General features: G+C 58.3%; 92 protein-coding genes (1 of these 92 cut by a window edge). 46 read left to right on the top strand and 46 right to left on the bottom strand.

The window, feature by feature from the left end:
• The 5 genes from C0039_RS05870 to C0039_RS05850 all read left to right on the top strand — a co-directional run.
• A partial coding sequence (locus C0039_RS05870; protein ID WP_133125944.1) for a cation:dicarboxylate symporter family transporter occupies positions 1 to 1,786 on the top strand: 1,786 nt, incomplete at its 5' end.
• 80 nt (positions 1,787 to 1,866) lie between these two features.
• Positions 1,867 to 3,753 (top strand): metallophosphoesterase, encoded by a 1,887-nt coding sequence (locus tag C0039_RS05865; protein WP_101517529.1) that lies wholly within the window; start codon positions 1,867 to 1,869, stop codon positions 3,751 to 3,753.
• A 31-nt stretch (positions 3,754 to 3,784) separates the two neighbouring features.
• Complete coding sequence (locus tag C0039_RS05860; protein WP_133125943.1) at positions 3,785 to 5,134, top strand: NTP/NDP exchange transporter; 1,350 nt, start codon at positions 3,785 to 3,787, stop codon at positions 5,132 to 5,134.
• 2 nt (positions 5,135 to 5,136) lie between these two features.
• A complete protein-coding gene (locus tag C0039_RS05855; protein WP_075998642.1) occupies positions 5,137 to 6,108 on the top strand; it encodes a quinone oxidoreductase family protein in 972 nt (323 codons plus the stop codon).
• Positions 6,108 to 6,692: a GNAT family N-acetyltransferase gene (locus C0039_RS05850; RefSeq protein WP_101517550.1), complete on the top strand. Its 585-nt coding sequence runs from the start codon at positions 6,108 to 6,110 to the stop codon at positions 6,690 to 6,692. Before C0039_RS05855 ends, C0039_RS05850 begins: the two co-directional genes overlap by 1 nt.
• A gap of 6 nt (positions 6,693 to 6,698) precedes the next feature.
• Here C0039_RS05850 and cysK read toward each other — a convergent pair whose 3' ends face one another.
• The 3 genes from cysK to C0039_RS05835 all read right to left on the bottom strand — a co-directional run bounded on the left by cysK (position 6,699) and on the right by C0039_RS05835 (position 9,701).
• Positions 6,699 to 7,679, bottom strand: coding sequence for a cysteine synthase A (gene cysK, locus C0039_RS05845; protein WP_075998641.1), 981 nt, complete (start codon positions 7,677 to 7,679; stop codon positions 6,699 to 6,701).
• A gap of 313 nt (positions 7,680 to 7,992) precedes the next feature.
• Positions 7,993 to 8,475, bottom strand: coding sequence for a TlpA family protein disulfide reductase (locus tag C0039_RS05840; protein ID WP_075998640.1), 483 nt, complete (start codon positions 8,473 to 8,475; stop codon positions 7,993 to 7,995).
• Positions 8,472 to 9,701: a YihY family inner membrane protein gene (locus tag C0039_RS05835; protein ID WP_101517526.1), complete on the bottom strand. Its 1,230-nt coding sequence runs from the start codon at positions 9,699 to 9,701 to the stop codon at positions 8,472 to 8,474. The genes C0039_RS05840 and C0039_RS05835 overlap by 4 nt, the downstream gene beginning before the upstream one ends.
• Positions 9,702 to 9,790: 89 nt before the next feature.
• Here C0039_RS05835 and arsC point away from each other — a divergent pair, with 89 nt between their 5' ends.
• From arsC to sppA, 4 genes are read left to right on the top strand one after another with little or no spacing between them, the layout of a single operon-like run.
• The gene (gene arsC / locus C0039_RS05830; protein WP_075998638.1) at positions 9,791 to 10,141 is read left to right on the top strand and encodes an arsenate reductase (glutaredoxin); all 351 of its coding nucleotides are present in this window, start codon (positions 9,791 to 9,793) and stop codon (positions 10,139 to 10,141) included.
• Positions 10,141 to 10,737 (top strand): NAD(P)H:quinone oxidoreductase, encoded by a 597-nt coding sequence (gene wrbA / locus C0039_RS05825; RefSeq protein ID WP_075998637.1) that lies wholly within the window; start codon positions 10,141 to 10,143, stop codon positions 10,735 to 10,737. The genes arsC and wrbA overlap by 1 nt, the downstream gene beginning before the upstream one ends.
• The gene (locus C0039_RS05820; RefSeq protein ID WP_075998636.1) at positions 10,734 to 11,105 is read left to right on the top strand and encodes a DUF2069 domain-containing protein; all 372 of its coding nucleotides are present in this window, start codon (positions 10,734 to 10,736) and stop codon (positions 11,103 to 11,105) included. Before wrbA ends, C0039_RS05820 begins: the two co-directional genes overlap by 4 nt.
• Complete coding sequence (gene sppA / locus C0039_RS05815; RefSeq protein ID WP_075998635.1) at positions 11,102 to 12,949, top strand: signal peptide peptidase SppA; 1,848 nt, start codon at positions 11,102 to 11,104, stop codon at positions 12,947 to 12,949. Before C0039_RS05820 ends, sppA begins: the two co-directional genes overlap by 4 nt.
• A gap of 78 nt (positions 12,950 to 13,027) precedes the next feature.
• Here the strand turns inward: sppA and C0039_RS05810 are convergent, their stop codons facing one another.
• The 3 genes from C0039_RS05810 to C0039_RS05800 form a co-directional block, all read right to left on the bottom strand.
• Positions 13,028 to 16,189, bottom strand: a complete 3,162-nt coding sequence (locus C0039_RS05810) for an efflux RND transporter permease subunit (protein WP_101517525.1) — start codon at positions 16,187 to 16,189, stop codon at positions 13,028 to 13,030.
• Positions 16,186 to 17,457, bottom strand: a complete 1,272-nt coding sequence (locus C0039_RS05805; protein WP_101517524.1) for an efflux RND transporter periplasmic adaptor subunit — start codon at positions 17,455 to 17,457, stop codon at positions 16,186 to 16,188. The genes C0039_RS05810 and C0039_RS05805 overlap by 4 nt, the downstream gene beginning before the upstream one ends.
• 150 nt (positions 17,458 to 17,607) lie before the next feature.
• Positions 17,608 to 18,414, bottom strand: coding sequence for a mechanosensitive ion channel family protein (locus C0039_RS05800; protein ID WP_075998632.1), 807 nt, complete (start codon positions 18,412 to 18,414; stop codon positions 17,608 to 17,610).
• Between the two features lie 169 nt (positions 18,415 to 18,583).
• On the opposite strand from C0039_RS05800, the gene C0039_RS05795 reads away from it, so the two are divergent.
• The 3 genes from C0039_RS05795 to C0039_RS05785 are packed head-to-tail and all read left to right on the top strand — an operon-like array spanning position 18,584 to position 21,018.
• Complete coding sequence (locus C0039_RS05795; RefSeq protein ID WP_075998631.1) at positions 18,584 to 19,039, top strand: MaoC family dehydratase; 456 nt, start codon at positions 18,584 to 18,586, stop codon at positions 19,037 to 19,039.
• 18 nt (positions 19,040 to 19,057) lie between these two features.
• A complete protein-coding gene (locus tag C0039_RS05790; RefSeq protein WP_084179082.1) occupies positions 19,058 to 20,608 on the top strand; it encodes an FAD-dependent oxidoreductase in 1,551 nt (516 codons plus the stop codon).
• Positions 20,605 to 21,018 carry a c-type cytochrome gene (locus C0039_RS05785; RefSeq protein ID WP_207796379.1) on the top strand — a complete coding sequence of 138 codons (414 nt, stop codon included), beginning with the start codon at positions 20,605 to 20,607 and terminating at the stop codon, positions 21,016 to 21,018. Before C0039_RS05790 ends, C0039_RS05785 begins: the two co-directional genes overlap by 4 nt.
• A gap of 98 nt (positions 21,019 to 21,116) precedes the next feature.
• Here the strand turns inward: C0039_RS05785 and C0039_RS05780 are convergent, their stop codons facing one another.
• Both C0039_RS05780 and C0039_RS05775 read right to left on the bottom strand, forming a co-directional pair.
• The gene (locus C0039_RS05780) at positions 21,117 to 22,304 is read right to left on the bottom strand and encodes a lipid-transfer protein (RefSeq protein WP_101517523.1); all 1,188 of its coding nucleotides are present in this window, start codon (positions 22,302 to 22,304) and stop codon (positions 21,117 to 21,119) included.
• 28 nt (positions 22,305 to 22,332) lie between these two features.
• The gene (locus C0039_RS05775) at positions 22,333 to 22,767 is read right to left on the bottom strand and encodes a Zn-ribbon domain-containing OB-fold protein (protein WP_075998629.1); all 435 of its coding nucleotides are present in this window, start codon (positions 22,765 to 22,767) and stop codon (positions 22,333 to 22,335) included.
• Positions 22,768 to 22,905: 138 nt separating this feature from the next.
• Here C0039_RS05775 and C0039_RS05770 point away from each other — a divergent pair, with 138 nt between their 5' ends.
• Positions 22,906 to 23,589 carry an SOS response-associated peptidase gene (locus C0039_RS05770; RefSeq protein WP_101517522.1) on the top strand — a complete coding sequence of 228 codons (684 nt, stop codon included), beginning with the start codon at positions 22,906 to 22,908 and terminating at the stop codon, positions 23,587 to 23,589.
• A 14-nt stretch (positions 23,590 to 23,603) separates the two neighbouring features.
• On the opposite strand, the gene C0039_RS05765 is transcribed toward C0039_RS05770, so the two are convergent.
• From C0039_RS05765 to C0039_RS05740, 6 genes are all read right to left on the bottom strand, one after another.
• The gene (locus tag C0039_RS05765) at positions 23,604 to 26,120 is read right to left on the bottom strand and encodes a TonB-dependent receptor (protein WP_101517521.1); all 2,517 of its coding nucleotides are present in this window, start codon (positions 26,118 to 26,120) and stop codon (positions 23,604 to 23,606) included.
• A gap of 302 nt (positions 26,121 to 26,422) precedes the next feature.
• A complete protein-coding gene (locus C0039_RS05760; RefSeq protein WP_075998626.1) occupies positions 26,423 to 27,043 on the bottom strand; it encodes a PqiC family protein in 621 nt (206 codons plus the stop codon).
• Entirely contained in the window at positions 27,040 to 28,008 is a 969-nt protein-coding gene (locus C0039_RS05755) for an MlaD family protein (protein WP_101517520.1), read from the bottom strand. Before C0039_RS05755 ends, C0039_RS05760 begins: the two co-directional genes overlap by 4 nt.
• Positions 28,005 to 28,781 (bottom strand): ABC transporter ATP-binding protein, encoded by a 777-nt coding sequence (locus C0039_RS05750; protein WP_101517519.1) that lies wholly within the window; start codon positions 28,779 to 28,781, stop codon positions 28,005 to 28,007. Before C0039_RS05750 ends, C0039_RS05755 begins: the two co-directional genes overlap by 4 nt.
• Positions 28,781 to 29,911 (bottom strand): ABC transporter permease, encoded by a 1,131-nt coding sequence (locus C0039_RS05745; RefSeq protein WP_075998624.1) that lies wholly within the window; start codon positions 29,909 to 29,911, stop codon positions 28,781 to 28,783. Before C0039_RS05745 ends, C0039_RS05750 begins: the two co-directional genes overlap by 1 nt.
• A gap of 60 nt (positions 29,912 to 29,971) precedes the next feature.
• On the bottom strand, positions 29,972 to 30,478 hold the full coding sequence (locus C0039_RS05740) for a DUF3806 domain-containing protein (RefSeq protein WP_084179079.1): 507 nt from the start codon (positions 30,476 to 30,478) through the stop codon (positions 29,972 to 29,974).
• Between the two features lie 155 nt (positions 30,479 to 30,633).
• Between C0039_RS05740 and dapA the strand changes: the two genes are divergently transcribed.
• Genes dapA through C0039_RS05725 form a run of 3 tightly spaced genes read left to right on the top strand, consistent with a single transcriptional unit; the run spans position 30,634 to position 33,324 of the window.
• Positions 30,634 to 31,506 (top strand): 4-hydroxy-tetrahydrodipicolinate synthase, encoded by an 873-nt coding sequence (gene dapA, locus C0039_RS05735; RefSeq protein WP_101517547.1) that lies wholly within the window; start codon positions 30,634 to 30,636, stop codon positions 31,504 to 31,506.
• Positions 31,503 to 32,558: an outer membrane protein assembly factor BamC gene (bamC, locus tag C0039_RS05730; RefSeq protein WP_101517518.1), complete on the top strand. Its 1,056-nt coding sequence runs from the start codon at positions 31,503 to 31,505 to the stop codon at positions 32,556 to 32,558. Before dapA ends, bamC begins: the two co-directional genes overlap by 4 nt.
• A gap of 7 nt (positions 32,559 to 32,565) precedes the next feature.
• Positions 32,566 to 33,324: an MBL fold metallo-hydrolase gene (locus tag C0039_RS05725; protein ID WP_101517517.1), complete on the top strand. Its 759-nt coding sequence runs from the start codon at positions 32,566 to 32,568 to the stop codon at positions 33,322 to 33,324.
• Positions 33,325 to 33,343: 19 nt separating this feature from the next.
• Here the strand turns inward: C0039_RS05725 and C0039_RS05720 are convergent, their stop codons facing one another.
• Positions 33,344 to 34,222, bottom strand: coding sequence for a lysophospholipid acyltransferase family protein (locus C0039_RS05720; RefSeq protein ID WP_075998621.1), 879 nt, complete (start codon positions 34,220 to 34,222; stop codon positions 33,344 to 33,346).
• Positions 34,219 to 34,764: a leucine-rich repeat domain-containing protein gene (locus C0039_RS05715; RefSeq protein WP_101517516.1), complete on the bottom strand. Its 546-nt coding sequence runs from the start codon at positions 34,762 to 34,764 to the stop codon at positions 34,219 to 34,221. The genes C0039_RS05720 and C0039_RS05715 overlap by 4 nt, the downstream gene beginning before the upstream one ends.
• Positions 34,765 to 34,824: 60 nt before the next feature.
• Here C0039_RS05715 and C0039_RS05710 point away from each other — a divergent pair, with 60 nt between their 5' ends.
• The 3 genes from C0039_RS05710 (at position 34,825) to C0039_RS05700 (ending at position 37,773) form a co-directional block, all read left to right on the top strand.
• Positions 34,825 to 36,141: a hypothetical protein gene (locus C0039_RS05710; protein WP_075998619.1), complete on the top strand. Its 1,317-nt coding sequence runs from the start codon at positions 34,825 to 34,827 to the stop codon at positions 36,139 to 36,141.
• 156 nt (positions 36,142 to 36,297) lie between these two features.
• Entirely contained in the window at positions 36,298 to 36,948 is a 651-nt protein-coding gene (locus tag C0039_RS05705; protein ID WP_084179073.1) for a class I SAM-dependent methyltransferase, read from the top strand.
• A gap of 66 nt (positions 36,949 to 37,014) precedes the next feature.
• Complete coding sequence (locus C0039_RS05700) at positions 37,015 to 37,773, top strand: SDR family NAD(P)-dependent oxidoreductase (protein WP_075998617.1); 759 nt, start codon at positions 37,015 to 37,017, stop codon at positions 37,771 to 37,773.
• Here the strand turns inward: C0039_RS05700 and dapE are convergent.
• From dapE to C0039_RS05685, 3 genes are read right to left on the bottom strand one after another with little or no spacing between them, the layout of a single operon-like run.
• On the bottom strand, positions 37,762 to 38,892 hold the full coding sequence (gene dapE, locus C0039_RS05695; RefSeq protein ID WP_101517515.1) for a succinyl-diaminopimelate desuccinylase: 1,131 nt from the start codon (positions 38,890 to 38,892) through the stop codon (positions 37,762 to 37,764). The genes C0039_RS05700 and dapE overlap by 12 nt on opposite strands.
• Before the next feature lie 16 nt (positions 38,893 to 38,908).
• A complete protein-coding gene (dapD, locus tag C0039_RS05690) occupies positions 38,909 to 39,928 on the bottom strand; it encodes a 2,3,4,5-tetrahydropyridine-2,6-dicarboxylate N-succinyltransferase (RefSeq protein WP_075998615.1) in 1,020 nt (339 codons plus the stop codon).
• Between the two features lie 24 nt (positions 39,929 to 39,952).
• On the bottom strand, positions 39,953 to 40,348 hold the full coding sequence (locus C0039_RS05685) for an ArsC family reductase (protein ID WP_232334848.1): 396 nt from the start codon (positions 40,346 to 40,348) through the stop codon (positions 39,953 to 39,955).
• 87 nt (positions 40,349 to 40,435) lie between these two features.
• Between C0039_RS05685 and C0039_RS05680 the strand changes: the two genes are divergently transcribed.
• Positions 40,436 to 40,864: an MAPEG family protein gene (locus C0039_RS05680; RefSeq protein WP_075998614.1), complete on the top strand. Its 429-nt coding sequence runs from the start codon at positions 40,436 to 40,438 to the stop codon at positions 40,862 to 40,864.
• Positions 40,865 to 40,870: 6 nt separating this feature from the next.
• Here the strand turns inward: C0039_RS05680 and C0039_RS05675 are convergent, their stop codons facing one another.
• The 4 genes from C0039_RS05675 to gatC are packed head-to-tail and all read right to left on the bottom strand — an operon-like array spanning position 40,871 to position 44,431.
• Complete coding sequence (locus C0039_RS05675; RefSeq protein WP_075998613.1) at positions 40,871 to 41,161, bottom strand: PA4642 family protein; 291 nt, start codon at positions 41,159 to 41,161, stop codon at positions 40,871 to 40,873.
• 51 nt (positions 41,162 to 41,212) lie between these two features.
• A complete protein-coding gene (gene gatB / locus C0039_RS05670; RefSeq protein WP_101517514.1) occupies positions 41,213 to 42,655 on the bottom strand; it encodes an Asp-tRNA(Asn)/Glu-tRNA(Gln) amidotransferase subunit GatB in 1,443 nt (480 codons plus the stop codon).
• Positions 42,655 to 44,115 carry an Asp-tRNA(Asn)/Glu-tRNA(Gln) amidotransferase subunit GatA gene (gene gatA / locus C0039_RS05665; RefSeq protein ID WP_101517513.1) on the bottom strand — a complete coding sequence of 487 codons (1,461 nt, stop codon included), beginning with the start codon at positions 44,113 to 44,115 and terminating at the stop codon, positions 42,655 to 42,657. Before gatA ends, gatB begins: the two co-directional genes overlap by 1 nt.
• A 28-nt stretch (positions 44,116 to 44,143) precedes the next feature.
• Positions 44,144 to 44,431, bottom strand: coding sequence for an Asp-tRNA(Asn)/Glu-tRNA(Gln) amidotransferase subunit GatC (gatC, locus tag C0039_RS05660; protein WP_101517512.1), 288 nt, complete (start codon positions 44,429 to 44,431; stop codon positions 44,144 to 44,146).
• Between the two features lie 235 nt (positions 44,432 to 44,666).
• On the opposite strand from gatC, the gene C0039_RS05655 reads away from it, so the two are divergent.
• Genes C0039_RS05655 through C0039_RS05630 form a run of 6 tightly spaced genes read left to right on the top strand, consistent with a single transcriptional unit; the run spans position 44,667 to position 53,158 of the window.
• Entirely contained in the window at positions 44,667 to 45,704 is a 1,038-nt protein-coding gene (locus tag C0039_RS05655; protein ID WP_101517511.1) for a rod shape-determining protein, read from the top strand.
• 45 nt (positions 45,705 to 45,749) lie between these two features.
• Complete coding sequence (gene mreC / locus C0039_RS05650) at positions 45,750 to 46,586, top strand: rod shape-determining protein MreC (RefSeq protein ID WP_101517510.1); 837 nt, start codon at positions 45,750 to 45,752, stop codon at positions 46,584 to 46,586.
• Between the two features lie 3 nt (positions 46,587 to 46,589).
• Positions 46,590 to 47,078 carry a rod shape-determining protein MreD gene (gene mreD / locus C0039_RS05645; protein ID WP_075998608.1) on the top strand — a complete coding sequence of 163 codons (489 nt, stop codon included), beginning with the start codon at positions 46,590 to 46,592 and terminating at the stop codon, positions 47,076 to 47,078.
• 1 nt (position 47,079) lies between these two features.
• Entirely contained in the window at positions 47,080 to 47,673 is a 594-nt protein-coding gene (locus C0039_RS05640) for a Maf family protein (protein WP_101517509.1), read from the top strand.
• Positions 47,666 to 49,135, top strand: a complete 1,470-nt coding sequence (gene rng, locus C0039_RS05635; protein WP_075998606.1) for a ribonuclease G — start codon at positions 47,666 to 47,668, stop codon at positions 49,133 to 49,135. The genes C0039_RS05640 and rng overlap by 8 nt, the downstream gene beginning before the upstream one ends.
• 33 nt (positions 49,136 to 49,168) lie before the next feature.
• Entirely contained in the window at positions 49,169 to 53,158 is a 3,990-nt protein-coding gene (locus tag C0039_RS05630; protein ID WP_101517508.1) for a YhdP family protein, read from the top strand.
• A 2-nt stretch (positions 53,159 to 53,160) separates the two neighbouring features.
• Here C0039_RS05630 and yjgA read toward each other — a convergent pair whose 3' ends face one another.
• From yjgA to C0039_RS05565, 13 genes are all read right to left on the bottom strand, one after another.
• Positions 53,161 to 53,685, bottom strand: a complete 525-nt coding sequence (gene yjgA / locus C0039_RS05625; protein WP_075998602.1) for a ribosome biogenesis factor YjgA — start codon at positions 53,683 to 53,685, stop codon at positions 53,161 to 53,163.
• Positions 53,678 to 55,030, bottom strand: coding sequence for a magnesium transporter (gene mgtE, locus C0039_RS05620; protein WP_075998601.1), 1,353 nt, complete (start codon positions 55,028 to 55,030; stop codon positions 53,678 to 53,680). Before mgtE ends, yjgA begins: the two co-directional genes overlap by 8 nt.
• A 99-nt stretch (positions 55,031 to 55,129) precedes the next feature.
• Positions 55,130 to 55,399: an HPr family phosphocarrier protein gene (locus C0039_RS05615; RefSeq protein WP_075998600.1), complete on the bottom strand. Its 270-nt coding sequence runs from the start codon at positions 55,397 to 55,399 to the stop codon at positions 55,130 to 55,132.
• Positions 55,400 to 56,254 (bottom strand): RNase adapter RapZ, encoded by an 855-nt coding sequence (gene rapZ / locus C0039_RS05610; RefSeq protein WP_075998599.1) that lies wholly within the window; start codon positions 56,252 to 56,254, stop codon positions 55,400 to 55,402.
• A gap of 12 nt (positions 56,255 to 56,266) precedes the next feature.
• Entirely contained in the window at positions 56,267 to 56,734 is a 468-nt protein-coding gene (ptsN, locus tag C0039_RS05605; RefSeq protein ID WP_101517507.1) for a PTS IIA-like nitrogen regulatory protein PtsN, read from the bottom strand.
• 16 nt (positions 56,735 to 56,750) lie between these two features.
• On the bottom strand, positions 56,751 to 57,038 hold the full coding sequence (gene hpf / locus C0039_RS05600) for a ribosome hibernation-promoting factor, HPF/YfiA family (RefSeq protein ID WP_075998597.1): 288 nt from the start codon (positions 57,036 to 57,038) through the stop codon (positions 56,751 to 56,753).
• A gap of 129 nt (positions 57,039 to 57,167) precedes the next feature.
• The gene (locus tag C0039_RS05595) at positions 57,168 to 58,667 is read right to left on the bottom strand and encodes an RNA polymerase factor sigma-54 (protein ID WP_101517506.1); all 1,500 of its coding nucleotides are present in this window, start codon (positions 58,665 to 58,667) and stop codon (positions 57,168 to 57,170) included.
• 151 nt (positions 58,668 to 58,818) lie between these two features.
• Complete coding sequence (lptB, locus tag C0039_RS05590) at positions 58,819 to 59,544, bottom strand: LPS export ABC transporter ATP-binding protein (protein ID WP_075998595.1); 726 nt, start codon at positions 59,542 to 59,544, stop codon at positions 58,819 to 58,821.
• Positions 59,522 to 60,076, bottom strand: a complete 555-nt coding sequence (gene lptA, locus C0039_RS05585) for a lipopolysaccharide transport periplasmic protein LptA (RefSeq protein WP_075998594.1) — start codon at positions 60,074 to 60,076, stop codon at positions 59,522 to 59,524. The genes lptB and lptA overlap by 23 nt, the downstream gene beginning before the upstream one ends.
• The gene (lptC, locus tag C0039_RS05580; RefSeq protein ID WP_075998593.1) at positions 60,060 to 60,617 is read right to left on the bottom strand and encodes an LPS export ABC transporter periplasmic protein LptC; all 558 of its coding nucleotides are present in this window, start codon (positions 60,615 to 60,617) and stop codon (positions 60,060 to 60,062) included. Before lptC ends, lptA begins: the two co-directional genes overlap by 17 nt.
• Positions 60,617 to 61,147, bottom strand: a complete 531-nt coding sequence (locus C0039_RS05575; protein ID WP_075998592.1) for a KdsC family phosphatase — start codon at positions 61,145 to 61,147, stop codon at positions 60,617 to 60,619. Before C0039_RS05575 ends, lptC begins: the two co-directional genes overlap by 1 nt.
• Positions 61,144 to 62,124: a KpsF/GutQ family sugar-phosphate isomerase gene (locus C0039_RS05570; RefSeq protein WP_101517505.1), complete on the bottom strand. Its 981-nt coding sequence runs from the start codon at positions 62,122 to 62,124 to the stop codon at positions 61,144 to 61,146. The genes C0039_RS05575 and C0039_RS05570 overlap by 4 nt, the downstream gene beginning before the upstream one ends.
• 16 nt (positions 62,125 to 62,140) lie before the next feature.
• Positions 62,141 to 63,115: a calcium/sodium antiporter gene (locus C0039_RS05565; protein WP_101517504.1), complete on the bottom strand. Its 975-nt coding sequence runs from the start codon at positions 63,113 to 63,115 to the stop codon at positions 62,141 to 62,143.
• A gap of 186 nt (positions 63,116 to 63,301) precedes the next feature.
• On the opposite strand from C0039_RS05565, the gene C0039_RS05560 reads away from it, so the two are divergent.
• The 4 genes from C0039_RS05560 to hisD all read left to right on the top strand — a co-directional run bounded on the left by C0039_RS05560 (position 63,302) and on the right by hisD (position 66,624).
• Positions 63,302 to 63,979, top strand: coding sequence for an MlaC/ttg2D family ABC transporter substrate-binding protein (locus tag C0039_RS05560; protein ID WP_075998589.1), 678 nt, complete (start codon positions 63,302 to 63,304; stop codon positions 63,977 to 63,979).
• Positions 63,980 to 64,095: 116 nt separating this feature from the next.
• Positions 64,096 to 64,335 (top strand): BolA family protein, encoded by a 240-nt coding sequence (locus C0039_RS05555; RefSeq protein WP_076002053.1) that lies wholly within the window; start codon positions 64,096 to 64,098, stop codon positions 64,333 to 64,335.
• 361 nt (positions 64,336 to 64,696) lie between these two features.
• A complete protein-coding gene (gene hisG, locus C0039_RS05550) occupies positions 64,697 to 65,335 on the top strand; it encodes an ATP phosphoribosyltransferase (protein ID WP_075998588.1) in 639 nt (212 codons plus the stop codon).
• Entirely contained in the window at positions 65,332 to 66,624 is a 1,293-nt protein-coding gene (gene hisD / locus C0039_RS05545) for a histidinol dehydrogenase (RefSeq protein WP_075998587.1), read from the top strand. The genes hisG and hisD overlap by 4 nt, the downstream gene beginning before the upstream one ends.
• A 13-nt stretch (positions 66,625 to 66,637) precedes the next feature.
• On the opposite strand, the gene C0039_RS05540 is transcribed toward hisD, so the two are convergent.
• Positions 66,638 to 67,738, bottom strand: coding sequence for a S1C family serine protease (locus C0039_RS05540; protein ID WP_075998586.1), 1,101 nt, complete (start codon positions 67,736 to 67,738; stop codon positions 66,638 to 66,640).
• Positions 67,739 to 67,853: 115 nt separating this feature from the next.
• On the opposite strand from C0039_RS05540, the gene C0039_RS05535 reads away from it, so the two are divergent.
• Positions 67,854 to 68,609: a Nif3-like dinuclear metal center hexameric protein gene (locus tag C0039_RS05535; RefSeq protein WP_101517503.1), complete on the top strand. Its 756-nt coding sequence runs from the start codon at positions 67,854 to 67,856 to the stop codon at positions 68,607 to 68,609.
• Here C0039_RS05535 and C0039_RS05530 read toward each other — a convergent pair whose 3' ends face one another.
• Positions 68,610 to 69,080, bottom strand: a complete 471-nt coding sequence (locus C0039_RS05530; RefSeq protein ID WP_075998584.1) for a Z-ring associated ZapG family protein — start codon at positions 69,078 to 69,080, stop codon at positions 68,610 to 68,612.
• A 150-nt stretch (positions 69,081 to 69,230) separates the two neighbouring features.
• On the opposite strand from C0039_RS05530, the gene zapE reads away from it, so the two are divergent.
• The 11 genes from zapE (at position 69,231) to C0039_RS05475 (ending at position 81,465) form a co-directional block, all read left to right on the top strand.
• Positions 69,231 to 70,331: a cell division protein ZapE gene (gene zapE, locus C0039_RS05525; RefSeq protein ID WP_101517502.1), complete on the top strand. Its 1,101-nt coding sequence runs from the start codon at positions 69,231 to 69,233 to the stop codon at positions 70,329 to 70,331.
• A 215-nt stretch (positions 70,332 to 70,546) separates the two neighbouring features.
• On the top strand, positions 70,547 to 70,975 hold the full coding sequence (rplM, locus tag C0039_RS05520; protein ID WP_075998582.1) for a 50S ribosomal protein L13: 429 nt from the start codon (positions 70,547 to 70,549) through the stop codon (positions 70,973 to 70,975).
• A 12-nt stretch (positions 70,976 to 70,987) separates the two neighbouring features.
• Positions 70,988 to 71,380 carry a 30S ribosomal protein S9 gene (gene rpsI / locus C0039_RS05515; RefSeq protein WP_075998581.1) on the top strand — a complete coding sequence of 131 codons (393 nt, stop codon included), beginning with the start codon at positions 70,988 to 70,990 and terminating at the stop codon, positions 71,378 to 71,380.
• Positions 71,381 to 71,679: 299 nt separating this feature from the next.
• A complete protein-coding gene (gene petA, locus C0039_RS05510; RefSeq protein WP_101517501.1) occupies positions 71,680 to 72,276 on the top strand; it encodes a ubiquinol-cytochrome c reductase iron-sulfur subunit in 597 nt (198 codons plus the stop codon).
• Positions 72,276 to 74,315: a ubiquinol-cytochrome c reductase gene (locus tag C0039_RS05505; RefSeq protein ID WP_101517500.1), complete on the top strand. Its 2,040-nt coding sequence runs from the start codon at positions 72,276 to 72,278 to the stop codon at positions 74,313 to 74,315. Before petA ends, C0039_RS05505 begins: the two co-directional genes overlap by 1 nt.
• Before the next feature lie 80 nt (positions 74,316 to 74,395).
• Positions 74,396 to 75,028 carry a glutathione S-transferase N-terminal domain-containing protein gene (locus tag C0039_RS05500; protein ID WP_075998579.1) on the top strand — a complete coding sequence of 211 codons (633 nt, stop codon included), beginning with the start codon at positions 74,396 to 74,398 and terminating at the stop codon, positions 75,026 to 75,028.
• Positions 75,029 to 75,062: 34 nt separating this feature from the next.
• Complete coding sequence (locus tag C0039_RS05495; RefSeq protein ID WP_075998578.1) at positions 75,063 to 75,455, top strand: ClpXP protease specificity-enhancing factor; 393 nt, start codon at positions 75,063 to 75,065, stop codon at positions 75,453 to 75,455.
• Positions 75,456 to 75,542: 87 nt separating this feature from the next.
• Positions 75,543 to 79,025, top strand: a complete 3,483-nt coding sequence (dnaE, locus tag C0039_RS05490; protein ID WP_101517499.1) for a DNA polymerase III subunit alpha — start codon at positions 75,543 to 75,545, stop codon at positions 79,023 to 79,025.
• Positions 79,026 to 79,027: 2 nt separating this feature from the next.
• Positions 79,028 to 79,510, top strand: coding sequence for an NUDIX hydrolase (locus C0039_RS05485; protein ID WP_101517498.1), 483 nt, complete (start codon positions 79,028 to 79,030; stop codon positions 79,508 to 79,510).
• Between the two features lie 57 nt (positions 79,511 to 79,567).
• A complete protein-coding gene (locus tag C0039_RS05480; protein ID WP_075998575.1) occupies positions 79,568 to 79,864 on the top strand; it encodes a DUF1244 domain-containing protein in 297 nt (98 codons plus the stop codon).
• A 74-nt stretch (positions 79,865 to 79,938) separates the two neighbouring features.
• Positions 79,939 to 81,465: an arylsulfatase gene (locus C0039_RS05475; RefSeq protein ID WP_101517497.1), complete on the top strand. Its 1,527-nt coding sequence runs from the start codon at positions 79,939 to 79,941 to the stop codon at positions 81,463 to 81,465.
• A gap of 59 nt (positions 81,466 to 81,524) precedes the next feature.
• Here C0039_RS05475 and C0039_RS05470 read toward each other — a convergent pair whose 3' ends face one another.
• The 7 genes from C0039_RS05470 to C0039_RS05440 all read right to left on the bottom strand — a co-directional run bounded on the left by C0039_RS05470 (position 81,525) and on the right by C0039_RS05440 (position 92,033).
• A complete protein-coding gene (locus C0039_RS05470) occupies positions 81,525 to 84,659 on the bottom strand; it encodes an efflux RND transporter permease subunit (RefSeq protein ID WP_101517496.1) in 3,135 nt (1,044 codons plus the stop codon).
• Between the two features lie 4 nt (positions 84,660 to 84,663).
• Positions 84,664 to 85,827 (bottom strand): efflux RND transporter periplasmic adaptor subunit, encoded by a 1,164-nt coding sequence (locus tag C0039_RS05465; RefSeq protein ID WP_075998573.1) that lies wholly within the window; start codon positions 85,825 to 85,827, stop codon positions 84,664 to 84,666.
• A gap of 179 nt (positions 85,828 to 86,006) precedes the next feature.
• On the bottom strand, positions 86,007 to 87,740 hold the full coding sequence (locus tag C0039_RS05460; protein WP_101517495.1) for a DUF885 domain-containing protein: 1,734 nt from the start codon (positions 87,738 to 87,740) through the stop codon (positions 86,007 to 86,009).
• A gap of 70 nt (positions 87,741 to 87,810) precedes the next feature.
• Positions 87,811 to 88,428, bottom strand: a complete 618-nt coding sequence (locus C0039_RS05455) for a DUF2894 domain-containing protein (protein WP_101517494.1) — start codon at positions 88,426 to 88,428, stop codon at positions 87,811 to 87,813.
• A complete protein-coding gene (locus tag C0039_RS05450; protein WP_101517493.1) occupies positions 88,425 to 89,063 on the bottom strand; it encodes an OmpA family protein in 639 nt (212 codons plus the stop codon). Before C0039_RS05450 ends, C0039_RS05455 begins: the two co-directional genes overlap by 4 nt.
• Complete coding sequence (locus C0039_RS05445) at positions 89,063 to 91,297, bottom strand: coiled-coil domain-containing protein (protein ID WP_101517492.1); 2,235 nt, start codon at positions 91,295 to 91,297, stop codon at positions 89,063 to 89,065. Before C0039_RS05445 ends, C0039_RS05450 begins: the two co-directional genes overlap by 1 nt.
• Positions 91,287 to 92,033: a DUF3348 family protein gene (locus tag C0039_RS05440; protein WP_133125942.1), complete on the bottom strand. Its 747-nt coding sequence runs from the start codon at positions 92,031 to 92,033 to the stop codon at positions 91,287 to 91,289. Before C0039_RS05440 ends, C0039_RS05445 begins: the two co-directional genes overlap by 11 nt.
• 301 nt (positions 92,034 to 92,334) lie before the next feature.
• Here C0039_RS05440 and C0039_RS05435 point away from each other — a divergent pair, with 301 nt between their 5' ends.
• The 4 genes from C0039_RS05435 (at position 92,335) to C0039_RS05420 (ending at position 97,267) form a co-directional block, all read left to right on the top strand.
• Positions 92,335 to 92,973 (top strand): peroxiredoxin family protein, encoded by a 639-nt coding sequence (locus tag C0039_RS05435; protein WP_101517490.1) that lies wholly within the window; start codon positions 92,335 to 92,337, stop codon positions 92,971 to 92,973.
• Positions 92,974 to 93,122: 149 nt separating this feature from the next.
• The gene (locus tag C0039_RS05430; RefSeq protein ID WP_165787046.1) at positions 93,123 to 93,923 is read left to right on the top strand and encodes a universal stress protein; all 801 of its coding nucleotides are present in this window, start codon (positions 93,123 to 93,125) and stop codon (positions 93,921 to 93,923) included.
• Positions 93,924 to 93,995: 72 nt separating this feature from the next.
• Complete coding sequence (locus tag C0039_RS05425) at positions 93,996 to 94,619, top strand: tetratricopeptide repeat protein (RefSeq protein ID WP_101517488.1); 624 nt, start codon at positions 93,996 to 93,998, stop codon at positions 94,617 to 94,619.
• Positions 94,620 to 94,987: 368 nt separating this feature from the next.
• A complete protein-coding gene (locus C0039_RS05420) occupies positions 94,988 to 97,267 on the top strand; it encodes a PQQ-binding-like beta-propeller repeat protein (RefSeq protein ID WP_101517487.1) in 2,280 nt (759 codons plus the stop codon).
• Between the two features lie 95 nt (positions 97,268 to 97,362).
• Here the strand turns inward: C0039_RS05420 and gcvP are convergent, their stop codons facing one another.
• Positions 97,363 to 99,668: the 3' portion of an aminomethyl-transferring glycine dehydrogenase gene (gene gcvP, locus C0039_RS05415; protein WP_075998563.1), read on the bottom strand. It continues 586 nt past the right edge of the window; 2,306 of the gene's 2,892 nt are visible here — the last part of the coding sequence; the start codon falls outside the window, past its right edge; it ends in the stop codon at positions 97,363 to 97,365.

The raw sequence follows: 99,668 nt of genomic DNA, 5'->3' as shown, positions 1-99,668 counted from the left end.
GCCGGCCAATATTTTCTATTCGTTGACGAATAACTTCGTTCCCGCCGTGGTGCTGTTCAGCATCCTGGTGGGGATTGCACTTATATCCGTTGACGAAAAGGACGGGGTACTGAAGCTCTTTGATGGCATTGCCCAGGCGATGTCTCGTATCAATAACTTCGTGGTTCAGCTTACCCCCTATGGCATTTTTGCCATTGCAGCCGCCGCATCCGGCACCATGACCATCGATGAGCTGGGTCGGGTACAGGTGTATCTGGTGACCTATATCAGCCTGGCCATGTTGACCACGTTCTGGATTTTCCCTGGTTTGATTTCGGCGGTGAGCGGAATTCCGTTTCGCGAGGTATTCAGGACTTTCCGCGATCCGCTGGTCACGGCTTTTGCCACCGGCAACCAGTTTGTTGTGCTGCCCCAGATTGCCGCCAGCTGCAAAGAACTGCTCAAGCGTCACGGTGCGAGAGGCGAGCAAACGGACTCTGCGGTTGATATTCTGGTGCCCGTTTCGTTTAATTTTCCGTCGCTTGGTAAATTGCTGGTATTGCTGTTTGTGCTGTTTGCAGGCTGGTTTACCGATTCAGAGTTAGGTCTCAGTGACTACCTCTTCCTTGCATCAGGGGGCGTGCTCAGCCTGTTTGGCAGCATCAACGTTGCGGTTCCCTACATGCTGGACTCTCTGCGAATCCCTTCGGATATGTTCGAGTTGTTTCTGATTACCGGTATTGTCGTGGGCCGATTTGGCGCGATGCTGGCCGCCCTACACATCATCGTTCTGTCGGTTGTGGGTACGCTGGCGATGGCCGGCCTGCTGCGCTTTTCCATCAGGTTTCTGCTGCGTTACCTGCTGCTTTCGGGGCTGGCCATGATGGTTATGGTCTCTGTGCTGCGTGTTTACTTCGAGCTGTTTGTACCGCCACCGCCACCCAGGGAGGAGGTGCTTGCCAATGTAGAGCTATCGAGCCGCTGGATACCGTTTGAAGTTGCCACCGAGTTGCCCGAAATCAGCCAGACGCAACTGGCGGGTGCGCGTATTGATCACATTTTCCGCAGTGAGGTGCTACAGGTGGGCTATCGGCCCAATAACCTGCCCTGCAGCTACATCACGCCCCGGGGAGAGCTGGTGGGATTTGACGTGGAAATGGCGCAGTCCCTGGCAGTTGACCTTGAGGTGGAGCTGGAGTTCGTGCCTTTCGAGTTTGATGATCTGGGGCGAATGCTTGCCTCCGGCGAGATTGACGTGGCTATGTCCTGTATTGCCAGCCTCCCCGATCGTTTCGCCTACGCGACCTTCTCCGACCCGTATCTGGAGTTGCGCCTGGGTTTCGTGGTGAAGGACCATGAACGTGGATTGTTCCTGGATCTGGACCGCTTGCGTTCCACCCCCGACCTGAGTTTCGCCCTGGTCAGTAGTCATTACCATGAAGAAAGGCTACAGCATCTGCTGCCCGAGGCAACAATCGTGCAGCTTGACTCAGCTGAGGACTTTTTTACCGGGGGTGACCAGGGCGCCGACGCATTGCTGCTGACGGTGGAGGAGGGTTCTGCCTACGCCTACCGCTACCCGCGCTACACCGTCGTGCAGCCGTCCTCTAACGTCAGTGTGCCGGCGAGCTATGCGGTTCCAAAAGGTGACCTGGAAATGATGCAGTTCATCAATAACTGGATACAACTCAAGCGACTGGATGGAACCATTGAGCGGCTTTACCAGTACTGGATGCTCGGCGGTGCGGCGCAGCCAAAGCGGCCTCGATGGTCGGTGATTCGCGATGTCCTTGGCTGGGTGGACTGAGCTTGGCAAGGATACGTGCCAAAGGACCCGATAAGCACTACACTTCGGGCATTCCAACTTCTCTCTAAGAGGCCCGGCCCATGCGCACAGCAATCGTAGTTCTCTTGTCCACATTGCTTTCACTGGCTATGCCGGTGGCCGCTTACGAGGTCACGACAGCCGCTAGAGTGGTGGCGTTCGCCGACGTGCATGGCGCCTACGACGATTGGGTCGCCCTGCTTCGGGAAGTGGGCGTTGTTGATGATCAACTGGATTGGAGCGGAGGAAAGACCCATCTGGTTTCTGTTGGTGACCTTGTAGATCGTGGCCCGGGTTCGCGCGACGTTGTGGAGCTGATGATGAAACTCCAGGCCCAGGCGCAGCAGGTCGGCGGGGCTGTGCACATGACTCTGGGCAATCATGAGGTGATGGTGATGACCGGCGATTTGCGCTATGTCTCTGCCGCCGAGTTCGCCGCTTTTGCTGACGATGAATCCCAGGCTGATCGCGATCTTTTTTACACGCAGTACCGGCGTTTCAATACTGGAGGGGACGAAGCGGTAGTGCGGGCAACTTTTGATGAGCAGTATCCTCCCGGCTTCGTCGCTCTGCGCAAGGCCTACTCCCTGTCTGGAGACCTTGGTCGTTGGCTGATACAGCAGCCTTTTGTAATCAGGGTAAACGACAAGGTTTACATGCACGGCGGTATCGCGGCAGATGCAACGGATAAAACGATAGAGGAACTCAACGCCAGTTTGCAGGCAGAACTGCGCGACTTCATGTCCAGTATGGATACGCTGCGTGAAGAGGGGGTTATGCCCTGGCATGTGGACTATCATGACCGGCTGAATTTTCTGAATGCCAGGGTCGAGGAATTTGCTGCCGCCAACCCCAGGCAGCGTGCGCCGTGGTTTGCCCAGGTGCAGCAGGTTTTTGATGCCCAGAAAGCATTTGTGTTTAGCCCGGACAGCCCTAACTGGTATCGCGGTACCGCGATGTGCCATCCGCTGGCGGAGTCTTTCAATACTGAACGTTTCCTCAAGCAGGTCGGCGCGAAACAGCTGGTGATGGGGCACACGCCTACAAAGGGCAAGGTGCTATCGCGCATGGATGGCCTCGCCATCCGACTGGATACCGGTATGTTGAAAGCCGTTTATAAAGGGCAGGCATCTGCACTGGTGTCCAATGATGGGGATGACTATGTCCACTATCTGGGTCAAGGCCAGAGAGCACTGCCCACCGCTGAGGCCACCGAGCTCTCCAGGAAGCTGTCAGCGATGAGTGACGCAGAGCTCGAAGACTTCATGCGCACGGCACCGGTGACCAATGTAGAAGACATCGGTACGGGTATTACCAACCCCAAGCGGGTCACCCAGGAGCGCGATGGTCTGGCCAATGACGCCGTGTTCAAGTATGAAGACACGCATCCAGGCATGCAGTCCAAGCCCCGCTACGTCACTCGCAGTTTTAACGAGAGTGACCGCTATCAGTATGATGTTGCCGCCTATAAGCTGGACCGCATGCTGGACTGGCAGATGGTACCGGCGGCTGTTATAGCAGAAGTGGACGGAACTGAGGGGGCGTTGTCAGATTGGGTTGAGAAGGCCATCAATGAACGGGATCGCCTTGATCAGGACCTCCCGTTTGGCGGGTACTGCAAACAATGGGAGCAATACCGACTGCGCTTTGTATTCGATATTCTGATTCACAATGATGATCGCAACCTGACCAATATTCTGTGGACCAAAGATGACTTCATGATGAAATTCATCGACCACAGCCTGGCGTTTCGCACTACCGAGCGACGGCCAAAGCAATATCGCAAAGTAGACCTAGAAGTGTCCGACCTGCTCTACAATCGCTTACAAAGCCTGAATAGCGAGAACCTGACCGAGCAACTCTCAGCGTACCTGCATCCAAAGCAGATCGAGGGGATACTGGCTCGTCGCGACCTGATATTAAAAGAAGCGTCGAGAACCGGAAAATAAGACCAGTTAAACTCATTTAAGGCTGATTCAGTTGACGACTACTACGACGGGCGGATGGCTGCGGCGAACACTTTTTCTAGGCGTGGAGTTACGCGCTGGGGAAACCCTGGGCGTGCTGGCAATGTTTGCCAGCCTGTTCCTTATCCTGTTCACTGCCTACCTGCTCAAACCTGCCCGGGAGATGCTTATTCTTACCGAGGGAACGGCAGAGGTTCGCAGCTATGCCGTGGCACTGCAGGCCCTGTTGCTGCTCTTTTTCATTCCGCTCTACGGCAAGTTTTCCCGTCGCTTCGACAGCTATCGGTATATGCAGATCGTCACTGCCATATGCGTCGCCACCTTGTTGGTATTTGCCGTTGCAGGGAACGCGGGGCTGTCCATCTCCGTGGTGTATTTTGTCTGGCTCGGTGCCTACAGCGTGCTGATTATTTCGCAGTTCTGGGCTTTCGCCTCAGAGCTATATAGTCGCGAGGCTGGGGAGCGCCTGTTTGTTATAGTGGCACTGGGTGCGTCCCTGGGCGCCTGGCTGGGTTCGGCGGTGTCCCGCGAGTTGGTCAACTATCTCGATGCATATGGGCTGATCATTGCCGGCGCATTTACCCTCGCCCTGTCCGCTATTCCAGCCAGCCGGGCCGGGCTCTCTGTACCGGAAGCCTCGAGGGGGCGTAGCGAAAGCGGAGTCAGTGCGCAAGCCTCGCTTTTTGCAGGCTTCCAACTGGTGCTCAGCCGCCGCTACCTGATGTTGATGGCTGCCTTTGTCATTATGTTGAACCTGGTTAATACCACCGGCGAGTACCTGCTTTCTGCCATTCTCGAAGACCTGTATGCCACAGGTAGTGCCGCAGGGGAAATTGCTGTTGACAAGGGTACTTATGTGGGGCGATTTTACGGCGGTTTCTATTTTATGGTTAATCTGTTTGGGGTGCTTATCCAGTTCTTCCTGGTATCCCGCCTGATTCGCGTTGCCGGGTTTAGCATAGCGTTTATGCTGACGCCGCTGGTCATCTTTCTAGGCTACGCGTCGCTGGCGCTGCTGCCTATTGTGGGTTGGTTCCGCTACTTTAAAATAGCAGAGAACAGTCTGGACTATTCATTACAGAATACCGCGAGGCAGATGCTCTACCTGCCGCTGTCCCGGCAGGAAAAGTACGAGGCACGGGCGGTGATTGACCCTTTCGGCCAACGTCTGGGCGACCTCATTCAGGCCGGTCTTATCTTCGCCGGTCTGCACGTATTGGGTTGGGCGTCCACGGATTTTATTCCGCTGGCCACCGTCATGGCGGCCTGTACGCTGACCCTTGCTCTGTTGATCATTCGTGAGCGGTCGCGATTGCTTTCGGCGCAGCATAAAACTGACACGGATAACATTACGGGAGAGTAGAAATGGTGCAGGCGATCAGAATCGAGGAGACGGGAGGGCCGGAGGTGATGCAGCTTCAGGATGTCCCGCTGGAGGCGCCGGGGCCGGGTATGGTGACGGTGCGCAATCACAGTATTGGTCTCAATTACATCGACACCTACCATCGCAGCGGATTATACCCGCTGCCACTGCCTACCGGGCTGGGCCTGGAGGCAGCGGGTGAAGTGGAGGCGGTAGGAGAAGGCGCCGACCTGCAAGTTGGCGACCGTGTTGCTTACTGCTCCGCAGGCTTCGGTGCATATGCCGAGGCTATCAACCTGCCCGCGCAGCGCCTGGTCAAAGTACCCGAGGGAGTCAGTTATGATCAGGCGGCTGCCTCCCTGCTCAAAGGGCAGACTGCAGAGTACCTGATCCAGCGAACCTACGCGTTACAAGCAGGTGAGACATGCCTGTTTCATGCGGCCGCGGGTGGGGTGGGTTTGCTGTTCGGCCAGTGGGCGGCAAGCATCGGCGCGAACGCGATCGGCACGGTAAGCTCAGCGGAAAAAGCGGCGCTGGCGCGGGCACATGGCTATAGCCATGTGATCAACTATAGCGAAGAGAATGTCCTCGAACGTGTCATGGAGATTACCGGGGGTGAGAAGTTACCCGTGGTGTATGACGGGGTCGGCAAGGATACATTTTTTCTGTCGCTGGACTGCCTGCGCCCGCGCGGATTGATGGCCAGTTTCGGCAATGCATCAGGCTCGCCCGATCCGCTCAATCTGCAGGAACTGGCGAACCGCGGCTCGCTCTATATCACACGGCCCACGATGCTCACCTACACTGCGACGCCTGAAGAACTGCGCCAGTCCACTGAAGACCTGTTTACGCGAGTTCTCTCCGGCGATATTCGGGTGGAAATCAACCAGCGTTATGCTCTGGCAGATGTCCAGCAGGCACATCGCGACCTGCAGGATCGCAAAACCACGGGCTCCACGGTGCTCATCCCTTGATGGCAGTGAAAGTGAAACCGCTGGTGCTGGAGGGCAAGACGGTGCGGCTGGAGCCACTCTGTCAGGAGCACGCCCAGGGGCTTTACAATCGTGGTCGCTTTGAACCCGACTGGGCCTACATGCCCCGTGCCTGTTTCGTTGACGCAGCCGACGCACGGCACTGGATAGACGAAGCGCTGGCGACATCGGAACAGATGGCATTTGCCATCGTGGATCTGGCTCGAGGCCGTGTGGCGGGCAGTACGCGCTACCTGAATATCCGTCCGGCGCACCGCTCTCTGGAAATTGGCTGGACGTGGCTGGGGCAGGATTATCAGCGCACAGGGTTTAATACCGAGAGCAAGCTGCTATTGATGACGCACGCTTTTGAGCGGCTGGCGTGTGCCCGGGTTGAGTTCAAGACCGATGCCCGCAACCTGCGCTCCCAGGCAGCTCTCGAGCGGATTGGCGCCACCCGGGAGGGCGTGTTGCGTAAGCACATGATTGTGCAGGGCGGTCACGAGCGAGATTCAGTATATTTCAGTGTGATCGACGAGGAATGGCCGCAGGTGAAGCGGCGCTTGCAATCCCTTTGTGAACGCTGAGACGGTCTAACTGACCGTCGCCTGCACAGTTTCTGTATCGGAAAAACGCCCCGCGAAGAGAGGGGAGCTGAGGTAGCGTTCGCCCGAGTCCGGAAGTATCGCGACGATCACTTTGCCCTGGTTCTCTTCCCGCTGGGCCAGTCGATCCGCCACAGCCATGGCAGCGCCGCATGACACCCCCGCCAAAATGCCTTCCTCCTGCATCAAGCGGTGGGCAAACACCATGGCCTCTTCACTGCTGACATGTTCCACAGCATCCACCATCGTCAGGTCCAGGTTCTCGGGTAGAAACCCTGCCCCGATTCCCTGGATCTTGTGGGGTGAATGGGTCGGTTCCTCCCCGGCCAGGGCAGCGCTGATCATGGTGGATGTGTCGGGCTCTACCGCGACTGTGGTGATGGCCTTGCCACAGGTGTTTTTAATGTATCGGGAAATGCCGGTGAGAGTGCCGCCGGTGCCCACGCCCGACACGAGTATGTCGATAGCGCCATCGGTGTCCTTCCAGATTTCCGGGCCGGTGGTCGCTTCATGAATTGCCGGGTTGGCCGGATTTTCAAACTGCTTGGGGCCCCAGTATTTTTTCGGATCCGAGTCAATGATGTCCCTGGCTGCCTGCATCGCTGCGGCAATTCCCAGGGCCCCATCGGTAAGATGGATTTCAGCGCCCAGGGCTTTCATCAGCATCCGGCGCTCCAGGCTGAAGGTGTTGGGCATGGTGAGGATACAGCCATACCCCTTGGCCGCGGCGACAAACGCCAGGGCGATACCTGTGTTGCCGCTGGTCGGCTCGACGATGGTCATACCGGGTTTCAGGCTGCCGTCCTGCTCTGCTGCAGCAACCATGCTGGAGCCGATACGGCATTTCACTGACATGGCCGGGTTACGATTCTCCAGTTTGGCGTAAACGTTGCCACTGCTCACCCGGTTGATTTTTACCAGCGGCGTGCCGCCTATGGTCTGGGCGTTGTTGTCGAAAATCGTGCTCATGGTGTGGTTCCTTATTCTGGTTCGCGGATGCGGCGGTGCAGGGAAGAAGACTAGCCTCGAGGCGCGGTTATGTCCATGCAGGCCCATGTTGTAAATTTTTTTATATCTTTGCTGAACTAACCGGGAATACGTGAGTCATATCTTTCAGTTACAGCGTAGTCGCCTTTGCGGCATGAGACTCCTGCGCTGTTGCTGCTTCTGGATTCATCCAGGTTTCATATCCCTCTGTGAGAGATGCTAGTGCATTCCGGCCCCAATGGGGCCGGTTTTTTTATATTTCCGGTCAGACAGGGCAGGTAAAGCCTGCATTGTGTTACCTGGGTTCCTCGATCAGCTCCGCTGCCGTGGGTCCAGATTCCGGTCCCGCCAACTGTCCGGTTGCCAGGGCCAGCGATTCAAGCGTTTGTGGCCCGGTCAGCTTATGCACCAGTTTGCCATCCGGATTCAGAATCAGCGTCGTCGGCAGAACTGAGGGTTTGTTTAATCCAAACAGCGCCGCTGGGTCTTCCAGTATTACAGGGAAGGCAATCCCGAATTCATCCATCTGCGCCTGCAGCGCATCCCCGGTTGCGCCGTCGAAGTTCACGCCAAGTACCGCAAGCTGCGGATAGGTACTGTCCAGCGCATTCAGTTCCGGTATTTCCTTAATGCAGGGAGTGCACCACCGGGCCCAGTAGTTTACCACCAACCAGCGCCCCTTGTAGTCGTCCAGATCCAACCTTGGCAGCGTGTTACCGTCGGTCTGACCGCAGCCCGCGAGCAGGAGCGTTAGTGTCAATGTTGCCAGGCGTATCACTGTTTGAATAATTCCACGAGATTAATATCCAGAACTTCACGTTGCTGTTTTCGTTGATCACGCAGCAACTGGTAGGCTTTGCTCTGCCACGTCATTTGCGCGCTGATGTCTTCCTGGTTCAGGGGTTGTTCGTCGTTAACCCATTCCTTCAATTGCCAGAACCGTATGGAGTGCAGGTCACGGCTGAGCAGGTAATGACCGCGGTCGCTCTGGGTGATCACTTTTTTTTCCATCAGTACATCGCGTAAGTGGCGCCAGGTTTCGCTGTCGAGACCACGGGTGACGCGGTGGCTGTTGTTAAGCAGCTCGATTTCGCGAACGGTTTTACCTGCCTGCTGCTTTTGCCAGAACAAATACAACACGTCCAGCGCTTTCAGCACGTTGGGGCGACTGGATTGCTCAGCGTTCTGGTAACCGGAAAGGCTGTGCACCAGAATGCCGCCCATCAACACGATATTCCAGGACAGGTATATCCATAACAGAAACAAGGGTACGGCAGCGAAGGCACCATAGATAAAAGTGTAGCTGGAACCGACTACCAGGTCGGTAAAGAGTGAGCGGGCAGCGTGGAAGGCGAGGGCTGCAACAAGTCCGCCGATGACGGTGTGCTTGAAGGGTACGCGGCAGTTGGGCACGGCGACATAAAGCAGGGTGAAACTGGCTGCCGACAGTAGAATGGGCGAAATCTGCAGCAGCAGCGCCTTGGCGCCAAAAATGTCGTACTCATCCAGCACATTGGAAAAAGAGGCCAGATAGGTGCTGATTGCCAGGGCCAGGCCCAGTGCTACCGGCGCAAGGCTGAGAACAGCCCAATAGAGCAGGAAACTGGAAACCGCGCTTCGATTCTCCCGCGCTCTCCAGATCAGGTTGAACGCCTTCTCAATGTTTCTCAGCATCAGTACTGCTGTCACGACCAGAAATACTATTCCCGGTCCTGTGAGGTTCTTGGCCTGCGCGGAAAAATCGCGTAAGTAGCTTTCAACCTGGCTGCTGCTCTGTGGCATGAGGTTCTCAAAAAGAAAACTCTGCATCTGCTCTTCCAGGCCTTGGAAAGTGGGTATCGCCGACGCCATGGTGTACAGCACGGTGAGCAGCGGCACCATGGCGAACAGGCTCATGTAGGTCAACGCCGCCGCATTTTCTGAGCAGCGATCAGCGGTGAATCGCGACATCAGGTAACGAACGCGCCGCCAGAAGCCATCCAACCTGTTTTTGAACTCTTCCATGATCCTATTATTGCATGAATGCTGACACCGGGGCACAGTCCCTTTGGTATACTCTGCCGCGTCCAGTAAAGCCGCAGGCGGAGTCATGTATGAGCGAGTACACCATTTACCATAACCCCCGATGTTCCAAGTCCAGAGCCACCCTGGGCTTGCTTCAGGAGCAGGGGATCGAGCCCAATATCGTAATGTATCTGGAGACCGCACCCGACGCGGAAGAGATACGTGACCTTTTGGGCAAACTGGGGATCAGCGCGGCGCAACTGGTGCGCAGGGGAGAAGAGGCCTACAAAGCGGAAGGCCTGGGCCCGGATTCCAGCGAGGCGACGCTGGTGGCAGCCATGGCAACTCACCCGAAACTGATTGAGCGTCCTATTGTTGTCCGCGGCGAGCGTGCAATCCTTGGCCGCCCGCCAGAGAACGTACTGGAGCTTATAGACTGATGTCCGCCCCCTATGTTTTGGTACTGTACTACTCACGCCAGGGCGCCACGGCTGAAATGGCCAGGCAGATAGCGCGCGGAGTGGAGCAGGTTGCCGGGATGAGTGCTCGCCTGCGCACGGTGCCTGCGGTGTCGGCCAACTGTGAGCAAGCCGAGGATGATATTCCGCAGGCGGGCCCGCTGTATTGCGAGGCCGATGACCTGCGCGAATGTGCAGGCCTGGTGCTGGGAAGCCCTACACGCTTTGGTAATATGGCAGCGCCCCTGAAGTACTTCATCGATCAGACATCAAGCCTGTGGCTCAGTGGCGCGATGATCGACAAGCCCGCAGCCGTGTTTACATCCACCTCCAGTTTGCACGGTGGCCAGGAGAGTACCCTGCTTACCATGATGCTGCCCCTGCTGCATCACGGCATGCTGATTGCGGGACTTCCCTATAGTGAAGCCGGCCTCATGAGTGCCGAATCCGGCGGGACACCTTATGGCGCCTCGCATTGGGCTGGCGCAGACAACAGCAGAGCGGTTGATGACAACGAAGTGCTGCTGTGCCAGTCCCTGGGCCGTCGCGTGGCGCACCTCAGCGCGAGGCTGAAATGATGGCGACGCTTGCCGACAGGGCGCGGGTCGTGACCTGGTTGAGCTTTTCGGTACTGTTCTTGCAACAGTTGGTCGAGATGTGGTCGATCCGCGCGCCCTGGATCATATGGTTTGCAGTGCTGTTGCCGCTGGTGATTTTCGTGCCCGGCATGCTGCGCGACAATTTGCGCAGCTTTATCTGGTTATGTTTTGTCAGCCTGCTCTACTTCATGCGCCTGGTTGTCAGCCTGTTTGCAGACCCGGACAACCCCGTTTCCATCATTGGCATGGTGGCGGTTGTCCTGTTGTTCTGTAGTGCCATGATGTACGTACGCTGGCGTGCCCGTGAGTTGCGCCCGCCATCCGCAGAAAACGGAGATGATAAATGAGTAATGCTTCTTTCTTGCGCCGTGTATTCGGCGGCATCTGGCGGACGATAACCCATATTCGCAACGCGCTGGCCAATATCGTGTTTCTGCTATTTCTGGTGGTGGTGTACTTCGTCTATTTCGGTGGCGGCCCCGAGCCGCTGCCTGAGCAGGCAGCGCTGGTACTCAATCCCATGGGCTCTATTGTCGACCAGAAGGCGCCTGTCGATCCACTACAGGCCCTGCTGACTGAGCCCTCGCCAGCCGATTATGAGGTTCGGTTGCGGGATGTGATCGAGGCCATCGAGATAGCCCGTGATGATGAAAGCATCAACGCCCTGGTCATGGAGCTGGAGTACCTGGTCCACGCGGGTATCAGCCGCACCCAGGAGATTGTCGCGGCCCTGGAGTCTTTTCGGGAAACGGGAAAGCCAATTGTTGCTGTAGGGGACTTTTATACCCAGGATCAATACTTGCTTGCCAGCTATGCAGATGAGGTGATTGGTCACCCCATGGGCGGTGTGGCGATCGAAGGATATGGAATGTACCCCCAGTATTTTGCCGAGGCGCTGGAGAAGCTATCGGTAACCATGCACGTCTTTCGTGCTGGTCAGTACAAGTCGGCAGTGGAGCCGTTCCTGCGTAACGATATGTCGCCAGAGGAAAAGGTTGCGGCAAAGCAGTGGCTGGATGACCTGTGGGGCCGTTATACGGCGACCGTTGAAGCCAATCGAGAGTTGGCAGAAGGTGCGGTTGATGCCTATGTAAATGGTTTCGCACAGCGCATGGTAGACGGAGATGGTGACTCAGCGCGTGACGCGCTTGAGGCGGGGCTTATAGACCAACTGCTTACCCGGGCGCAGGCCGATGATTATCTGGCGGAATTGGTGGGCGAGCGCGATGAGGAGGGGCTCTACCAGTCAGTGCCTTTTGAGCAATACCTTCACCGCAAGCGTGGCCTGGAATTGATTGACAGTAGCAGCCCAAGGATTGCGGTGATCACGGCGCAGGGCAATATCCTGCCCGGAGATCAGCCTCCGGGCACTGTTGGCAGCGATAGTCTTGCCCGGCAGATCCGCGCAGCTACCGCGAACGATGGCGTCAAGGCTATTGTTCTGCGGGTGACGTCGCCAGGAGGCAGTATGTTCGCCTCGGAAGTCATTCGCGAGCACGTCCTGCTGGCCCGCGCCGCAGGTAAACCGGTGGTGGTCTCCATGGGTTCAATGGCTGCCTCGGGTGGCTACTATATCGCCGCAGCGGCGGATGAGATCTGGGCAACACCCACCACGATCACCGGCAGCATTGGTGTCTTTGCCGCCTTCCCGACTGTGGAGAACCTGCTGCAGAGGGCAGGAGTTCATACCGATGGCGTGGGCACGACCAGCCTTGCCGGGTCCCTGCGCCTCGACCGCGGCCTGAATCCGCAGTTGAGCCAGGCCTTGGCCGCAGGTGTGGAAAATTCCTATCGAAAATTTCTCGATATCGTAGCGGATGGCAGGGATATGACGCTGGAGGAGGTTCGCCATGCTGCACAGGGGCGCGTGTGGAGTGCCTCTGACGCCCTGTCGTTGGGCCTGGTGGATTTCCTGGGCAACCTCGATGACGCTATAGGCGCAGCCGCAGCCAGGGCTGACCTCGTCAATTACGAAATCGAATATATCGAAGAACCGCTGTCCCCTGGCGCGCTGTTTTTCCAGCAGTTAACGGAGCGCATGGGTGGGCTGGGCGTATTGTCCCGGGGAGATAGCGTCGCCGCGTTGATGGCAATGTACCAGCCGGTAATTGCCGCAGTCGCTGTGATTGAAAACTTGCAGGATCCGCGTCACATCTATGGGCTTTGCCTTACCTGCTCGAGCACCCACTGATTGACAAAGCCAGGGACCTGGCCGCCGTTAGTGTGCTGATTACCGCGACAGTTGCGCTGTTGATGGCAGGCCTGGTCCTTATACCGTACCTTTTTCGCTGAGCGCGGGCAGTTCGCCAGGCTGCGTTTTCGGGCCCCTGCCGGTCAGGGCTGCCAGGTCATCGAGGATCATGTACAGACTAGGCACCAGGAGCAGCGTGATTACCGTGGCGAAGACAATACCAAAGGCCAGTGAAATGGCCATGGGAACCATAAACTGTGCCTGGGCACTGCGCTCTAGAAGCATGGGCGCAAGCCCGAGGAACGTCGTGAGTGACGTGAGCATAATGGCGCGGAAGCGACGACAGCCAGCGTCGATAATAGCCTCGTTCTTTTTCCGGCCCGCCGCCACGGACTTGTTGACGTAATCTACGAGGATAAGGCTGTCATTCACTACTACGCCGGACAGGGCGACGATGCCCATTACCGACATCATGCTCATGTCGTGGCCAAGGGCCCAGTGAGCGAGAATTGCCCCGATAATGCCGAACGGGATAACGCCCATAATGATAAGTGGCTGCAGGTAGGAGCGAGTGGGCACCGCAAGCAGGGCGTAAATACCGAACAGCGCAAGGGCGAAGCCAACGAACATGCTCACCGCCATTTTCCGCTCTTCGTCCGCAAGTCCCGACTCCTCCCAGCTTAAACCGGGGTACTTTTTCATCAGGTCAGGCAGGATATTGCGTTCCACGTCAGCCATTACCTTACTGGGCTCGATGATGGCTATGTCAGCTTCCGCGGTCACCTCTGCAGCGCGCTGGAAGTCGATTCGGGTCGATTTCAGCAGCCCAGGGCGCACCTCAAATTGCGCCACTGTCTCGAACGGAATCGCATTTCCATCGGGTGTGCGAATAAACATGTTGTTCAAGGTGGATACGTTTTCGCGGTCTGCCCTTGGGTAACGTACCATCACCTTGATTTCATCGATGCCGCGCTGAATGCGTTGGGCCTCGGCACCGTAGAAGGCGTGACGCACCTGGGAACCCAGGTCAAAGCGGGATAGTCCCAGCGCCTCACCTTCGGGCAGCAGTTGCAGATGAAACTCCTCGCGGGTATCGCTCGCGCCGTTGCGAATGTCACTGAGACCATCATAGTTACGCAGCTTTTCTTCGAGTTCCTCGGCGGCTTTACGCAGTGTGCTGAAATCACTGTGCTTCAGGTCGAACGCGATATTGGGGCCGAAGTTGGGGCCGTCCGAGGATTCGAAGCCAAGCACTTCTGCACCGTGAATTCGCCCAACCTCTTCGCGCCAGCGGTTGAGGATCTCTTCGTTGGATATGCTGCGCGTGTCTTGTTTGGTCAGTTCGACATCGATGCGCCCATTGATACGATCAAATCCATAGGCGGAAACGTAATCCACCAGGCCCGAGTCGGTATTGTTGGCGCGTTGATACTCGCGATCGACCCTGTCCAGTGACGCGATGATATGGGTTACCGCCTCGGTCGTCGCCTCTTCCGGACTGCCCTGGGACATGCGCAGTTCTACCTGGAAAAACTCGCCCGGAGTATGCGGCGAAAGTACCGTACGCACGATACCGCCTGCAATCAGGCCGATGGCCATAATGAATAGCGACAGGAATAATGCCAGCGTGACATAGCGGTTTGCCACACAGCGTTGCACCATGCGCCGGTAAGGCCCATTGATAAAGCCGCGTAGTCGACTGTTTACGCCCTCCTGAACGTGATCAACCGATAGCAGGAAACGGTTTTGGGTGGGCTTGCTGTCGGCCAGGTGCGCAGGAAGAATCCACTTGGACTCTACCAGTGAAAAAATCAGGCAAAGAATCACTACCCAGCCGAAGGCCTCGGGCATTGGGCCAAACACACCCTGGACAAACAAGGTCGGGATAAAAGCGACAATGGTTGTGAGCACGCCGAACGTTGCCGGGGTGGCCACGCGATACACACCGCGTATAACGTTGTCTACGCTGTGGCCGTGCTGCTCAGTTTCGTTGTAGGCGCTTTCTCCCATGATAATCGCATCATCTACAACGATGCCCAGGACCAGGATAAATCCAAAGAGACTGATCATGTTGAGGCTGGCGTCGACAAAAGGGGTGTTGAGCACAGCCATGGCGCCCAAAAAGCATACGGGAATACCCAGCATCACCCAGAAGGCCAGCTTGATTTCCAGAAACAGCGCCAGCGTGAAGAAAACCAATAGCGCACCGATGGCCAGGTTCTTCACCATCATGGCCAGGCGCCCTTTGAGGTAGTACGTGGAGTCCGACCATATATCCAGCCTGACTCCGTCTGCCAGCGACAGGCGCTTCGTCTCCAGATAGGCGCGGGCAGCGTCGGCCGTCTTGATAATGTCCTGTTTGCCCATGGCAAAGACGTTTATACCCAGCGAATACTGCCCATTGAAAATGGAGAAACCGTTGGTGTCGACGAAGCCGTCCTCTACCGTGGCGATGTCTCCCAGCATCAGTCGTGTTCCGTCCGGCCATGTTTTCAGCACAATTTCTTCGAAATCGCGTTGTACATAAGCCTGGCCGATTGTGCGCAACATAATATCGCCGTGACGGGTTTGTACCGACCCCGAGGGCAGGTCCAGGGAGGACGCTGAAATAGTGCGTGCCACATCGGCGAGTGTCAGGTGATATTCACGCAGCGACTGTTCAGATATTTCTATGGCAATTTCATAATCCCGGGCTCCCACCACGTCGGCGGAGGAGATTTCCGGCAGGGTCAGCAGTTCCCTGCGAATCTCATCCGCCAGGGATTTCATGCTGCGCTCGTCCAATGCGCCTGAAATCTGAATAGTCAATGCGGCAAACATCACTTCCGGTTGGGTAATGATCGGCTCCTCCGCCTCTTCCGGGAAGCTGCTGATACCGTCTATGCGGTTCTGCACGTCGTTCAGGAGCTTGGAAATGGGTACGCCGTCCTGGGCCTCGATTACGATTCGGCCCATGGATTCCATGGAGTCTGATTCAACACGTTTGATTCCGTCGAGGTCGTTGATTGCCTCTTCGACTTTCATCACTACACCCAATTCCACTTCCTCGGGCGCGGCACCCGGGTAGGGTACCGTGATAAAAATGGCTTCAAAGTCGAAAGCCGGAAACAGTGCTCGCTGGATCGTGAATGCACTACCCAGACCGACGGAGAGTATGACCAGCATCATCAGGTTGGCGGCTACGGGGTTGCGGGCGAACCAGGCGATGACGCCGCCCGGCACCGTTTCGTTACCGTTCATGGTGTGACTGCAGCAGTAGTGGGCTTGTGGGCGATGCCAGTGTTACTTGCAGTTGCCTCGCTGGGCAGTGCATCCCCCTCCTGATTGAGGCGATCGGTAGGCGTGCTGGTATTGACTTCCACACGGGCTCCACTTAACGAGGGGTCCAGAGCGGTCAGGGAGATGCGTTCGCCTTCGTTGAGACCGGAGCTGACGAAAATCCGGTCACCGCCGGTGCGCAGAACGGTGACCTTGCGATTGCGCAATATGTTGTTTTCATCGACCACCCAGAGCAGGTTCCCCGCGCGCAGTACATAGCGCGGCAGCACGACAATCCCCGGAAACTCCCTGCCGCCGATATTTGCATTGACGAAGGTGCCCAGGCGCAGTGGTTCGCGCTCGGGGTGTTCCAGCGCATAGGGGTCCTCTATGCGTGCCACGGCATATAGCACGCGTGAGCGCTCGTCATAGACACCCTCAGTGCGGTGCAGCGTTGCTGGCCAATGCTTTACCTCTCCTGAAACGTCCGTATACAGGTCAATGACGGCGCTGCCGCCACCTCCCTGTATGCCGGGCAGTTCGAGGTAATTCAGGCGGCTCTGGGGAATAGGCAGTCGTACTTCCGCAACGTCCACTGAAAAAACTTCTGCTACCTTGGTGCCTGCACCTACGAACTGGCCCAGTTCGCTGTGCTTTTGGCGTATCACCGCACTGTAGGGCGATTTGATAATCGTGCGCTCCAACCGGTCGCGTGCAGTATTCAGGTCCGCCATAGCCGCCAGTAATTGTGCCTCGGCGAGTTCCAACTGCGGTTTGCGCAGGTACAGATCTCTTGCCTCGGGGCTGCGCTGGCTGTTGGCCGGGAGTTTTTTCCATTCACGCAGGGCCACCTCCGCTCGGCCTCTCTCCTGGGCCAGGGTGCTTTCCGCTGACTCCACTGCTGATTGTGCGCGCAACAGGTCGGTCTGGTAGTCGCGTGGGTCGATGCGCAGCAGTACCTCGCCTTCGGCGACAAAACTGCCCACCAGAAAGTGTTCGGAGACTTCTATAATGCGCCCCGCAACTTCCGCCATCAACGTGGACTCACGCAGCGGGCCCACGGTTCCCTGTGCCTGCACCTCGACCTGCACCGACTCTTTTACGGCGACAGCGACGTCTACCGAGACCGGCTTGTACTCTGGGTGGGCAATTTGCGCTGGCGGTTGGCGCAAGTAAAGCCCGACAGCGACAGCCGTCGCAACGGCTAACATCAACAGCGCAAGTAATGACTGTTTTTTAATCGAGGTCACAGGAATATCCGCAAAGAGGTACAGGCAGTGTTATATCACAGAGCCGTCACCGGCTCTGTGAAAAACTTGTAATATCAGTGTCTTTACGCGGTCTTTGTGCCGATGGATCAGGGGTGGGCCGGGGCGGTTGCCCCGACCGCGAAGGGGTTGCTACTCGGACTTATCGAAGTGCACATCCATTTGTGGGTAGGGGATGCTGATGCCCGCTTCATCAAACTTCAATTTGACCGACTCTGTCGTGTCCCAGAGTACGCCCCAGTAGTCAGCAGCATTCACCCAGGGTCGCACCAGGAAGTTGACGCTGGAATCGCCCAGTTCGCCCAGTGCCACTACCGGTGCCGGCTCGGCCAGCACGCGTTTATCAGCAGTCACAATTTCTTCAAGCAGAGCCTTGGCTTTCTTGATGTCATCGTCGTAGCCAATACCAAACACCATGTCCACTCGACGCGTGGCTCTGGCGGAGTAATTGGTAATACTGTTGGAGTAAACCGCGCCGTTGGGAACGATCACCTCTTTATTGTCTGGCGTGGTGAGCGTGGTGGTGAAGATCCCAATGGCATCGACAGAACCGGAAACGCCCGCCACTTCAACGAAATTACCCTTGGTAAACGGACGGAATACGATCAGCATCACCCCACTGGCGAAGTTGGCGAGCGAGCTTTGCAACGACAGGCCGATGGCCAGGCCGGCGGCACCCAGCAGGGCGACCAGAGATGTCGTATCGACGCCCAGTTGACTGAGCGCGGCGATGATGACGAATAGCAGCAGCACCCAGCGCAGTATGGAGAGCAGAAACTTGACCAGTATCTCGTCCATGCTCCGGGCGTTCATGAATCTGCCCGCGACCTTGACCACAATTGCGACGGCCATACGACCGAGGATAAAAATTGCGAGGGCCAGGGCGATCTTTATACCCCAGGGGATGATGATTGTTTCCAGAAGTTGACTGGTATCCATGGACGGGTTCCGTTTTAGTGGTTAATTAAAGAAGCGCTAAACTATATATCAGCGCTGTAACATTTCAACTTTTGAAAGCTGCTGTGGTGGCGACAGTTGAACCGGCCAGCCTATATGCCGCCGGGGTGCAATGCTATAGTCGTGACTCTGATTTACGGGGAGATTTTTCATGACCACAGTGTTTGAACAACCGGCTGAGCTGCTTGGTGCTGTCGGCCAGCACCTTGGCTATAGCGATTGGCTGGAAATTGACCAGCAGCGCATTAACCTGTTTGCCGATGCCACTGGCGATCATCAGTGGATACATGTGGACCCGGAGAGGGCAGCACAGGGGCCGTTTGGCAGCACTATTGCTCACGGTTACCTGACCCTGTCCCTGGCCAACATGTTCTTGCCACAGATTATGGAAGTTCGTAATACATCGATGGGAGTGAACTATGGCTGCGAGAAAGTCCGTTTCCCCGCCGCAGTCCCCGTCGGCTCACGTGTTCGGGGCGGCGGCGAGGTGATTAGCGCAGAAGAGGTCAAGGGGGGCGTCCAGGTGGTAGTGCGTATCACCATCGAGGTGGAGGGCGGTGACCGGCCTGCCTGTGTTATTGACACCATCAGCCGTTTTTTCCCCTGACAGCCCGCAGTTAGCGCGATGAAGGATGAGGGTGGCCCAAAGGATTTGAACCGGCGGCGGTTGCTGCTCGCTGCTGGCGCGGCGTCCGTGCTGGCGACACGTGCTCCCGGCGCAGTAGCCCTGCCCAGTAGCCGCGTGCCGGCCTGGGACCAGGAGGTCGACGTGCTGGTGGCAGGTTCCGGTGCGGGCGGCACCTGCGCTGCCCTGGAGGCCAGGCGTGCCGGCGCATCGGTAATGGTTTTGGAGTCCCTGGCGGTTCCCGGCGGCAGTTCTTCCCTGTCCGGAGGTGTGGTCTACGCAGGTGGTGGAACAGCCCTGCAGCGTGCCTTGAAAATAGAAGACTCACCCGAGGCCATGTTTGATTTCCTGATTCGAGCCGGGACCCCCAATCCCCCTCGCGACAAGATCCAGCTCTATTGTGAACAGAGCCCCGAGCATTTTGCCTGGTTGGTTGCGCAGGGCGTCCCCTACACCGAGAAGTTTACTGCCGACAAGGGACTGCCAATGGGCGATGAGTCCCTGTATTTCTCCGGTACCGAGCAGGCCTGGCCCGCGCGTGACTATGCGCGCCCCGCGCCCCGCGGTCACGTGCCCGGCGTGGTGGGTATGAACGGCGGGCGCACCCTGATGGAAGCGCTGCACGGGCAGTTGCGTGCGGCCGGGGTAAAGATACGCACCCGCGTGGCCATGAAGCAGCTGGTGATTGAGAGCGACGGGAGGGTGAGTGGGGCGGTGGTGCACAGCTCCGTGGGGAAAAAGTATCTGCGTGCACGTCGGGGGATAGTGCTGGCCTGTGGTGGTTTTGTTCACAATCGCGACATGATGGTCCAGTACGCTCCGCACCTTTCGCGCTGTTCGGTTCCCTGGGCTGGCGCCGGTGATCAGGGTGATGGAATCAATATGGGGATCGCAGCGGGCGCAGCCAGCTTGCGTATGCATGAGGGCTTTGCAGTGGCGCCCATCTATCCGCCGGAAAATACGATTCCGGCCATCCTCGTTAACGCCAGCGGCCAGCGTTTCATTAGTGAGGACAGTTATCATGCTGTGATTGGCCATAGCATCGCTTACCAGCAACAGGGTAAGGCCTGGCTGATTACCGACCAGGAGAGCGCCTACCAGAGCGTGCAGGACAACTTTCCGCTTGCGGCCAAGAGTAATAGTATGGGTGGCCTGGCCGAGCAGCTTTCCCTGCCACGGGGTGCGCTACAGAATACGGTGGCCTATTACAATCGCTATGCCAGCAAGGGAGAGGACCCGATGTTTCACAAGTCCGTGGATTACCTGCGACCGCTGCAGGGCCCGCCCTACAAAGCCTGGGACATCTCCGTTGATCGCGCCTTTTTTGCTGCTCACACGCTGGGCGGGCTGGCCACTAATTTGAATGGAGAAGTCCTCAGCAGTTTCGGTGAACTGATTCCTGGGCTTTTTGCCGTAGGACGCACGACAGCCGGTATTCCTACCGCCCCCTACATCGCCAGCGGTCTCTCTGTGGGAGACGCTACTTTTTTCGGTAGGCGGGCGGGGCGTGTCGTTGCGGGTCTGGCCCCTGACGGCGGAGGCAGGGCGTGAAGCGTGCCCCCGGCATATTCCTTGGCCTGTTGCTGGCCAGTTTGCCCGCCCTGGGCAGTGAGTTGGAAGCGAGGCTCGCCCTGGCCGACGCAGACCGCGGGCGATTGCTGTTCGGCCCCTGTCGCACCTGCCACTACCCCGAGGCATTTATGGGGCACAATACGGGGCCAAACCTGAGCGGTATTTTCGGTAAGGTCGCTGGAAAGCAGGCTGGTTTCGAGTTCTATTCCGAGGGTTTCAAGGCGGCTGAATTCGTGTGGACGCCGCAGCTGATGTATGCGTGGCTGGAAAATCCCATGGCCATGTTCCCTGACTCGCGGATGATGAGTCTGGGTGTGCCCGACGCCCAGAGCCGTGCGGACCTTATCGCCTTTTTACTGGAAGCAACTGATCGCGACGCCCGTCGCTAACTGCTGCCTGGCGGTGTATTGGGGGTAACTATCGCGCCGCTGGGGTAATGCGGTTTGGCATCTCGTAAAGGTGGCGCAGCTGCCCAACCGCGTTGATCTCAGCGCTTGATGATGACCGAGCTACCGTGACCGAAAAGTCCCTGGTTTGCGGTGATGCCAACGCGCGCACCTTCCACCTGTCGATCTCCCGCCTGACCTCGCAGTTGCCAGGTCAACTCGCAGACCTGAGCCAGGGCCTGAGCCGGCACAGCCTCACCGAAACAGGCCAGACCGCCGGAAACATTGACTGGAATCTTGCCGCCAATGGCGGTGTCGCCGGCGCGCAACAGTGCTGCCGCTTCGCCCCGGGGAGCCAGTTGCAGGTCTTCTATCCAGTCCAGCTCCAGTGCGGTAGACAGGTCATATACTTCCGCGAGATCCACATCCTCAGGCCCGATGCCTGCCTCTTCGTAGGCCTTCAGCGGCAGGGTGGAGCGAAAGGCGTGCGCCTCAATGCCGGCAGCCGCTGCGGAGTCTGTGGCGATATCGGGCATCTCTACTACGGAGCTGGCGAAGGTGGGAGTTGTCGTCGAGATGGCGGCGACCCGGGGGGCGTCGCCCCTGCCTATCCTCTCAGCATACTCAATGCTGGAGACGATCAGTGCAGCGCCACCGTCGGAGGTCGCACAGATGTCCATCAGTCGCAGTGGGTCGGCGACCATGGCAGATGCGGCCACGTCCTCGGCGCTGAAACACTTGCGATAGCGGGCTCGCGGGTTCTTGCTGCCGATCAGGGAGTTCTTCACTTTAACCGCGGCAAAGTCATCCAGGGTGTCGCCGTACAGGTCCATTCTGCGACGGGCATAGAGCGCAAAATAGGTGGGGTTGGTGATACCCAGATAAAAGCGTACCCAGTCCGGATCTTCCGGCCGATAGCCACCGGCCGGTGCCAGGAAACCCTTGGGAGTTGTGTCGGCACCGACTACCATGGCGACGTCACAGCCGCCGGCAAGAATCTTGTTGCGGGCGGCGGCCAGGGCCTGCGAACCTGAGGCGCAGGCGGCGTAGGAAGTATTGACCTCCGCACCCTGCCATCCCAGGGCCTGTGCAAAGGTGGCACCGGCTACATAGCCGGGGTAACCGCAGCGCACCGTCGCGCCTCCGGAAACAAATTTCACATCCTGCCAGGGCACTGCGGCATCCTTCAGGGCTTCACGCGCTGCGGCAACACCGTACTGCACAAAGTTGTGACCCCATTTTCCCCAGGGGTGCATGCCGGCGCCGAGAATTGCTACTTCGTTGGACATTGTCTGTGTTTCTCCTGCTGCGTCGCCCCTAAAGGGCCGCCGGCTTCCATTTCCAGGTCATTTTGATGTCGTCGTCTGTCTCATGCAGCGGCTCCAGTACCAGTTCAACCGGCATACCAACTTTGAGATCCTCACAGCTGACACCCTCGATAACCTGTCCAAGAACCACCATCTGCTCCGCCTCCAACTGCACTGCGGCGATGGAGTAAGGCTCAAATGGTTCCGCCGCAACAAAGGGCGCCGGGGGTTTATAGCAGGCGTTGGTATAGCTCCAGATGTGACCGGTTCGGCTCAGTTCCACTTCGCGAAAGTCGGTGGAATCGCAGGCCGGGTTACGGCAGTAGTCGTTATTCTTGGGAAAGAAGTAGCTGCCGCATTCCTTGCACTGGGTGCCGATCAGGTGCGGTTTGACTTCCATGGTATGCCAGCCGTCAATAGCTGGCGCCAGGGGTTTGTCGCTCATTGGGTTCTCCCGGAAAAATCGCGGACCAGAGTAAACCCGCACCGGCACCGTGGCAAGAACACGATCTATTGAGTTGGATGAGGTTTACCATGACAGACCTGCCTTGCTCCGCTGCGCTGAATTAGGCAGAGTGGGGCGATGTGTGGCCGCTTTAACGTAATCGACAGCCCCGGTTTACAGGACTTACTGCGCGACCTGGGTATTGAAATCAACCTGCCTACCCGGACCAACATTGCCCCTACCGAGGCCGTTGGCCTGGTGCGGCGGACAGAGGGGCGCCCGCAGTTGGACGCCGCGCGCTGGTGGCTGACGCCTTCCTGGGCTCCGGCGGTGGATCAGAAATACAGTATGTTCAATGCCCGCGCGGAGACCCTCGCTACCAGCCGCGCTTTCCGCACCCCGTTCAGGCGGCACCGCGGGATCGTCCCCATGAGCAGCTTTATAGAGTGGCGCACAGAAGATGGCGTGAAACAGCCCTGGCTGGTCACTAACTTAGAGCAGGCCTTTGCCGCTGCGGCACTTTGGGATGTGTGGGAGGGCGATGGCTCGCCGCTGCTCAGTTGCACCCTGGTAACCACTGCGGCGGCGCAGGCCTTTGTTCCCTGGCACAAACGCATGCCCGTGGTGCTTGAGGCTGCAGAGATGGAGCGTTGGCTGGACAACGATCACGAGGTGGCCGCAGACGACCCGCTGTTTCGCAGCCAGTTGAAGTCGCCCTGGCAGTTACAGCGGGTTTCGCGCGATGTCAGCAACGCCAGAAACAAGAACCCCTCGCAAATGGAGGGGTTGGGGGAGGTTGTTCAACTGCCCGCGCAGGATTGATCCTGGGCAGTGGCTCAGAACGAGTAGCGCAGGTCCACCCCGTAGGTGCGCACATCGTCTATGTTGGTGTGGTAGGCGCCCAGTTCGTCCGCAGCGAACCCGCCGGGATTTCCCGCTCGCTCTTCGTCCAGCAGGTTGTTACCCCATAGAGCCACCTCGAAGGTGTCTTCCTCGTTGGACCAGGCCACCCGCGCATTGAGCAGTTTCTCATCCTGGAAATACCACTTACCCGTGGTGAAAATGGCCGTATCCTCGTTGGGGCCCGGGTCTTCCCGGAACTGGTAGTTCATGTGCAGCAACACGTAGCCGTAGGCAATTTCAGGTGTCCAGTCCAGCTTAAGGGTGTACTCGGTGTTGGTCTCCCCGCTGTTGGTCTCTCCGCCAACCAGTTCCCCGGCCGCGTTGTAGTACTGTTGGGATATATTGTCGGTCTCGCGGTAGGTGGTCAGGCCGCCCAGTCGCAGTGTGTCGGTGATGTTCCAGGTGACCACTAACTCTACGCCGTCTGCCTCCTCGTCGCTGCTGATGACGCCGGGTGCGGCGGTGGGATCGTCAGGGCCATCCTTAATGTCCGTGGAGGTTTGCTTGCCGTCCAGTTCATGGTGGAACAGTGCCAGCTCCACGCGCAGGCTTTCTTCAAAGAAATCACCCTTCAGGCCGAGTTCATAGCTGGTCATTTCCTCCGGGTCGAAGGAACCGGCGGCGAAGGCCCGGAAACTCTGTCCGTCGAAGCCGCCTGACTTATAGCCGGTGGCGAAGGAAAAATAGGTCATAGCGTAGTCGGTGAACTGCCAGTCAACGACGAGGCGGCCGGTGGTTTTATTCCAGTCATCCTCGGCGGTGAACTTGTCGTACCACTCGCTTTCACTGGCACCGGTCTGGCTGGGAGTGTAATTCACCCGGAAAGGGATGAACGGCCAGTCGGCAAAGCTGTTGTCGTAGGTTTGCCATGAGTACTCTTTTTCATCGTAGCTGTAGCGCAGACCGGCAGCTATGCGAATGGTGTCAGTTAGTTGGTAGGTGCCGTCGATGAATACACCCCAGTTGACGAAGTCGCCGGTGTTATCCATGGTCTCGGTGAAATACTGCTGGCCAAAGCTGGGCGGGAGTACGGCTGTGGGAACTCCGGTCAGCTCTGTCGCAGCAGCCGAGAAGTCGATATAAGTCGCGTCAGGCGCATCCGGGAAGTAATCCCAGATATGGTCGTCCAGATCCAGCACGATAGTGGGGTCGATCAGCCCTAGAGCCTGCGCGAAAGGTAGCAACTCGCCACTGAGCAACTGCATGTAGGAATCGGTCAGCAGGCCGATATCGGTGCGCTGGAAAACCTCTTCTTTACTGTAGTTCGCGCCCAGAATGAGGTCGAAATTTTCGTCAACGAAGTGGAAGCGCACCTCGCTGTAGAAGATGTCGGAGTCTTCGATATTGTTGGTGTCCAGGTAACGACGCGCTTCCGGGGTGCCGTCTTCTTCCTGCAGGTTGGTGGTATCCCAGTCGCGGTAGCTGACGATACCGAACATGTCCCACTGCTCGTTGAAGGCGTGGTTGATCTGCAGGTTAACGCCGTACATTTCACGTGTTTCTTCTTCGTTGGTGCGGTTGGCCCTGTACGTTTTACTTGCGCCCACTACATCGTGCTGGTCCTTGCCGCGGAAGGGATCGTTGCTGCCCTGGTAGGCATATTTGCTGACGCCGATAGCGGCGCGGGGCATTTCGTCACGGTCTTCATAGTCTGCCGAGAACTGAATTTCCGTGTCTGCCGTAGGTGTCCACAGCATCACGCCGCGGGCAGCCCAAAAGCCCTCATCGCGGTAATCACCGCCATTGGTGACGGCATCTGTGGCGCCGGATCGCTGGTGGGAGAACAGGTTGCCGCGCAATGCCAGCGTGTCGCTGACCGGGGTGTTGAACATGCCCTCCACGCGCACCAGGTCCTGGTTGCCCAGGCGTGCCTTGACGAAGCCCTCCACCTCCTGGCTGGGTTTATTCGGGACAATATTGATCACACCGGCGGTGGCATTGCGCCCGAACAGGGTGCCCTGTGGTCCCTTGAGGACTTCAGTACGGGCAATATCGGTGAAGGGAATCGAGGTCACGGCGCGGGGCATATAGGAGCCATCGTAGAATGTGGCCACCGAGGGGTCCTGCCCGGAACTGATATTGGGGCTGCTGACACCGCGCACGGTGATCCCCAACTGGGTGGAACCGCTTACGGAGTCACCGATCTCCACGCCAGGCATGAACGCGTCGATATCCTGGATGGTCGCGGCACCGGTGTTGATCATGTCCTGTGCGGTGAAGGCGCTCACGGCCCCCGGTACGGACATAAAGTCTTCTTCCCGCTTCTGCGCGGTGACGATGACCTCTTCGAGCTGCAGGCTGTAGCGGCTGCCGGTTTTTGCTTCTTCCTGGGCCAGGCTGCCATTGGCAAGCGCTGAGCTGGCAAGGGTGAAAAGCGCCAATTTGACGGCGGTCGAAAGGGTGGTTGGTCCCGCGGGGCATTTCCCGCGTGAAGGCTGTGCGTTGTTCATCGTCTCAGATCCCGGATTGCGACTGTGTCAGTTCATTTTTTATGGGTAGGTCGGCACTTTTGCGCAAGAATTTCAGTGCGTGTCCGGCGTCAACCGTAAGTTATTGTTATAAAGCCAGTTTCAAGGTCTCTCGGTATACCTGGCCGTATCATACCGTAGAAACACCTGTCGTTAGAATCTTCTCAGGTGGTCGGTTTAGATAGCAACTGCGTAGTCTCAGGGTATTAGCTTAAATCAATCTGAAAATACGTAGGGCGTGGTCGCATCGTTCCGGCGACGGCGCCATACAGTCCAATTCCGGGTCAGGTGGAAGGCGCGCTCACCGCCGCAGGGTTGCCCTGGGCCTCTGCAATCGACGCGGCCACCTCCTGGCTCAACGCATAAAGCAACTCACTATAGGCTGCGGCGACCTCGTTGCCGTTCTGTGTGGTGGCCGGGAGTGGGCGACTTTGCTTGCTTAGCCGTCGCGCAACAGTGCTGTCGTCAGCTACCCTGTACACAAACCACTCCGCTACCAGTACCACCCGTTCAGCATTTGAGTCCATTTCCACCAGGCGCAGTTTGACTCCGTAGTCAGGTGCGCGCTTCGGATGCCAGGGATAGAGGCGTACATTCTCGGTTTGCAGCAATCCGGCCAGGTTAAGCGCCACCACTCGCAGGATGCCGTCCTCCAGTGGCTCTGCCCAGCGCTCGGTGCTGGAGATCGCCAGGCTGTTGCTGTCAATGCGCTTAACCAGCGAGTCCCGGTTAAGATACTCCGGGACGGTTATCGGGCCAACGCCTATTGAAGGCGTCATGCCCTGGGGAAGTGGCGCTTCCGGAGCGGTGAGTAAATAATGCTGGCTGCTGGGCGTAGTACCGCAGGCTGCCAATAGCGGCAGCAGCAGGAGGGCGATCCAGTGTCTTACCAGTGAACGGTTCATTTTGCGTCTCCACTTCTTCCCCGGATGAGTGACTCCGGGTGCTCCTCCAGCGACTGGCCCAGCTGCTGCAACGCCCGCCCGGCCTGGCCCAATTCACGCAGGGCGCGATTGAGTTCATAAATCGTGGCGGAGTCGTAGTCCACCAGTCCCTCAAAATCCTGCATACCCGCTTCAAATGCCTTGATCGCGTCTGCAAGCAGCGCGAGGTTCTGGTTAACCAGCAGGGACAGCTGTGGTATTTCGGCATTTGCCAGACTGACGGTGTCGCTGGCGCCGTCCAGCAGGGCATCCAGTTTGGGGCCCGAGCTGGCGAGTTGCCCCCCCAGTCGGGTGCTGAGTTCGTTCACTGACGCCAGAGTCTCCTGTAGTTGACCGGGCAGGTCCTGGAAACTATGGCTGTTGACGAACGTGTTCACGCCGCTGGCGATGGACTCCAGGTCACCGGCAACCTTGGAAAAGTCGATGGATTCCAGCCTGCGGGTGATTCGCTCCAGTTCCGTGGGAATGGTAGGTATCTGCAGGTAAGGCGAGTCTATCGGTGCCAGGATCAGTGCGCTGTCCGGATGAAAGTCCAACTGCACATAGAGTAATCCGGTGAGCAGACTCTGGGTGTTGAGCTGGGCGCGCAGGCCGTGCGAGATCAACTCTTCGGTGAGGTTCTCTGCGTTGGAGCCACTGCGGCGGATATTGTCGCCCTGGATCTCCGCCTCCACCAGCATGATCAATTCCACCGTGTCCGAGTCCAGGATCAGTTCCACATCGGTTACCTGGCCGATCTGTACGCCGCGCAGTGCCACGGAAGCACCCACATTGAGGCCCTTCACCGAACCCTCGAAGACCATAACCACCTTGCTGCTGTCCTTCCCGAAGCCCGTTCCGAGGGCAAAGATAATCGTGGTCACGCCGATAAGCAGGGCGCCGATTACGAAGGCGCCTATCGCCACCGTGTTGGGTTTTTCACTCATGAGGGTTCCTCTGCAGTCGCGCTGCTGCTCGCCTCGCGGGCCAGGAATTGACGCACCACGGGCTGGTCGCTGTGGTCACGCAGTATTTTGGGATCACCATAGGCAATCATGGTTTTGCTGGTGGCATCCAGATACACCGAATTGGTGGCAATTGCAAAGATGCTCGGCAGCTCATGGGTAACCATCACCACGGTGGCACCGGTGCTGCTCTGCAGCTGTACGATCAGTTCATCGAGCAGGCTTGAACTGATCGGGTCCAGCCCCGCGGAGGGTTCATCAAAAAACAGGATCTCCGGGTCCAGGGCAATGGCCCTGGCCAGGGCGGCGCGCTTGCGCATGCCGCCGCTGATTTCGGACGGGTAGTAGTTCTGATAGCCCGCCAAACCAACCAGGGCCAGTTTGTAGGCGATGATGTCGGCGCGATCTGCCGCCGAGTAGGGCGTGTAGAGCTGTAGTGGCAGACCGACATTTTCCGCCAGGGTCATGGCGCTGAACAGGCCTCCGCTCTGGTAGGTGATGCCCCAGCGCCTGCGCATGGCGTCCTGCTGCTCCTCGCTGGCAGCAAAAAAACTCTGTCCGTCGTAGAGTATGTCCCCGGCCGCGGGAGAGAGCAGGCCGAGCATATGTTTGAGTAGTGTACTTTTACCGCAGCCGCTGCCGCCCATGATCACGAAAATGTCGCCGCGATTGATATCGAACTCAAGATTGGACTGGATGACGCGAGAACCGTAAGCCATGGTCAGGTTGCGGACGCTGATGTGGGGTTCGCTCATCAGATATCCAGCTGTTGAAAGATAATGTTGATGGCCGCGTCGGCAACGATCAGGTAGACCACAGCGGTAACCACGGCCTCGGTTGCGGCCTGACCCACAGCAGCTGAGCTGCGCCCGCTGTTGATGCCCGAGCGACAGCCGGCCACGGCAATCAGTAGTCCAAAGACGACACTCTTGATCAGGCCCACGCAGAGGTGGTTCAACGCCACTGCCCCCTCGCCCTGCGCAATATACATCAAAGGCGTGATACCCATGCCCCCGGCGACAATGCCGCCGCCGATGACCCCCAGCAGGTTGGCGTACAGCGTGAGCAGTGGCATCATCACCACCAGCGCCAATATTCGCGGCACCACCAGGAACTCCATAGGGGAAATGCCCATTGTGGTGATTGCATCGATTTCCTCGTTGGTTTGCATGGTGCCCAGTTGTGCCGCGTAGGCGGCGCCGGTGCGGCCAGCCATGACCACCGCAGTCATCAATACGCCCATCTCCCTGAGCATCCCAATGACCACCAGGTCAGCGACGTAGATCTCTGCGCCGAACTGTTGCAACTGCACCGCACCCAGGTAGGCCAGGATCATACCAACCAGAACGCTGGTCAGGCTGATAATGGCGAAGGCATTCGGTCCGGCCTGGTAGCAGAAGTGGCGGAAATCGGAGAATCGCGTGCTGGCCTGACCGATAACCAGTCGTGAGAGGGCGATGCAGAGCTCGCCGATGAACGCCAGCGAATCCACAGTGGCACTGCGCAACTGGCGCAACAAGTGTTCCGGGTCAAACCAGTCGCGCCAGGAACTGCCCGGTGCTGCGCCGGGGTCATGTGTCGGTACGGTGCTGGCAACCTCCAGTAACTGGTTTACGTTGGCCGGGACGTTGCGCATGGAAAAGGCGATACCGTCGTCACGGCACTGGTTATAGCACTGCAGCAGAAATGCCATCAGCACGGAATCCCACTGCCCCAGTTGTTCACCATCGACTATCAGTTCAGGCGCAACGATGCAGCACAAGTCCTCCTTGAGTGACTGGAAGTCCTGGTGCGAGTTGCCCTGGATCCAGTCGCCACTGATCATCAGCACCGCGCTGTCGCGATCCCGGGTGATCAGGTCGAACCCTGGTGATTGTTGCGTCATTGGTACCTTGTCAGGCTGGGGCAGGACACAGTTTAAGGCCTGAACCGACCGGATGTCGATTTAACGAAAGGGCAGGGCGGGTATTACCGCACTCAAGCTCTCCTGTGCCTTGCGATAGACCTCGATAACTGGCGTTCGGTTGCCCGCCTCCCGGCGCCGCGCAATCATCGTCACCGGGAAGAGGTAGTTGTCGCTGCTCTTGTAACGCAGGGCCCGGGTGCGACCCAGCCTGTCTTCGTAGATGACCCAGTCAAGGCCCAGCTCAGCGGCCAGCAGGTCGCCCATGATGATGCCCATGGCTTGAAGTTCGCGGGTCTGGTCATCGCGCACCAGTCCCTCATCCAGCATTCGTTGCAGCAATGCCAGGTCCCGATCCCGTTCGCCGCTGAACTGATTACCGAGATTGCGCGCTGCCAGGTCATCCAGTGACTCTCGCTGCTGTTGCATGAATTGGCGGTCCAGGTAGGACAGGTCGCTGATGAATGCTTCGCCCTGGGCGTTGCCCGGGGTTGATACGGCCAGCCCCAGCAACAGGGCCAGACCGGTGAGGGTTCGCAGGAATAGCATAGGCAGGCCTCCAAAACAGATCGAACCAAGGATAACAGGCCTGCCTAATTTAGCCCAAGCCGGTTGTCATCCACGCTCCGTCATGGATAATGGCGAACTTCCTCGCGGACGGCCGGAAACAGAGCTGTTCCGCCAGATTTTTCGGAGAATTGCGGATGATTACCGGCAGCATTGTCGCCCTTGTTACGCCCATGCACAGCGATGGCAGCGTCGACTGGGAAGCGCTTGATCGGCTTCTGGACCTGCATATCGCGGCAGGCACCGGGGCCATTGGCGCCGTGGGTACCACCGGCGAAAGCGCGACCCTCAGCGTTCCAGAGCATTGTGAGGTGATCAAACACTGCGTGCAGAAAGTGGGCGGGCGAATACCCATTCTGGCGGGCACGGGTGCCAACGCCACATGGGAAGCTATTGAGTTGACCCGGGCGGCCGCCGACGCGGGTGCCGACGCCTGTTTGCTGGTGACCCCTTACTACAACCGGCCAACCCAGGAAGGCCTCTATCTGCATTTCAAGGCGATAGCCGAAGCGGTGGATGTGCCGCAGGTCCTGTACAACGTACCGGGGCGCACGGCGGTAGACATGCGCAATGACACCGTGGAGCGGCTGGTTGGCCTACGCAATATCATCGGCATCAAGGACGCCACTGGCGACCTGGACCGCGGTCGCGAACTGATCGCGCGCTGCGGCCAACAGATTGCCATTTACTCAGGAGACGACGCCACCGCCATGGAGCTGATGCTGGCCGGCGGCAAGGGTAATATATCCGTGACTGCAAATGTGGCCCCGGTGCAGATGGCAGAGATGTGCCGGCTGGCCCTGGCAGGAGACCGCGAGGGGGCAAGTGCGATTAACGCTCAGTTGGATCCGCTGAATCGCGCGCTGTTCCTTGAGGCCAACCCTATCCCGGTCAAGTGGGCGCTGCAGCAGCAGGGCCTGATCGGTGAGGGTATACGTCTGCCGCTTACCCCGCTCGCCCCGGTCTATCACGGAGAGGTCGCCTCGGCCCTGAAGGCGGTAGCACAATGATAAAGACAGTAATCACCGGACGCTGGGCCCTGATCGCCCTGATGCTGGCATCGACGACAGGCTGCGGCTACCTGTTTGGCGACCAGGGGGTATTTCGCGATGCCTCCGAGGACTATAAGCGAGCGCCCGACATGCCGGTGATTGCCGTGCCGGAGGGCAAGAGTACCGATGCCTTGCAGGAGATCTACCCCGTACCGGCTACAACAGGTGGCGTAGTCAGCTCTGCTGAATTCGAAGTGCCGCGGCCTACGCCGCTGGTTGGCAATGCCGAGGACGAGACAGTGCGCATTCAGCGGCTTGGCGATGAGAGCTGGGCGCTGGTCGCTGAAGCGCCGGGTCAGGTCTGGCCCCAGGTGCGCAGCTTCCTGACCAGCTCGGGTATTGGTTTGGCCAGGGTGGATGCCCGGGCCGGTATACTGGAAACGGGCTGGTTGCAGCTTGAGGGGGCGCCGATGGGCAGCCGCTTCCGCATGCGCATAGAACAGGGCGTGCAACGTGGCACCAGTGAATTGCACGTGTTGCAGCAGAACCAGGCCGGCGATGTGAATGTGTGGCCAGCGCGTTCTGATGATCTGGACCAGGAATCGGAGATGCTGCGCACGCTGGCGCAGTTTATCGCCAATAGCGCGGAAGCGGCGCCAGTCTCCATGGTCGCCGAGCAAGGTATCAGCGCCGGCGGGCGTATCACCCTGCAGGAAAGCGCGGGCGGAGAGCCCTATCTGCAGCTGCTACTCCCCTTCGATCGTGCCTGGGCTTCCCTGGGCAGGGCGCTAGAGAAATCCACGTTCGAAATTACCGACCGTGATCGCAGCCAGGGAACCTTCTATACGGTCTTCCTCGGGCCCGAATCCGGTGAGGAAGAGGGCTGGTTCGACTGGCTATGGGGCTCCGAGGACGTGCACCCACAGGCGGGAGAGCGCTTTGTCGTGTCAATCGAAGACAGGGGCGAGTCCGGTATTCATATTTATCTTCGTGCGCAGGAACAGGAGGCAGAGCTGGCGGTTCGTGACCAGCAGGCATTACTGTCGCTGATCAAGGGCAATATCAACTAGCCCGGTGATGCGTTTTGCCTCACTCGGCTCCGGCAGCAAGGGCAATGCAACCCTGGTGCAGTCCGGAGAGACACTGTTGATGATCGATTGTGGCTTCTCCGTGCGGGAAACCACGCGACGTATGGCCCGCCTGGGTCTGCAGCCCGATCAGTTGCAGGCCATTCTGGTCACACATGAGCATAGCGATCACTGTGCCGGCGTGGCCCGGCTTTCACGGCGCCACAATATCCCTGTGTACCTCACCCATGGCACGGCCTCCAGTGGACGCTGTGATGGCAGTCATACATTCTGCTGTTTTAACTGTGATGATCAGTTTGATATTGGCCAGATCAGCGTACAAACCGTGGCGGTGCCTCATGATGCCGTCGAGCCTTGCCAGTTTCGCCTGTCCGCCGCGGGAAGGTCTCTCGGTGTGCTTACGGACCTGGGCTGTGTGACCCCCCACGTGGTGGACAGCTACCGTGGCTGTGACAGCCTGCTACTGGAATTTAATCACGACTCGGATATGTTGCTGCTGGGCAAATACCCCCCGCACCTGAAAAGCAGGGTGGGTGGCGACTGGGGGCATCTAAACAATGAGCAGGCTGCCGGGTTGCTGCGCCAGCTGGACTGTGCCGGCGCGCTGAATAACCTGGTAGTGGCCCACATCAGTGAAAACAATAACTCCCGCGACAGTGCCGAACGGGCATTGTGCGAGGTCCTGGACTCTCTCGAGAGAGTGGTCTGGGCGCAGCAGGACGAAGGGTTCGACTGGCTTCAGGTCTGATCCTGCTGAGTGCGCACGGTTACGCCCCCTCTACTTCGGCTTCCTGCTGTGCTTCCTCGGCGCGGTTGCGCTTCCAGCGTCTGTTGCTCCACAGCCAGCTTTCCGGCTCGCTGCGAATGGATGCCTCGGCTAGTTCTACATAGCGATCGGTGATGAGGTGTGATTCTTTATCATACGGTGGGCTGGCGACCTCGTGGAACTCGATTTCATAGTAGCCCGTGCGGCGACGGCGACATTGTGCGAAGACCACAGGGAAACCGGTCATTTTTGCGATAGTTTCCGCGCCCAGGTAGAAATTGGCTTCCTGATTCATAAAAGTGGTCCAGTAACCGCGTTCGCTGCGAATCGGTGACTGGTCGGCCACCATTACAAACAAGCGAAACTCGCGCCGGCGGCGGAGTATGTCACGGGTCGCGCTCTTCATGGACAGGGGGCGAGACCCGAACTGGCTGCGAATATCAAAGATGAGTTTGTCAACGGTTTGGTTATGCAGGGGTTTGTAAACCGGGTCTATGGGAATGTTGAGGTGGGTAGTGGCACCGTGCAGCATCCACTCCCAGTTACCCTGGTGAATGGTGAGGACGATGACGGACCGTGTAAAGCCCTCGCTTTGCTGTTCCAGGACGTCACGATTGAGTATGTTTACGCGCTGCAGGAAGTCATCCGGCCGCATGCGCCGTGCCTTGATGATCTCCAGTGCCACCTGGCTGATGCGCTGGTAGAACAGCCTTGCGGTGGCCTTGAGTTCGCCACTGGACTTATCCGGGAAGGCGCGGGTCAAATTATTACGCACGACCTCGCGGCGGTAGCGGAAGACGTAATAAAGCAGCACATACCCTACCCACGCCAGTGCATAGAGTAAGGGGAAGGGCAGGTAGCTGATCAGGCGATAGATCATGGCCGGGTGCAGTGTGCGGGCAAGATCAGTTGATCAAGCTGGAACAGCGCATTACGCCCCGGGCACTGCAACTGCGGGTTCCCGGAGAGGTCCAGAACGCGCAGCGAGAGTAATTCATAGAGTGCAACAGGGTCCACAATGCGGTTGTTGGTCAGGTCCAGGCTTTCCAGGGAGGACAGGGCTGCCAGGGGGTGCAGATGCTCAATCTGGTTGGAGGCCAGGCTAAGCTGGCGCAACCCGGTGAACAGGCCCAGACCGTCAAGGGAGCCGATTTCAGCAGCGCTGCAGTTGAGGACCAGCAGTTCGTTGGGCCGGGTTACCTGCTGGTCAATAATGGCCTGCTCGATGCAGGTGCGCAGGCCATCGTCTATCACCGTGAAATCAGAAAACAGCGGGCGGGGTGTATAAACCACTTTTTCGTTGACCGTCAGGTCGTAGTTGCTGCATCCGCCTGAGGTGGCCAGTAGCAGAGCAAACAGTATCCAGCGTGGCATTGCTGACTCCCTTGGGTTGAGGTTTCTGGCGCCACGTAATTTGCCCATAGCCGCAGCGCTCCTGGCTACCTATAATAACACTGCCAGAGAGATAAATCGGAAAGCGTAATGACTAAGCCCGACAAACCAGCGACGGCGTCCCAGGATAACGCGAGTAACCGCGGAGATGCGATCTCCCTGGTACAGCGGGGCAATCTCAAGACCCTGGAAAAGACACTGCGCAAGCAATGGCGCCTGGGGCAGAATATCGTGCTGTGCTGGAGTGCGGATGAACGCGGTCTGCTGGTCATTTTTGTGCCCCACTATTTTCTCGGCAACTACTGTGCCCTGGGTGAGGACAATAAGGGCAATGAACTGTTCATTCGCGAGCTGATTTCCGGCGACAGGCGAATGACCCGGGAAGAAATGTTTGAAGTCTCGGACCGGCTTCAGATCTCCCCGACGTTTATCAAACTGGATACACCGCTAAGTGAAGAGCCGCAGGTGCTGCAGCAGGTAGAACAGCTCATTCGTCGCTACGGTTTGAGTTATGTGGAGAGCCGGGCGGTGTTGTTATTCGATATTGTCGAGTTCTCCCTGTACACACCATTCGAACAGGCCAGCCAGCTGAACAGCCTCTCCTACACGCTGAACTCGGCCTATAACAAGCTGCTGGCCCGCGGGATAGAGGTTAACTTCGCCCGAACCACCACCGGTGATGGCTACTATATCTGGAATCGCAGCCTGGGGCCCGAGGCCAATCTTGATCTGTTCTATTTCATGTTGTTGGTGGTGGCGGATAACGCCGCCGCGCGATCAGCTTCCCGCGGCAATACGGTACCGGTAATACGTTCCGGCTTTCATATAGGCGGCCACTATGAGCTTTACCAGGCGGAAGGTATTAACCCCACGGTGTTCAGCTATATTGTCGGCGATGTGACGATTGAGCTGGCGCGTATGCTCGAATTGGCTGCGGCCGAGCAGATTCTGGTCGGTGATTTCAGTACCCAACTGGGTGAGGGCGCTTTGTCGACGGCAAAAGTGTCTACCCAGGCGTTTGTCGCTGCCTGTAATCGAGGGCTGGAATCACTCGCTGGTTTGCAGCTTGCGGGAAAGACAGTCGGCTCGCTTGGCTGTAGTCTGAGTGAGCACGCGGACGAAACGGGCGAGCAAGTCCCGCGTCGCTTTCGCATCACCGACAAGCACGGCCTCTCCCGCTTCGCGTATAACCTGCGCCTGAGCATCAATGCCGGAGACGAGAAGTTTCAACTGGGCCTTGATGAGCATCAACTGCCAGGCCACGCTGCCCCAGCGGAGCAACAGCCCGCATCGAATGCAGTGCCTGGCCAGAACGAAGAAGCTCCGCCCCCGGCAACTGCCGAAGCGATTATTGATGACTTCGCCGGGCTATTGAAAAAGCGCCACGGCAGTATTGTTGAGGAGTGAGCGCCGCTGTCTGACGTCCCTCTTGCGCGACTCGGTGTCTGTGCCGTTCACGAAATTTCCGAGGCCCGCGCGCAGAAACTGGCGGAACAACTCGCACTGCCCCTGCTGCCTGCCGCTACCTCTCCCCGGGATTGTGGGATCGCCACTGCCCTGCTGATGGTGGATGAGAACCGCCTCGCACTGCAGTTGTGCGGGCGCAAAATGCCGGGTGCGGTGTCGGTGGACTTTGGAACTGCCGGTATGCGTCATCGGCGCGGCGCCGGGCATAATGAATTGCTCGGCAGGGCAGTGGGCGTCGGCAAGAAGCCTGGGCTTGCCGTGATCGATGCCACGGCGGGCCTGGGTCGGGACGGGTTCGTGCTCGCCGACCTGGGTGTGAATGTGCGCTTGTGTGAACGCCATCCCGTTGTTGCCGCATTACTCAGCGCAGGGCTTGCTGCGGGCACTGCAGTCGCTGATGATTGGCTGAACGCAGTGCTCGCCAGAATGCAACTGACAGAAGGCGATGTGCGTGAGCTGCCGCACGATGAGGTAGCCGCTGCAGACGTAATCTACCTGGACCCGATGTTTCCCCCGCGAGACAAGACTGCGGCGGTGAAAAAGGAAATGGCGCTATTCCAGTTCCTGCTGCAGGGCGTGCCAGCAGATGCGGACGAATTATTGCGCTGGGCGCTGCAGAAGCCCGTTGCAAGGGTGGTGGTCAAGCGCCCGGCAAAGGCGGAGCCCCTGGCGGGTCTGCAACCTTCTCACGCCATACGCGGCAAGGCTGTGCGTTACGATGTTTACGTGCTGGCGGGCCTTGCATGAAGGCTTCTACCTGTTGCGTCGCGCCATTGGCCATTCTCTCAATTGTTGCTTTTCGGAGTTTCTGCAATGTCTGAACACAAAAAAACGGCGCTGGTGACTGGCGCTTCATCTGGCCTGGGTGCGGAGTTTTGCCGGCAGCTGTCCGCGCAGTGTGAGGTTGTCATCGCAGTGGCCCGTCGCCGCGAGCGCCTTGAGGGTTTGCGCGAAGAACTGGCCGGCAATACGCAAGTGCATGTCATTGAAGCCGATCTGCTCAGTGTTGAAGGCCTGGCCAGAACACTGGAGGCCCTGCGTCAGAAAGGCCCGGTGGATATTCTGGTGAACAATGCAGGCTTCAGTCCCTACGGTGATTTTGCCGCCACTGAAATCGGTATACAGCGAGATATGTTGAGCCTGCACTGTGATGCGAGTATCAGCCTGTGCCGTGCGGCGATACCTTTCATGCAAGAGCTGGGTGGGGGGCATATTATCAACGTGTCCTCCCTGGGTGCGTTCCTGCCGGGACGAAAGCTCGCGGTGTATGGCGCGAGCAAGGCGTTTCTGAATTACTTTTCGCTTTCACTGCAACAGGAGCTGGAGAGCACTGGTATTACCGTGCAGGCGCTTTGCCCGGGGCTGGTGCGTACAGAGATTCATGAGCCAATGAAAGCGCAGGGGTTTGACACGGAGGCGTTCCCCGATGACATGTGGATGCAATCGGAGGATGTGGTGAGCGCCAGCCTGGCCGCGCTGGGTAATGGTCGTGTACTGGTTATACCGGGAGAGGGCAGTCTCGCCCTGGCGCGCATGGGCGCGCAGGCAACGCTGGATGCGTTAGGAGACTAGCAATCGCTGGATAATGCCGCGGTAGACGGCGGTAAGGCGCGGCAGATCCGGCGCATGCACAGCCTCGTCTATTTTGTGAATAGTGGCATTCACGGGCCCCAGTTCCACGACCTGGGCGCCGCTGGGTGCGATAAAGCGCCCGTCAGAGGTTCCGCCCGCAGTGGACAACTCGGTATCTATGCCCAGTTCATCCTTAATGCTGGCTATGGCTGCCTCCACCAGCTCGCCGCTGGGGGTGAGGAACGGTTGGCCGCTCAGGCTCCAGTCAATATCGTAGTTCAGACCATGTGCGTCGAGAATGGCATGCGTACGCTGGCGCAGCTCCATGTCGGTTACCTCAGTTGAAAACCTGAAGTTGAACACCACCCGGGCGTCTCCGGGGATGACATTGGTCGCCCCGGTGCCGGCGTTGATATTGGAAACCTGCATGGAGGTGGGCGGGAAGAAGCTGTTGCCCTGGTCCCAGGTCTCTGCGGTGAGCGCTGCAACAGCGGGCATTGCACGATGAATAGGGTTATCAGCCAGTTGCGGGTAGGCGATGTGGCCCTGTACCCCTTTAACAGTGAGGGTGGCATTGAGTGAGCCGCGGCGTCCGTTCTTGATGACATCACCCAGGCGCTCGCTGCTGGAGGGCTCACCCACCAGGCACCAGGTGATCTGCTCGCCCCGGCCTGCCAGCCATTCCATGACGCGCACTGTGCCATCAACAGCAGGGCCTTCCTCATCTGAGGTGATCAGAAAACCGATGCGCCCACCGTTATCGGGGTACTGGGCGACAAACTCTTCACAGGCAACAATCATTGCCGCGAGGCTGGCCTTCATGTCGGCCGCGCCACGCCCGTATAGCGTATCCCCCAGTAATGTGGGCTCAAACGGGTGCGTACTCCACTGCTCCAGCGGACCCGTCGGCACCACGTCAGTATGTCCTGCGAACACCAGTATCGGCCCGCTAGTGCCGCGCACGGCCCAGAGGTTGTCGACATCACCAAAGCGAAGGGCCGTGCACTCGAAGCCGATTGCTTCCAGTCTGGCAGTCATCAGGGCCTGGCAGCCCGCATCGTCGGGTGTGACCGAGGCGCGGCTGATCAGTTCACGGCAAAGCTCCAGCGTTTTATTCAATGCAGTATACGCAGCCCTAGTTGTGGGCGTGCAACTCCTCATTCAACTCTATAGCGGAGCGGTTGGTGAGGCACTCCACTGCGCCGGTGGTGGAGTTGCGACGAAACAGCAGGTCGGACTTGCTTGCAAGGTCTCGCGCCCTGACGGTTTCTACCGGCATGCCCTCGGCGTCGAGCATGGTGACTTTGGTGCCGGCAGTAACGAACAGCCCCGCTTCAACCGTGCAGCGATCTCCAAGCGGGATGCCAATGCCGGCATTGGCACCGATCAGGCACTCCTTGCCCACTGCAATGATAATGTTACCGCCACCGGACAGGGTGCCCATGGTTGAGCACCCGCCACCCAGGTCGGAACCCGCTCCAACCCTTACGCCGGCCGAAATGCGTCCTTCTATCATGCCCGGACCATCTGTGCCGGCATTAAAATTGACGAAGCCCTCGTGCATGATAGTGGTTCCCTCGCCCAGGTATGCGCCCAGGCGCACGCGAGCAGTGTGGGCGATACGCACGCCCTTCGGCACCACGTAGTTGGTCATTTTGGGAAACTTGTCTACGCAGCTGACTTCCAGTACCTCACCGCGCAGGCGGGCGGCCAGTTGTCGTTCGGGAAGCTCCTCGATGTCCACCGCGCCCTCATTGGTCCACGCGACATTAGGTAAAGCGCCGAACAATCCATCCAGTACGGTGCCGTGCGGCTTCACCAGGCGGTGGGACAGCAGGTGCAATTTCAGGTAACCCTCGGGCACATTGGCTGGAGCCGCGTCCTCTGTCAGCAGCACCGCTACCGCAGGGCGGTCACTGTCCCGCAGTCGGCTGGCAAGGGATGCCTGTTCGTCTTCCCCGGCCTCGCTCAGCTTGCTCTGCAATGTGCGTAGCTGGTTCGCGTCCAGCGTCGCAGTGTTACCCAGGCCTGCCACGGCGGCGGCCAGCTCTGCGGACGGTGAGATCAGCGGCCGCGGAAAGAAAACCTCCAGCCACTCACCTTTCCTATTGTGAGTGCCCACGCCAAGGCCGAGGGCGAACGCGGATTCTGTCATGGTGTTGTATGTCCTGTCTTCACCCTAAAGGGTGTGGTGATTGAAAATTGTCTGGTAGTTGGCAGATGAAAAGCCGCAGTGCAGTTCGTGCCCTGTATCGAGGACGGGGCGTTTGAACAGGGTGGGGTGCTCGAGAATGGCGGCAGCAGCTGTGACGTCGTCCATGTTGTCCCGGGCCGTCGGGTCCAGGGCCTTCCAGGTTGTACTGCGCTTGTTCACCAGAATCTCCCAGCCCAGGGTTTGCAGCCAGTGCATCACGGTCTCCCGCTCCAACCCATCCGCGCGTACGTCGTGAAAGCGATACTCGATTTCCCTGTCATCCAGCCATTTTCTGGCCTTCTTCACCGTGTCGCAGTTCTTGATGCCGTAGAGCGTGATCACGTACTGTCCAATTGTCGTTGTAAACGGGTCGAGTAGCATAGCAAATCGGCTCCTTCAGATATAGCGAGAGCAGATGCTATAGTCTTCCCGATGCTAGCTGACGCAAACCCAATAAGGAAATAAACCATGGAACGTTTCAACGCTGAACTGGCACTGCCTATAGCAGTGATGCTCCTGCTTACCCTGCTGGTCTGGGTCTACCTATTTGTGACCCGAATGCGCTACCTGACGGCGAACCATATTGACGCTGAGCAGCTGAAAACGCCTGCCGCTGTGCAGGCCGCAATTCCTGATGATGTTTCCGGGCCCAGCAATAATTTCAAGAACTTGCTGGAAGTGCCGGTGCTGTTCTACGTGACCTGCCTGTATCTGACCCTGTTCGGGATGGTCGATGCTCTACACGTCAATTGCGCCTGGATATTCGTCGTCGGCCGCATCATCCATAGCCTGATTCACTGCACCTACAACAAGGTGATGCACCGATTCATTGTCTACGTGGTGTCTTCGATAGCGGTCTGGGTCATGATTGTTCGCGGCTTGCTTGCCGCGTTGTAAGCCCGATCAGGTGGCGCCAGCCGCCTGCAGTATCGCTGCGTAGTCACCGCCCCTGCGGTGCCCGGAGATGATTTCCAGTGCTGTGCGGCCCTCGCGGTCCTGCGCATTGATATTCCGATTCTGCTCGCCGAAAAAGCGCACGAACAGCTCAAAATCGGAGGCCCGCATACTCTGGTAGGCTTTTAATAGCATGTGGAAGTCTTCATTGCTCTCGTCGTGCGGCCGCACGTTGAGGAAGCTGCGTACGTGGTCCTCTGTCCATACTTCATCCAGTACTTTCTGTTTATCTTTTTTCATCGCTTTACTTCTTTCCCGTTGTCGCTGCCCGCCATTGACGGGATGCGGAGATTACTTGAGTTTTTCTGCCAACAGCTTGTTGACCATTTGCGGATTCGCCTGACCCTTGGACACTTTCATTACCTGACCGACGAAGAAGCCCACCAGTTTCTTGCGTTTGCCATCGTCCGCCTCGAGGAATTGCGTCACCTGCGCCGCGTTATCGGCGATGACCTGGTCGACCATGGCCTCCAGGGCGCCAGAGTCGGAAACCTGCTTCAGTCCTCGTGCCTCGATAATCTCATCGGCACTGTCCTCACCCTGCCACATCGCCTCGAACACCTGCTTGGCTATTTTACCGGAAATACTGTTGTCGAGAATGCGGGTGATCAGTTGACCAAGACTGTTTGCGGATACCGGGCTGGCTTCAATAGCCAGCTCATTTTTGTTCAACTGCCCCCGCAACTCGACCTGCACCCAGTTGGCGGCTATTTTTGCATCCCCACAGGCGGCGACCACTTGCTCGTAGTAGTCAGCCAGTGCCGGGCTGTCGACCAGTACGCCGGCGTCGTAGGCGGACAGCTGATGCTGCTCAATGAACCGCTGGCGCTTGTCAGCGGGTAGTTCCGGCAGGCTCTTGCGTATTTCTGCCACGTATTGCTCGTCGATCACCACCGGCAACAGGTCAGGCTCGGGGAAGTAACGATAGTCGTTGGCGACTTCCTTGCTGCGCATGGGTCGGGTCTCGTCCCTGTCCGCATCGTAGAGCCGGGTCTCCTGAACAATGCGTCCGCCGCTCTCGAGTATGTCAGCCTGACGTTCAAATTCGTGGCGTATAGCGCGTTCGACAAACCTGAACGAGTTAACGTTCTTGATCTCTGCCCGCGTGCCGAGTTTTTCAGAGCCCATTGGCCGCAGGGAAATGTTGATGTCACAGCGCATGGAGCCTTCGGCCATATTTCCGTCGGATATGCCCAGGTAGGTGACCAGGCTGTGCAGGGTCTTGAGGTAGGCGACGGCCTCTGCCGCGCTGCGGATATCAGGTTCACTGACGATCTCCAGCAGCGGCGTCCCGGCCCGGTTCAGGTCGATGCCGCTCATACCATGGAAGTCCTCATGCAATGACTTTCCTGCGTCCTCTTCAAGGTGGGCACGGGTGATGCCAATTTGTTTGCTGGAACCGTCTTCCAGCTGTATCTCGAACTGCCCGGCGCCGACGATGGGGTCGCTAAACTGGCTGATCTGGTAGCCTTTGGGGAGGTCCGGATAGAAGTAATTTTTACGATCAAATACCGAGCGCATGCCAATGTGGGCGTCGATGCCGAGGCCAAACATCACCGCATAGCGCACGGCCTGCTCATTGAGCACGGGGAGCATACCGGGCATGGCGAGGTCCACGGCGCTCGCCTGGGTATTGGGCTCTGCACCGAAATCGGTAGCAGAGCCGGAAAATATTTTTGAGCGGGTGGCCAGTTGCAGATGCACTTCCAGGCCGATGACCGTTTCCCATTGCATCAGGCGTCCCCCCCGGTTTGTGGTGTTTGTGTGTGCCAGTCCGTTGCCTGCTGGAAGCGATGGGCCACGTTGAGTAACCGGGACTCGGCAAAGTGGGGCCCAATCAACTGCATGCCCACGGGTTTGCCGTGAACCAGTCCGGCGGGAACGGACATGCCCGGCAGTCCGGCGAGGTTTACCGCCAGGGTGTAGACATCCTCCAGGTACATGGCCACGGGGTCGTCGGTCTTGGCGCCCAGTGCAAAGGCAGGGCCAGGAGTGGTAGGTCCGACGATCACATCCACCTGTTCGAACGCCGTCATGAAATCCCCGTGAATCAGGCGCCTGGCCTGCTGGGCCTTCTTGTAATAGGCGTCATAGTAGCCGGCGGAGAGGGCATAGGTGCCCACCAGAATACGTCTTTTTACCTCGTCTCCAAAGCCTTCTTCCCGGGTCCGGGTATACAGGTCGTGCAGGTCCTGCGGGCTCTCGCAGCGGTGGCCATAGCGCACCCCGTCGAACCGCGACAGGTTGGTAGAGGCTTCAGCCGGTGCAATGATGTAGTAGGCGGGAATGGTCAGCTCGCTGTGCGGCAGGGTGATGTCCACGAGGGTGGCGCCCTGGCGCTCCAGTTCCTGCAGGGCCGCGTTGATACATTCGCCGGTGGCAGCATCGAGCCCATCGCCGAAGAATTGGCGAGGCAATCCGATGCGCAGACCGTTGAGTGGCTTTTCCAGGCCGGCCGTGTAGTCTTCCGTGGCGACGTTGGCAGAGGTGGAGTCCAGTGGGTCGTGGCCCGCCATGGCGTTGAGCAGGATTGCGCAGTCCTCGGCCGTGTGGGCCATCGGGCCGCCCTGGTCGAGGCTGGACGCATAGGCGACCATGCCCAGGCGCGAAACCCGGCCATAGGTCGGTTTAAGTCCAGTGATGCCGCAAAAGGCTGCCGGTTGGCGAATAGAGCCGCCGGTGTCAGTGCCGGTAGCCGCGGGAGCCATCATTGCTGCCACGGCGGCTGCCGAGCCACCCGAGGAGCCCCCGGGTACGGTCTTCGTGTCCCACGGGTTTTTCACTGGGCCGTAGTAGCTGTTTTCGTTGGAAGAGCCCATGGCAAACTCATCGAGATTGGTCTTGCCGAGGTTGACGGTGCCGGCACCCTGAAAGCGCTCAATAACCGTAGCGCTATAGGGTGGAACGAAATTGTCCAGCATTTTTGAGCCACAACTGGTGCGCAGGCCCTGGGTGCAGAAAATGTCCTTGTGTGCCAGCGGAATACCGGTCAGTGCGGCGGCGTCCCCTTTGGCAAGGCGTTCGTCAGCAGCGGCGGCAGCGGTTAGCGCGGCTGCTTCATTGACGGTAATAAACGCATTGTAGACCGGGTTCAACTCGGTGATACGTGCGCAAAAGTGTCGCGTGAGTTCGACGCTGGAAAAGCGTTTGTCCCGCAACCCCTGGATGAGTTGGGCAACAGTCTGAGTATGCATTATGGAGTCCTGGTGAAGCGTTTACTGCCTAGTCGATAACTTTGGGCACGAGATAAAGGCCGTCTTCCACCGCCGGGGCAATGGCCTGGAATGCCTCCCTGCGATTGGTTTCGGTGACGGTGTCGGCACGCAGTAGCTGGACTGCGTCAAGGGGGTTTGCCATGGGCTCTACGCCCGCTGTGTCTGCGGCCTGCAACTGATCAACCATGTCCAGTATTCTGGTGATGCGCTGGGCAACTTCGCCAATTTGTTCATCGGCAATGCGGATACGCGCCAGTTCCGCGATTTTTTCGATCTCGTCTTGCTCAATAGCCATGTTTTTACAACCGGGAATAGCCGCCGGGCTGCGGCAGGGGCGCTAAAGTTACCACATTTGCGCCTTGCCCAAAATCCCCCCGGTTGTTACAGTTGCCCGAATAATTCGGCCCTACAAAAATCGGTCGAAAACCGCAGCATTTCATGGGCGTTCCAACTGATGTGCGGCTGGTAGGGAAGCGTGCAGGACTGGCCAGCCCAGTTCCCCCGTTGTATTCAAAAGGTAGTAACACTTAATGCTGAAGAAATTGCGTGGAGTCTTCTCCAACGATCTCTCTATTGATCTGGGTACCGCCAACACCCTTATCTACGTTCGCGACAAGGGCATCGTACTAGACGAGCCATCTGTTGTTGCCATTCGTATTCACAATGGCCAGAAGACAATAGAGGCCGTGGGCAAAGAAGCCAAGCGTATGCTGGGCCGGACACCGGGTAATATCACTGCCATCCGTCCGCTCAAGGACGGCGTCATTGCCGACTTCCAGGTCACTGAGAAAATGCTCCAGCATTTTATTGCCAAGGTTCATGAGACCCGCTTTATCCGACCCAGCCCCAGGGTGCTGGTTTGCGTACCTTGCATGTCTACCCAGGTGGAGCGTCGGGCCATTCGCGAATCCGCGTTGTCCGCGGGGGCGCGTGAAGTACGTCTTATAGAAGAGCCTATGGCCGCGGCGATCGGTGCCGGGCTGGATGTTGAAGAAGCCAGCGGTTGTATGGTGGTTGACGTGGGGGGGGGTACCACCGAGATAGCGATTATTTCCCTCAATGGCATCGTCTACCGCGACTCTGTGCGCATTGGCGGCGACCGTTTTGACGAGGCGATCGTCTCGCATGTCCGCCGTCGCTACGGCAGCCTGATAGGTGATGCCACTGCAGAAAAAATCAAGATGGAAGTGGGCTGCGCTTTTGGTGGCTCCGACCTGCGCGAAATTGACGTACGCGGACGCAACCTCGCAGAGGGCGTGCCTCGCAGCTTTACGCTGGACAGCGATGAAATACTCGAGTCGCTGCAGGACCCGCTGTCGTCTATCGTGCAGTCGGTAAAGTCCGCGCTGGAACAATCCCCGCCTGAACTGGCCGCAGATATAGCCGAAAGCGGCATCGTGCTAACCGGTGGTGGTGCGCTACTGCGCGACCTGGACAGGCTGATTTCCGAGGAAACCGGGCTGCCGGTTATCGTCGCCGAGGATCCTCTGACCTGCGTGGCGCGTGGCGGTGGTCGCGCCATGGAGTATATGGACAGACGCACCATAGACCTGTTGTCCACTGAATAAGTAAACTGTCCCCCGAGCTTCCGCAGGAATCACCGAGGAGAGGACATCAAGCCACTATTCGTCAAAGAGTCCAACCTGGGGCTGCGCCTGTTGCTGGTTACCCTGTTGGTATTGGGCTTGCTGGTGGCAGACCTGCGCTTCAATGCCCTGCGCCATACCCGCTCTGCCCTGGAAGTGATTGCCGCCCCCGTATACTGGGTCACGGATATTCCTTCACGCCTGTCTGACTGGAACGACGAGCACCTGGTCAGCCGCGACGAACTGCTGGGAAGAAATGGGCGTTTGCGTCGCGAGAACCTGGTGTTGAGAGGACGCTCGCAGCAAATGGCCTCGTTACAAGCAGAAAACGTGCGCCTGCGAGCGCTGCTCAATTCCTCGGCACTGCTGCGCGATGATGTGCTGGTGGCCGAACTCATAGGCGTATCACCGGACCCTGTGCGCCACCAGCTGGTGCTTAACAAGGGTCAGCGCGATGGCGTATTCGTTGGTCAGGCCCTGATCGACGCCGATGGGCTGCTGGGGCAGATCGTTCAGGTCAGCCAGGTAAATTCACGCGCATTGCTGATAACGGACGCAACACACTCTATCCCCGTGCAAGTCAATCGCAATGGTGTCAGGGCGATCGCTGAGGGTACCGGCAGCCTGACACTGCTGGAGATCCATCACGTGTCCGCGACCACGGACATACGCGAGGGCGACCTGCTGGTCACTTCCGGGCTTGGTGGGCGATTCCCGGTTGGCTACCCGGTCGGCGTGGTCAGTGAGATCGAACGGGACCCGGGAGAAGCCTTCGCGCGCATTACGGCAAGGCCCAGCGCAGCATTGGAACGCAGCCGCCACGTACTGCTGGTATTCACCTCGAAACCTGCGGGGGAGAGCTGAACCTTGGTCGACCAGGGGCCTTTTGCCTATTGGGTGATACTTGCCAGCTTTTTCCTGGCTCTGGTCCTGGCCTTGCTACCGTTACCGGAGTGGCTGGCCTGGGGCCGGCCTGAATGGGTGGCGCTGGTACTTGTCTATTGGGTGATCGCCTTGCCCCAGCGAGTGGGTATATTTACGGCCCTGCTATTGGGGGTAATGCTGGATGTGGCGGAGGGGGCGGTATTGGGGCAGAACGCTTTTGCCCTGGTAGCCCTTGCGCTGCTGGCCTTGTTGCTCTACCAGCGACTGCGCGTATTCAGCCTCTGGCAGCAATCGGCAGTAGTGTTCGTTCTGATTGCCATTAACCAGATGATTTGCCAGTGGGTGCAGAACCTGGAGGGGGCGGGATCACAGACGCTGTTTTTCCTGCTGCCGGCAGTTTCCAGTGCGCTACTCTGGCCTTTTGTGCTGCAAAGTATGCGCAGTTTGCGCCGCTACTACCGGGTAAGTTGATATGGAATTGATTCTCGCCTCGGCCTCGCCTCGTCGCCGGGAGCTCTTACAGCAGATCGGCGTCCCGCATCGCTGTGACCCTGCGGATATCGATGAGTCCCGCCATGAGGGCGAGCCGCCGGAAGAGTATGTGCAGCGTATGGCGCAGGAGAAAGCCGCAGTGGTTGCCGCGCGTTATAGCGGTCAGTCCGTCGTCGTACTGGCCGCTGATACATCGGTTGTGCTCGACGAGGATGTGCTGGGCAAGCCGGCGGATCACTTTGATGGACTGGGCATGCTTGCCCGGCTCAGTGGCCGCAGTCACGCCGTGCTTACTGCGATTTGCCTGCAGCGACCAGACGGCGACAGCCAGACCCAACTGGTGGAGACACAAGTCACCTTTACGTCACTCAGCCGCGAGCTATGTGAAGCTTACCTGGCCACCGATGAACCCTGGGATAAAGCGGGCGGGTACGGTATCCAGGGCCTGGCAGCCGCTTTTGTCAGTTCCATCGAAGGCAGTTACAGTAACGTAGTGGGGCTGCCCCTCGCCCAGACCTGGCAAATGTTGTCCGGGTTGGGAATTGCCAGCGTGCTGGAGACACCGGGTGAGTGAAGAGATTCTGGTCAACGTAACACCCATGGAGACAAGGGTGGCAGTGGTGGACAACGGCGTCACCCAGGACATTCATATTGAGCGCAGTGTCAGTCTGGGTATGGTTGGTAATATCTATGCTGGCAAGGTCCTGCGGGTGCTGCCGGGAATGCAGGCCGCCTTCGTTGATATCGGTGCCGACCGCAGCAGTTTCATCCACGTCTCCGATATCCACGACCCCGGGGTCGAGGGCAGGGCGCGCAGCAGTGACGCCATTGGTGATCATCTGCACGAGGGCAAGAAGGTCATTGTGCAAGTCACCAAGGATCCCCTGGGGAGCAAGGGGGCAAGACTGACCACCGAGCTGTCGGTTTCCTCCCGTTATCTGGTGTTCATGCCCCAGACCAGCCATGTCGGTGTTTCCCAGCGTATAGATGACGCCGAAGAGAGAACCCGGCTGCAGGCTCTGCTCACCGCCGGGCTCGCCGCCGAGGAGATGGATGGACAGGGTGGCTATATTCTGCGCACCGCTGCAGAGGGTGTTGGGCTGGAGGAAATCCAGGCTGACCTGCGGTTTCTGAAGCGGTTGTGGGCAGCGGTTTCCCGGCGGGCCAAGGCGGCACGCAAGGCAGAGTTGCTCTACTCTGAGCTGCCGCTGCACATGCGTACCGTGCGCGACCTGGCCCGACCCGGTGTGGAGCGTATCCTTATCGATAGCCGCGAGAGCTTCACCGCGCTGCAGGAGTTTTGTGGCGAGTACATGCCGGAGGTCTCAGGCCTGCTGGAGCATTATCCGGGAGAGCGCCCGCTGTTTGACCTGCACGGGATCGAGGAAGACATCCAGCGAGCGTTGAGTCGCAAGGTGGGGCTGAAGTCAGGCGGCTACCTGGTGATAGACCAGACCGAGGCGATGACCACCATTGACGTCAATACGGGTTCTTTTGTCGGGCGTCGCAATCTGGAAGAGACCATCTTCAAGACCAACCTGGAAGCGGCTACCATGCTTGCCCGCCAGCTGCGTATCCGCAATCTCGGCGGGATCATTATTATCGACTTTATCGACATGCGCGATGAAGAGCACCGCAGACAAGTCCACCGGTCGCTGGAAAAGGCCATGGCGCGGGATCCTGCCCGCAACAAAATCACCGATGTCTCTGCGCTGGGACTGGTGGAAATGACCCGCAAGCGCACTCGCGAGAGCCTGCAACAACTGCTGTGCGAGGACTGCCCAGTCTGCCAGGGGCGCGGCATGCTGAAGACCGCGGAAACAGTTTGCTATGAGATATTTCGCGAAATAATGCGTGATGCGCGTGCCTACGAGGCCGACAGCCTGCTGGTGCTTGCTTGCCAGGGCGTGATCGACCGGCTGCTGGATGAAGAGTCCGCCAATGTGGCCGACCTGGAGGAATTTATCGGCAAATCCATCAGTCTGCGTGTTGAACCGGACAATAACCCGGAACACTTTGATATCGTGTTGCTCTAGACAGGCAGGGCGTTCGAGGCGGGAAGTCCCCTTTTGCAAGAATCCATATTTCACAAGCTAAGCAATATACTGTGGGTCTGTGTGGTCACCGCAGTCGTGCTGCTGGCTACTTATGTCAGTTTTGGCCGCTACCTGAGCACTAATCTGCAGGGCTGGCAGGATGAAGTATTGACGCAGCTTAACAGCCGTGTGCCGTTTGTCATCAGTGCACAGCGGATCGGCGGACAGTGGTCCTCCTTTACGCCCGAGATCGTGCTTCATGGGCTGGAACTGGATTTGCCTGACGACGGTACCCGACCGCTGCAGCTCACCGGCGGGCGCATTGGGATCGACGTACTGGGGTCACTTCTCACCCGCAGTTTGCAGATTACATCGTTACAGCTTGATGGCCTGACCCTGCATGGTGAGCTCACTGAGGAGGGAAGACTGGTCATTCCCGGCCTGAGCGGCGACGGCGGGACGCTGGGCGAGTGGCTGCAGGATTTTCTGCTCAATATCGAGTATGTCACCCTGGACAACAATCGGTTACGGCTGAGTCTGCCCGGGGGCTCAACGCGTGATCTCGCCCTCGCATTACACCTGGCCCGTGATGGCAGTGAGCGCAGCTTGCGCGCTGACCTGCTCTCGGCCCGGGGCACATCCATTCGCCTGCACGGTATGGGGCTGGGCAATCCCTTCAGACCAGACCAGTTCGAGGGCACGTTGTATTTGCAGGCAGATACCGGCGATATTGCCGCAGTCGCTGACCTGTTCACCCAGACTCCGCCGCTGTGGGCAGAGGGGGAGTTGGGCAGTGAGATCTGGTTGTCCTGGGATCGCGGCGAGGCGCAAGTGGACATGGAATTGTCGCTGGTCGATCCGGTGTTGCGCCCTGAAGACGGCTCATGGTCGATCCCCCTGGATGCGCTGTCGGTAAAAGCCACACTGCTGGAGCGCCGCAACCGGTGGACAGTTTATGCGTCCGACCTGAGTGTCAGTCACCAGGGCGTGGTAGTCGACATCCCTCGTATGCAATTTGATGCATGGGGCGACTCACTGCGCCTGCGCACGGCTGATCTGCAACTGGAACCTCTCAATCGGCTTTTTTCGGGTATGCCGGCAGTGCCTGATTCCCTGCGCTCTGTTTTCGACATACTTAATCTGCGTGGCGAGATATCCGCCTTGCAACTGGCGGTAGGTGACCTGGCTGACCCCCTGGCCGGCTGGGATGCGGAGGGTAACTTCGATCGTTTGCAAGTGGATTCCTGGAAAGGTGCTCCCGGGGTGACCTCGGGTACCGGCTACTTTGAGATATCGGACTCCGGCGGCTATGTGGTGATAGACAGCCAGCAATTCTCCATGGACTTCCCCACGGTTTTCACTCAGCCGCTTTACTATGAGGACTTTTACGGGACCCTGCACCTGGACTGGGACAGCGAGGCCCTGCTACTGCACAGTGACCTGATCACGGCAGCAGCGGAGGAGGGGAAGGCGCAAGCCCTGTTCAGCCTCAATATCCCGTTCAGCGAGACAGAACCGGGCCTGGAGATGGGGTTGCTGGTGGGCCTTGCTGACTCTCACTCTGTGTATCGTGACAAGTACATACCCTACATACTCAACGCCGGCCTTTTAGACTGGCTGTCCACCGCGATAGGCGACGGGGATATCCGCCAGGCAGGGTTTGTATGGCGCGGCAGCCTGCGATCCGGGGCCGGCGCGTTACGCACCGTGCAGTTGATGCTCGACCTCGATAACACAGCATTGGCATACCACCCCGACTGGCCGCCTGTCTCCGACCTGCAAGGCACGGTACTGATCGACGACACCAATGTCAGCGTGTGGACGGAACGCGCCCGCTTATATGACTCAATGGTTGCACATCTGTCTGCTGAGGCCTGGATGGACGGAGAGCAGCAAATGCAGTTGGCCATTGACGGTGAGGTGACGGGCGGTGCCGTGGACGGCTTGCGTGCCGTGAATGAATCACTGCTGGGTAGCCTCACTGGGGGGGTGTTCGACAACTGGGCTGCGACTGGCGGCTTACAGACCGTTTTGCAACTACAGCTCAACCTGGCAGACAAGACCGCAGCGCCGCTGGTGGATGTCAGCGTCGATCTGGCAGACGTAGACCTGACAATAGACCCGGGCAGGCTGCCGCTCAATGCAGTTAACGGGCAATTGCGCTACACCTCTGCCGCCGGGTTCAGGGCTGATCAGTTACAGGCGCGGCTTTGGGGCCGTGAAGTGGTGGCAGATATCAGCCAGCGTGCCCTGCGCGGAGGCGACCTGCCATTTGCCATTGCTGATTCGGCTCTGGAGGTTGCCTTGCAGGGCAGCGTCGCGGCGCGGGACGTGCAGGATTGGCTGTCTGTAGATGCCCTGTCGCTTGCCGAAGGTGTAGCGGTGGTGGATGGACTGGTGAGCGTGATTCCGGGAGAGGCATCGTTACTCACCCTGCGCTCCTCCCTGGAAGGCATGGCGCTTGATTTACCCGCCCCCTGGAAGAAAGCGGCCGCAGAGTCACGGCCGCTGGAACTGGCGTTGCCCCTTGGCGGTGAAAAAACAGTCATGGGGATTGCCCTGGGGGAAGACCTGTCCCTGCATCTTGATATCACCGGCCAGACCCTGCAGGCCGCTTCGCTGGGTCTGTCGGCACCGCCACCTGAGTTACAGCCGCAGGCGATACTGGCCCAGGGGCGGGCGGGTGTGGTTGATGTACAGGCATGGCTTGATTTTACCTCGCGGTACCTGTTGCCAGCGGACACCGATGATGAGGGGGCGACTCAGCCCGCCCCACAGGCTGCTGCGCCTGTAGCGGAAGCGGCAGAAGGTTTCCGGCTGGGGATAAACGGTATGCAGGCCGAACGCTTGTTGTTTTTTGGTCGAGAGTACCAGGGTGTCAATTTCAGCCTGCAGCAGTCGGTAAATGGTTTAACCGTGCGTGGCACTACGGATTGGTTGCAGGGCGAGTACCAGCAGCCGGTAGATGGACCGGCGCTGCTGCAACTGGACTACCTGGATCTGGTGGCCCGAGATGGCCTGGACTCCGACCCTCAGGCCCAGGGAGAGGGCCCTGATGCTGCAGTGGCGGAGCCCATCTCCCTGCCTGATATTAAGGTAAGCCTCACTGAACTACGAATCGATGGTAAACCCGCCGGGTCCCTGGCTTTTGACTTGAGCTCGGCTGACGGGGAAATCAACGCAGACAATATCCAGGGTGATTTGATGGGTATGCGGTTACTGGCGGCGGCACCAGGTCGACTTAGCTGGGTCCCCGCGCAGGGCAGTCGCCTGGAACTGCCCTTACAGTTTGATGATATCGGGGATACGCTGGAACAGCTCGGTTACGCGCGTTTCCTGGAAACCGACGAAGGGGAGGTCGTCCTGGACCTGGGGTGGGCCGGGCCGCCGGACAAGGCTTCTCTGGCTGAACTTGAGGGGGCCGTCAGGCTGGGCCTCGGGTCCGGCAGGTTCCTGAAAACCCCGGGCGGGGCGGGTGCGTTGAAAGTGGTGGAGATTGTCAACCTCGCCGGTATTGTCGAACGCCTGAGCCTCTCGCATATGTTTGAGTCTGGCCTTAGTTTTGACACAGTGGACGGAGAGGTTTTTTTCCACACTGGCACCCTGGAAGTGGCCAGCCTGTCAGTGCGCAGCAGTGCCAGCGCTTTCGCGATGAGCGGTGTCTCTGACATCGCCACACGCAGCCTCGACGGTGAGCTGGTGGCTACCCTGCCGGTTGCCAACAACCTGCCGTGGGTAGCGGCACTGACGGCTGGGCCCGCCGTCGCCGCCGGTGTGTTCGTGGTCAGCAAAGTCTTCGAGAAGCAAATGAATAGGTTGTCCAGCGGGGTCTACTCTATCCAGGGCACGTGGGACGAACCGCAGGTGGACTTCGATCGTATTTTCGATGATGAGATGCGCCTGGAGTCGGCTGCGGAGGCCCGGGTTGTACCTGCAGAGTTGACGCCTGCCGGGTCGGCCAATATCGATGGGGAAACGGATAAAGGCGACGTGCAGCAGCCTGCGAGCCAGGAGGACCCTTGACCTTATCCGTGGTTGTCCTGCAGTTCGCGCAAGTAGCGGAATAGTTTGCGGCTGGCAGCTGGAGGCTTGCCCAGTTTCTGTTCCCGCTGGTGCTGCAGCACCAGTTGACGCAACTGCTGTCGATCTGCCTGCGGCCAGCGCTGGATCACCATCTCCACACCGCTGACACCCTTGACCAGAACATCCTCCCGCAGTCGCTCCAACTGGTGAAAAGCGGCGCTCGCCTCGCTGGCGGGCCGGCGCATTTGCTCAAGCGCTTCTGTGATCGGCTCCGGGTCAATATTGCGCATCAGCTTGCCAACGTACTGTAGATGACGGCGCAGTGCGTTCTTGCTGCGGATACGACGGGTTTCGCGGATAGCTCGCAGCAATTGTTCATCGGCAATGGGCAGCCCATCCAGCTGCTGGTCGTTGAGTTGGGTCAGTTCCTCGCCCAGGGACTGGCGGGCATGCATCTGCCGTTTCAGTTCTGATTTGCTGGGGCCTTCTTCCTGGCCGTCATCAAGCTCTGATTGGGGATCACGCATAGAACATCGTAGCCAGGCCGAGGAAGGAGACAAAACCGACCACGTCGGTGACGGTCGTGAGGATAACGCCACCGGCTAATGCCGGGTCAATTTTAAAGCGGGTGAGCAGCAGGGGTAGCGCGGCACCGGTAAAGGCTGCAGTCACCAGGTTGATGACCATGGCCGCGCCGATAATCAATGCTATGTTCCAGTCGTCAAACCACAGTGAAGCGGCGACAGCCACTACAGCAGCCCACACGACGCCATTGATCACACCGATGATCACCTCTCTCACCAGCAGCCAGTTCTGGTTGTTGCGAACCACCTGGCCCATGGCTATACCGCGTACCAGTACAGTAAGCGTCTGGGTACCAGCCACACCGCCCATGGAAGCGACAATCGGCATCAGTACCGCCAGAGCCACAACCTTGTCGATGGTGTCCTGAAACATGTTGATGGCAGCGGCGGCGATAAATGCGGTAATCAGGTTGATACCCAGCCAGATAGCCCGTTTAGGTGCGGCCCTGGCCACCGGCGCGAAGGTATCCTCTTCTTCATCCAGTCCGGCCATGGACATGAAGGAGTGATCCGCATCCTCACGGATGACATCGACCACGTCGTCAATGGTAATACGGCCCAGAAGTCTACCACTCTCGTCTACCACGGGCGCCGATACCCAGTCATTGCGCTCGAAGAGTCGCGCCACCTCATCATCGGGCGTGTCCACCGGGATGGGGTCGATGTCCGTAATCATCATTTCGCGAACCGTGGTGGACGGGTCGGAAACCAGCAGGGTGCGCAACGGCAAGAGGCCAATAAACTGGTCTGAACGATTGACGACGATGAGGTTGTCGGTCATCGGCGGCAGGTCTTCATGGCGGCGCAGATAACGCATAACCACGTCCAGGGTCAGTCTGGCGCGGATGGTGATGGTGTCGGTGTTCATCAGGCCACCGGCGACATCATCAGGATAGAGCATGACCTGTTCCAGGCGCGCGCGGTCCTGGTGGTCCATGGAGTTGAGTACTTCCCAGGTTATGCGATCCGGGAGTTGCTGGAGTATGTCGGCGATATCGTCATCTTCGAGTCCCTCGGTGATGGTGGCCACCTCGGCAGCATCCATACGTGACAGGAAGTGTGACTGAAGGTCGTCGGGCAACTCACCCAGGACCTCACCCTCCAGGTCGACATCGATCAGTTTCCACAGGATGTTCCGGAACTTGGGAGGGGAGGACTCCAGCATATGCGCGATATCCGCAGGCGGCATGCCATTGAGCATGCGCTGCACATCGACAAAGGCGCCGCTGTCCAGTGACAGCGTCAGTCTGTCGAGTGTGTCCTGGGGTTTGGCGATGTTCTGGGGCATGCCGTGGGCTCCGCTTTCAGCAGCGGGAAGCAGTGCCCGCCGCCGGGAGATTATCCGGTAAACGGCCGGTAGCAACAACGTGATTAGTTACAGAGACGACTACTCGGCTTCGTCGAAGCGATTTGCAATCAATGTAGTGAGCGCTTCCAGGGCGTCGTCTTCATCCCGGCCCTCGATTTTCAGGTCAAGCACGGTACCTTTGCCTGCAGCCAGCATCATTACTGACATTATGCTCTTGGCGTCAACCAGTTGCCCATCCTTGCCAGCGCGGATGTCGCTGGCAAAAGCTGAGGTGCAGCCGACAAACTTGGCCGCCGCCCTGGCGTGCAGCCCCAGCTTGTTGACGATAGTGACCTGGGTCTCAATCACTTACTGAATTTCCCTGTGTCTGATGTGAATTCCCGGGTATTGTTCCTGGTAGTTCTTGAACAGTCGCTCTGTCAAGTATACCGAACGATGCTGGCCGCCGGTACAGCCAATAGCTATGGTCATATAGCTGCGATTGCTCTCCTTGTAGCGCGGTAGCCAGGTGTCGAGGAAGTTGCGAATATCGGCGTAGAGCTCACCGGTCATTGGCTGGGCTTCGAGAAAATCCCGCACCGCTGCGTCGGTACCATTTAGCAGTCTCAGCTCTTTTACCCAGTGGGGGTTGGGCAACATGCGTACATCGAAGACCAGGTCAGCATCGGTTGGAATACCGCGCTTGAAGCCGAAAGACTGGATGAGCACAGACATGCTGCCACTGCGGCTGCCCAGCAAGCGCTGTTTGATCGCGTCGCGCAATTCGTAAATGGTCATCTGGCTGGTGTCCAGCACTAATGTAGCGGCGCTGGAAATGGGTTCCAGTAACTCTCGCTCCCTGGCGATGGCATCAGCGAGGGGCATGCTGTCAGTGGTGAGGGGGTGCTTTCTGCGCGTTTCGGAGAAGCGCTTGATCAGGGCCGACTCCTCCGCGTCCAGGAATAAGACCTCCGATTCGACGGACGCCGGCAGGTCATCCATGACCTGGCCAAAATCGGCAAGGTACTTCCAGGCGTTGCGGGCGTCGATACAGACTGCGGTGCCGCGAAAATGCGCGAATTCCTCCAGCTGCGCCTCGGCCACAAGAGAGGGTAGAAGAGATACGGGCAGGTTGTCGATGCAGTAGTAACCCTCGTCCTCCAGTTGGTGCAAGGCCGTACTCTTACCCGAGCCTGAACGCCCGCTGATAATTATTAGCTGCATAAAAACCGCCCCCTAGGGGGGCACCGCCTCCGCTTCGGTAGCTATCCTGAACACCTCATCTGCGGTGCGCGCAGCGCGCAGCGCGTCACAGAAGCTGGCCTGGCTGAACAAGCGCGCCAGTCCCGCGAGGGTGTCCAGGTGCTGTTGGGTTGCTTCCTCGGGCACCAGCAATGCGAAAACGAGGTCTACCGGTTGGTTGTCCGGGGAGTCAAAATCGATAGGCTCGGCCAGCGTCAGCAGCGCTCCTGTGGGCTGGCTGCAGTTGCCAATGCGGCAGTGGGGGATGGCGATACCTTCGCCCAGACCTGTGCTTCCGAGTTTTTCCCTGGCGATGAAATGGCTGAACACCTCGTCGTAAGACAGTGACAATTGGTCGTCGCTGATGATGCGGGCGAGGGATTCAAAAAGTCTTTTCTTGCTGAGCCCCGGAATCTGGCAAGCTGCGCGCTCCGGGGTCAGTAGTGTGGCAAGGGGTTGCATGATAATAATACGGGCGCTAGTGCCCGCGATTCTTTTCCTTGTGCTTGATTAGCTGGCGGTCAAGTTTGTCCGCCAGTGAGTCGATTGCGGCGTACATGTCTTCGGACTCGGCATGCGCGAAGATGTCGGCTCCGGAAATGTGGATTTTCGCCTCGGCTTTCTGCTCCATTTTCTCGACGATTAGGGTGACCTCGATATTAGTGATCTGGTCGAAGTGTCGCTGGAGGCGTTCGAATTTTTGCTCCACATATTCACGCAGGGGATCGGTTACTTCCACATGATGTCCGCTGACGGTCAGTTGCATATTATTGCTCCTTCTTCGAGTGAACCCGGTTCGAGCCGGGACCGGCATTGCCGGATTTTCCTTGTTACTGAATTCTAGACCAACGCTATAGCGCTTCGGTTTTTTTTTGCTCGTTTTGAGACCCGCATACTAGATCAGCCGCTTACGCTCATTCGACGGTGGTATATGCAGGGTTTCACGGTACTTGGCGATAGTCCGCCTGGCTACTTTTATACCTTGTTCTTCCAGCAGCTGGGTGATCTTGTTGTCACTCAGGGGTTTGCGCGAATTTTCCGCGGCGACCAGTTTACGAATCAATGCGCGTATTGCGGTAGAGGAGCATTCTCCGCCACTGGTTGTTGATACGTGGCTGGAGAAGAAATATTTCAGCTCGAAGATGCCGCGCGGAGTATGCATATACTTCTGGGTAGTAACGCGCGAAATTGTTGATTCGTGCATTTCCACCGCTTCCGCAATGTCGTGCAACACCAGGGGTTTCATTGCTTCCTCGCCATATTCGAGGAAGTTGCGCTGGTGTTCGACAATCTTGGTAGCGACCTTCATCAAGGTTTCGTTGCGGCTCTGCAGGCTTTTCAGGAACCAGCGCGCTTCCTGCAGGTTATCGCGTAAATAGGTGTTGTCTGCGCTGTTGTCAGCGCGCTTTATCAAGCTGGCGTAGCCGCTGTTGATGCGTAGTTTGGGCGCGATGTCAGGGTTCAGCTCTACTCGCCAGCGCCCCTCATGTTTACTGACAAAGACATCGGGAATAACATACTCGACCTCATCCGGAGCGCAGGTTTCTCCCGGCCGCGGGTCCAGGGTCTGGATTAATGCCAGTGCCTCCTTGAGCTGGGGTTCCTTGAGCCTGGTGCGACGCATTATCTGGCTGAAATCGCCATTTGCCAGCTGCGGCAGGTGTCGGTTCAGAATCACTCTTGCCTGTTCGATGTATGGCGTGGTGGGGGGTAACTGTTGCAGCTGTACTAGCAGGCATTCCTGCAGGTCGCGGGTGCACACTCCCGCGGGCTCAAACTGCTGCAGCCGGTGCAATACGGCCACCACCTCGTCCATTTCAATGTCGAGTTCTGCGTCGAACGACTCGAGAATGTCTTCCAGAGTGAGCTGGAGCCTGCCCGCACCATCGGTGGCGTCGATGATTGACAGCGCAATCAGTCGGTCGGTATCGGACAGGCGCGCGAGGTTCAGTTGCCAGAGAAGTTGCTCACGCAGGCTCTCGCGTGGTGCGTTGCGGGCCGCGAAGTCGTCATCCGCGAAGTCGTCGCCCATGGGTGCGGGGGCGGCTGAGCTGGAGGGCAGCAGGTCATCCCATTGTGTATCCACGGGTAACTCGTCAGGTATGGTTTCGTTGCTGACGTTGGTGTCTGCGTTGCTGGAGGCATCCTTCCACTCGTCGCCCTGATCGCCTTTCTCCTGTTGCGCCTCCGGAGACTGTTGGTTTTGAACCTCTTCGGCGATGGAACTTGCGGCGTTGTCTTCCTCGTTCACTTCCAGCAGGGGGTTGCTGTCCAGCGCTTGCTGGATTTCCTGTTGCAGGTCCAGCGTGGATAGTTGTAGTAAACGGATGGCCTGCTGCAGCTGCGGAGTCATCGTCAGCTGTTGGCCAAGCTTGAGTTGAAGCGACTGTTTCATCAGGTTTTTGGTAACGCTGTGCGACGCTGGTGGAGCGAGCATCCTCGGTGACATCAACAGCAGCAGTTTAGCGCTGCCCGAAGAGCCGTGGCAACCTTGTGGCGCGAAATTTGCTTGTTGACTTTCCTGAAACGGGCGGGGTCTTCCTGGGTTACATCTTGAATTGCTCGCCCAGGTAGATTTTGCGCACATGCGCATTGCCAAGAACCTCTTCGGCACTACCCGAGGCAATGATGTGCCCTTCGCCGACGATATAGGCCTTCTCGCAGATGTCGAGCGTGTCGCGGACATTGTGATCGGTGATCAATACACCGATCCCCCGCTGACGCAGATGGTTGATAATTTGCTTGATATCGCTCACGGAGATAGGGTCCACGCCTGCAAAAGGCTCATCAAGCAGAATGAAGTCCGGCTCCGCTGCGAGCGCCCTGGCAATCTCCACGCGCCGTCTTTCTCCCCCGGAAAGCGATTGGCCCAGACTGTCGCGAAGATGCTGGACGTGGAACTCAGCCAACAATTGGTCGCGCTGCGCCAGGCGCTGCTGTTTGTTCAGGTCCGGGCGTGTCTCGAGAATGGCGAGAATATTGTCACCGACTGAAAGCTTGCGAAAAATCGACGCTTCCTGCGGCAGGTAGCCGATACCGCGCCTGGCGCGTTCATGCATGGACAGGGGAGTGATGTCCTCCCCATTGAGTTCTATCACACCGCGGTCGGCCTGGATGATCCCGGTGATCATGTAGAAGCAGGTGGTTTTACCGGCGCCATTCGGGCCCAGCAGGCCCACGACCTGGCCGCTATCGATCTGCAGGGAAACATCCTGCACGACTTCCCGACCGCGATAAGCCTTGGCCAGATTATTCGCTTGCAGTCGCGCCACTATCGGCTTCCTCGTTATCCAGTACCTGGGCGGGTATCACCACCTGGACCCTGCTGGTGTCACCGCTCAGGGTAGAACCGGCTTTCACCAATTGCTGGTCGATCAGGTAGTCGATGAAGTCCCCGGTGACGATGGAGCCGTCCTGTTCAATGTGAGCGCTCTTGCGCAATTCGATGCGCTGCTCATTCTTCATGTACTCAATTGTCTCCGCCCTGGCCTTGATCAGCCCTTTGGCGGGGTCGGGTTGTTGTTGCAGGTGAGCAGGTTTGCCGGTGGCGAGAATGCGATCAGCTTCCTCACCAACGTGGTAGATGGTTATCTGGTCGGCCTCGATATGCAGACTGCCCTGATCCATCTTCACATTGCCGCTATAGCGCGTAAAACCCTGCTTTTCATCGCGCAGGGCCTCATCTGCCTCAATATGTATGGGTTGCTCCCGGTCTTCCGGCAGTGCGCTGGCAATACCCGGTAATACCAGCACCAGTAGGCCGATTAGCCCGCTGGCGAGGAGTCGATCAAGGTAGCTGCTCATAGGTGCTCTCTACATTGGGTTTCAAGGTGATAGTCTCCTCGTTCATTCTGGCGACCATGCCGTCGGCCGTGGTCCGGTTGTTTTCCTGAATGATGGTAACGGTTTTCCGTGAAGTCGCTATCTTTTCGTCTACTTCGATATCCAGTGCATTGGTTTGCATCTGCGTGCCGGTCTGGTCGTGTGTCAGTTCAACGTTCTTGCGCAGCAGCAGGCGCTGGCTGTGCTCTTCGAAACGACCGCGAGCGGCGACTGCCGACCAGGTTCTGTCGTCGCCACTGTGCGCATAAAACCGTGGATTTGTCAGCAGTGAGACGCTGCCACGAGCGAATTGTTCCACCCGTTCCGCCTCCAGGATATCCGTGAGCTCCCCATTTTCGTCAAAGGACCATGCCCGCGTCTGCCAGATATAGCTTTTTGGCAGGTCTTTCTGGCGCGCTTGTGTGTCTTCGTCAGGACTATGTGAAGTCTGGGGCTTCCAGTAGTAGTTCGCCGCGAGTACAAGGGCGATGGCCACCAGGATTTGCAGCAAGAGCCGGGGCATCAGTCGTATTTCGCTTGCAATTTGCCCAGGGAGCCGCGCCAGTTGAGCAAGGCCTCGCACGCCTCGCGCACTGCGCCGTGGCCGCCTGTATATTGACTGACCCAGTCTGCTGCCTCGTGCAGGGAAATAACGGCATCGGCCGGTGCCATGCCGATACCCGCTGCGCGGACCGCCGCCAGGTCGGGGAGGTCATCGCCCATATAGGCGCATTGCTGCGGGGTGACCTGCCTGAGCAAGCATATTTCCTTGAGGGCGGTGAGTTTATCCTCACGCCCCTGGATCACCTCGGAGATGCCCAGTTCCCTGGCACGCCTGGCGACAATGTGCGAACTGCGGCCGGTGATCAGTACTACCTCGATTCCGTCGCGTTGAAGCAACTTGATGCCGAGACCGTCTTTGATGTTGAAGCTCTTTAATTCTTCGCCGCTGTTTCCGTATTGAATACGGCCGTCGGTCAGGACGCCGTCGACATCAAGCGCGAGAAGGGTAATGTCCCGGGCAATTTCTTCAACTGTAGCCACTGTGTTCATGCGATTCCGGCATGCAACAGGTGCATCAGGTGGATAACACCACAGGTATCTCCGCGGTCATCGACGACAACCAGCGATGTGATTTCGTTCTCCTCCATGATGCGCAGTGCCTCCGCAGCCAGCATTTGTGGACTGGCGGTCTTCGCGCCGGTCGTCATCAGCTCGCTGATGGGTGTGCCATTGATATCGACGCGTTGGTCCAGGGTGCGGCGCAGGTCACCGTCGGTAAAGATGCCCAATAGTGTGCCGTCACCGTCGGTGACCGTGGTCATGCCCAGCCGTTTACTGCTGATTTCCAGCAGCGCAGAAGAGAGCGGCGTCTCCGCGGTGACGGTGGGGATGGCATCCCCTGACCGCATGATGTCCTCTACCTTGAGCAGCAGTTTTTTGCCCAGGGTTCCGCCTGGATGGGAGAAGGCAAAATCCTCCGCCGTAAAGCCGCGCGCTTCAAGCAGGGCGATGGCCAGTGCATCGCCCATCACCAATGCGGTAGTCGTGCTGGAGGTGGGGGTCAGGTCCAGCGGGCAGGCTTCAGTTTCTACGCCGGTGTCCAGGTGCGCGTCAGCAGCTTTGGCCAGCGTGGAATTCGGATTGCCGGTCATCGCGATCAGCCTGCTGCCAATACGTTTCAACAGGGGGAGCAGGGTCACCACCTCGCTCACCTCGCCGCTGTTGGACAGGGCAATCACCGCATCCCCGACGGTAATCATACCCATGTCGCCGTGGCTGGCTTCGCCGGGATGCACAAAATGCGATGGAGTACCGGTGCTGGCCAGGGTGGCGGCGATTTTACGGGCTATATGTCCGGATTTGCCCATGCCGGTGACAATCACTCGCCCCTTGCACTCCAGCAGTAGTTGGCAGGCTGCATCGAAGTCCTCGCCAATACGCTCTCCAAGGGCAGCGACAGCTTGCGCTTCCATGTCGATGGTGCGCTTTGCAGAGTGGTTGAAATTGCTGGACGAGGTTGCCGTCATAGGCCTGGGTCCCGGGTTAAATACTAAGAAATAGCCAGTAATAATACAGCGCGTAGAAAGAGACTAACAATACCCCTACCGTACGACCTATGTAGGAGCGTCCGCCCACGGATGCACGGCGCTTGCGACTGACCAGAATGGCCACGGCGAGGAAGACGGTGAGAAAAATCATCGTTGGGTAGTCACGGGTAATGACGGCATGCTCCAGGCTCTCCGCGCCGACGATACCCGGGATACTCATCACTGCCAGCAGGTTGAACATGTTGGACCCAATAACGTTGCCCAGCGCAATCTCAGTGTGTCCGCGCAGCGCGCTGGCGACCGTTGCCGCCAACTCGGGGAGACTGGTGCCCACGGCGACGATAGTCAGCCCTATCACCAGTTCCGACACGCCCATGCTTTCAGCAATGACCACCGCCCCCCACACCAGCATGCGAGAACTCGCAACCAGTAACACCAGCCCGGCCAGGAAGTAGATCCATGCCTGCCGGCTTTTCAGCGGTTGCAGATACTCATCCTCCGCCTCTCCAACCAGCACCTCGTCCTGCTGTTGACTCCGTACCATGTGAAAGATGATCAAGCCCAGTGTGCTGACCATAACCCAGCCGTCCAGGCTTGACAGAACGTCGTCGAGTAGCAGAAAGCCGGCTCCAAAGGTCACCAGCAACAACAGTGGCATCTCCTTTTTCATGCAGCTTTCGTGCACCAGCATGGGCGCCACCAGAAGGGTGACGCCCAATACGAGTCCGATGTTCGCGATGTTGGAGCCGATCGCGTTACCAATGGCCAGGTCGCCGGCGCCGGTGAGGGCGGCGGTGAAAGAAACCAGTATCTCGGGAGCAGAGGTGCCCAGGGATACGATCGTCAGGCCGATGATAACGGGTGACATGCCCAGGTTTTTGGCAATGGAGGCGGCACCCGCAACAAACAGGTCTGCGCTCCAGATAAGCATGATGAACCCGACAAGAATGGTCGCTGCAGCTAACAGCATAAAAGCCTGTTTCCTGTTAAAGTAGGCGCCGCGCCGGTATGGGGAACTGCGCAGGCAACGCTGTTGTCACATAACCAGGCGCAGCGGCCCGCGTGTGGACCTGGGGTAACGGGTCTCGGTATTAGGCGGATTATACAGGGCACTGCGAGTGTGAATAGTAGTATTGGACAGCTTCGGGGAGCAGAGATGAAATTTCGCATGCAATTGAGCGCGCTTTTGTGGGTACTGGCGCTTGCTTTGGGCGCAAACGCGCAGCAGGGCGTGGCGCAGGCGGACGCGGGAGTGACCGCCCATGAAGTGGTGGAGGCCACGACCAGCAGCGTGATGGCGGTGGTCAGTGAGGCGAAGGAGTATGCAGAGGAAGACCCTGAAAGGTACTACCAGTCCATACAGGAGATTCTCGACCCCGTGGTAGATTTCCGTGGCTTTGCCCGCGGGGTGATGGGTCCTTATGCGACCAGTGAGCGCTATCGCTCCCTGGATGCAGACGGGCAGGCGCAACTGCGATCGCAGCTTGATCGGTTTACGGAAGTAATGCGCAGGGGCATGGTGCGCACTTACGGTAAGGGGCTACTGGCCTTCGGCGGGTCGCGGATCCAGGTATCCAGCCCTTCCCTTGATGAGGCCGAGGCCTCCAGAGTGTCGGTGGAGCAGCTGATATACTCTGACGCGGTTGAGCCCTACGTCGTGATGTACCAGATGGGCCGAGATCGTTCAGGGGAGTGGAAACTGCGCAATATGATTATCGAAAGCGTAAACCTTGGAGAGATTTACCAGAGTCAGTTCGAGTCAGCGGCGCGTAAGCAGAAAGGTGATCTCGATACGGTGATTGATACCTGGTCGGCGCCTGAAGTCGATAGCTGATCCAGCCGGTGGCTGTCGCCTTTACCCCCATTTTCTCCTAAACTACGCCGATTTCTGCCTCTACCTTGATGGTCGGGGCGTTGTCATGTGTACTGCACCCCTACCCGGAGATCGATATGGACGCCGCTACCGTCAAGGTACTTTTACAGAATCACTTGCCAGACTGCGAGTTTCACGTGCAGGGCGAAGGCGCCAATTACGATATTACCGCGATAGGTGTTGTTTTTGACGGTCTGCGCCCGGTAAAAAAACAACAACTGGTATACGGAGCCCTCAACGCTGAAATTGCCGAAGGCAGTATCCATGCGGTAAATATCCGCACTTTCACGCCTGAGCAGTGGCAGCAGCAGGGCTGAAACCGGGTCGCTGGTCGTTCCGTTGTGGACAAGCTGCTGGCCGTTGAGCCTGCCGTTGCCGTTAAGCTGTCGCACCTGTATGACACACAACCATGATCGAGTTTTCGGGATGCATGCGCGCGCCGGTCCCGTTGATGGGCCCCATGCTTACGCGAGTTGGCAGGTCGAGTGTTGCTGTCCCGGGTAACTGCGCTATTGGCAGCCTGTCTGTGAACCTTCACTTGCAGGGCCGGTGGTGCAGGGTGAGACCCTGATCGAACGTGTTTATCATTTCGATCGTGGTTACCAGCGTATCGAGGAATAATTACCATCGCCGGCTGCGACTACCCGTCGCCCGGTGGATTGAATGAGACCTAGCCCTATGAGCGAAACTATAACGATTGCCCTCACCAAGGGTCGCATCCTAAAGGAAACGCTGCCGTTGCTGGCGCAGGCGGGGATCGCGCCGTTGGATGATGTGAGTAAGAGCCGCAAACTGATTTTTGATACCACCGCAGCGGGCGTGCGCCTGGTGATTATTCGCGGCACAGACGTGCCCACGTATGTACGTCACGGCGCTGCAGATGTAGGTGTTGTGGGTAAGGACGTTTTACTCGAGCACGGGGCCGAGGGTCTGTATGAACCGCTGGACCTGGGCATTGCCCGCTGTCGTTTGATGACTGCCGGCCCGGTTGGCTGGCAGCAGGATGGCGCGCGGATCAGGGTGGCAACCAAGTTTGTAAACATCGCAAGGGATTTTTTTGCACGCAAGGGTGTGCATGCGGATGTCATCAAACTTTACGGGGCGATGGAGCTGGCGCCTATGATGGATCTTGCCGATCTTATTGTCGATATCGTTGATACGGGCAATACGCTGCGCGCTAACGGTATGGAGCCGATCGATGAAATTGCCAGTGTCAGTTCCAGGTTGATCGTCAACAAGGCCGCCATGCGATCTCATCACAGTGGAATAAAGGCGTTAATTGATGACCTGTCCACTGCGGTTGAGGCGCAAACATGAGGCGGCTCGATTCGGCGCAGGGCGATTTCCAGCTGCAACTCAAGCAACTCACCGCCTGGGAGGAAGAGCTGGATCACGCTGTAAACGACACCGTGCGTGAGGTGCTGGAAGATGTAGCTGTTCGTGGCGACGAGGCGCTGTTGGAGTACACGGCGCGCTTCGATGGCCTGGAGCTGAGTCATGCGGCCGAGCTGGAGATCGGCCAGGAGCGCCTGCAGCAGGCACTGCTTGCCATCGATGACGCCAGCAGGGAGGCCCTCGAAACGGCCGCGGCGCGCATTCGTGAGTATCACCAGCACCAGCTGCAGGATAGCTGGAACTACCGTGACAGCGCGGGTAATTTGCTGGGACAGCAGATAACGGCCCTGGAAAGCGCCGGTATCTATGTGCCCGGCGGTAAGGCCAGCTACCCGTCATCGGTGCTGATGAATGCCATTCCTGCGCATGTGGCTGGCGTCGAGCAGATTGTGATGGTAGTGCCTGCCCCCGGGGGTGAAGTGAACGAGCTGGTGCTGGCAGCTGCCGCGATAGCGGGTGTGAACCGCGTCTTCACACTGGGGGGCGCGCAGGCGGTGGCGGCGCTGGCCTACGGTACTGAGACCGTGCCAGCGGTGGACAAGATCGTCGGCCCCGGCAATATCTATGTGGCCACCGCCAAACGTATGGTGTTCGGCCGCGTGGGCATAGACATGATCGCCGGCCCCTCGGAAATACTGGTGATCTGCGATGGCACTACCGAGCCGGACTGGGTGGCCATGGACCTGTTCTCCCAGGCTGAACACGATGAAAATGCCCAGTCCATACTGCTGTGCCCCCACGCCGGGTATCTCGACCGTGTTGGGCAGAGTATCGAGAAGTTGCTGCCGGAAATGGAGCGTGCGCCTATCATACGGGCCTCTCTTGAGGGCCGCGGCGCAATGATCCTCACCCGCGACCTGCAGGAGGCGGTAGAGATCAGTAATCAACTGGCTCCTGAGCACCTTGAGCTGTCTGTGCAGGACCCCGAGGCCCTGTTGCCCTCGGTGCGTCATGCCGGCGCAATTTTCATGGGGGCATACACGTCGGAGGCTTTGGGAGACTATTGCGCGGGGCCCAATCACGTGTTGCCGACATCGCGCAGTGCCCGTTTTTTCTCACCTCTGGGTGTCTACGACTTCCAGAAGCGGAGTTCGGTGATCATGTGCAGTGCGCAAGGTGTGCAGGAACTGGGTCGAGTGGCTTCGGTGCTGGCGCGCGGTGAGTCACTCACCGCACATGCCCGCAGTGCCGAGTACCGCCTCGACGAATAATCTGTAAAGTGCGCTAGCTGGCGGGGCTGGTCTGTCCCTGCACGCCGACCACGGCGCGCAGTTCCAGACTCTGCTGGCCACGCTGTACCGTGACCGCAATTGCGTCACCGGGGCGCAACTGGGCGATCTGGAGCATGGTCTGGCGTCCGTCAATTACCGGCTCGCCATCAATGTGCGTGATAATGTCTCCCGGCATCACCCCCGCTCGCAGCGCCGGACTTCTCTCTGAGATGGCGACAACGACCAGTGCCTGTTGCTGGCCTCCATTAGTAAGGCGAATAGGCTCCACGCTGACGCCCAGCCAACCACGAATCACTTCCCCATACTCGATCAGGTCACGCATGATGTAAGTGGCCAGGTTTATCGGTATAGCGAGGCTTATGCCGATACCTGTAGCTGCAGCGCCGGCCTGGCTGCTGGATGTGTAGATAAGTGTGTTGATGCCCAGCAACTTGCCACGGGTGTCGATGAGCGCACCACCAGAGTTGCCCTGGTGAATAATGGCGTCGGTCTGGATGTAATCTTCGTAAGCGCCCAGCTGCAAGCCGTAGCGCCCTAATGCAGAGACGATGCCCTGGGTGACGGTATGCCCAAAGCCAAGGGGGTTGCCGATCGCCAGTACAACATCACCCACGCTCAATTCATTCGAGTCGGCCAGTTCTATCGGGGTCAGGCCCGGCAGGTTGATTCTGAGCACCGCCAGATCGGTGGCGATGTCAGAGCCCACCACTATCGCGCTGGCCGAACGTCCGTCATGCAACAGCACCTGAATGGCATCGGCACCTGCTATGACATGGTGATTGGTCAGGATATGCCCCGCATCGGTCATGATGACGCCGGAGCCCAGGGAGCGTTCAATGCGTTGTTGCGGCATGCGTTGGGCGAGGGCCAGGCGGTCCTGTAAAAGCGGATTGGCGGTTTTCACCAGCTTGGCGATATAGACATTGACCACGGCGGGTGTGGCCTTGCTTACTGCGGGAGCAAAAGTCTGGGGTGCTTTCGCTTCTGCGCCGTTGCCGTCGCTTCCAGGAAGTACCCAGCGGTCGAGGATCAGCAGGGCGGCGAGCAGTCCGGCAATAGCCGGCCAGGTAATGAACTTGAGGCCTTCTTTCATAGATGTAGGTGAGTCCTGTCCCGGGTTAGAGTAAGGTCTCGCTGTGCTGGTCCGTTGTACTGTTATGCTGGCATTGTATATGAAGCGGAGTTGCCGCGAACAGGAAATAGCGCGTATGAGTATATCCCTTTTCACCCTGCTGGACTGGTTACAGGAGACACTGCAGCCGGAGCGTTTTCACGATTACTGTCCAAATGGTCTGCAGGTAGAGGGACGGTCCCAGGTCCGGCGGCTGGCGACCGGGGTGACGGCCAACCAGGATGTGCTGGACCAGGCCATAGCCTGGGGAGCAGACGCCATCCTGGTGCACCACGGGTACTTCTGGAAGGGAGAGGCGGAGCCAGTGGTGGGGATGAAGCGGAGACGCCTGGCGGCGTTGCTTGCCAACGACGTCAGTTTGATTGCCTACCACTTGCCGCTGGACGCCCACCCCGTGCTGGGCAACAACGCCCGCCTGGGCCAGCTGATGGGTGTTAGCGATTCCCGGCCCCTGCAGCCTCAGGAGCCGGCTTCAGTTGGCACTGTGGGTACGCTGTCGACTACTGCGGGAGAGCTGAGAGACTTGCTGCAGTCGCTGACGGCAAGGCGGCCGCTGCTGATCGGGGAGCCGGAGCGCAGGGTGAAGCGGGTGGCCTGGTGCACGGGCGCTGCGCAGTCCTATATCGGTGCTGCGGTGACGGCTGGCGCCGATGTCTTCGTCACCGGGGAGGTTTCGGAACCGACGGTGCATACTGCCAGGGAGGAGGGCATTGCGTTTATTGCAGCGGGGCACCATGCCACAGAGCGGTATGGGGTGCAGGCAGTCGGGGAGGCGCTGGCTGGGCAGTTTCCGCTGGAGCATTGCTTTTTTGACAGCGACAACCCGGTCTGATCAGGCTTTGGCGGCCTCTTCCCTGAGCGTATCGACGGCCTTCTTGTCTATCCCGAACTCCTCGTTAAGCATGCCCTTTTCATCGGGTGAGGTTTTCGGCGCATAATCCAGTGGCGGCTGAATATTGGCGAGGTTATCGGGGATCTCCGCCGGATCGCGCCGGGTCGGATCCTCGCCGATGGCCACGGGGCCGTTGCCCTGGCAGAGGTTTTCCGCGCCGCGGGCGAGGTGATTGTGGACGTCGCGATAGCTGTCAGTGAGCGTGTTCAGCAGGCGCGCTGTGTCTGAAAAGTGCTCTACGACTTCGTCTTCATAGGCTTTTTTGTCCTGCAGCACCTGGTCGAGCTTGCGCTCCACTTCACGGTGCTTTTGACCGGCAGGCGAGCTCCGCTGGCCCAGCAGCAGTCCCAGGCCCAGGCCGATTATAAGTCCGGCCGCAGCGCCGACGATAACGATGGTCAAGCTGTACACGAAGTCTTCCTCTTGGCAGTTCTGGCGTCGCCGCGCAGTATAGCGCGTCTTGCGCAGTGTCCATAGGTTTTGAGCACAATACCTTGGTGGCGTTGCCTTAGCGCTGGGCTGCCGGTACAGTGTGCCGCCCGAAATCCGTTTAATAGTTCCATGACTACACCCTGGCAGCGTTATCAGGCAGATTTGCGACGGGAAGGCTTTTCGCATGACCCCGCACAGGAAGCGGCTGTGCGCCTGTTGGATGACCTGCACCAGCGCCTGCTGGCGCGCCAGGATGCGGGTGAAACAGGCCTGTCCGCACTACTGGGCAAGTTGCGCAAGCAAGACCCCATACCCGAGACAGGGCTCTACCTGTGGGGTGGCGTAGGGCGAGGCAAGACTTATCTGATGGACACGTTTTTTGACTGTCTGCCGTTTGAGCGCAAGCTGCGTGTGCATTTCCATCGTTTCATGCAGCGAGTCCATGGCGAACTCACCGAGCTTGAGGGCGTCAAGAACCCGCTGGAAACCGTTGCTGACCGTCTTGCCGAAGAGGCTATTGTGGTCTGCTTTGACGAATTCTTCGTCACTGATATCGGTGATGCCATGATTCTCGGTGGGTTGATGGAGGCTCTGTTTGCCCGCGGCGTAACGCTGGTAGCCACTTCCAACATCGTTCCCGACAAACTCTATGAGAATGGCCTGCAGCGCCAGCGCTTTTTACCCGCGATTGAGTTGGTCAAAAAGTATACAGATGTGGTCAATGTGGATGCCGGAGTCGACTATCGGCTGCGTACACTGCAGCAGGCCGAGTTATACCATTACCCGCTGGATAAGGCCGCCGATACCAGCTTGCGCGCCAGTTTCGATGCGCTGGCGGTAGAGCCGGGCAAACACTGGGAGCGTATCCAGATCAATGGGCGTTATCTGACAGTACGCTGCCTGGCGGAGGACGTGGCCTGGTTTGACTTTGACGAGCTCTGCGACGGGCCCCGGTCGCAGAATGACTACATCGAACTGGCACGAATTTTTCACGCAGTGCTGCTTTCTGGCGTGCCTGAATTCAATCCTGACCTGAATGACCAGGCGCGACGATTTATTAACCTGGTGGACGAGTTCTATGACCGCAATGTAAAGCTGGTGATGGCCGCGCAGAAGCCGCTGCTTGAGCTCTATGCCGGCGGTAGTCTGGAGTTCGAGTTTCAGCGCACCCAGTCCCGGCTGCAGGAGATGCAATCTCATGAATATCTGGCGCGTGAGCATCGCCCCTAGGAAAGTGTCGGGCGGCTGTGTGCGGGTGCGGTTTCATGGGCAAAAAAGGTATCCTGCGCAGCAGATTGACAATGCGTGAATAATACCTATCCAGTGGCACCGGGCCCCCGGCGGTAAGTAACGAAATTTATTCGTTTTCCGCCTTGAAAAGGGGTGGTGTACGCAGTAGTATTCGCGCTCTCGAAATTGGAGCCCTCCAAGAGGCTATTATTCTCATGAAAACTTACAGTGCCAAAGCAGAAGACGTGTCCCGCGACTGGTTCGTGGTTGACGCTTCTGACAAGACCCTGGGGCGCCTGGCCAGTGAAATTGCGCTGCGCCTGCGCGGCAAGCACAAAGCCGAGTACACACCTCACGTGGACACGGGTGACTACATTGTAGTGATCAATGCCGAGAAAGTGCGTGTGACCGGAGCCAAGGCTACCGACAAGATTTATCACAGCCACACCGGATATCCCGGCGGCCTGAAGTCAATCTCCTTCGAGAAGTTGATCGACAAGGCGCCTGAACGGGTTCTTCAGGGTGCTGTGAAGGGCATGTTGCCGCGTAACCCGCTGGGCCGCGCCATGTTCAAGAAGCTGAAAGTGTATGCGGGTACTGAACATCCGCACGCGGCACAGCAGCCCCAAGTACTGAATATCTAACGGATAGTATCTATGTCAGCTACCCAATATTACGGAACCGGCCGTCGCAAGACGTCTACCGCTCGCGTTTTCCTGCAAAACGGCCAGGGCACTATCACCATCAACAAGCGCCCCATCGACCAGTATTTTGGTCGTGAAGTCGCTCGTATGATTGTTCGTCAGCCTCTGGAACTCGTTGAATTGAATGATAAATTCGATGTTAACGTAACGGTAGCAGGCGGTGGCAGCTTCGGCCAGGCCGGTGCGATTCGCCACGGCATTACGCGCGCGCTCATGGAGTATGACGAGTCACTGCGTGGTGCCCTGCGCGGCGCTGGCTACGTTACCCGTGACGCCCGTGAGGTAGAGCGGAAGAAGGTCGGTCTGCGCAAGGCGCGTAAGCGTCCTCAGTTCTCCAAGCGTTAAGCAGACTGTGGCCCCGCCTGTTGGGGCAGCCGAATATCGAATCAAGCGTCTGCCCATCACTGTGGGCGGACGTTTTTTTTGCTTGTCTGGTTGGCATGGCTCTGCCCCAAATATGGGCCGGTGCCGGTCAGTGATACAGAGTTGATTCAACGCAAATTCTCAAGCAAAACGCTTTTAAAACAAGGCGTTTACCTTGTCACGAGAGTGTAAAATCACTAGAATTTGCCCCATTTTGTTGGAGGCGGATTCCGGGGCGATATCCCTCGCGTCCACCCGCCTCAGTCCTAGGGGAGAAAAGCATGAGTAGCGATGGCGTAAATTCCGGCAGGCGAAAGTTCCTGACTGCTGCCACCAGTGTGGTGGGCGTGGCCGGCGTGGTTGGCGTGGCGGTGCCCTTCCTGGGTTCCTGGAACCCATCGGCCAAGGCCAAGGCGGCGGGCGCACCCGTCAAGGCGGATGTCAGTAAGCTCGAACCCGGGCAGATGGTGGTCGTGGAGTGGCGTGGTCAGCCCGTGTATGTGATGCACCGCACCGAGGCCCAGCTGGAGGATCTGCCTAAACTGGACGGCAGCCTCAAGGACCCTGAGTCAGCTATTTCTGAACAACCCGATTACATTACCGGGATTGCACGCTCCCTGCGCCCGGAGCTACTCGTGGTCGTGGGTTTGTGCACACACCTGGGCTGCGCACCGAAGTTCCGTCCAGAAGTCGGCGCTGCCGACCTCGGCGGCGATGCATGGCTGGGCGGCTTCTTCTGCCCCTGCCACGGTTCTAAATTTGATCTATCCGGTCGCGTCTATTCCGGCGTACCGGCTTCTACCAACCTGGTGGTCCCCCCTTATTCTTTTGAGGGTGACAATGTCCTGGTTATCGGCGTGGATGCGGAGGCTGCTTGATGAACAATATGCTTATTGGTTTGCGCGACTGGGTTGATGATCGTCTGCCTATTATGCGTGCCTGGAACACCCACATGGGCCAGTACTACGCGCCCAAGAACTTCAACTTCTGGTACTTCTTCGGTGTGTTGTCACTGTTGGTACTGGTCAACCAGTTGCTCACCGGCATCTGGCTGACGATGAATTACACACCGAGTGCAGAGGAAGCCTTTGCGTCCGTCGAATACATCATGCGTGACGTGGATTACGGTTGGTTGCTGCGCTATATGCACTCTACCGGGGCGTCGGCGTTCTTCGTTGTAGTCTATCTGCACATGTTCCGTGCCATGCTCTACGGCTCCTACAAAAAGCCTCGAGAGCTCATCTGGATCTTCGGTATGTTGATCTTTGTGGTACTGATGGCTGAGGCGTTCGTGGGCTACGTGCTGCCCTGGGGGCAGATGTCCTACTGGGGTGCACAGGTGATTATCTCGCTGTTTGGTGCGATCCCTGTCGTCGGAGAAGATATTGTTACCTGGATTCGTGGCGATTACCTGATTTCCGGGATAACCCTGAACCGTTTCTTTGCACTACACGTGGTGGCGCTGCCAATTGTCCTGCTGGCACTGGTCGTACTGCACCTGCTGGCACTGCATGAGGTCGGCTCCAACAACCCTGATGGCGTGGAAATCAAGAAGCACAAGGGTCCCGATGGCGTGCCCCTGGATGGTATTGCCTTCCATCCTTATTACACAGTGCACGACCTGCAGGCAATTGCGGTATTCCTGTTCGTCTTTTGTGGCGTGATCTTCTTCCTTCCAGAAATGGGTGGGTACTTCTTGGAGTACGCCAACTTTGAAGAGGCGAACCCGTTGAAGACCCCCGAGCATATTGCACCGGTTTGGTACTTCACTCCTTTCTATTCGGTTCTGCGAGCCGTGCCGGACAAGTTCTGGGGCTTTATCGCCTTTGCCGCTTCTGTGGCCATCCCGTTCCTGCTGCCATGGCTGGACCGCAGCCCGGTCAACTCCTGGCGCTACCGTGGCAACATCACCAAGATCATGCTGGTGCTGTTCGTGGCCAGCTTCCTGATCCTGGGTGTATTGGGTGTGAAAGCGCCTACGCCAGAGCGCACCTTCCTGGCGCAGATCTGCTCGGTGTTCTACTTTGCTTTCTTCCTGTTCATGCCCGTATGGTCCGCCCTGGACAAGACCAAGCCTGTACCCGAGCGGGTCACCACCGACGGTGGTATCGGCTTCTGGGGCAGCATGGGTGGTCTTGCCCTGATCCTGGCGCTGACTATCCTGCCGTTAAAGGCGGTAGGCGCAGAGTCAGCCCATGCCTGTGGCGCGATTGATTGCGATGAGTTTGTCGCCGACCCGGCCAACAAGGCTTCTCTGCAGAATGGCGCCAAGCTATACATGAATTACTGCATGGGTTGTCACTCGCTGCAGTATTCTCGCTACAATCGAGTGGCGGCTGACCTTGGCATTCCGGATGACCTGATGGAAGCGAACCTGATTTTTGATCCCAACGTGAAAATCGGGTCGTTGATGGAGAATGCCATGGACGACCGCACCGCGAAGGTCTGGTTCGGGGCGGCTCCTCCCGACCTCACCCTGGTCTCCCGTGCTCGCCAGCCCGACTGGCTATATACCTACCTGCGCACTTTTTACAAGGACGACAGTCGTCCCTATGGCGTGAACAACCGTGTGTTCAAGGACGTGGGTATGCCTCATGTCATGCTGGAATTACAGGGCATGCAGGAGTGCGCTATGGGGCCGGTGAAGGCCGGCAATGGCGGTGTAAAGCGTGACCCGCTCACCGGGGAAGATATCCTGGATGACCCCTGTGGTCAGTTCAGTGTCACCGAAGAAGGCAGCATGAGCCCCGAGGAGTTCGATTCCGCGATGTACGACCTGGTTAACTTCCTGGCGTATACTGCAGAGCCGATGGCGGCCGAGCGGCAGCGCACCGGTATTTTTGTCTTGCTCTTCATCGTATTGTTCTTCGTCTTTGCCTGGTTGCTCAATCGTGAGTACTGGAAAGACGTACACTGATCTGCGTTAATCAAATGTGGCAGCGTGGCATATGTCACGCTGCATTTTTTATTTTAAAAAGAACCAACTGAGGAATCCCCATGGGTGTTGTGGCAAAGCGGTCTTCAATGACTTTCTTCTCTGATCCCACCAGTCACTACAGTCACCGCGTGCGCATTGTTCTGGCCGAAAAAGGTGTCACCGTAGACATGATTGAGACAGACTCCGCACATCCCCCCGCGGAACTGTCAGAGCTCAATCCCTATAACAGTCTTCCGACGCTGGTGGATCGCGACCTGGTTCTCTATGAGTCCAAGGTCATGATGGAGTACCTCGACGAGCGCTTCCCGCATCCTCCGCTATTGCCGGTTTACCCGGTGGCGCGCGCAGAAAGCCGCTTGCTGATTCATCGCATCGAAAAGGACTGGTGTGCGCTGGTGGACTCCATCCTGACCACGCGCAGTGATAACGTGATGAAGAAAGCAACCAAGGAACTCAAAGACAGTATTACCGGTATTGCCCCTATTTTCGCCGAAAAGCCTTACTTTATGAGCGAGGAGTTCACCCTGGTGGATTGTTGTATCGCGCCTATTCTCTGGCGGTTGCCCTCACTCGGCGTAGACATTCGCTCTTCCAAGCAAACCAAGCCCCTGCTCACTTACATGGACGAACTGTTTGCACGGGAGTCATTTCAGGAAAGCTTGTCCGAGCAGGAGCGGGAGTTGCGTTCCTGAGCGAACGCATCCCGGTAGTTTTTTACGGATGTCTATGACCCCGAGTCGTCCCTATATCATGCGAGCACTCTATGAGTGGATCGTGGATAACGGCTGTACGCCCTATATCCTGGTTGATGCCACGCTGGAGCATGTATCCGTCCCGGAGCAGTACGTCAAAGACGGTCAGATCGTCCTCAATATCTCACCCACAGCGGTGATGGATCTCAATATCGCCAATGAATCAGTGGCATTCAATGGCCGTTTCGGGGGCGTGGCCACTGATATCTTTGTCCCGGTGAAGGCGGTCATCGGTATCTATGCCCGGGAAAATGGGCAGGGCATGGTGTTCGAACCGGAAGATGAGCCTGAGTCCACTCCACCCGATGATACCCCGCCGGAGCCATCCAAACCGGAAGGTCGCCCCTCCCTCAAGATCGTTAAATAGTCAGCGCCTCGCCCCGGGGCCAGGGACGTCCAGGAAAATTTTCCTATGGTTGCTGCCCGCGCGTGAGAAGCGGAGTACACTCTGCGAATGACCGATTTTGTACACCTTCGCCTGCACTCTGAGTATTCCATCGTCGACGGACTGGTCCGTCTAAAGCCGCTGATGAGCCGTGTTGCGGAACTCGGCATGCCCGCCGTTGCCGTAACCGATGTCAGTAACTTCTATGGGTTGATAAAAGCCTACAAGAGCGCGTTCAGCGCTGGCGTTCAGCCGATTTTCGGCACGGACCTGCGGGTCATGGAGTCGGATGACCCGGAAAAGTCCTATCCCATGTGCCTGCTGGCCATGAACCAGGCGGGGTATCACAACCTTACCCTGCTGATCAGTCGATCCTGGGCCGATGGACAATATCTGGGGATACCACATGTCCACAAAACCTGGCTGGAAGAGTGCTCGGAAGGGGTGATCGCCCTGTCTGCAGGGGCGCAGGGAGATGTCGGCCAGGCCCTGGTCGGCGGTAAGCTGGAACTGGCCCGGGAGCGGGCGAGCTACTGGATGAAAGTCTACCCGCAGCGCTATTACCTGGAACTGCATCGCACTGGCAGGGAAGGGGATGAGACCCACCTGCATGGTGCTGTGCAACTGGCAGCGCAATTGCAGTGCCCGGTGGTGGCAACCAACGACGTTCGTTTTCTTGATGCATCCGAGTTCGAAGCCCATGAGGCGAGGGTTTGCATAGGCGAGGGCCGTACGCTGGATGATCCTCGTCGTGCACGGACTTATACCGAGCAACAATATCTGCGTACGCCCCAGGAGATGGCTGAGCTGTTTGCCGATATCCCTGAGGCACTGGCCAATTCAGTGCAGATCGCCCGCCGCTGTAGCGTTATTCTCGAACTGGGCAAGCCCTACCTGCCGGACTACCCGGTGCCGGAAGGCATGACCATGGACGAGTATTTTCGCCAACTCTCCCACCAGGGACTGGATATGCGCCTGCAGGCGTTATTCGACAGCACTGCCCCAGACTTTCCCGCGAAGCAGACGGAATATCGAGAGCGCCTGGACTTTGAGTTGGAAACGATTATCCAGATGGGCTTCCCGGGCTATTTCCTCATCGTTATGGATTTTATTCGCTGGGCCAAGCAGCATGACATCCCGGTGGGCCCTGGACGGGGCTCCGGCGCCGGTTCGCTGGTTGCCTATGCCCTGGAAATTACTGACCTGGATCCTATTGAGTATGACCTCCTGTTCGAGCGTTTTCTCAATCCCGAGCGGGTCTCAATGCCTGACTTCGACGTCGACTTCTGTATGGAGAAGCGCGATCAGGTTATCGACTATGTAGCCGATACCTACGGCCGTGAGGCGGTTTCACAGATTATCACTTTCGGTACCATGGCGGCCAAGGCCGTGGTGCGTGATGTAGCCCGGGTGCAGGGCAAATCCTATGGTCTTGCCGACAAGCTCTCCAAGCTGATTCCTTTTGAAGTTGGCATGACCCTGGAAAAGGCATTGGAGCAGGAAGAAGCCTTGCGCGAGTTTCTTGCAGAAGACCCCCAGGCCCAGGAGATCTGGGACATGGCGGTGCAGCTTGAGGGTATTACCCGTGGTGTGGGTAAGCACGCGGGTGGTGTGGTGATAGCGCCTTCGAAGCTCACTGACTTTTCGCCGCTGTACTGTGACGAAACCGGTTCCGGCCTGGTGACCCAGTACGACAAGGGTGATGTGGAAGACGCCGGGCTGGTCAAGTTTGATTTCCTGGGCCTGCGTACACTGACCATCATCGACTGGGCAGTGAAGATGATCAACGCGGCGCGCAGCAGCCGCGGCGAAGCCGCGCTGGATATCATGCAGATTCCCCTGGATGACCCCGCATCTTTCAACCTGTTGAAGTCGGCGAAAACAACTGCCGTCTTTCAGCTGGAATCCAGCGGGATGAAGGACCTCATTGAGCGCTTGCAGCCTGATTGCTTCGAAGACATCGTCGCGCTGGTGGCATTGTTCCGCCCCGGTCCGCTGCAATCGGGCATGGTGGACAACTTCATCAACCGAAAGCATGGCCGCGAGGAGCTGTCCTACCCTGACATCAAGTGGCAGCATGAGTCACTCAAGCCTATCCTGGAACCGACCTACGGCATCATCCTCTACCAGGAACAGGTGATGCAGATCGCCCAGGAGCTGGCTGGTTATACGCTGGGCGGCGCCGACATGTTGCGTCGCGCCATGGGTAAAAAGAAGCCTGAGGAGATGGCCAAGCAGCGTGCTGTTTTCGAGGACGGCGCCAGGTCCAAGGGCGTCGATGGCGAGCTGGCGATCAAGATATTCGACCTGGTGGAGAAGTTCGCGGGCTACGGTTTTAACAAATCGCACTCTGCAGCTTATGCGCTTGTCTCTTACCAGACCTGCTGGTTGAAGACGCATTATCCTGCTCAGTTTATGGCTGCGGTGATGAGTTCGGAACTGGATAACACCGACAAGATCGTGGTGTTCGTGGATGAGTGCAAGCGCATGAAGCTGTCACTCAAGCTACCCGACGTGAATGAAGGGCAGTACATGTTCACGGTGAATGCCAGCAATGAAATCATCTACGGGCTGGGCGCAATCAAGGGTCTGGGTGAGGGCCCCATCGAAATTATCCTTAAGACCCGTGAGGAAGAAGGCCCCTTTGTCGACTTGTTCGATTTCTGTGCGCGCACCGATCCACGGAAGGTTAACCGCAAGGCTATCGAGGCGCTTATCCGTTCCGGGGCCCTGGACTCCTTAGGTGAAGACCGCTGGGTGCTGATGGCCAGCATGGAGGACGCGCTGAAGGCCGCGGAGCAGAGCGCCAGTAATCGCGATGCGGGAATCGAAGACCTGTTTGGAGAGGTGGTACCCAGCCAGGGGAATGGTGTCGATGACGTCTATGCTGACTTCCGGCGTGTGCGCCCCTGGACTGACAAAGAGCGGCTGGGTGGCGAGCGCGACACACTGGGCCTGTATATCACCGGCCACCCCATCGATGAGTATAAGACGGAGATTGGCCGTTTTGCGCCCAATCGCATTGTTGACGTGCGCGCAGACAAGAAGGGTAACCAGGTGGTTGCCGGGCTGATCATGTCCACGCGCACGATGAATACACAGCGAGGCACCATGGCGGTGTTAACGCTTGACGACAGTAGCGCACAGATAGAGGTGACGCTGTTTTCCGAGGTGTACGGCCAATACCGTGAATTGCTGGTGAAGGACACCATCGTTATTGTAGAGGGGCGGGTCCAGCAGGATGACCGCAGTGGCAAACCCGTGGTGCGTGCCAGCAGCGTGCGCAGCATCGACGAGGCGCGCCAGAGCTACGCCTCCAGACTGACTCTGCAGGTCAGCGGTGACAATGTAGATGAGCGGTTCGCTGAGCAACTTGAGCGCATCCTCATCGATGCGGGTGGAGGCCGCTGTCCCGTTTCCATGGTCTACCTGCAGCCCAACAATCGTGCGCGGATCGACTTTGGCGAACGCTGGCGGGTAGTGCCCAGTGACGAGTTGTTGCAGGCATTGCGCGATGAGTTGGGCCCCGAGCGGGTTGCCCTGGAATACTGATTGTGGCCCTGCGACCGCTGCTTTTAATTATTTTTCTGCTCAGTGCCTGCGCTTCGGCGGCGACACCGCCATGCCCCTATCAGGGTGAGCCGGACTATGCAGCCTCTGCCGGGTGTCTCGCCGTTGTGCATGGCAAGATGCTGGTTGTCGGCTCGCGAACCGGCGGCGTCACCCCGCCAGGAGGCAAGGCCAGGGACGGTGAGTCAGCGCAATGTGCGGCGCATAGGGAAACCTATGAGGAAACTGGCCTGGACCTCATTCCGCGGGAGCTGGTCGCAGTATTTGATACCGGGTTCCATCTTTACTTCTGTGAGATCCATGCGCAGTCTGGAAGCATCGAAGCCGATGTGCTGGAAGTAAAGCGCGGTTATTGGTTGGATTTTACTGATTTCGACAAGGTGCGTTGGCGCTACCCGGGGCAGGGTGAGCGCTTGTACCAGCTGCTGCAGCCGCAAGACCAAACAGATGATATCGGGGCAGAATGACCCGGGTCTTAAGCCCCACCTCTTCTTCGCAGAACCTCAAACCAGGGAGTTGTAACCATGGCAGAAAATGACAACATAGAAGCGGCCGTATTGCGCAGGCTGCTGGCACACCTCGATAGCCGAAAGGACGTGCAGAATATTGAGCTGATGAACCTGGCAGGCTTCTGCCGCAACTGCTTGTCCAAGTGGTATATGGCGGCGGCGGCGGAGCAGGGCGTTGAGGTCGACTACGATCAGGCACGCGAGCGCATTTACGGTATGCCCTATGCGGATTGGAAGGCGCAATACCAGAAAGAGGCGACCGCTGAGCAACTGGCGGCTTTTGAGCAGAGCAAGCCTGCGGACGACGCCTGAATGCGTAGCGCTGGCGGGCGATCATTTTGCTAATCTAACGGTATCGCTAATAATTCAATAACGAGGATCTTGATATGAAATTAAAAGCACTGCTGGCCGCAGCAGGCCTGGCTGTTTCCTGCGGCGTAGCGCCATTCGCTGCCGCGGCGGACAAACCCAATATTCTGGTAATTTGGGGTGATGATATTGGCATTACCAATATCAGCGCCTACAGCGACGGCATTATGGGTTACCGCACGCCCAATATAGATCGTATCGCTAACGAGGGTATGCGCTTTACCGATTATTATGGTGATCAGAGCTGTACCGCTGGCCGCTCCAGCTTCATCACCGGTCAGTCTCCCCTGCGTACGGGCCTCTCCAAAGTGGGGCTTCCCGGCGCCGAAATGGGTATCCAGGACCGGGATATCACCATCGCCGAAGTGCTGAAGACACAGGGATACGCTACCGGGCAGTTTGGCAAGAACCACCTTGGCGACAAAGACAAACACCTGCCGACCAATCACGGTTTTGATGAGTTTTTCGGCAACCTCTATCACCTCAATGCGGAAGAGGAACCGGAGGACGTCGACTACCCCCAGGACCCGCGTTTCCGCAAGATGTTCGGGCCCCGGGGCGTCATTCGCTCCTACGCTGACGGACGTGTAGAGGATACCGGCCCGCTCACGCGCAAGCGCATGGAAACGGCTGATGAGGAATTCGTCACCGCGGCGATGAAGTTTGTCGACAAGTCCGTGAAAAGTAATAAGCCGTTTTTCGTCTGGGTCAATACTACGGGGATGCACTTCCGCACTCATCCGGCGGCGAAGCACCTGGGCAAGTCAGGGCAGGATTTCTACAATGATGTCATGGTCGCTCACGATGAACTGGTTGGCATGTTGCTGGACCAGTTGGACGACTTGAAGGTTGCCGACAACACCATCGTTTTTTATTCCACCGATAACGGCGTGCACTTCAACACCTGGCCAGACGCGGGTATTACGCCTTTTCGTAGCGAGAAAAACTCCAACTGGGAGGGGGCCTACCGGGTTCCTGCCGTCGTTCGCTGGCCGGGTAAGATCGCCCCGGGGCAGGTTTCCAATGAAATCATGTCACACCTGGACTGGATGCCCACGTTGGTTGCAGCCGCCGGTGATGCAAACCTGAAGCAGGACCTGCTCAAGGGTAAACGTGTTGGCAGTAAGAGCTCAAAACTGCACCTGGATGGCTACAACTTTGTGCCGTACCTGACCGGACAGGCAGACAAGGGCCCTCGTCGCGAATTTATCTATCACAACGACGGGGCTATGCCCGTTTGCGTTCGCATCGGGGACTGGAAGGTCGTGTACGCGGAGAATCGTGCGCAGACCATGGCGCTGTGGGCAGAGCCGTTTGTGACCCTGCGTCTGCCGAAGATCTTCAACTTGCGTCGCGATCCGTTTGAGCGTGCTGATCACAACTCCAACAGCTATTGGGACTGGATGATCGACAAAGCGGCATGGGTCTACATGGGCACCGCGTCTACAACCATGTACCTGCAGACATTCGAAACATATCCACCGAGCCAGAGCCCGGACTCCTGGTCCATAGACAAGCTCACCGAGAAATACCTGAAGCAGTAGCGTGCGCCCCGCACGGTTGAGTCGTGCGGGGTGTCTTCAACCTGGATAGGCGGTTTGGCTCAGGCGTCAGTTGGTGACCTGGTGGCAGCGGGCTTGCCGCTATGCCCGAAAAGCGATGACTTGATGCGGGCCCGGGTCTGCGCGATGTCGCCGCCGATAGCATATAGGGCGGGTACCATCAGCAGGGTGACGAACAGGGCAAACAGTACACCAAAGGCCAGCGAGAGAACGGCGGGTTTGAGAAACTGCGCATTCGTGGCTTCTTCCGCCATGATCGGTAGCAAGCCAACGAAGGTCGTCACCGTGGTGAGCAGTATCGGGCGGAAACGGTTGGTGCCTGCGTCGATGATGGCACTGTGCAGGTTTTTACCAGACTCCCGCAGGCGGCCTATATAGTCCACCAGTACCAGGTTGTCGTTAACCACAACTCCTGCGGCTGCGCCTATTCCAAACCACGAAAACATGGCCATAGGCGTGCCAAACAATAGGTGGCCGAATATGGCGCCCATGAAACCAAAGGGGATGGCGGTCATAACCAGTAAGGGTAGCCAGTAGGAGTGGAACGCCACGGCAATCAGTGCGTACATCATGAACAGGGCCACTGCATAGAGCGCGAGAATTTCACTGAAAAACTCTTCTTCCTGCTCCTGCTGCCCACCCTTGAGAACTTCCAGCCCCGGATACCGCTGCTTTAATTTCGGCATAAAGCTGTCGTTGACGTCCTTGGTTATATCGCCCATCAGGTCGTGGTCCATATCCGCCCTGACGCGAATAAAGCGCTCTCCGTCCCGACGGGTTATGCGTTCCACACCAGCACCCAACTCAACCTCGACGATGGACAACAGGGGCAACTCACGACCGTCTGTTGTGCGCACACGGAAGTTCTCAAGGCTGGAGAGGTTATTGCGCTGCTCCGCGGGGTACTTGACCATCACTTTCACATCACCATTCTCACGCGGCAGCCGCTGCACCTCTTCACCGAAATAGGCCTGGCGCACCTGCTGTGATACCTCGGCAAGGGTAATACCGAGTTTCTCGACGCCGGGGCGCAGGTTCAGGATCATTTCGTCGGATTCACCACGCTGGCTATCGCGCACAAAGAACGTACCGTCGTAACTGGAGAGCTGGGTTCTCAAGTCAAGTGATGCGGCGCTGAGTTGCTCCGGGTCGCGGTGCTTGAGCAAATAGGTCACGTCAGCGCCGTTGTCGGTGATGGTATAGTTGACTTCTATCTCGTCCGCATCGGGGATGTCGCCAACCAGTTCACGAAAGCGTTCGGCTGCCTCTTTCGCGGAGAGGTCGCGTACTTCCGGTGATGCAAGTTTGACGATAGCAATCACGCTGTCGCGCCGGGAGCGGGTGTACCAACCCTCGATTAACTTGCCGCTGCCTTCCCCGGCCTCAGCGCGCTGGTCCACCTCCTGTATCAGCGCCTGTTCCGCCCCCTGTAACTGATCGAGTATTTCCAGGGCGCGGGAATAGGGCGTGCCGTTGGGCAGGGTGACATTGATATAAATCTGTTCTGATTCCACCTGGGGCATGAAGTAGAAGCGCACCCAACCGCTGGTGAATATACCGATGCTGATGACGAACGCGGCGATGAAAATGCTGGCCGTGAGATAGCGGTGCTCCAGTGCCCAGCGCAGAATCGGCCGGTAGGTGTTCTCGGCAAAGTCGATGATGCTGTGCTCGACTTTCTGTTGTGCCCTGGCGAGCCCGTGCAACTCTTTCCTGGGCTTCAGGTGACGCAGGTGAGAAGGCAGGATGAAGAACGCCTCCACCAGGGAGAGCGTCAGTGCCACGGTAATGACGATGGACAGCTGACGCGTCATCTGCGCGGCTTCTCCACTGACAAACAGCCAGGGTGCGAAAGCGATCATGGTTGTGAGCACCGCGAATATAACCGGTCTGGAGACTGCCATCGCCCCCTGGATCGCCGAGCGATCACCACCCCCGCTGATATGGGCGTGGTGATGAATACTTTCGCCGACGACGATCGCGTCATCCACCACGATGCCCAGTACCATGAGGAAAGCGAAGGAAGAGATAACATTCATCGAGACATCATTCACTGGTAGCAGTGCAAAGGTGCCAATGAACGCCACAGCGATGCCCCCCGTCACCCACAGGGCGACCTTGGGTCGAAGCGAAAGTATGAGCACCATGAATACCAGTAGCAGCCCGATATAGGATGACTCGGCGATCAGGTTCATGCGCTCGTTGTAGATATCGGCGGTATTGAACCACATGGTAAGTTCAACGCCCTGGGGCAGTCGGGAACGTGCTTCCTCCATCCACTCCAGTACCGCCTCGCTAGCCTTGACCACCTGCATGTTCTCGGTGTCCAGTATCTGCAGCAGCACGGCGGGTTGGCCGTTCATGGTGGCGAGGATTTCGTTGTCCTCAAAGCCGTCTATCACCCTGGCGACGTCGCCTACCCGAATGACGGCACCTTCGGCAGTCTGGCGGATAACAATGCGCTCAAAGTCAGCCTGGTTGTCCGCCAGGTTGCGCGCTCGCAATTGCACGTCGCCGGTTTCGGTGCGTACGCGCCCCGACGACAGGTTGATCGAGTTTGCACGGATGGCGTTGGCCACCTCCTCGAAAGAGAGACCGAAGCGGCGCATCGCGGTTTCTGACAGCTCGATCGTGACCTCTTCCTTGCGCGTACCAAACAGGTTGATAGTCGAGACGTAGGGCAGGCCGGCGATTTCATCCTTGAGATCCTCGGCGAGGCGCGTCAGCTCGCGTTCGCTGATATCACCATGCACCGCCACTCGCAGCATTTCATCGCGGTTCTGTCGCCTTTGCACTCGCGGGGGTTCGATGTCTCGTGGCAGCGAGGTGACGCCGTCTACAGCGGCCTTTATCTCGTTGATAAAGTCGTTGATGTCAACGTTGGGGTAGGTTCTGACATTGATCTCAGCGTAGCCTTCGCTGGCAGTGGAGTCGTAGTGGTAGACCTGGTCAACATTCTCCAGCGCTTGCTCGATGCGGGCAACGACCTGTTCTTCCACTTCCTCGGGGTTTGCTCCCGGCCAGGTGACAAGGATACTCGCCTGGTTAATCTTGATTTCAGGAAAGGCCTCCCGCTCCATTGCCCGCAGGCCGAGGAAGCCGGAGAGCAATATGCCAACCATCAGCAGGTTGGCGGCAACCGGGTTGTGCACCCACCAGGCGATGATCTTTTGCACTGCTTTAACCCCCGGCCTGGGTCAGGTTGCGCACTGCCATGCCCTGTATGGGGTTGCGTATAGCCGAGGTGACCACCTGCTCTCCGGGCGTGAGGCCTGCGCTGACAAAGGCCTTGTCGGCGTTGGACTGGACCACGTCGACATCGCGAATCTCCAGCAGGTTTTCACTGCTGATTACGTAGACAACGTTGCCGGCTCGCAGCGCGCTTGAAGGGATACTCATACCCTCCAATAGTTCGCGGCCGCTGATGCGCGCTTCTACGAACAAGCCTACCGCCATGGGCATGCCATGCTGGGATGCCCCCGTTCCATAAGGGTCGGCGACCTCGGCTATCGCATAAAGCATGCGCGTATCCGTGTCTACAGAGGCATCCAACCGCTTCAGGGTGCCCGTCCAGACCTGTTTTTTCCCGGCAACATCAGCCGTGAAGCGCACAGGCAGTCCGCCCCCGGCGGGCGCAGTGTAGCCAATGGGCAGGCCCAGTGAGGCCAGCTGCTGATTGTTCAGTGGCAGGCGAATCTCGACAACCTCTGTGCTGAATACCCGGCCCATCACGGTGCCGGGGGAAATAAACTGACCGATGTCGACGCGGGTGCTGGCGACGCGACCGGCAAAGGGCAGGGTAATACGGGTGCGCTCGAGGTCCAGGCCGGCGCGCTCCAGTCCTGCTTCCGCTGCCTCACGCATGGCGATTGCCTGCTGTACCTGCGGCTTCTTCAAGGCCAGATCGGAGGGGTTGGTGGTGTTGCGCAACTGCTTGTGCGCCACGTCCTGGTCTGCGAGAGCCTGTTGCACCGCAAGTTCTGCGTCCGCAAGCCTTGCACGCGCCTCGCTCAAGGCCAGCCTGTAGTCGGTGTCATCAATCTGCAGCAGGGTGACGCCGGGCTCGATGAGGCCGCCTTCGACGAATTCGGGTGAAACGCTGATGACCCGCCCGCCAACTTGCGATACCAGGTCTATTGCCGTTCGCGAGCGCACTTCACCCTGGGTCACGACTTCCAGCGTGCCCTGTTCGCGCATTACAGGCGAGGTATATACGGCTGCAGCCCGCAGCGGCTCATCGTTCTTCTCCGGCTCAGGCCGGGAGGCCTGTAGCAATGCATAGGCGCCGGCGGAGGCGGCTATTACCACCAGTGGGGCGACGACTTTTACCAGCCTGTTGGCCATCGATTATTGTGTCCTTTTTTGCTGCCCGGTATGTCTAGACGTATGGCGCGGCCCGGCCCACAACGCCAGACTGCAAAAGTAACACCTTTTGGCCCTGGACCACTGGTTTTGCGATGAGTCGATGGATTGCTGCGGCTAGTTGCCTTCTGCGAACTTCGGCCGGCCCGGTCGGTATGCGCCTATTGTTGGCTGGCCACCCAGGCACCCATGCGCTCCTCAAGCGCATCCAGTGGGATCGCCCCTGCGCCCAGCAGTTCATCATGGAAGCTGCGAATATCAAATTGATCGCCCAGCGCCTGCTCTGCTTGCGCGCGCAGTTCCAGCATTTTGAGTTGGCCGATCTTGTAGGCCAGTGCCTGGCCCGGCCAGCCGATGTAACGATCAATTTCATTAATGATATCCGTCTCGGTTTTCGCTGCGTTGTCTTTGAAGTAGTCAATGGCACGCTGCCTGCTCCAGCCGAAATAGTGAATGCCGGTGTCTACCACCAGGCGCACCGCCCGCCACATGTCGTAGGTCAGTTGCCCATAGCGGGAGTAGGGGTCCTGGTAAAGACCCATCTCGTAGCCCAGGCGTTCGGAGTAGAGTCCCCAGCCTTCAGTAAAAGCGGTGACTCGCTGCTCAGTGCGAAACTGTGGAAGACCTTCCAGCTCCTGGGCCAGGGCGATCTGCAGATGGTGCCCGGGAACCGCCTCGTGCACACTGAGTACTTCCATTTCATACTTCGGGCGTACTTCGGGGCGGTAGAGATTGACGTAGTAGTAGCCGGCACGGGTGCCGTTTGCAGCCGGTGGGGAATAATAGGCAGTAGTGGTATCAGGTGCTGACGCCGCGGGGATGGGACGCAGGCCGTAGGGCATGCGCGGCAGCTTGCCGAACAGCTTCACCAGTTCCGGGTCCAGCCGTTTGGAAACGGCGAGATACGCCTGAAACAACGCCTCGGGCGTGTCGTAGTAAAACTGTGGGTCACTGCGCAGGAAGTCGTTGAAGGCTTGCAGATCTCCTTCGAAGCCGGCCTGCGCTTTCACGGCCTCCATCTCCTTGAGAATACGTGCCACCTCTGTCAGGCCAGTTTCATGGATCTGTATGGGCGTGAGGTCGGTTGTGGTAAAGCTCCGGGCCAGGAATTCGTATATCTTCTTTCCGCCCGGTAGGGCGCCGACACCGGGCTGTTGCCGGCACCTGGGCAGGTAGGTGTCGGCGATAAACTCGCGGAACTGGCGATAGGCGGGGTTAACCTCTCTGGCGATAACATTTTTCGCGCTGGCTCGCAGTGCCTCAGCCTCGGCCGCGGGAATGGTCTCCGGCATCTCCTGGAACGGACCATAAAAAGGGCTTTCTTCCACGGCTACTTCACTAATCTTGTCGATCTGCGCCGGTACTCGCTGCATAACGACCTGCGACTGTACCCGCTGCTTGTTGATGCCTTCGGCGAGCAGGGCTGTTTCCTGTTCCAGCAACGTCGGCAGCGCGCGCAGTCGCGCCAGCCACATTTGATAATCCTGCGCAGTATTGAAAGGTGTCACTTCGCTGATTTGATACGTGTGTTGCGGCCCGGAGCGCATGTTGATTGTCATCAGGTCCAGGCCCAGCTCGTGGGCCTGGCGATCGTTTTCGAGGGTGGCAGTGAGCATTCGGTGGTTGAGCCTGTCTGCAGGCGTCAGTGCGGAAGGGTCCAGTGCCTCCAGGCGGGCGAGAAACGCGCCGCGCTCGTTGTGGCGTCGCTCGATGGACTGCATGCTGCGATCATCCCATTTGTCATTGCCGCTGCGCTCACCACGATAGGTTCGGCGCTCGGGGCTTTCCTGCAGATACCATTGCCAGTAGTCGTCGACAATGTGTTGCATGGACTCTGTGTTCGCCTGCGCGAATACAGCCAGGAAGGTAAGAAGCATGCAGGCAATCAGGCGCATGAGAAATTCTCCAGTTTTAGTGTTGGGGATGGTAACCCCCCCACTTGTGTTTTTAAACCAGGGCCGGCGTTCAGCGCTTGCGAACCTTCTGTGCCTGCTCCAGCCAGAACAGGGTGTCAACGTAACTCACGAAGCGGCTCAGGTAGTGGGGGGAAAGATCACGCATGGTCGCCAGTGAGCGTGTGGCAAGACGCTGTGGGTTCAATGGCCCCGCCTCAGCGGGTACCTCTTCCAGTGCCTGGGTGACCACCTTGTCAGCGTTGAGCTTGACCATGGCAGAGTGAAAGCGGCGTGCAGCCTTGAGCTCCTGGTGGCGAGCCTGTGGCGAGTGCCCTGGCGCTGACTGCCCGGCAATAGCATCAACCAGTTCGAATTCCTGTTGGCGGAGGGCCTGCTCCAGCGGGGCTACATGTGGGTCGTCCTGTTCCTCGCGCAGTGATTCCAGCAGGCGATTGAGTTCTCGCAGCGGTAGGTTGTCTCGCTTCGCCCGGAGGTCTGGAGCCGGTTTTTCCGCCTGCTGGCGATACTGGTCCATGGCTTCACTGGCTCTGGCCCTGAGTATTTCGCCCAGTCTGCCACCGCGAGCATCCGCACGTTGCAACAGGCTTTCTATGTAACGCAGGCGCACGGGATCTCTGTCACCCGCTGTGGTCTTTAGCGCCGTGAACTCGTCGCCTGGTGCAGTCACTCTGGTACCTGCTCAGCCGCAGCCCTGGGTACAGGAGCCATTTCTACACGGCGGTTTTGAGAGCGGCTGCTGTCGTCGGAGTTTGCAACCACCGGCTGTTGGGAGCCGAAGGCAGCGGCGAACACCAGGGAAGGCGGCATGCCTTCCTCGATCAGCGCGCGGGTGACCGTGAGCGCGCGTTGGGCGGAGAGCTCCCAGTTGTCGCTGTAACTCAGGTTGCCTTGCTGTATGGGCAGGTCGTCAGTGAACCCACTGACCATGAGTAACTCGTTCTGCTCGCCGAGGTAAAGCTTCAGTGGCGAAACCAGCGAGTTGAGCAGATCGCGGCCACCGGGTTGCAGTTCATCTGAATTGAGCGCGAAGAGTACGCTTCCACTGATGCCAATGCGTCCATCCCGCAGGGTGATGCGACCGCTGGCGAGGGGCGTTGCCAGCGCTTCTTCCAGTACCATACGGCGTTCCTGCTCGGCCTCGCGGCGCACCACTTCCTGTTGCAGCGACTGGGTGAGCTCCACCTGGTAACCCAGTACCCACACCAGGATCAGTACAAACACGCCCACCAGTGCAGACATCAGGTCGCCGAAGATTGCCCAGACTGGCGTGTGGTCTTCCAACCCCGGTTGTAACTCATTCATCAGCTGGTGGCCTCAGCGGCGAACAGGTCCCCGGTCTGCCCAAGGCGCCGCAGTTCCTCGATAATTTCGCGCTGGGAGAGCATGCTCTGGTCAATAATCTCCCTGGCCTGGGCTACGTAGTAGCTCATCTGCTCGTCGGAACGCTCGCTGGATTTCTCCATCGACTCCTCGATACGGCACAGGTTCTCCACCAGCTGTGTGTTGGAATCGCTGAACAGCTGGACGGCGAGGCTGAAGGAGTCGCCCAGGCTGGCTATATCCGCGGCGCTGCCGGCAGCGTTTGCGGTGATCTCCGAGAGTTTGCCGGCTTCCGCCGTGAGCTGCTGCTGAAAGTGCTTGCTCACATCCTTGAGTGTGGCACCGGTATCGGCGACAAGGCTTTCGATGGCCGCATGCTGTTGTGCCGTGGACTGCTGCATGGCGGTGGAAAGCGAGCCCAGCTCCTCGAGAATTTTCTGCCGCTCCTCCAGCATATGGTTGTCACGTTCCAGGTTGCCGGAGACCTGCTCTCGCAGTTTACCGATCACCTCGGCGGCTGCTTTTGGCGTCTCAGATGCGGTATGGATCAGCTCTTTCATCGGTTCCTGTAACTCGCGACCAAGTCCTGCCAGTTGCTCGGCTGCCGTGGCTTGCAGCTTGCTCAGCTGCTCGCTTGTGTTGGTTTCCAGCTGCGCAATACTCTCGGTTACCGAAGCGTTCAGCTGTTCCAGCGACGCCGTGGCGGCGCTATGCAGCTCTTGCAAGCCCTGGGCAGAGGAGGCTTGCAGGCTTTCCAGGTGGCTACCCGTGCTGTCTTGCAGTGTGTCGAAGTGCCGGCTTGCGCTGGCTTGCAGTTCCTCCAGTGTTCTTGCGGTATCCGTATGGCTCTGCGCCAGCATCTGCGCGGTGTTGCTGCGCAGGTCTGCCAGCTGCGCCTCTGTGTCTTGTCGAATGGCGGCCAGCGAGCCGCTGGTGTCTCCATACAGCTTGCTCATCTGCTCCCCGGTGCCAGTCTGCAGCGCTGCCAGCTGCGCAGCCGTCGTGGTTTGAATCTCGCCAAGGGCCGCTGCGGCGTTGCTGTTGAGCGCGTTGATACCTTCTGCGGTTGCGCTCTGTATACCTGCGAGGCGCCGGGCGGTTTCCAGCCGACTGTCGTTTTCCTCCTTGCGCAGGCCGCCCAGTTCGCTGCGCAGTGCACCGCTCATCTGCGTCAGGTCCTCACGCAGAGCAGCAGTCAAAGCCTCCATGCGCTGGCCCTGCTGGGCCAGCCAATCTGATTCCTTATCTGCCCGCTCTCGCTGCATCGTCTCGGTCGAGGTCAGTATTTTTTCATGTGTCTCCGCCGAGACGGCGGACAGCTGCTTCATGGCATCCGTCACCACCGGGGCGATGCTCTCGCCTGCCAGCCTGCCGCTGGCTGCAAGGCTGTCACGCAGTGATTGGTCAACGGACTGCGCCAGGTCGCGGTACTGCTGTTCCGCTGCCTGATGGAACTGCTGCTGGTTTGTCGTCAACTGCTCCGTCAGCTGCTGGCCCATGCGCTCGAGCTCGCCCGCCATGACGGTGAGCTTTTCCGCTACATCAGGCAGCGCGTGCGCTTGCGCCTGCAGGGCCTGAAACGTCTGCTGGCGATTGTAGTGCAATGAGTAGCAGCGCAGCGGACCGCTGGTCAAGCGGTCCAGTTCGCGAGTAACCAGAATGCGCTCGCGGCGGCTTAGCGTCGCGTTCAGCCCAAGCATGGCGGAGGCGGCAACGCCGGCCACGGAGGTGCCGAAAGCCAGCCCCAGGCCTTCTATCGGTGCTGCAAGACCGTTGCGGATTGCTTCCAGTTCGGTGCTGCCCTGCAGCGCGCCGACGGCGCCCTGCAGTGTGTCTACCATGCCGACAAAGGTACCCAGAAGGCCAAGCATAACCAGCAGGCCTACCAGGTAGGGCGCAAATACTGGCGCCGGTAATCCAACCTTCTCGCCCTCTATACGCTGTGCCACCGCGTTTTGCAGCGACGCGTGAAGTTGGCCCAGCCAGGAAGGGAGGGAAAAGCTTTCACCTTCGTGGACATCTCCAAGGGCGCCGGCCAGGTTGGCGGTGGCCTGGCGAAACTGCACCAGTTCCACCAGGCCCAGCGCGTAGACAAAGCCAATCAGGGCAGTGACCAGCAATGCCAGGGGGTTGGCACCGACGAAGCCCGCCCCCATCCAGATGATGGCAGCTGCACCGAGCAGGGCGGCGACGATGAACAATAGCTTAGTCTTCATTCGGTATCTCTTCGTTAAGTGCTTCGATCAGTCCAAGTGCCGGTAACAGGCGGGCTTCTATCTCAGCCAGCAGCAGCCCCTGGGCTTCGCGGCGATACTGCTCCCGGGTGTCCCGCCATGCTGCGTCTGCGTCGGCCCCCTCGTTGACAGTTTTCTGGTACTGAGCGTAGAGGTATCCAAGGCGCTGACCCAGAAGCCCGGGTACTGCGCCCAGATAGCCGCGTGAATGCAGCGCCAGCGCATCGCCCAGCGCCTCGTCGATGGCGCAGATGCGTGCCAGCTTTGCTGACAATGCCGCCACGGTTTGTCGGGTGCGCAGGTGTAGTCCCCGTATCTTGCTGTCCACATCCACCTGTTGCTGCTGGTAAAACTTGAGGTAGGGGCGCGCGGCATCGGTCGGCGTAGCGGGAGGCGTTGATTCCTCTGCAGGCCAGCGGATGCGGCTGGGCCCTGTACTGGGAAAAAAGCTGCGCATCGCGGCCTGTACCAGACGACTGCGCGCGCGCAGGAACTCTTCAGTGACGCCGGCGCTGAAGCTGGCAACATCCTCACATTCGACCACCAGGTCACGCGCGTGAGCATCCGACAGTGTTATGGAGTCGGAAAAATCGATCAGTTCTCCCAGGCGTTCGGTAAATTGCCGGTGAGAGACCTGCGTTTCGCTGCGCGAGATGTCCGTGAGAAAGCGGACAAGGCGCGAACGACCCAGGGCAACTTGGGGTAGGGCTTGCGTCATGTAGTGTTTATAGATCTTGCAGAAATTGACCACGCCAGGCGGCCGACAGCGTATTATCCTGTTTGCCAGCAAGGATTCAAGGCGATATGCGGCCTCGCGGCTTCATTTAGCGGCTCGGCGGGGCAGACGGCGCAAGTTGCTGGATTTTTGTACAATGTGACGCCGCCGAATTGCTACTCGACGGCCCCCGCGATGCCCAGCCTGTCGCAATGCGCCAGCTGCGGCTGTACCTGTGCAGCCCCGGCCATGTTGATAATTCCGGACGGTGCATCGCTGAATAACCTGATTGAGGCAAATAACAATGAAGAAAACCCTGCTAATTGTCCTGGTGCTGGCGGCAGTCGTCGCGCTACTGCTCTACCTGTTCCGGTCGCCGGTGAAAGAGGTCGCCTATGCGGCGCTGACTGCGGACATGTTTGTCGCCATCGACAATGATGCGTTTAACCCGGGGCCTGCGATTGGCTCGTCCTTTCCCGGTGTTAACGCCACCTGGCAGGGTGAGCCGGTGCGTCGCCTGGATGCGTTTGCGGGCCCCAGGGGCACGGTATTCGTGGCCACACGATCGGCAGACTGGTGCCCCTATTGTATGAAGCAAATGATTCAACTGCAGGAGCACAAGGCCGCCTATGACGCCGCAGGTATCGGGATCGTCGCGATGACCTACGATGACCCGGCGCTACAACAGGCCTTTGCAGAGAAATGGGGCATTGAGTATCCCATTCTTCACGATGTCGACACGCTGAGCTTCAAGACACTGGGCATCCTCAACAAGTCCTATGACCCCGGCGATGACGCCTACGGCATTCCCTATCCAGGCAGCATTGTTGTGGACGCGCAGGGCATAGTAGTTGGTAAGCTGTTCCTCGAAGCCTACAGCGTCAGGGTCGATGCGCTCTCCGCACTGGAGTTCGCCGTCGCCGCACTGGATCAGCAGGACTGACTGGGGGGGGTGCGCTAGCGGGTCACCAGCTTTTTCCCCTGTGACACGTCAATCGAGCGACGAAAACTTGACGCGCATCAAGTCGCTGATGTACAAGTGCCGCCATGCTTAACCACCCAATAACATCGCCATCAAGCGGAAATAACACCATGGTATTGAACAAGATTTTTGTCATCGTGGACCCCACCACAGACGAGCAGCCAGCCTTCGAAAGAGCGCTGCTGTCTGCCAAGATGACGGGCACGCGCCTTCACCTTTATGCCTGCGCGCCTGGACCTTCCAGGGACAGTGGCGAAGCTTCAGCCCTGGAGCTCAAGGCCAGGGAACTGCTGGACGCATTCCTGTTACGGTGCCAGGACGCGGGCGTGGAGGCTGTGGACGAACTGGAGCAGGGCGCGAACTGGAGCCAGTCGGCGGTGCGCGCTGCGGCGCGATGCAGTGCATCGATGATATTCAAGAATTCTTTCGAGCACCGGGACGTGCAGCGCGAAATGAGGCCTACTTCAGACTTTACTCTGCTGCGCCTTGCATCCTGCCCGGTGCTGCTGGTCAAGGACAGGCGCGACTGGGGTCATCGTCGTGTGCTGGCGGCGGTCAACACGGGTTCCACGGACAATGCCCATATCAAGCTCACTAACCAGATCATCAGCTTCGCGCAGAACTTTACCGATGCCTACGGCTCTGACGCGCACTTCGTGACCGCTTATAACAACAGTAATCGTCCGCCAGAGGTGCAGGAACTTGCCGGGATCTGCGGCGCCCCTACGGAGCATGTGCATGTGATCAAGGGGTCTGCGGCGCCGGTTATCAGTGCACTTGCCGATGAGATAGAGGTGGACCTGATTATCATCGGCACGGTCGGGCGCAGTGGGATCAAGGGCCGCGTCGTCGGTAATACAGCAGAGAAGATACTCGACCACACGGAAGCGGATGTGCTGGTGGTAACCTAGGGCTTGTCCGTAGTGACCCAGAATGGCTTAATCTATTCCTTTAGTCCCTATCTCGTTTTATAAGCACGTAGTATGAAGTTCTCGCTATCCACGTTAATTGTTTCCTTCACGCTTCTGGCTTCTGCCTGTAGCTCGGTCGACTATCACGACACGATCTGGAAAGCGGCCACCAGCCAAAACCAGGGCGATTTCGCAAGCGCAGAGCAACACCACGGCGAAGCCGTTGCACAAATGCGCTTGCATGACTCAGTATCAAGTGATGAGCTGGCCGTGCAGTTATCAAATCAAGCATCCGCTCTAAACCTGCTCAACCGACCTGATGAGGCAGAGGTGCTGCTGCTGGAATCTATTGATCTATTGAGGTCGCAGGAGACGATCAGCGAATCCGACTTTTTCACGGTCACCGTAAACCTCGCTCGTACATATGAGTTGCAGCATAGACTGGATGAAGCAGAACGGCTTTACCTGCAATCGCTCAAAGTGGTGAGTAACCTTCCTGATTGGCCAGAGAGCAGGAATAGGTTTGTTTACGCGGGGCTAGCCAATGTATATGCCTGGAAGGGTGAACAGGAGCCTGCGATGCGTTACTTTAAGCTAGCGGAGCAGCTTTACACACAAGATTTTGGTGCTGACAGTTTTTGGTGGACTATGAAAAAGGATGAATTCCTGGCAATCCAAAACTCAGAGGGAACCTAGTGTTGGTTCTTACGCTATGTGAAAGCTTCCCGCGATAAATGGCCTGAGCTATTTATTGAGTTCTACGACACTGTCCTCCAATTGCCTGGCGTGAGCCCGCTCTCGTCCACAGCGCCGCTCCATGAAGATCTATATTATTTAAACCCTGGGTCTGCTCCCAGCCTTAACAGCTGTCGCTCGCGCAAAAGCTGGCTGGCATCGTGAAAAGCAATCGTCGTTCAGCGCTTAAAGCCAATTTTTAGGACGGAGTGGATTCGGTTGAGTTAATCGTTTGTGAAACCGGTTCTCGCATTTAGTCACCGATTCATCCCTTTTTTTATCCTGTTTGTTCTGTCGTAGGGAATAGAAAGTACGGGTCGAGCGTCAACATGATTGAACAGCGCATGGTTGAATTGATGCAAGAAGCAATAGCATTCCCTTACATCGCAGACAAGCCCCCCTCACGTACACCGACACGGAACCCACTGGTACTGGTGCTACTGTGGTCACTGACGCTAGCAGCCTGCGGAGATGGCTCTAGCAGGAGTCCGTCGAGCCCCCCCACAGAGCCGAGCGGATTCGATCTCGACATCACTTTCCCACCTGATGGTGCTTCGACCGAGGGTGTGGCCGCAATCACCGTTAGCGGCACTCTGGAGGCCAGCGGAGGCGGCCCGCTGTCTGCGGCAGACATCCAGAGTTTTTCCGTAAATAATGTCCCGGCAACCGTGGATTTTAAACTGGGCCGCTGGCATGCGGAGATTCCGCTCGGCATCAGAGAAAATGTTGCACTCACGGCGAGCCTGGAGCCTACTTCAGGGCGCATCGTGGAGGTAGTGTCCTCGGTATACAACACTCCTCTACAGGGCGCGTATGAATTAATTCGGCTTTTTGACGATGGCAATTCGGCGCTGGTATACGGCAGCGGGCAATTGCGGCGATTGGACCTTGCTTCTGGCGCTGAAACGCCGGTTATCGATGGGCTGGTTGATGGTTACCGGGTTCCTGCGACAGGGATACGCATGGACGCGACGGCCAGTAACGCCTATCTTTTGCGCTGGGACGCATATGGTTATTCACCGGATGCCTACACCGTGGATTTGGGTGATGGTACCGGGCGATCTCTGGGGTTCCTGTACTACCCCAGCGACTTTGTTTCACATCATGGTTTCGATCTCGATCCAGTGAACATGCAGCTTGTGTACTCACGCAAGACTGGGGACCTTCACGGAATAGAGGGCAATAACTGTAGGCTCATGGCCATTCCATTAACAGGCCCTCCGCTGAGGGAAATTGCCCGCACAAGTCACGTAAGTGATCTGCCGGGAGCGCCCCCCGTGCCATTCTGTCCAGGCCCGGTTGTCATCGACGCAACTAACAACCGAGCAATTGTTGCAGCAGATGAGCAAGCCTATCCAGAACATTATTTCCCTGACCCGGAAGACTACGGCCTGTACGCGTACGATCTGGCCACGGGCTCCGGCAGTGTACTGTCCAACGCACTTCCCGAGAGTGGTCCACTGCTGTATTCACCAGAATGGCTATTTTTAAGTCATGAGGGAGGTCGGGTCCTGGCTGTGGACGAGGAACGGATTCTCTGGGTCGATCTCGCCAGTGGTGATCGCTCGTTAGCAGTTGACGAGCCCAATATGCCCGACTCGATCACCGATGTGGATTACGATGAGACCGGTCAACGCCTGGTTATCGCTAGCGAATACGACCACCTGAGTGCGCTTAGCCTGGTCACAGGTGATCGCCAGGAATTGATGAGCATAACACTGGAAAACGCTATCGGAGGCGGTCCTGAGGTACCAGGTGGCGCTTTGTCCGTTGCAGATAGCGAACGGAACCGGCTTTACGTGTTTGACGAGCGAAAGGTGCAACTGGTGAGCATCGACCTGGATACTTTGGAGCGCACACTCCTTGCGGCTAAGCTGCAAGGAGGTGCCTACGTACCTGCTGCGGCGCTCCATCCGACCGAGCCATATCTTTACTATATTAGCCATAATTCCGCGCTTATGCGCGTCAACGTGGAAACGGGTGTTCAAGAAGTCGTCTCTTCAGACAGCATCGGTGGAGGTATCAATCTAAGACAGATTGCAGGCTTAAGCGTGGATGCTGAGCACGGCTTGATATACGCGTCCGGGGTCATTGGTCAGTGGAACCGAAATGGGCTCGTTTCGGTTGATATCGCCACAGGCGCCCGCAAACTGGTCGCCGATATTGGGAATATTGATTTCGATCACCCCTCTGCGCTCAAGCTGAACTTGTACAGCGCGAGTCAGGACCGGGTGATTGCGACGACGCAAGGCGGTAACGTTATTGCCATCAATGTACACAGCGGCCAGCGTAGCCCGATTTACGCCGGATCCGGCGAGGAATCTATCGAGAGTATCGCTTGGGACTCGACCCCGGGGCGGATTCTGGTTGGGTTTGATCCCACGGGGTTTGACCGCTACTCCCCTGCCACCTCTCTCGATATCCGCTCCATCGACCTGGAGAGCGGCACTCCCGCCGGCGTACTGGAGGGTGCTATGCCCTTCGCCTTCGACTCGACGCGAGCGCTCATCTACAATGTGGGCGATTTGCTCGGCAATGGGGAAACAGGTCAGGCCTATGCCATTGACAGGTACACCGGAGCCGTGGCGACTATCGCCCGGTTGCCCTGAGCGGTACAAGCCAACGCGACACCCGTTCATTGGTTCTGACTGGAGACTGGTGTTACTGCGTGTTCTTTACAACTGGTTAGCCTTTAGATAACAAATCACCCATCTTCGCGATAACTGTCTATGGCCGGGCAGGCGCAGAACAGGTTGCGATCTCCGAACACGTTGTCTACCCGGTTCACGGGTGGCCAGTACTTGTAGCGGCGCAATGACGCCACGGGGTAGGCGGCCAGCTCTCTGGAGTAAGAGTGCTCCCAGGCAGTGGCTGCCACGTCCTCAAGGGTGTGTGGCGCGTTGGCGAGCGGGTTGTCCTGGGCATCTATTTTGCCCGCCTGCACCGCATCGATTTCCTGCCTGATGGCGATCAGCGCATCGCAGAACCGGTCGAGTTCGTACAGCGACTCCGATTCCGTCGGCTCTATCATCAAGGTGCCTGCCACGGGGAAGCTCATGGTGGGAGCATGGAAACCAAAATCAATGAGCCTTTTGGCGATGTCTTCCTCGCTGACGCCGGAAGCTTCCTTGATCGGGCGGATGTCGATGATGCACTCGTGCGCGACATTGCCACTGTTGCCCGTGTACAGGATGGGATAGTGGCTTTTCAGGCGGTGTGCAATGTAGTTGGCGCTGAGGATGGCAACCTTACTTGCCTGCTCCAGGCCGTCGCCACCCATCAGCGCGATGTAGGCCCATGAAATCGGCAGGATAGACGCGCTGCCGTAAGGTGCAGCTGAAACCACGTCGTTGTCGGCATCCACGCCTGGCACGGGTGAGACAGGGTGACTGGGCAGGAACGGCTGCAGGTGCGCGCCAACGCCGATGGGCCCCATGCCCGGGCCGCCACCGCCGTGGGGAATACAGAAGGTCTTGTGCAGGTTCAGGTGGGACACGTCGGCGCCAAATTTGCCCGGTGCGGCAATACCCACCAGGGCGTTGAGATTGGCACCATCCACATAGACCTGGCCACCGTGTTCGTGCACAACGGCGCAGAGCTCGATGATGGACTCCTCAAATACGCCATGGGTAGAGGGGTAGGTGACCATGATGCAGGCCAGGTCCTCGGTATGACGCTCAGCCTTGAGCCTCAGGTCGTCCATGTCCACATTGCCCTGGTTATCGCAATCGACAATCACCACTTTCATACCCGCCAGGGCAGCAGACGCGGGGTTGGTGCCATGGGCAGAGGAGGGGATCAGGCAGATTTTCCGCTGGTGGTCACCGCGGCTCTGGTGGTAGCGCATGATCGCCAGCAGACCGGCATATTCGCCCTGTGACCCGGCATTGGGCTGCATGGAGATCGCGTCATACCCTGTGGCCTCCAGTAACATGTGATCGAGTTCGGCCAGCAAAGCCTGGTAGCCTTTGGTCTGATCTACCGGTGCGAAGGGGTGCAGGCCGGCGAACTCCGGCCAGGTGACCGGGAGCATTTCAGTGGTGGCATTGAGCTTCATCGTGCAGCTGCCCAGGGGAATCATCGCCCGGTTGAGGGCAATGTCCTTGTCTTCCAGGTAGCGCATATAGCGCAACATCTCGGTTTCGGAGTGGTAGTCGTTAAACAGCGGATGCTGCAGGTAGTCCATGTCCCTGAGCAGTCCTGCCGGAATGCTGGAAGTATCATCAATTGCAGCGTCCAGTGCGCTGACATCGGGCAGGTTACCGTCGTTGAATACCTGCCACAGTGTTTCCACATCGGCGGCGGTAGTGGTTTCATCGAGCGTGACGCCAAGGCGGTCGGTGTCGATAATGCGCAGGTTGATGCCCTGGGCAAGGGCCCTTTCGATGATCGATGATTGCTGTTCACCCACCTCGAAGGTCAGCGTGTCGAAATAGGTAGCCTGCTGCGCAGGCAGGCCTATTTCCTTCATGCCAGTGGCAAAAATGCTGGCCAGTCTGTGGATCCTCACGGCGATTCGGCGCAGCCCCTCGGGCCCGTGGTACATGGCATAAAACGCGGCCATGATAGCCAGCAGGGCCTGGGCAGTGCAGATGTTGCTGGTGGCCTTTTCGCGGCGGATGTGTTGCTCGCGGGTTTGCATGGCCATGCGCAGTGCCTGGTTGCCGCGACGGTCAATCGACACGCCGATGATGCGCCCGGGTATAGAACGCTTGTAGGCGTCACGGGTGGCGAAAAACGCGGCGTGTGGGCCACCGAACCCCATGGGTACACCGAACCGCTGTGTGTTGCCAACGACCACGTCGGCACCCAGTTCGCCCGGTGATTTGACCAGCAGCAGGGACATGATATCGGCGGCGACTGTCACCAGCGTCTGCGCGGCGTGGGCGCGTTCAATCAACGGAGAGATGTCCTCCAGGTGCCCGTAGGTGCCGGGGTACTGCAGCAAGACACCAAAGGCTTCAGTATCGCCCACCAGCTTTTCGGGGCAGCCGACCACTATCTCTATGC

The sequence above is a fragment of the Pseudohalioglobus lutimaris genome (assembly GCF_002866825.1).
Lineage (GTDB): Bacteria > Pseudomonadota > Gammaproteobacteria > Pseudomonadales > Halieaceae > Halioglobus > Halioglobus lutimaris.
The sequence above is the reverse complement of the archived record's forward strand: the minus strand, read 5'-3'. Positions and strand labels throughout refer to the sequence as shown.

Excerpts from the sequence above, each read along its gene's own strand:
- C0039_RS05465 (WP_075998573.1), bottom strand. The coding sequence starts at position 85,827 with ATGGCCAACAGGCTGGTAAAAGTCGTCGCCCCACTGGTGGTAATAGCC.
- C0039_RS05750 (WP_101517519.1), bottom strand. The coding sequence starts at position 28,781 with ATGAGCGAACCCCACATCAGCGTCCGCAACCTGACCATGGCTTACGGT.
- C0039_RS05810 (WP_101517525.1), bottom strand. The coding sequence starts at position 16,189 with ATGAACGGTAACGAAACGGTGCCGGGCGGCGTCATCGCCTGGTTCGCC.
- C0039_RS05425 (WP_101517488.1), top strand. The coding sequence starts at position 93,996 with ATGAAGTTCTCGCTATCCACGTTAATTGTTTCCTTCACGCTTCTGGCT.
- gatB (WP_101517514.1), bottom strand. The coding sequence starts at position 42,655 with ATGCAATGGGAAACGGTCATCGGCCTGGAAGTGCATCTGCAACTGGCC.
- C0039_RS05500 (WP_075998579.1), top strand. The coding sequence starts at position 74,396 with ATGGGTGTTGTGGCAAAGCGGTCTTCAATGACTTTCTTCTCTGATCCC.
- C0039_RS05440 (WP_133125942.1), bottom strand. The coding sequence starts at position 92,033 with ATGACGCAAGCCCTACCCCAAGTTGCCCTGGGTCGTTCGCGCCTTGTC.
- C0039_RS05770 (WP_101517522.1), top strand. The coding sequence starts at position 22,906 with ATGTGTGGCCGCTTTAACGTAATCGACAGCCCCGGTTTACAGGACTTA.
- C0039_RS05420 (WP_101517487.1), top strand. The coding sequence starts at position 94,988 with ATGATTGAACAGCGCATGGTTGAATTGATGCAAGAAGCAATAGCATTC.
- C0039_RS05450 (WP_101517493.1), bottom strand. The coding sequence starts at position 89,063 with ATGAATGAGTTACAACCGGGGTTGGAAGACCACACGCCAGTCTGGGCA.
- C0039_RS05685 (WP_232334848.1), bottom strand. The coding sequence starts at position 40,348 with ATGCTACTCGACCCGTTTACAACGACAATTGGACAGTACGTGATCACG.
- lptC (WP_075998593.1), bottom strand. The coding sequence starts at position 60,617 with ATGCCCCGGCTCTTGCTGCAAATCCTGGTGGCCATCGCCCTTGTACTC.
- C0039_RS05780 (WP_101517523.1), bottom strand. The coding sequence starts at position 22,304 with ATGTCCAACGAAGTAGCAATTCTCGGCGCCGGCATGCACCCCTGGGGA.
- hpf (WP_075998597.1), bottom strand. The coding sequence starts at position 57,038 with ATGCAACTGACCGTCAGCGGACATCATGTGGAAGTAACCGATCCCCTG.
- C0039_RS05755 (WP_101517520.1), bottom strand. The coding sequence starts at position 28,008 with ATGAGTGAAAAACCCAACACGGTGGCGATAGGCGCCTTCGTAATCGGC.
- petA (WP_101517501.1), top strand. The coding sequence starts at position 71,680 with ATGAGTAGCGATGGCGTAAATTCCGGCAGGCGAAAGTTCCTGACTGCT.
- C0039_RS05435 (WP_101517490.1), top strand. The coding sequence starts at position 92,335 with ATGAAGAAAACCCTGCTAATTGTCCTGGTGCTGGCGGCAGTCGTCGCG.
- C0039_RS05575 (WP_075998592.1), bottom strand. The coding sequence starts at position 61,147 with ATGAACACAGTGGCTACAGTTGAAGAAATTGCCCGGGACATTACCCTT.
- C0039_RS05790 (WP_084179082.1), top strand. The coding sequence starts at position 19,058 with ATGAAGGATGAGGGTGGCCCAAAGGATTTGAACCGGCGGCGGTTGCTG.
- C0039_RS05460 (WP_101517495.1), bottom strand. The coding sequence starts at position 87,740 with ATGCGCCTGATTGCCTGCATGCTTCTTACCTTCCTGGCTGTATTCGCG.
- C0039_RS05835 (WP_101517526.1), bottom strand. The coding sequence starts at position 9,701 with ATGGAAGAGTTCAAAAACAGGTTGGATGGCTTCTGGCGGCGCGTTCGT.
- mgtE (WP_075998601.1), bottom strand. The coding sequence starts at position 55,030 with ATGCCCCAGAACATCGCCAAACCCCAGGACACACTCGACAGACTGACG.
- C0039_RS05565 (WP_101517504.1), bottom strand. The coding sequence starts at position 63,115 with ATGCTGTTAGCTGCAGCGACCATTCTTGTCGGGTTCATCATGCTTATC.
- C0039_RS05640 (WP_101517509.1), top strand. The coding sequence starts at position 47,080 with ATGGAATTGATTCTCGCCTCGGCCTCGCCTCGTCGCCGGGAGCTCTTA.
- C0039_RS05570 (WP_101517505.1), bottom strand. The coding sequence starts at position 62,124 with ATGACGGCAACCTCGTCCAGCAATTTCAACCACTCTGCAAAGCGCACC.
- C0039_RS05795 (WP_075998631.1), top strand. The coding sequence starts at position 18,584 with ATGACCACAGTGTTTGAACAACCGGCTGAGCTGCTTGGTGCTGTCGGC.
- C0039_RS05725 (WP_101517517.1), top strand. The coding sequence starts at position 32,566 with ATGCGTTTTGCCTCACTCGGCTCCGGCAGCAAGGGCAATGCAACCCTG.
- C0039_RS05820 (WP_075998636.1), top strand. The coding sequence starts at position 10,734 with ATGATGGCGACGCTTGCCGACAGGGCGCGGGTCGTGACCTGGTTGAGC.
- cysK (WP_075998641.1), bottom strand. The coding sequence starts at position 7,679 with ATGAGCACGATTTTCGACAACAACGCCCAGACCATAGGCGGCACGCCG.
- C0039_RS05555 (WP_076002053.1), top strand. The coding sequence starts at position 64,096 with ATGGACGCCGCTACCGTCAAGGTACTTTTACAGAATCACTTGCCAGAC.
- rplM (WP_075998582.1), top strand. The coding sequence starts at position 70,547 with ATGAAAACTTACAGTGCCAAAGCAGAAGACGTGTCCCGCGACTGGTTC.
- gatA (WP_101517513.1), bottom strand. The coding sequence starts at position 44,115 with ATGCATACTCAGACTGTTGCCCAACTCATCCAGGGGTTGCGGGACAAA.
- C0039_RS05430 (WP_165787046.1), top strand. The coding sequence starts at position 93,123 with ATGGTATTGAACAAGATTTTTGTCATCGTGGACCCCACCACAGACGAG.
- C0039_RS05480 (WP_075998575.1), top strand. The coding sequence starts at position 79,568 with ATGGCAGAAAATGACAACATAGAAGCGGCCGTATTGCGCAGGCTGCTG.
- dapA (WP_101517547.1), top strand. The coding sequence starts at position 30,634 with ATGATTACCGGCAGCATTGTCGCCCTTGTTACGCCCATGCACAGCGAT.
- C0039_RS05740 (WP_084179079.1), bottom strand. The coding sequence starts at position 30,478 with ATGCTATTCCTGCGAACCCTCACCGGTCTGGCCCTGTTGCTGGGGCTG.
- C0039_RS05475 (WP_101517497.1), top strand. The coding sequence starts at position 79,939 with ATGAAATTAAAAGCACTGCTGGCCGCAGCAGGCCTGGCTGTTTCCTGC.
- wrbA (WP_075998637.1), top strand. The coding sequence starts at position 10,141 with ATGTCCGCCCCCTATGTTTTGGTACTGTACTACTCACGCCAGGGCGCC.
- lptA (WP_075998594.1), bottom strand. The coding sequence starts at position 60,076 with ATGAGCAGCTACCTTGATCGACTCCTCGCCAGCGGGCTAATCGGCCTA.
- C0039_RS05505 (WP_101517500.1), top strand. The coding sequence starts at position 72,276 with ATGAACAATATGCTTATTGGTTTGCGCGACTGGGTTGATGATCGTCTG.
- C0039_RS05560 (WP_075998589.1), top strand. The coding sequence starts at position 63,302 with ATGAAATTTCGCATGCAATTGAGCGCGCTTTTGTGGGTACTGGCGCTT.
- C0039_RS05800 (WP_075998632.1), bottom strand. The coding sequence starts at position 18,414 with ATGGATACCAGTCAACTTCTGGAAACAATCATCATCCCCTGGGGTATA.
- dapD (WP_075998615.1), bottom strand. The coding sequence starts at position 39,928 with ATGACAGAATCCGCGTTCGCCCTCGGCCTTGGCGTGGGCACTCACAAT.
- rapZ (WP_075998599.1), bottom strand. The coding sequence starts at position 56,254 with ATGCAGCTAATAATTATCAGCGGGCGTTCAGGCTCGGGTAAGAGTACG.
- C0039_RS05850 (WP_101517550.1), top strand. The coding sequence starts at position 6,108 with ATGGCAGTGAAAGTGAAACCGCTGGTGCTGGAGGGCAAGACGGTGCGG.
- bamC (WP_101517518.1), top strand. The coding sequence starts at position 31,503 with ATGATAAAGACAGTAATCACCGGACGCTGGGCCCTGATCGCCCTGATG.
- C0039_RS05540 (WP_075998586.1), bottom strand. The coding sequence starts at position 67,738 with ATGAAAGAAGGCCTCAAGTTCATTACCTGGCCGGCTATTGCCGGACTG.
- yjgA (WP_075998602.1), bottom strand. The coding sequence starts at position 53,685 with ATGCGTGATCCCCAATCAGAGCTTGATGACGGCCAGGAAGAAGGCCCC.
- C0039_RS05765 (WP_101517521.1), bottom strand. The coding sequence starts at position 26,120 with ATGAACAACGCACAGCCTTCACGCGGGAAATGCCCCGCGGGACCAACC.
- rpsI (WP_075998581.1), top strand. The coding sequence starts at position 70,988 with ATGTCAGCTACCCAATATTACGGAACCGGCCGTCGCAAGACGTCTACC.
- C0039_RS05675 (WP_075998613.1), bottom strand. The coding sequence starts at position 41,161 with ATGAAAAAAGATAAACAGAAAGTACTGGATGAAGTATGGACAGAGGAC.
- sppA (WP_075998635.1), top strand. The coding sequence starts at position 11,102 with ATGAGTAATGCTTCTTTCTTGCGCCGTGTATTCGGCGGCATCTGGCGG.
- C0039_RS05445 (WP_101517492.1), bottom strand. The coding sequence starts at position 91,297 with ATGAAGACTAAGCTATTGTTCATCGTCGCCGCCCTGCTCGGTGCAGCT.
- C0039_RS05535 (WP_101517503.1), top strand. The coding sequence starts at position 67,854 with ATGAGTATATCCCTTTTCACCCTGCTGGACTGGTTACAGGAGACACTG.
- C0039_RS05595 (WP_101517506.1), bottom strand. The coding sequence starts at position 58,667 with ATGAAACAGTCGCTTCAACTCAAGCTTGGCCAACAGCTGACGATGACT.
- zapE (WP_101517502.1), top strand. The coding sequence starts at position 69,231 with ATGACTACACCCTGGCAGCGTTATCAGGCAGATTTGCGACGGGAAGGC.
- ptsN (WP_101517507.1), bottom strand. The coding sequence starts at position 56,734 with ATGCAACCCCTTGCCACACTACTGACCCCGGAGCGCGCAGCTTGCCAG.
- C0039_RS05745 (WP_075998624.1), bottom strand. The coding sequence starts at position 29,911 with ATGACGCAACAATCACCAGGGTTCGACCTGATCACCCGGGATCGCGAC.
- arsC (WP_075998638.1), top strand. The coding sequence starts at position 9,791 with ATGAGCGAGTACACCATTTACCATAACCCCCGATGTTCCAAGTCCAGA.
- C0039_RS05655 (WP_101517511.1), top strand. The coding sequence starts at position 44,667 with ATGCTGAAGAAATTGCGTGGAGTCTTCTCCAACGATCTCTCTATTGAT.
- C0039_RS05710 (WP_075998619.1), top strand. The coding sequence starts at position 34,825 with ATGACTAAGCCCGACAAACCAGCGACGGCGTCCCAGGATAACGCGAGT.
- hisD (WP_075998587.1), top strand. The coding sequence starts at position 65,332 with ATGAGGCGGCTCGATTCGGCGCAGGGCGATTTCCAGCTGCAACTCAAG.
- C0039_RS05680 (WP_075998614.1), top strand. The coding sequence starts at position 40,436 with ATGGAACGTTTCAACGCTGAACTGGCACTGCCTATAGCAGTGATGCTC.
- C0039_RS05495 (WP_075998578.1), top strand. The coding sequence starts at position 75,063 with ATGACCCCGAGTCGTCCCTATATCATGCGAGCACTCTATGAGTGGATC.
- C0039_RS05865 (WP_101517529.1), top strand. The coding sequence starts at position 1,867 with ATGCGCACAGCAATCGTAGTTCTCTTGTCCACATTGCTTTCACTGGCT.
- C0039_RS05855 (WP_075998642.1), top strand. The coding sequence starts at position 5,137 with ATGGTGCAGGCGATCAGAATCGAGGAGACGGGAGGGCCGGAGGTGATG.
- C0039_RS05720 (WP_075998621.1), bottom strand. The coding sequence starts at position 34,222 with ATGATCTATCGCCTGATCAGCTACCTGCCCTTCCCCTTACTCTATGCA.
- C0039_RS05760 (WP_075998626.1), bottom strand. The coding sequence starts at position 27,043 with ATGAACCGTTCACTGGTAAGACACTGGATCGCCCTCCTGCTGCTGCCG.
- C0039_RS05775 (WP_075998629.1), bottom strand. The coding sequence starts at position 22,767 with ATGAGCGACAAACCCCTGGCGCCAGCTATTGACGGCTGGCATACCATG.
- gatC (WP_101517512.1), bottom strand. The coding sequence starts at position 44,431 with ATGGCTATTGAGCAAGACGAGATCGAAAAAATCGCGGAACTGGCGCGT.
- hisG (WP_075998588.1), top strand. The coding sequence starts at position 64,697 with ATGAGCGAAACTATAACGATTGCCCTCACCAAGGGTCGCATCCTAAAG.
- C0039_RS05705 (WP_084179073.1), top strand. The coding sequence starts at position 36,298 with ATGGTGGATGAGAACCGCCTCGCACTGCAGTTGTGCGGGCGCAAAATG.
- dnaE (WP_101517499.1), top strand. The coding sequence starts at position 75,543 with ATGACCGATTTTGTACACCTTCGCCTGCACTCTGAGTATTCCATCGTC.
- C0039_RS05700 (WP_075998617.1), top strand. The coding sequence starts at position 37,015 with ATGTCTGAACACAAAAAAACGGCGCTGGTGACTGGCGCTTCATCTGGC.
- C0039_RS05715 (WP_101517516.1), bottom strand. The coding sequence starts at position 34,764 with ATGGGCAAATTACGTGGCGCCAGAAACCTCAACCCAAGGGAGTCAGCA.